The organism is Frankia sp. AiPa1, assembly GCF_023243075.1.
Lineage (GTDB): Bacteria > Actinomycetota > Actinomycetes > Frankiales > Frankiaceae > Frankia.
Window position 1 is genome coordinate 1 of the sequence record NZ_JALKFZ020000032.1, and the last position, 98,855, is coordinate 98,855.

The window sequence follows — 98,855 nt, forward strand, 5'->3', positions numbered from 1 at the left end:
TCGCCGAAACCGGCCTGACCTGGGACGAGCTGCGGTCAACATGACTCTACGCATTAAAGCTCAGTAGGGCTGGGGATCACCGAGCAGGACGAGCTCGGTCGCGTCGAGGGCGTCGGCGGCGGCGAGGACCGCGTGCATCAGCGCGCTACCGACACCGCGCCGCTGCCAGCGCGGCAGCACCCCGAGCGGGCCGAGGCCCAGCGACGGTCGTCCGCCCAGCTCCGCCCGACTGACGGCCACATGACCCACAATGCCGGCGCCGACCTCACCGTCGACCTGCGCGACCAGCGACAGCGCGGGGACGAGTGTGCCGCCGGCCCGCAGTAGGTCGACGAGGCGCGCCTCGGCCGCACCCGGGCCGTCGGCGGCGGCGAAGGCCTCGCCGTGCACGGCGGCGATGGCCCGCTCGTCCTTCGTCTGTTCCCGGCGTATCAGCATGGCGCCCGATGGTTGCGCCGTCCGGGCTCGCCGGCAACGGCATTTCCCGCGGCCTCGCGTCGCCTGTGGGGCCAACCGGAACCGAGAAAACCGGCGAGGACGGCGCGCAGCTGTTCGATGTTGCCGACGAGCATGTGTCCGCCGGTGGGCAGGACGAGCTCGCCGCAGCCGAGGCGGGCGGTGGAGGAGGCAGGGCGGGGCAAGGGAGTCCTCGGCGGTGAGCAGCAGTATCGGGCAGGTGACGGCGTCGATGCCGATGCGGTCGGCGAGCAGGTCCGGGGCGGTCACCGCGTCGGCGAATAACATCCCGGCGCTGCGCGGGCCTACCGGCAGGGTGGTCCACGATGCCCACGATCACAGTCACGAGACTGACCGAAGCGTCCGGAAACGCCAGCCCCACGGAACGCTTGTTCGACTCGGTAGGTGATGTTCCGGCCGGCGCGGTCACTGGGCATCGTGCGATCGCGAGGCCGGCGTCCCCGCCGAGGTCGGCGAGTGTGCACAGCGGCTTCCCGCGGGCGGCGGGCGAGAGCTTCTCCTCGGCCCGGACGAGCAGTCCGCGGATCGTGTACTCCGGGTCGGTTGCCCTGCCCCGGCGGCGAGCTGCCAGCAGGGATGTACCGTCTGCGGGCGATGTGCGCGGATGCTGGGAGAGGGTCCTGAGATCAGGTCTGACTGAGTCGTCAGGGGTGGTCCGCACGGTCGCCTGGGCCCTCGAGGGAGTCGACGACTTCCTCGAGGAGGAACTGGACCTTCGCATCGATCGGGCGGCCGCTGTAGACCGACTGGACGAGGTCAAGGCCTTCGTCGACGGTGGTGTAGCCGAGCGTGCGGTAGAGGAACGCGATGTCCTCGGCGTCGGTTTCGACGCGGGACGCGAACAGTTTCATGGCAAGCAGATATTCGGCGGAGGCGATGTCGACGGTGAGATGATCGGCCTCGAAATATCTGGTCGCCGGCCGGATCCGGACCGGGCAGGAAGCCTTTCACCGCGTCGTTGAGCCAGTCGCCCTATCCGTCAGGATGAGATGAGTCGGACAGGCCATGGCGTTCGGCGAGTACGAAGGCAGCGGCTCGGACGATGTCGGTCGGCAGGAAGACCGCATCAAGATCGCGCGTGGAGCGGTGTGCGTCATAGGCGAGGGCGAGGGCAGCGCCACCGACGAGGAACAGGTCGGCCTTGGCGCCGCGCCGCCCCAGTTCGTCGTTAAGCTCCTGAAGCAGTCCGATGATCGACTCGCGGTCGAGACCCGGGGCGGTCATGTCACGCCCGTTGGAGGGCGCCGCGGGTGATGAAGATGCCGCGTTTGCGAAACGACAGTGGGGACTCGACCAGCGCCCGGGGATGCAGGCCCTTCAACGCGGTGACGAACCACCAGGGCATCGCTTCGAGGGCGGGGTCGCGCACCCACTGAGGTGCGGGCCAGTCGTCACGGCGGGCGAGATACTCCCCGAGGGCGGCGAAAGCGGCGTCCACGCGCCGGTCGCCGGCCGGCCGTGGCCGGCCGTGGCCGGCCGACCCACATTGCCTGCGCCGCGGAACAGCCCTGGTGGCGCAGGACGCTGGTGTAGTCGTCGAGCAGCTGGACGATGGCGTGCCGCCAGACATCCTGGAGGCGGGCGTCAGCCGAGACTCGATGAAGGTCCCAGGCCGGGACGGCCGCCGCTGCTACGGCACGTTCCGAGTGGCACAGGGATCTCGACGCGACCATGACGTGTGATGATCACGATCGCCAGTGGGTTGGAAATGTCCGAAACCGCCAGGTTTCCGGAACGCTCGTTCTACTCGATGACCGATGTTCCGTCCGGCGCGGTCATCAGGCATCGCTCTTGCCCGTCCTGCGCCTGCACCCCACCGGCTACCACTACTGGCTCGGCCTGACGGCCACCCCCTACCGGCGCGACAAACTCGACGGCGGGCGGGAATCTGGCGGATGGCGTGGGTGAAGGCCGCTGCGGGGAGGTGGTGGCATTCGTCGGCGATGATGAGGCCATAGCCGGCGGTGAGGTCGGCGATGTCGTCGCGGCGGGCGAGGGTCTGCAGGGTGGCGATGTCGATGGTCCCGCGGAGCTTGGTGCGGCCGCCGCCGAGTTGCCCTGTCTTGACGGCGAGGAACTCGGCGATTCTGGTGCGCCGCTGGTCGGCGAGTGTCTTGCGGTCGACGAGGATCAGGGTGGAGGTCTGGTGGGCGGCGATGATCGCGCAGGCGATCACGGTCTTGCCGGAGCCGGGCGGGGCGACGAGGACACCCAGGTCGTGGTCGACGAGGTTGGTGACGGCGTCTCGTTGGGCGGCGGTAAGGGTGGCGGAGCAGGTGAAATCGTGCGGTGTGCCGGGGGCTCGTTCGTCGGCGATGGCCAGGCGGCTGCCGGCCTGTTCGGTGAGGGAGACGACGGTGGGGAGCATGCCGCGGGGAAAGACGAGGCCGCCGTCTACCGTCTCGTCGTGGTTGTGGAGGAACCGGGGGATGCCGTAGGTGGAGGCGCGTAGGCGCTGCCGTTCGTAAAACAGCGGGTTGTGTAGGCAGGCGGCATGTCGCAGGGTCGCGGCCAGTTCCGGGGTGAGCGCGGATTGTTCGAGTCGGATGCCGGCGCCGAGCCGGGCGTGTATGGCCGGTGCGATGGCGGGCCGGGTGGCGGTTGAGGTGGGGGAGAGCAGGGTGGTGACCTCGCTGGCGACGGCCACTGTGCCAAGCCGGTCGATGGCGTGCCTAAGTTCCTGGGGGGTGATGCGGCCGAGGGTGGACAGGTGGGTCCACTGGTCGGCGTGTGGTTCGAGGGTGGCGAGGTCGAGGAAGACGGTGGCGCCGTTACGCCGGGCGGGTTTGAACAGCGGTGCGGCGATCAGGTTGGCGTTGGCTGGCTGGGATTGCGGCCGCCGGCTGTTACGGCCTCCGGGCCGTCGGGGACGATGTCGACCCGGAGCCCGTTCCGTTTCAGGATTCGGGTAGCGACCTCGATGTCGGTGAGCGGCCGATCGACGAGCAGCGGTTTCCGCGCTCTCCGTTCGCCGTCCTTGGCCAGCGTCTTCGCTCGGCTGGCATCAAGGTCAGGGCGGATCGCGACCAGTGCCTCGACAGCACGGCCGGACACCACCGTGGCCCTGCGCAGCAACAGCGTTGCCGTCTCCGATGACCTGTCGGCGACCGGATGCGGCCAGAACGTGCCGTCATGTCCCTGGATCGCCTTGCAGGTGACCCCAGCCGCCTTCAAGGACCGGCCGATCGTTTTGATCTCGCTCATTGGCCGATCAAGGAGTGCGGCCTGCGGATCCGCTGGTCGTCGATCTGGACGCCATGTTGGTCACCGCTCATTCGGAGAAGGAGAGGGCCGACCGGACCTGGAAGAAGGGGTTCGGGTTCCATCCGCTGTGGGCGTTCGCCGACCATGGTGCCGACGGGTCGGGTGAGCCGCTGGCGGTGCTGCTGCGGCCGGGTAACGCCGGGGCCAACACCGCCGCCGACCACGTCACCGTGGCCACGTCGGCGCTGGCGCAGCTACCATGTGTCGCGCACCGACCGCCAACGGGTGGAGCGGAGGCCGGACTGCTCGAACTCCAGGTGGGGGCGGGCTGGACCTGGCCATGGAGAGCTATGTGGGTGTCGCTGCGGAGCTGGGCTACGCGTCGGCGCTCCAGGGGTTGACCAGCTCCAGACCCAGGCCGGTGAAGTCGTTGGTGTTGCGGGTGGCCAGCACGGCGTCGTGGGATCGACAGATGGCCGCGATCTGGGCGTCGAAGCCGCTGATCGGAGCCCCGGCTCGTTCCCGCTCAACCACCACGTCGGCGTAGTGGCGGGCCGCCGTGGCATCGAAGGGCAGGATTTTGTCGCGGAATACCGTAAAGATATCGTCGGCGGTCGCCAGCAGCAGTTCACGACGGCGACCGATCGGCAGTCGGACGATGCCGTAACGTACCTCGGCCAGGTTCACCGAGGTCGTGTTCAAGGTGACAGCCGGCCGGCTGGTCACCCAGGTCACGACGCGGGCGGCTGGTGCCGCGCGCATGAGCTCGGAGATGACGTTGGTATCGAGAACGATCAGCGTCAAGGGCGGTACCCGGTCACGTGGACAGGTCCGCTGCGCGCGGTACCTGTGTACGCGCCGGTAGCTGCAGATCGACGCCACCAAGCGCACCGAACCGGGCGAGCAGCGCGTGAGCGAGACCAGCGGCGTCCTCGGGCTCACTGACCGCCTCAGTGAGGATCGCGCGGATCTCGGCCTCCATCGAACGGCCGTGGTGCGCCGCCCGTACGCGCAGCCGCTCCCGCACGCCGTCGTCGAGGTCTCGAATGCTGACAGCCGCCATCCGGACCACCTCCTGATAGCAATGCTAGCACAGGTAGACACCGGCGACACTGCCGACAAGGCAACCGTGGCGACACGCCCCCTCGGCCCACCAGGTCCGGGTTGCGCCGTCAGCCAAGCACCCCATCGCGCCCATGTCAGCGTCACCGTCGGTGGCGACTGAGGACATCTCGAAGCATCCCCTCGTCGACAATTACTTCAAGCGATCTTCCCGGGGCCCTGGGGCGCGGGTGCGTGCCTTGCCCGCTACGGCGCCGTGCCCTCCGTCTGTCGGCAGACCGAGGCATTCCCCACGCGGTTGGCGTCTATCGGTGGGCGGGTAGTGCCCACCGGGTGACGACGGCCCGCCGACGATGCGGCATAATCGCTCACGGCCCGATTTCGCCCGGTCTGGATGGGTGACGAGGCCTGTGTGCGGATGGAGACCGCCGCCGCGACGAGGGTAGGAGAGGGCGAAACGTGATCGACAGCTCGACCGGCGACTTTCGGTGGATGAACTCCGCGGACCGCTTGGACCCCGCCTCGCTGAGGACAGACGTGCCGCACACCGCGCGGATCTACGATTTCTACCTTGGTGGGAAAGACAATTTTTCGGCCGACCGGCAGGCTGCCGAGCAAACTTTGATGGTCTTTCCGCACGCCCCTATTGCTGCCCGACAGAACCGAGGCTTCGTCCACCGCGCGACGCGGTTCCTCGCGGGCGAGGTCGGCATCCGCCAGTTCCTCGACGTCGGGACCGGCATTCCCACCTCGCCGAACCTGCACGAGGTGGCCCAGGGAATCGCAGCCGAGAGCCGGGTGGTATACGTCGACAATGACCCGATCGTGCTCGCCCACGCCCGGGCGCTGCTCACCAGTACGCCGGAAGGCAAGACAGCCTACCTCGACGCGGACTTGCGCGAACCCGACAAGGTCCTGTCCTCGGACGAGTTGCACGCCGCCATCGACGTGACCCGGCCGGTCGCGCTGTCCCTGATCGCTCTACTGCACTTCGTCTCCGACTCCGACGAGCCTTACGCCTTGGTGCGCCGTTACGTCGAGGCACTTCCGTCCGGTAGCTATCTGGCACTCACCCACGGCACGGCGGACTTCGCGCCAGAGGGGATCGAACGGGCCGCCGAGATTTACCGGCAGCGGGGAATTCCGGGAACCGCGCGAACCCGTGTCGAGGTCGAGCGATTCTTCGAAGGCCTGGAGCTGGTCGACCCGGGTATCGAGCTCGTCCATCGTTGGCGCCCTGACGACCCGAACGCCGACGCTCCCGCTGACGAGCAGGTCAGCGTCTACGGGGGGATCGCCCGAATCCCCTGACCACGGCTCGTTCAGGATGATCGAGTGTCCGTCGACGGAGAATGATGCGGGCAGCGGTTTACGTGATCAGCCTGTGCGACTGGGTCCGGGAGATCTGCCCGCGGTTCCCCGGGCCGGCGGACCCGGTCCACTGGAGCCTCCCCGACCCGTCCCGAGAAGGCGACACTGACGAGGCGACCTATCCGGCGTTCGAGCGGCTCACCGCGGACGTCGAGATCCGCGTCCGGTTCCTGCTATACCTGATCGACCAGCGATCGCGTTCCTGACCAGTCACCGACTCCCGCTGCCTGGGCCGCCGGCGCCGGCTGCATCGCGCGACATCTGGAGCGATCTGTGGACCCGCACGCGGACTCGGCGGCGCCAGCCATCCGTCCCAGCCTCGCCACCCTGATGCGTGAGTGGGGCCGCATCGGCTGCCTCGGCTTCGGCGGCCCACCCACCCACATCGCGATGTTCCGCCAGCTGTGCGTCGAACGGCGAGCCTGGATCACGCCACACGACTTCGAGGACGCGATCGCGGTCTGCAACCTGCTGCCCGGCCCGGCCTCGACCCAGCTGTCGATCTACTGCGCGTGGCGGCTGCGCGGGCGGGCCGGCGCGTTCGTCGGCGGCCTCGCGTTCATCCTCCCCGGACTGGTCGCCATCCTCGCGCTGTCCGCGCTCTTCCTCGCCGGCTCCACACCGCGCTGGGTGCGCGCCGCCGGGGCGGGCGCAGGCTCGGCGGTCGCCGCCGTCGCAGTGCACGCCGCCGCCGGTCTCCTGCCCGCCAGCTGGCAGCGCGCCAAGGCCGTCAGCCGGCTGCGCTGGCCGCTCTACCTCGCCGCCGGCACCGTCGGCGCGGCGACGCTCGGCCCCTGGCTGGTCCTGCTTCTCCTCGGCTGTGGCCTCATCGAACTGGCCGTCCGCGGCAACCGGCCGGGCAGACACGGCGTCACCCGCCTCCCGGCGGCCACCCCCGCGCCCGTACTCGCGGCCAGCACCGCCGCGGCCGGTGGACTTTTCGCCCTGGCCTGGGTCGCGCTGAAGGTCGGCCTGCTGTCCTACGGCGGCGGCTTTGTGATCATTCCGCTGATGCAAGCCGATGCGGTCGACCACTACCACTGGATGAGCGCCGGGCAGTTCCTCGACGCCGTGTCCCTCGGGCAGATCACCCCGGGCCCGGTCGTGCACACCGCCGCCGCCGTCGGCTACGCCGCGGCCGGCGTCGGCGGCGGGCTGCTCGCCGCCGCGGTCGCCTTCGCCCCGTCGTTCGTGTTCATCCTCGTAGGCGGTCCCAACTTCGACCGGCTACGCGCCAGCCCATCGGTGCGCAGCTTCCTCGACGGCGCCGGACCTGCCGCCCTCGGCGCCATCCTCGGCTCCGCCATCCCGCTCGCCCGCGCCCTGCACGAACCCTGGCAGTTCCTCACCCTCGCCGGCGCCCTCGTACTACTCCTCGCCGCCCGCCGCGGCGTCGTCCTCACGCTCCTGGCCACCGCTGCCATCGGCATCGTCGTCGCCGCCGCTGGCGGACCACTCCCCATCTGACCGCCCGCGGTGTGGTCGAACTCGGGATGCCGCGATCGGTGGGTCGGAGCGCGTACTGAAGGGGTGAACGTCGGCGGGTTCACCCCGGCGTCCACGGCGAGGTGGGGTACCACCTCAGATGTCCCGTCACGAGTTCAGCATTGCGACGCAGTCCGTGCCGGCATGGACGGATGCCAGCACCATGACGGCGATCGCTGACGTGAAAATGACCGCGACCAGGGCCGCGGTTCGGTCGGGAGGGGGTGAGTCGTCGAGGAGGGCGGCCATGCGTTCGGGGACCCCGCCGTGAAGGAGGCCTGGACTGCCAGCGTGGCTGGCGCCCCGCCGGGTGCGCGCGGTCGCGAGCGCGGTCTTTCCGAGCGCGCGGGCGAGCAGTCGGCGGTCGCCGATGGCGAGGGCCGCCGCCTCGTCTGCCGCGCGTTCGCAGCTCTGTTCGATCAGGGCCGGTAGCCGGAAAAGCGGCGGGCATACGGCGGCACACCAGGCCGCCGCTATCCGGTACCAGTGATGACGTCCGTCGAGGTGGGCGCGTTCGTGGGCGAGTACGGCGGCCTGCTCCGCGTCGGTGAGGCAGCGCCGCAGCCCGGTGGTGATCGCGATGCGCCCGCCGGTCAGCCCGCCGACAGCGCAGGCATAGGGATCAGGGTCGGCCAGCTCGATGACGTCACCGGTAAGGGGCAGGCGAGCTAGCCGTTCGGCGTGGGCAAGCTCGCGGGTGTGGCGAACGGCGAGCACAGCCATTCTGACCACGGCGGTGAGCAGAGTGCCGGCGGCGGCGGCGGTGGCAAGCAGCGGAACCGCCTTCAGGCTGGCGGGCGCCGCGGTGAGGCCGCCGCGTGCGTCCAGGTAGCCGAGCCGGTCGGTGAAGACGGCGGCCAGCAGGACCAGGCACCACAGCCAGCAGGCGGTGCCGAGGACACCGATGGCTGTCAGGGCGGCGAATCCGCGGCGGTACGGCAGTCGCCGTGCCAACGCGGGGAGCCCGACGGCCAGCAGCGTGTCGCCGATGAGTGGCAGCCACACCATGTATCGCACGGCGTCCCTCACGGCCTCTCGGGTGTGCTGTGCGTCCGTTCGGTCGGGGATTCGCCGTCAGGCTGGCTGTCGCGCCTCGGGGCGGGGGACGCGCCTGTCGCGGGATCGGGACTGGCACGGCGTAGCAGGTCGAGCAGCGTGGCCTCATCGTCCGGCTCGAGGCCCTCGACGAAGTGGCTGAGAACGACGGCGCGGGCGCGACCACCGCCCAGCAGTGAGCGCATCCGCGCCGCGGCATCCTCTGCCGCGCGCCCGCTGGGCGTGTACACGAAGGTGCGCCCGACGGAAGCACGGTCGACCAGGCGCTTGGCGTGCAGGCGGGTCAGCGTCGTCGCGACGCTCGTGTACGCCAGGTCGAAGCCTCCCTCGCGCAGCCCTTCCTGGGTCTGCGCGGGCGTCAGGCCCGTCGCCGCCGTCCACAGGACCGCGAGTACGGCGTTCTCCAGCTGCCCAGCCTCTCGCCGCCCCGGCTCGGCGCCCTCACGGTCCCGTGGAGTCACCGGCCGATCGTATGCGTTCTACTACCCACGTAGTATTACTACTCGGGTAGTAGATGTGGGGTGCCTGCCTGGCTGGTGTCCCTTCCGACGAGCTGCCGGGGTGTCTCCCACGGCGGGATGGTGGAGATTCGTGGGTCCTACCGAGATTCGTGGCCTGCCAGCGCACGTGCTGCTGGTACATGTGGTGGTCGTCCTAGTGCCGGTGGCCGCGGCGATGGTCGTGTGCTCGGCGCTGTGGCCGGCGGCTCGCCGTCGCCTCGGCGTGGCGACGCCGCTGGTCACATTTGTCGCACTCGTCAGCGTCCCGCTCACCACACATGCCGGGGAGTGGCTGGAGGCCCGGGTGCCGTCCACTCCGCTGATCCGACAGCACACCGAGTTGGGTGACTCGCTACTGCCGTGGGTCGGAGCGCTGTTCGTGCTGGCAGCCGGGCTGTGGCTGCTCCAGCGCCGCGCCGCGCCAGCCACCGCTGCCGCCGACACGACCCGTCACCGCGCAGGGAGGTCCGTCCCCACCGCGGTGACGATCACCGTCGCCGTGCTCAGCGTCGCCGTCGCCGTCGGCTCGATCGTCCAGGTCGTCCGTATCGGCGAAAGCGGGGCAAAGGCTACGTGGACCAACAACTTCAGTACCACTCCTTCAGCTGACAGGAGGCCCTGAGCGACCCTCCTACTCCCCGCCACTGACCCGAGGTAGCGGGTCGCGGCTGTGACCGCGTTCCGGCGCCATGGCGCCGCGGCGGCGGCGTGGTGGTGGGCGGGGCTGGTGTGGATGGTCGCGGCGGACAGGCGTCGGATGTGGCGCAGCAGGTGGGCTTCGGCGACAGGAACGCGTGTCCGCCATCGAGCGGGCCAACGTTGATGCCAGCGAGCTGCGCACCTTGGCCGCCTACGTCAAAGCACTCGGCGGACATCTGGAGATCATCGCGGACTTCGGCGGCGAACGGCTCGTCGTCGGTTGAAGGGCGCCACCCCGACGGCCACCCCCACAATCACGGTCGGCAGACGCACCGGAACCTCCGGAACCGCCAGGCACGCGGAACATCCGTTCGATTCAATAGATGTTTTCTGGTAGGCGCGGTCATCGAGCAGCGCCCCTGGTCAGGGTGCGTGTGGCGACTGGGCGGACGGTGATTTCAGGGCCGACAGCCAAGATCGATCGGTTCGGATGCTGGTACACATGGTCCACCCTTCTCTGATCATGCAGCATGAAGCAGACCTCGGTCAGGACGAGATAGCGAACAAGTAGTGGCCGGGGCGTACGGCGCATGAGAGCGACGCTGCGGGCGTGGTGCTCGTCGTCAGTGTCGGCGGCGGCGATCAGCGGCCCGGTGTCCCAGACAATCACTCGGGTCGCGCCCCAGTTCCGAGCGCAGGATCTCGGCCGAACGGGCGGCGAGATCACCCTTGCCGCTGGCCAACGCACCGACGAAATCCGGCAATGGCCACTCGTCGCCGCCGCTTTCGGTCGGCGTGCTCTCGCGCACGAGAGCCAGGATCGGCGCCACCTGCGACTCTGGCAGGCGGTCGATCAGACTGTGCAGCCCGTCCCGCAGGGTGCTCACCTGCCAAGGATACGAGCACCGCACGACCAGCCTCCGAAATCCACCGGCACGCGAGCCGATCGGGGCACCGCAGCCCCCGCACACAAGCATGTTCCGAGGTGACGCAGGAACGTCAACGCGACCCACCACGCCGACGATCACAGCCACGAGGCGGGCCGACGGCGATCTGATTCGGCGTGAAGACGGTGTGGCCGTAGACGAACAACCCGGCGTCCCGCAGAGTGGTCACGAAGTAAGCGTGGATTCGTCCGACAGCTTCGCCGCAGGCCCGCACGGCGAGTTCGACTGGCCGCAGATCGGCCGCCCCGTCGCCGATCAACTGTGTCGGGTCGGCCGATAGGTCAGCACCTGCGTGTGGCCGTCGAAGGTCCGGGCCTCGAGCAGCTCGAGGTCGAAGTCGTCCGCACCGTCGAAGATCCGGTCCACACCGGTCGTCCCGGAGATCACTGGGAAGACCGTCACCTCGATGGTGTCGATCAGGCCGGCGTTCAGCAGCGCCCGGTTGAGCGTCAGGCTGCCGTGGGAGCGCAGCGGCACATCGGATTCGGCCTTGAGGCGGGTGACCACCTCGACAGGATCGCCGGACTCGATGGTCGTGTCCGGCCACTCGAGCGGCTCGGTCAGCCGGCTGGAGAGCACCGTGACGGGGGAGTCGAACATGCGCGTGATCCACCCGTCGAACAGGCTCCGGTCGAAGCCTGCGTTGAGGAACGGCGCGTTCGACGAGTAGGTCTTGGCCCCGAGCACCATGCGCAGCGGGTCGCGGTAGGCAGCGGCGCGATACGCGAGGAATTCGGGGCCCTGCTTGCCCCAGTAGCCGCCCCAGTCGCCGTTGTGGTTGGCGAAGCCGTCGAGCGTGGAGAAGACGTCGAAGGTGTACATGGTAGTCACGGTGGCTCCTTGCGGGAAGTTGGTCGGGCGCCTTGTGGCGGCCCGCCGGTCTTCACCACGTGACGCCAGGGCGCCGCGCGGTGACTCCGCCCGCGTCACGCGGGACGCGGGTCGTGGCCGGCCTCCTTGACCAGCCGGTCACCGACCTTGATCTCTTTCCAGATGGCACGGCTGACTTGGATCTTCTCCTCGTGTCCGCTGTCGTGCCGGATCGTCACTCGGCGGTACAGGTTCGATCCGTCCAACAGCGCGCGGGACTTCTTCACCACCACTGCGCTCCATGCAGTCTCGTCGCTCACGGGTTCCGTCCTCCGAGTCGGGTTTGATGACGCCGCAGGGAAAGTTAATACTGATTAATAAGTCTGGGCGTACGGTCTCCTGTGTGCCGCATCCCAGGCGACCGATCTCCGTGCGATCGTCTCGGCGGCCGTCGAGGTTCTCGACGAGCGGGGCCTCGATGGCCTTTCCAAGCGCGCGATCGCGACTCGGATTGGGGTTCGTCGGCCCTGGCCCGGAATGCCCGGAGCCTGCGCCGAGCGATGCTTTCGGGCCGCGACAGCGCACGGCTCATCGCCACGGCGGGTCCCCACGGCCGGGATGTGAACGTGTCCAGACCGGATTGCTCGAACCGCGATCAGCCGGCGGACATGGCGGTGTGCGCGCGGCGGCGAATGTCGGCAGGGGCGTGCCCGCGGCGCAGGATCGCGGCACCGATCGCACCGGTCCACAACATGTTCACGACGCCGATGCTGGCAGTGCTTCCCCAGCCGTTGGCAGCGTAGAAGTTCGCCGGGTCCATGCCGAAGAACAGCGAGGGCACGAAGGCGAGGTTGACCATGGCGAGTAGGACCGACCCGTTGCGGACTCGACGCGGCAGGGAATGCGTGCGGTGCACGGCGACGGCCAGGCCGATCAGGAACGTGGCGAACAGCAGACGGGCGATCGGGCCGTGCAACAGCGCCATCCCGTTGGCGAGGGGGCCGTCGATGGTGGGGTCCTTGGACCCGTCGGGGTACTCGAGCGCGACACCGGCCTCGAGCGAGGCGGCGACCAGGGTCATCACGGCGTACCCGAGACCGGACGTACACGCGATCTCACCGGCGAGTCCGGCACTACGGCCGAGCACCCGCCTCAGTCCGGTCGTGAAGACCAGGAAAAAGGTGAGGACCACGACTGTGATCAGGACCCGGAGCAGCACGTTGCTCGCAGGGGGAGGCCCGGAGTACACGAAGTACAGCGGCACCATCACCAGTGACAGGGCGCAGACCAGGAGGGCGCACGTGCCGGTGAGTGTGCGGTCCGCGGCGGTAAAGGTGAAGCGGTCAGTAGTGGTCATGGCTATGACCGTGCCAAGGACGGCCGCCCGGCCGCTGCGGCCGGGCGGCGCTTCCGGGTGTCCTTCGGTCGACACTTCGACGTCGGGACGTCGACTTTGGTCGATGGCCGTGCCACTGCTCCGTTCCCGTCCACCCGAGAGCCATACATTGACCGGGTGAGCACAGCCCCGCGACGAGAGGCGGCGATCAACGCCGGGCTGGCCGTCGCGGCCCTGGCGGTCGGCCTGACCAGTGAGCAGAACGTCCTCTACGGCGTCACCGATCGGCCGGTCGCCCTGCGGGCGGCGGACATGGTCCTGGGCGCGGGCTGCTTCGCCGGGATCTGGATCTGGCGCAGCCGCCGCCCGGTGGCGTTCGCCGTGGTGGCCATCGCGATCGGCGTCGTGTCCACGCTGGCCGGCGGAATCGGACTGATCTGCGCGTTCACGGTCGCGGAGCACCGGCGATGGCGCACCGCCGTCGCGGTCAGCGCCCTGGCCGCACTCAGCATCGTGCCCGCCCTGGCGCTGTACCCGGTTTCGCACGCCGTCCGCGCCTTCACCGTCGGCGCGCTGGCGACGTTCGGGGTCACCGGTTGGGGGATGTTCGTCCGGGCGCGCCGTCAGCTCTTGGACTCCCTGCGCCTACAGTTGCGCGACGCCGAGCACCGGGCCGTCGAACGAGCCGCGGCTGCCAGGCGCGCGGAACGCGAGCGCATCGCCCGCGAGATGCACGACGTCCTGGCTCATCGCCTCTCCCTGCTAGCCGTACACGCGGGCGCGCTGGAGTACCACCGCGGCGCCTCCGCCGAGGAGGTCGTCACCACAGCGGCGATCATCCGCAGCAACAGCCACCAGGCGCTAAACGAACTGCGCCAGGTCATCAACCTCCTGCGGGCCGCCACACCCGCAGGACAGCTGCCTCAACCCACGCTGGCCGACCTGCCCGCGCTGCTGGAAGAGTCCCGCAGCGCCGGGCTCGAGGTCTCCTGCGCGGTGTCCCCGCGAGTGCTCCAGCACGTCGAGCACAGCCCCGCCTCGACCGGCAGCACCCTCTACCGAGTTGTGCAGGAAGCCCTCACGAATGTGCGCAAGCACGCCCCACAAGCGCGGGTCCGCATTGAGGTGTACGACACCGGCGACGGCATCGAGGTGTCGGTCCGCAACCACGCCTCCCCCGCCGCCCACAGGCACGCGGCGCCACCCGGCTCTGGGACCGGGCTCACGGGGCTCCGGGAACGCGTGAGCCTCAGCGGCGGCCGGATCGAATACCAGCCAGTCGCCGACGACGGCTACCAGCTCCGCGCCTGGATGCCGTGCGCCGCAACGGAGCAGCGAACGACATGACCATCCGCGTACTGATCGTCGACGACGATCCCCTGGTCCGCAGCGGGCTGGCCTTCATGCTCCGGGCCGCGCCAGGCATCGAGGTGCAGGGCGACGCTGCCGACGGAGACCAGGTGCCGGCTGCCGTGGCCGCGCTGCGTCCGGACGTCATCCTGATGGACCTTCGCATGCGCCGGGTCGGTGGCATCGCCGCGACACGTGCGTTGCACGTCATGCCGCAACCCCCGAAGGTGCTCGTCCTCACCACCTTCGACGCCGACGAGGAGGTACTCGCGGCGCTGGCGGCCGGAGCCGCGGGGTTCCTGCTCAAGGACACCCCACCCGCCGACATCGTGCACGCCATCGAACGGGTCGCCAACGGAGACCCGATGCTCTCGCCATCGGTCACCCGACGCCTGATCAACCTGGCCGGCGCCCGCGCCGGCACCAGCGCTCGGGACACAGCCCGCGCCCGACTCTCCGCTCTCACCGAGCGAGAGTTCGAGGTCGCGCTCGCGCTCGGTAAAGGCCTGTCCAACGCGGAGGTTGCCCACGTCGCCTACATGAGCACCGCCACCGTCAAGGCCTACGTATCCCGACTGCTGGACAAACTGCAAGCCACCAACCGTGTACAGGTCGCCTTGCTCGTTCAGCAGGCCGACTTCCCCGACGCCGAGCACTGACATGGTCCCCGAGGGCACCCGAACTGTTCACCGACCCGCACCTTCCCGGCGGGTGGAAGTGTCCGAACCGCCGCGCCAGGCGTTCTACAACAGACACCGGCCTCACCAGGGCATCGCGAACGCCGGACTGCTGCAACCGCTGCCCGAACCGATCACGGGTCCGGACCGGCTCACACACCTCGACATCCGCGGACGCGATCGCCTCGCCGGCATCCTTCACGAGTACGAACACGCCGCCTGACCTGCCCGGACGCATTTCTCGGCAGGAACAGGGCGACTCGGGTCGGCGGCTGGCGCGGAAACGGCTCCCGGAGGGAGCCGCGGGAATAGCCGGGCTCCACGCGCTGATCGCGGATCACCTGCCTGACGACGCAGAAGCAGGTGATGTCGTGGTCGGCATCGAAACGGACCGTGGCCCGTGGGTGACCGCGTTGATTGTGGCTGGGTATCAGGTTCATACGATCAACCCGATGCAGGCCGCTCGTTGTCGGGATCGTTACTCGACCTCGGGCGCGAAATCCGACCGGCATCGTTCTTCCTTGCGACAGACGGGCCGGGGAGCTGCCGGCCGAGCATGACGAAGAAGAAGATGAGCCCCAGGGTCAGGATAATGTGGCCGATCCCGGCCGCACCGGAGACGGCGTCGCTTGTCCGCGCGCCGACGACAGTCTGTGTGCCATGGATGGCCATCATGATGACCGTCAGCGACAGGCCCGCGTTGTAGGTCCAGAAGAACCAGTCGAACAGCTTGCTCGCGCTGAGAGTGAACAGCTTCTCGAGGACGATCGAAATGAGGAAGAATAGCATGCCGAGGGCGAGCAGGTGCGTGTGGAGCAGGGCGAGCTGAGTATCACCGGTGAAGTTCTTGGCCTTGGTGATCTCGCGGTAGGCCAGGCCGCTGATCAGGCCGAGGATCATATAGGTGTGCGCCGCATAGTAGAGCTTTTGCAGTCCAGGCTCCCTGGTTCTTGGCGTCTTGGCCCGCGGTTCGGCGGTCATTACGGAATGGTCCTTTCACGGAGCCCTCTTCATCCGGTCGGGCATGACGACGACGGAGTTCTTCGGCCGCGCCACAGGAATCAGCCGTTCCGCTGGGGTTGGTGCGGCCCTGCGGGGCCGGCGGGCCGGTTCGGCTGGTCCAGAGAGCGCCTGGTCCGCCCCGAGCGGGGACAACCCAGCGTGGTGTACGAGTGCCAGCCTCTATCGACCCGCGGGTCCGATCAACGTGGACTTCGCGTACCAATCGATAACCTGTAGGTTATCGATTGGAAGGGGCGCGGATGGAGCTGAGGGACATCGAGATCTTCTTGACTCTGGCCGAGGAGCTGCACTTCGGCCGGACCGCCGAGCGGCTGCACGTCTCGCAGGCCCGGGTCAGCCGAGCCATCAGCCAGCAGGAACGCCGCATCGGCGCACCGCTCTTTCACCGGACCAGCCGCAGGGTGCGCCTTACGCCGCTCGGTGAGCAGCTCCGCCGGGACCTGGGTGCGGGATACCAGCAGATCATGGCGGGCATCGCCGCTGCCACCGCCGATGCGAGGGCCCACCGTGGCCATCTGACCCTCGGCACCATGGGCCCGCAGCCCTGGGCGATCGGCGAGGTCATCGACCTGTTCCAGGCTCGCCACCCGACGGTGCGGCTGCGGTTCCGGGAGATCCAACCGACCGCACCCCTCGACCCGGTCCGGTCGGGCGAGGTGGACGTGGGGTTGGTCTGGCTACCGGTCCGCGAACCAGGCCTCACCGTCGGCCCGGTGACGCACACCTCCGCGGTGCTGCTCATGGTCCATGCCGCACACCCTCTCGCCGGACGCGAGTCGGTATGCCTGGAGGACTTCGGGGACTGCACCGTGCTGACCGGCTCCGCGGTCCCCTCCTACATGGAGGAGACCTTCAATCCCTTCCGGACCCCGGCGGGACGCCTTGTCCCTCGCGGTCCGAAGGTCTCGACCTGGCACGAGGAGATGGCCACCGTCGCCGCCGGCCAAGCCGTGACAGGGGTCGCCGCCGAGGCGGGTCAGTTCTATCCCTGGCCCAACATCGTCTATCTCCCCATCCGAGATGCCCCACCCTGCCAGTGGGCGCTGGTCTGGCGAACCGCCGCCGAGACCCCACTGATTCAGTCCCTCGTCCAGGCCGCCCACGACGCGCGGACGCGTGCCGCAAACAGCTGACGAAACGGACCTTCGGTGCCGCCGGCGCCGGCGCCGGGGTCGGGGCGCGGCCGGCGACGCGCAGCGGGCGTAGGTAGTCGCGCAGGGTCGCATGGCTGCCGGTGTAGCCGCGCTCGGAGATCTCCCGGAACAGCTCGCTGAAGGTCGTGACGCCGGCATTGAACCGTTCGTGCAGGTAGGGCTTGTGTGCGTCGAGAACGCGCCGCTACCGGGCCGCGGTCGTGTCGTAGTCGTGCCTGGCCTGTTCGACCTTGCCGAGGTTGGCTTCGGCCCACTCGGTGAGTCCCGCGAACAACGGGGCGAGGCTGCGCCCCAGATCGCTGATCTCATATTCGACCCGGGGTGGGACCTCGGGGTGGTAGGTACGCACGATCAGACCGTCGCGTTCGAGTTGCCGCAGCCGCTGGGTCAGCACCTTGGACGTGATCGTGGTGAGTCGGCGGGAAAGTTCCACGAACCGCTGGCGGCCGAACTCGTTGAGGGTCCACAGGATCGGTGTGGTCCAGCGACTGAACACGATGTCGACCACTGGGGCGATCGGGCAGGCCTGTTCGGGGTCGACCGGCGCGGGCGCCAGGGTCCTTGCCGTGTGGAGGGTCAAGGGGATCCCTTCGAGATAGTCAGTTTCTTCTAGGTACCTACTATATCGAGGATGCTAGCTTCGTCCATGCCGCCCGCCGGTGGCACTCGATGACAGCAAGTCCCGACAGTGGAGCTAGCCATGATTGTTGTGACCGGAGCGACCGGCAACGTAGGCCGCCAGCTCGTGACCGCCCTGGCCGACGCCGGAGAGCAGGTGACCGCTCTCGCCCGCCGGCTTCCCGGCACAGACCTACCCCGGGGAGTGTTCTACCGCGAGGCTGACCTGACCGATCCCGAAACCCTGCGGCCCGCCCTCGACGGCGCCGGCGCGCTGTTCCTGCTCGTCGCCGGCGACAGTCCGCACAGCCTCCTCGATGTCGCGAAGGCGGGCGGGGTTCGCAGGGTCGTACTGCTGTCCTCCCAGGGGGCCGGGACACGACCGGAGGTCTATCGCCATCCTCGAATGTTCGAGGACGCGGTCGGCCAGTCGGGTCTGGATTGGACGGTGCTGCGACCAGGCGGTTTCCACTCCAATGCCTTCGCCTGGGCGCCGACGGTCCGCGCACAGCGGACGGTCGCCGCGCCGTTCGGTGACGTCGGACTACCGACCATCGACCCCGCCGACATCGCCGAGGTCGCCGCCGCAGCCCTGCGCGACCCACGCCACACCGGTCGCCTCTACGAACTGACCGGGCCGGCACTCACGACACCCCGGGAACGCGCTCAGACCATCGCTGACGTACTCGGTGAACCGGTCAGGTTCGTCGAGCAGAGCCGACAGGAAGCCCGAGCGCAGATGCTGCAGGTCATGCCGCCCGCCGTGGTGGAGGGCACCCTGACCATCCTCGGCGAGCCCACGCCCGCCGAGCAGCAGGTCAGCCACGACGTCGAGCAGATCCTCGGTCGCGCACCACGTACCTTCGCCGACTGGGCCCGACGCAACATCGCCGCCTTCCAGTGACGCGAGGCGGGACTGCTTCGAGATCGGCTCTGGCTCCCATTGGGATCGCGAGCGCCGCCGCGACCGTCCGCACCCTGGTCACCGTCGCCCTCGACGAAGCGCGCGTCGAGGCGTCGCCGGTCTCGACGGAAACCTGTGGGATTCCATCAGGCACGGTCGGTATCGGGCTCGCGACTGCCCGGTCCGCCGCCTCCACGGAGGTTATCCCCAGGTGTTGAGGTTGCGGCTGAGACCTCCGGCGGGTGCCGCGATGACCTCGTAGCTGATGCGGCGGGGGTCCGCGGTGATGGCGCCGATCGGTGGGAGTCGGCCGAGTTCGTCGGCGAGCGCGTCCGGGTCGCCGCGGTCGTCAACGTCGGAGTCGGGCGGGTCGGGCTCGGTGGGCAGCTTGAGCGCCAAGGCGGCCCCGGCAGACATCGCCCGTTCGCCGCGGATCACGACAGCGGCGCGCAGCACGTCCTCCAGCGCCGCTACGCCTACGGCCGAGGATGCGGCCCCGAACTGGTCGGCCGCGGTTGGCACCGCGCCGCCTGGTGCCGTGATCGCCGCAAGCAGGAGCCAGCGCGGGCCGTCGATGCTGAGCAACCGATATGGCCCGGGCGCACCTCCCGCCTCGACGGCCGGGGCGGCGGACCACAGCTCGGGTCCGAAGGGGCCGTCGGTCACCGATGCCGACGTCGAGCGCACCGCGAGGGCCGAGCGCTGGAGCTCGGCCCGGACCTCGCCGGTTAGCCCGCCGCGGCGCGGCGCGGCGTGGGCGGTGAGCCGCATCGTCGACCCGTCCGCGACCGCCACCGCGACCACCGCGACGACCTGCTGGTCATCGCCGGAGCCGATGACCTCGAACCGGTAGACGACGCCCGGCAGCACCGGAACGAGCAGGGAACCGAGATCGAACCGGCGGACCGCCTGATGCGGCAGGTCGACGATGTCGTACGGACCGTCCTCGGCGGCCGGCAGGGCCGGGACCGGCCCCAGCTCCACTTCGCTGCGCGGGTTCCGCCGCCACAGGGACACAGGTACGGACGTCGGGTCCGGCCCGTCGTCGCGACGCGACCACCCCCACCGGACCATCACGAATCTCCCCGCTCTTCGCCAGGGCCCCTGCCTCGATGAACCCTCGTCGCCTACCCATGGTCGCATCAATCCGACCGCTCGCCGACCCCGTGCCGCACGCCGGCGAGGAAACAACGACCCGGTAAACGTCACCTGACCGCCGTGCTGGCCGACCATGTCGATCATTACGACGCACACCGACCCCATCGATCACTCCATCAGCGGCCACCCGTCGCGACCGGCCCGCCGTCAGAACCCGGCCATTCTTGGCGGATAGGGCTGTGGCGTAAACGCCCTCGCGATCACCTTGGCGGGCCGCCTCACCCCGACCACCACCAACTGACCCATCACCAACCGCCACGACAGATCCACCGGTAGTCAGACACTCTCCTCGATCCGTCCGAGTCGGGCTGCGCCTCGCAGGAGGTTCGCGACAGCTTCGGGCCAGCTGGTGTCCTGAGGATGGAGCGCGGTGCGCAGATAGGCGGTGGTGAGCTGTTGCAGTAGGGCGACCCGTGCGGGGTCTTCGTCGGTGGTCTCCGCGGCCTCGTAGCCGGGGATGCCGCCGAGGGAATGCTCGGCGCCGAAGAGGGTGAGCAGGCTTTTCGGTCCGGGGCTGTGTAGGTATGGATCGGCTGACCAGTCGGGGCCACGGACGGTCAGGAAGGACTGGTCCTTGTCGCCGGCGACCACCAGGGCGGGGGTGGTCATGTGGGCGAAATCGGGGTTGAGGTACGGGAAGTGCTCCCGCGCGAACGGCGTGAGGTCGTCGCCGCCGGTGCCGGCGGTGGCGAACAGCACGCCGGCCTTGATCCGCGGGTCGGACATGTCCTCGCCGGAGCCTGCCGGCGGGAGGACCCGCAGGCCCAGGAGAATGCCCGCGGTCTGACCGCCGAAGGAATGTCCAGCGGCGGCGATGCGGCTGTGGTCGACTCGGCCGGTGAGGCCGGGTACGGCGGCCTCCAACCGTTCGAGGTTCTCGAGAATGCGTTTCATGTCCTCGACCCGGAAGCGCCAGATCTGGGACGCCCGCGGATCGTCTGGTGCGAGGCCGAGCGTTCTGGAGTCGAGGTGGGTGGGTTGGACGACAACGAACCCGTGCGCGGCCCAGTAATCGGTCAGAGGCCCGTAGCCGTCGAGTGACGAGCCGAAGCCGTGCGCGAAGACGATGACCGGCAGGCCGGTGCCGTGGGCGGGCGCGGAGATCCTGACGTGCAGATCCACTCCGCGCCCTGGCGCGGGCAGGATGACCGGTTTCACGGAGATTACAGGTGCGGGCGCGTGGTCGGCGGTGCCGGTTGTCGCGGGGCTTTCTTGGCTCATCACAGGTCGGTCTCTCGTCTCGACGGTGAAGTCATGCGGTTGATCAACACATTGGGTTGGGCGCGTAGGTTCTTGATCAGCGGTGACGGCGCATCAGGAGTCGCTCGGCGTTGAGATGGGCGAACTTCGCTCGGTCCCGGGCGTCGAGCGGGACCGACGCGATGAAGGCGGCGGCGCCGCCCTGGCCGCCGAACTGACTGCGGGAATCCCTGCCGGCGTCCGGCCGATCCGCCGTATGCGTCGTCCAGGCAGTTTCCTCGACGCCGATGACCCGGTGCGCGGGCAGTTGTCGTCCGACCTGGCCGTCCCCTCTGGGCTCGGCGTCTTCGTCGGTCGCCGTGAAGCCTGGGGCGAACGGATTCGACTGCCCGAGCAGGCTGGGCTGGATGCCCTCGGTGATGATCAGGCCGGCGGTGGCCCGCTGGGCGAAGTACGCCGCCATCGATGCTGTCGCCAGGCCCTCGGCCGTGGCGCGGGAGCGCGTCATCAGCGCCATCAGCGCCATCACCACGAAGTTCGGTTGCCGCAGCCCGGAGCGGTCGAAGGGTTCGAACAAGCTGGTCACACGGCGACGCTAAGACCTACCATTGACGTCAGAGGCAAGGGCCGTGTGAAGGAGCTCACATGCGGATCGGCGATCTCGCGGCGCAGACGGGCGTCAGTGTCCGGTCCCTGCGCTACTACGAGGAGCAGGGGCTGTTGAGCAGTAGCCGCAGCCCCAGCGGGCAACGAACCTACGTCGCGTCCGATGTTGAGCGCGTGCGATTCCTGCGGCGGCTCTACGCCGCCGGACTCTCCAGTCGCACGATCATCGACCTCCTTCCCTGCGTCGACTCCCCGAACGAGGAGAGCGCCGACGACGCCTGGACACGCATGGCCGAGGAACGCGCCCGGCTCGACAGGCACATCACCGAGTTGCTGCACGCTCGCGACAGGCTGGACGAGATCATCGCCGTGAACCGGCACGCCCGCGCCTCCATGAACTGACCCAGGTCCCTCTCAAGGGTCGCTGTCGCCTGCGGACGGGTGGGTCAGGCAGTGGCAGGAAGGACGATGACCTTGCCCGAAAGGGCCCCCGCGGCGGCCCGGGCGTGGACGGATGCCAGGTCCTGCAGCGGGACGCGCTCGGCGACGTCGACGGTAAGCTCGCCGCGGTCCACGCGCGCGACGAGTTCCGACAGTTGCCTGGCGTCGCTGCGGACGAAGAGGTCGATGGCTCGCACGCCGCGCTCCTCGTCGGCCGGGGCGGGCATCCACACGGTGGTGCTGACCACGACGCCGCCGTCGCGGACCAGGGCAGCCAGCGCGCTGAACTCGGCGGGGTCGATCGGGGCAAGGTTGAGCAGGACGTCGACCGGCTCGGTCACCGCGGTGGCCACCGCGGTGGTGGTGTGGTCGATGACCTCATCGGCGCCCGCCGCCTTGACGTGCTCGCTGCTGCGGGGGCTACCGGTGGCGATCACGTGGGCGCCGGCTGCCTTGGCCAGCTGTACCGCATAGCCGCCCACGGCTCCGCCGGCGCCGCTGATCAGGATCCGCTGCCCGGCCTTCAGCTCGGCGTGGTCGAAGAGCGCCTGCCACGCGGTGAGACCGACCAGGGGTAGCGCGGCCGCCTCGGCGAGCGGGACCTTTGTCGGAGCCGGTGCCAGGCTCTCGGCGGGCGCGAGGACGTACTGCGCCGAGGCGCCGTCGTCGACGAACGGCAGGAAGCCGACGACCTGGTCACCGACTTCAATGCCGTCGACGCCCTCGCCGAGTGCGTCGATCGTCCCCGCGACGTCCAGGCCGGGGATATGCGGCAAGACCAGGGGCATCGGTCCCCGCATGAAGCCCGCGCGGATGTTGCCATCGACCCCGTTGAACGTCGTCGCGGCGACACGCACTCGCACCTGCCCTGTGCTCGGCACCGGTTGGTCGACGTCCTCGTAGCGCAGGACATCGGGGTCGCCGTACTCATGGAATCGAACTGCCTTCATGGGAAGCCTCGCTCTCGATGGAACCTATGCTTCGAACTTGAAGCACTTGGCCAAGGTAGCAGTGCTTCGAAGGTGAAGCAAGTACTTCGAAGATGAAGCACGCGATAAGGTCGTGCCATGCCTGACACGCCGCCACCCCTGGATGCCGTCCAGCTGGGCGCGTACTTCGCCCTCATGGAGGTGGCGGGTCTGCTTCGACACGCGGTCGAGCAGCAGCTGCGCGAGGCCGGCGACCTCAGCTACGTTCAGTTCCAGCTCCTGGCGCGTCTCGGCCTCGACTCGCCGACCGGCAGTGAACGCATGACCGACCTGGCTGACGGCGTCGTCTACAGCCGCAGCGGGTTGACCTATCAGGCAGGCCTGCTCGAAAGGGCGGGCCTGGTCACCCGTGCGCCCTGCGCGGACGACGAGCGGGGGGTCATGGTCACGATCACCCATACTGGGCGGGGGCTGCTGGCCAAGGTGCTGCCCGGTCACACCGAGGTCCTGCGTCGCCAGTTCTTTGCGCCGCTGTCGCGCGGGGATACGGAGGCTTTGGCTGACCTGCTGTCGCCGGTGCGCGACCATATGCGGTCGGCGCCGCCCCGTTCGGCGGCGCCTCGCCGCCGGCGATAACACCCCGTCCTACGTCGCGGGCGGGAGCGGGACCTCCATGCCGTACTCCGGCGCGAGTGCGATGGCTCGCCGCAGTCGCTCATCCCGTTCGGCGTCGCTGAGCGGCGGGGCCGGGGAGGTACGGGTTGGGACTGATCGGCGCGGCCACCCGCGTCCCCTTCGCCGTCGGCTCTTGGCCACCTTGCGCGACCGCAAGCGCTTCGTGCTTCCCTTGCACGGCGGCCCGCCCGTCTTCACCCCCGCCACCCGCAACCGCCAAGCGGACGTTCGCACCGCCCTGCGCACGCTCCTCGATCGGGGAAAGGCCGCCGGAGAACTGCGAGCGGACCTGACCCCCGAAGACCTGATCGTGGCGACCTCGCTTCTCTCACGACCACTGCCAGGGACCGGCGACCGGGACGGCCTGGCACGCCGGCAGATCGACCTGATGATCAACGGTCTCGGCCCCACCGCGCCTTCGGCCGAGGGGCAGTCGTGCTGACAGTTTCCAGCCTCGGCCTTGGGATGGACCCGGCATGATTCGAACGAATGGGAACGCGCCGCCGACGGCGAGTTGGGAGCCCGGTGTCCACGAGCCATGCCTGGTAGGTCACGCAACCGCACGCCCCACGGCGACTCGGATCGACCGTCCGGCGGGAGCTACGCCACGACGACGTCGAGATCGACATCATGTTCCCCGGCCGGCACACTGTGCCTGCTCCCGTCTTGGTGAACGATCGTTCACACCGTCGGGCCGGCTCGCTGTCGATTTAAGATGTTCTGGCAGGCGGGGTCATTGAGCATCGCCCTTGGCCAGGGTCTGTGTGGCGACTGAGCGGACGATGATTTCAGGGCCGACAGCCAAGATCGATCGATTCGTATGCTGGTATACCAGGTCCACGAGCTGGCCCGCCGTGGCCGCTGATCTCTGGTCAGCTTCCCGGCGGGCCGCGATGTTTCCGGGGGCGACCCCCGGGACGACCCCCGAACCCGGTATGAGGAGGGGGGTCGACGGCGCGGAGATCCACTGAGGGGTCCCCGTTCTTCGGGAAAGCTGCAGGGGGTGAGGAGGGGGCGGATACGTAACGTGTCCGGTTCCGCCCAGACCACCAGAGAAAGGACGGAACCGGGATCATATAAAGTTACCGTGACTTCCTGCGTCTCACCGGCTCGGTGACTGTGGTCTTCAGATTGCGCTTGACGATGGACTGCTTGACAAAGCGGCCCGCGATCGCGCTATATCCCTCGGTTACCACTGGAGCCTGAGTTGGCGGCCTTCGCCTGATCTCTTCTCAGCCCTTGAGCGGGAGCGAGTCGTCGGCGTAGGTCCACTCGGTCTCGACTGTACCGTCAGCCCGTTGGACGACCAGCTGACTGGGCTGTTTGCCACTCGCGATCTTCTGGCCAGCGGTGATCGCCTCGTCCTTGAGGCGATGGGTCGAGACGAATGAGTTCTCAAACCTGATCTGCCACCAGCCGCCCGAGGGGACGATCTGGTACACCTTGTGGTTGGCCATGCGGGACTCCTTGGTCTGTGTGTGCTGGGGCACAGCCGCGCGATAGTTCGCGGATGTGCAAGTGACGCTCTGGAGTCAAATTCGCCGCAGCAAGGCAGATTCGCCTGCTGTAATCGTACGTCACATATCGAACCGGTAGGAGAAAGGTGTCATGCCAGACAAGGAAACGTTCGATGCGGTCGGGTTCTTCGCAGCCATCGACGCCCAGCGTCAGGGGCGAGGCCTACTGCGGAAAGCGTCGCGACGCAGGCGGGGATCAGCCAGTCGACGCTGACTCGCCTGGCGCAGGGCAAGCGCACTGACGTGGACAGCCTCGCAGCCCTCGTCGACTGGGCTGGCCCCTGTGGGCCGTTTGATCGTGGTTCGCGCGGAACGTTCATTCTCGGCCGTTCGGCAAAACGGTAGCTGTGGATAGCTGTCAGCAGGCCGCGATTTCTCGTCCCGCTTCGTGTGGGGCGGGGTTGATCGGGGCGCCCGCGACGTCGACCATGCTGTTGGTGCCGGGTCGGCTCAGCCCGACACGAAGGTCGGCATCGCGCAGCGCGATCCGTTGCGCCGATTCAAGCTCCTCGGGCCGGTGGTGGATCGTGCTCACTCTCACCGCGATCGGCGCCCTCGTTAACGTCCCCGCCCAGGCGGTAGCGGCCATGTCGCTGTCCCGCCGCCGCGGATCAGCGTGGGCGACCTGGGGTGGCGTCGCGATGGGGCTCGGCATCGCGATGGTGGCGACCGCCGCGGAGTTACCTCGGTGGCCGGTACGGAAGATTGGGACCACGGCGGACGGACACCGTGTCGAGGCGGCGTTCCGCGACAGCGCCCACCGGCAGGTCATCGGCGAAGTCGCCCAGGAAGAAGGCGAGCTCGTCGGCAGCCTCGGCGGGCCATCCCTGGGCGACGATCCCCCCGCGTAGCGTGTCCAGGTAGGAGTCGGGTGTCAGCGCGGGCAGGTCGCGGACCATCGCCGTCGTGGTCGCGCGCCGTGAGGTGAGCCCGGCGAACGACCGACCGCAGCCGCATCCGCCGTCGGGGTTCGCCCGGTCGGTCGCGCAGATCAGGCCGATCCACACCAGCTCACCCTCGATGCAGTGGTTGAAGTCGTTTTTGCGATAGCTCTGACTGAATGCGGTGGCCGTGAGGACCTTCATGGCGACTCCTCGGGGCAGGGAGGCGGATGGTCACGGCCGCGGCGACCGAGCGGAAAGTCGCCGCCCGCGATCCGCATTCAGCCTACGCGCATGGAAATTCGAAGACAAAACCTCTGGGAACATATCGTATAGGCCGTCGGAGCCGCACAGCTGCCGCGATGACAGCGTCCACCGGGCGGAGTCGGTGTCCTTTACCTGCGACTTTGTGGTGTTCGGCCCCTCGTCGACCCCTATCGGCGTGACGGGACGGGTTCAGCTGGATGGTCTGCTCCCAGGATTTTGCTCTGCCCTGGGCATGCCCCTGGGGTCGTTCTTGCAGTCATTGTTATAGCAGTGCCGGTATCATTCGCCATTACGTCGACGACCTATCTCGATATTCGCTCTGCCGCACCTTCTGCGGCGTGGTGTAGATGGGCGATCTCCTCGGCGGGTGTCTCGCGGCCGGGACACGCCTATTCCGTACCGTGACGAAAGTGCGGTGGTGGGCACAGCCAGTACCGCGAGACTGGGCAGCGGTCCCGCTGGGCACTCCGTGGTCGACGGCCGGCCGAGCCTCGGTCGAGGATCAGGGGGGATCAGGGGAGTCGATCTGGACAGATGATTCCCGTCCAGCTGGGCCTCGTCGGGATGGCCGCCGCCGAGCGCGGCCTCGATCCCGCCGCGGATGACCAGTTCGTCGGCGGCCGCCTGGACGCCGTTGGTCGCGAGCGTGGCGAGCGCCGACTCGGCCGCGAGCCACCGGCTTGTGTGGTCGTCTGGCTCGGGGCCAGCGTCGTAGGCGAAGAGAAACGTGGCGAGGTGAGGGGCGAGTGTCGGCATGTCGCCCAGCGCCCTGAGCCCCGGAAGGAGTTCGGGGAGGTCCATGTCGACGAGGCGTTGGCGTACCGCCGGTCCGGCGTCGGCGGCGGCACGCAGCAGCTCGGGGAGAGCTGGGACCTGGCCGGCGGGGTCGCCCCGAAGGCCGAAGCGGTCGGGCAGCCACTCCGTGACTGCCTCCGCGAAGTCCCGGGGCGACGTCGCGGCGGCGAGCAGCGGTACCACTGCCGTGGCGGGCATGCCGGGCGTGGGGCGCGCTCGCCATGTGGCTGTGTGCAGCCAGCGGCCGAGTGGGGTGATCCGCACCTGCCCGTCGGCCGCGTCGAGAGCGCCGAGCACGGCCAGGATGTCGCGCGCCCCCTCGTACGGATCATCCCAGCGGCGGAACATATCGCTGGAGATCCAGCTGCGGTCGGACCGGAGCTGTTCGCTGAAGCTGACGCGCGCGTCGGTCTCGTGGAGAACCGCAGGCTCGGCGAGCGCACTCAGCAGCGCGACACAGGCCGTGCGGGGGGCGCGCGGCTTGCGTGGCCACGCTGCGGTGAGGCACACCTCGTCGAACGCTGCGGCCCAGCGTCCCAGGACGTCCGGACCGGGTTGCTCGCCGCCGCCCGGCTCGGCCAGCCCGCCGCCGTCGTCGGCCCTCGCCCGGCCGCCTTCGACGACCAGCAGGCCCGCCACCCGCGCCGCGGTCCAGGCCTGCTGCAGGTCCCGGATGTCGACCGCCCGTCGTGACGTCCGCGGCAGCGCGACGCCGGCCGCAGCGCACACCGCCGCGAGGTCGGCGGGCCGCGGCGCCCCCGTCGGCGTCACCGGCTGGCCGGCGCCTGCCCAGACGGCGAGCCCCCGCATGCGGGTGAACAACAGGCAGCTTGCGGCGGCGTGTGCGATCGCCTCGGGATCGTCGCGCTCAGTGGCGGAATCCAAGATCTGCGTCACGATCTTGAGCCTAACGGCTGTTTCGTACCTCGGTCGGGTGCGGTGTGGTCCGTCCTCGGCGCGCCCGGTCGGGATTTACCGCGAGTGCTGACGCAACCAGGTCAGCGCGGTGTCGGCAACCTCGCGCCAGCCGTTGTCGATGGTCACTCAAGCTAGGTGCGGGGGGCGCGTCCTGGACCGGACGATCTCCTGATCCGCCGCGCATGAGCTTGACCCTGACATGGTGAGAAGGTGTCCACTGGGCGCGGGAGGTGGTCTCGATCAACTCGACAAACGGAACCCCGCAGAACATCCGCGTGGCCAACGCTCTGGGCGCCAAGGACCCGTCGGTCCGGCTTCAGGCGGCCCTGGCGGTCGGTTCGAACCCCGACCCTGGTCTCCTGGAGACGCTCGTCGAGCGGTGCGCGGTCGAGCCGGACTTCTTCGTGCGAGACATGTTGTCCTGGGCGCTGACCCGCCTCTCGCCGGCGATCACCCTGCCCCGGATCCGCCAGGAACTCGACTCCGAGCGCCCTGCGGCCCGCAGCCAGGCGTTGCACACGCTCTCCAAGATCGGTGACAGGGGCGCATGGGTCTGGATCACACGCGACCTGCTGTGCGACGCCGACGACGAGGTCGCGCGGACCGCGTGGCGCGTCGCGGTCGCCCTCGTGCCCGAGGACGAGAAGAAGGAGTTGACCGATGAACTGGTCGTGCAACTCGGCCGCGGCGACCGGTCCGTGCAACTGAGCCTCAGCCGGGCCCTCGTCGACCTCGGCGAAATGATCGAGCCCGCCCTGGACAGGGCCGCGGCGAACTCCAACCCGGCGGTGGCCACCCACGCTCGTGCCACCCAGCTGCTCCTGCGGGACCCGGAGACCGGTTTCGACGCGGCCATCGACGAGGCGAAGCGGATCGTCATACTTGGCCCGGAACTGGCAGCCGCCGTGGCTGCGTCGGGAGTCGCCGAGACCTCGGAGACCGCCGACCAGACGGAGGCTGCCAGGACCGCGAAGGCTGAGGAGGCTGCGGGTTGCTGATCGGCGAGGTGGCCCGCCGCTCGGGGGTGAGTACCCGGATGCTTCGCCACTACGACGCCCTCGGGCTGGTGCGACCGACCGGTCGCACCGTCGGCGGCTACCGCGAGTACTCCACCGAGGACGTCCGCAGGATCTTCCACGTGGGCAGCCTGCGGTCCCTTGGGCTCTCGCTCCAGCAGATCGGGCGCGCGCTGGAGGACCCGGCCTTCACACCGTCCGCCCTGGTCGGCGACCTCATCCGGTGGACGGAAGACCGTTTGGAGCGGGAACAGGAGCTGCTCAAACGGCTCCGCGCGATCGATGCGTCGGCGCCCACGGGTTGGCAGGGTGTCCTGCGCATCGTCGAACTCATGCAGGGGCTCAACTCGACCAGCGCCGCGCGCAGGCAGCAGGCTGTCCTGGGCAAGCCGGAGGGCGTGCCGGTTCCCGCCGAGCTGTTGGCCGGGGCGGTTCTGGCCGAACCCGACCCCAATGTCGCGGGCGCTCTGCGCTGGGCGCTCGCCCGATCGGGCGGCGACGGCGTGGCGACGCTGGCCGCCGGCGCGCGCTCGGAGGACGTCGACATCCGGCGGCGCGCGGTGCGGGCGATCGCTGAGATGTCCGAGGCCCCGGGTGCGACCGCGGTACTCGCGGACGCGTTCGGGGACCCGGACACGACGGTGCGCAGGCACGCCGCTCTGGCGTTGGGCAGGCGTGGCGTGACCGCGGCGGTGCCGACACTGGTCGGCATGGTGGTTGAGGGCGCCAACGACGTCGACGCGGCGGAGGCCTTGGCGACGCTGTCCCAGAACCCCGGGTGCGCGGACCGGATCATGACCGCCCTGGTCGACGAACTCGCCGCGCACACCGCGGACTCCGCGATGCGGATTCGCCTGGCCCAGGCGCTGGTCGAGCTGCCGGGGACCCAGACGTGGGAGGTCCTGCGCGAGCTGGCCCACGACGACGACCGCGACGTCGCCCTCGTGGCCTCGGCCTTCGTCACCGTTCTCGAGGAGCGGTCCGCCGAGGATCGAGGCGACAACGCTTCCTGAGAGCTACGTTCGATCAGCCACGGCATCTCGTGGTAACGGAGCATCCACGAGCCGGGCGCCGAAGCGGACGTCTGCCCCCAGCTCGCGGGCGCGGGCCAGCAGCAGCGGTTCGAGGAGCTGCTGGACGCACAGGCGCATCCCGCACGGTTAGGCGATCAGGACTCGTCGGCGTTGAACAGCGCGGCGACGAAGGACGCGTCTGCATCCTCAGCGGCACGCAGCACAAGCCGTTCGCCGTGAATGAGCATGCGCGTTTCCCGTCAGCAATCGGTCGTGAGTAGCGCCCGGCTGGTGGCGGCCGCGGTCGCCGCGATCGCCACGTCGTTGGCTGATCGTAGCCGGCCACTGGCCATCGCGGTTACGGCGAGGCGTGCGTGCACCCGGGCGACGCCGAGGTTGTTCGGTCGACGAGGTCGTCGGCGCTTTACCACCAGCCTCGAATGGTTACTCGCCGGCATCCTCGGCAGGTAGCTGGCGCGCACCGCTTCGGGAGCGGAGCGGGCGGCGTCGGCCTGAACCGGTGTCAGATCAGGCCGGGGCGTCGGCGTCCTGCGTCGAGGTCGCGGACACCCCCGGCCCCTGCTGCGCCGCCGCCGGATCCATCCACATGATCTGCCAGCCGTGCCCGTCGAGGTCGAAGAAGCTGCGCGAGGTGGATCTCGGAGCGACCGTGCGACCGACCGCCGACCGCCGACCGCCGACCGCCGACCGCCGACCGCCGACCGCCGACCGCCGACCGCCGACCGCCGACCGCCGAGCGGCTTCGTGCGGAGGTGCGGTGTGCGCAGTAGGACCGCGGCACCGAAGATCAGCGACGTCGTGTTTGGCCGTGGCGGAGATCTTCTCGCCTTGTTCGGACAGGCTGCGATCCCACCCACGGTGGTCACCTGGCGGTCGGACTGGACGGGGACATGCCGGATCTCGACGTCCCGAACCTCGGCATCGACATGAACTGGAGCGCTACCGGCTCAGATGGCCCGGGTGGGCACGCGATCTATCCGTCATAACCTCTTCGACCCCACCTGGTCAGCCACCACGCGGAGGCAGCCGCCTTTAACGGCGAACTTGACCGCCGTTGAGTCGTATGATGCTGGCTATGGTCGGCGACAGAGCCTCGCATGCCACGCCGTTGTCGGTGGCGCGGTCGCTGCGTCTGCTCGGCGAGCATGTGTCGACCTGGCGGAAGCTGAACCGGCTGACCGCGGCCCAGGTCGCCGAGCGAGCCGGGATCTCCCGGGACACGCTGCGCGCCATCGAGCAGGGCAAGGGCACCGCGAGCACCGAAAACCTGTTCAGGGTGCTACGCACCGTCGGGATCATGGACGCTGTCGTCAAGGCCACCGACCCGTACGAGACCGACGTCGGCCGGCTACGCATGGACGAGATCCTCCCCAAGCGAGTACGGCGCTGATGGCCGGGCGGGATCCTGTCGAGGTCACCGTCGAGATCGACGGGCAGGAGACCGCTGCCGGAACGTTGTGGCTTCACGACCGCGGCGGACAGAGCGCCACGTTCCGCTACGCCGACGCCTACCTGACCAACCCGGCTGGATACGACCTCGACCCGGCGCTGGCCAGGGCCGCCGGCGTCTTCCACACGCCGCCGGGGTCAGCCATCTTCAACGCGTTCGCCGACAGCGCCCCCGACCGATGGGGTGAGAACCTCATGAGGCGTGAGGAGCGCGAGCGCGCCCGCGCCGCCGGGAGCACACCTCGCGCTCTCGGCAGGGCCGACTTCCTTCTCGGTGTCCGCGATGACACTCGCCAGGGAGGTGTCAGGTTCCGCCAGCCGGCAACCGCCACCTACTATTCGACGCATCGGCACGCGGTTCCACGGCTGATCGACCTGGCCCGACTCATGCGAGCAGCCGACCGCGTCCGCTCTCAGGGCGACTTCGACCGCGACCTCGCGGACCTCATCGACGCAGGTAGCTCGCTCGGCGGCGCGCGCCCCAAGGCAGCGGTGCGGGACGCGTCCGGGCGACTCTCGATCGCCAAGTTCCCGCGTTCGGACAGCGACGAATGGGACGTGGCCGGTTGGGAGGAGGTACAGCTGAGACTCGCTCGGCGAGCGGGGCTTACCGTGGCGGAGTCGGAACTGCTGACCGTCGCCGGCCGGCACGTACTACTGCTGAGCCGCTTCGACCGCATCGGCGCGCGGCGTCTGGGGTTCGCCAGCGCCCTGACGATGCTCGAGGCCTCCGACGGGGACCTCCGCAGCTACCTCGAGATCGCCGAGGTGATCGAACGCTACTCGCCGAGAGCTGACGCCGACCTGCGTGAGCTGTACCGGCGGATCCTGTTCTCCATCCTGACCGGGAACACCGACGACCACCTGCGCAACCACGCGTTCCTGCGCGAACGAGACGGCTGGTCGCTCTCTCCTGCCTATGACCTCAACCCCAATCCGGACAACCCGGCCCGGCTGAGCACGGCCGTCGATCTCGACAACACCGACGCGAGCATCGACATCGCGCTGTCGGTAGGCAACTACTTCCGCCTGTCGCCGCCGAGGGCCCGCGACCTCGTCAGGGAGGTGGAGACCGCCACGGCGGGCTGGCGGCAGGCCGCCGCCGAACTCGGCATCCCGAAAAGCCAGGCCGACCGGATGACAGTGGCCTACGAAAGCGAACAGCGACGGATCGCGCGTGCTCTCAGTGTGTTCTGAGGATCTGTGCGGGCGCGTGCGATCGCGTCAGGGACCGCCCCCAGGGATCGGCAGACGCACCAGTGTCCGTCCCCGTGCCGCCGCCAGGGTGTCGTCCACCCGTCCGATCAGCCTCGTCGCGGGATCGCTAACGGCCGTCGGCCTATCCGCGTTTTCCGCTCACAGGCCGCCTTTGAGAGCGTCAAGGAGAGCGGGTGCGGAATGGGCCGCGGCGGTCACGTTCGCCGCGACCAAGAGTGCACGGTGGCGCGGGCGACGGCCGGGCCCACCCGCACCGATCGCAGGTAGCGGACGTGCAGGAACCCCAGCGGTCGCTGGTCAGGATCAGCGGACCGGGCGGCTTCCTCGACGACGGCGGTAAGCAGCCCGCCCTGGATGGCGTTCGCTCCGTTGCGCACGTGCGGCGCGCAGGGGGCATGACGGCCTCGCCGGGGGTGGCGTCGACGTCGACGGGGGACGGACAGTTCCGCCACCCCCGCGACGAGAGCAATTCCTGATGGTGCTGGTCGCTACCGCACGACGTCGGCCCCGTGCGACTCGCGCTGGTGCACGAGGAGGACGGAGCCCGGGGCGTGCGCGACGACGTCCGAAGCGACGCTGCCGAGGAGGTGACCGACCAGGCCGGTGTGGCGGTGGGCGCCGATGACGATGAGGCCCACCTGCCGCTCGGTCGCGGTGGTGACGATGCCCTTCCAGGTCGGCGCGGCCTCGGCGGTGGTGCTGTGCGCGCGGAAGCCCGCGGCGTCCGCGAGCCGGGCGCCGTGCGCGGCGATCTCCGCCGCGGCCTTCTGGACCGCGGTGGCATCGGCCGCGTCGAAGTGCTGCGGGCTGATCGGCGTGAACCCGACGTCGGCAGGTTGCCAGACGCACAGGACGAGCGCCTCGCGCCCGGGCGCGAGCTGTGTCGCGGCATACCGGATGGCGTACCCGGCGACGTCGGATCCGTCGTAGGCGAACAGCACCGGGCCGGTACGGACCGCGGGACCGACGGGCCGTGCGGGTCCGGGGTCGTGGTCGGTGGTCGTCATCTCTCGACACCTTCCGGAACGGGGATCTTCATGTCCAGGTCACCAAGGTCGACTCGGCGCCGCAGCCGGGACAGCAGCGGTGGCGAATCCCAGGCCGGTCGCACCCCCCCGATGAAGGCGTCGATGTCGGGGGCCTGCGGACGGGCTCCGCTGAGAGCGTAGATCGCGACGCCGGTTCCGGCGCCGAGCAGGGCGAGCCCCAGGCCGACCCACAGGGCGATGTTGGTGCCGTCCTCCAGGTTGTCACTGACAGTGGCCGCGAAGTGGGCGAAAATCGGCGCGATCATGAAGGCAGCCACCGCACGCAGCAACTCGACGATGGCGAACACGCGCTGGAGGCTGGGCGACGGCAGCGAGAAGCCGGCCACGAACAGGGCCGGGGCGACGGTGGCGCCGAGCGCGAGCCCGGTCAGGCCGGCCGCGACGAGCGCCAGCGGCTGGTTCGCGGGCATCGCGAACCGGAACAGCAGTGTTCCGACCGCGAGCAGGATCATGCCCACCAGCGGCAGGAAGTGTAGCGAGCGCCGGGAGATGACCACCCCGAACGCGATCGAGGAGATCACGGCGCCGCCGAGCTCCGGCAGGTAGAGCAGGCCGACGCGCACCGGGCCGTACCTCTCCGCCAGCACCGCCGCGGTCAGCACGGTCGCCGACACCGACGCCGCCGCCGCGAACAGCGCGGTCACCACGCCGGCGACCGGGATCGAGCGGGTCAGCATGGGCCGGATCGTCAGCAGGGGCCGCGCGGCACGGCACTGGTAGACGATCAGGACGACGATCAGCGCGAGACCGCCGATCAGCGGCGCGATCACCTCGGGGTCGAGGAAGTCATGGCTGGTCAGCTCGGAGGCGCCCAGGAAGGCGGCGACGCTGCCAGCCGCTGCCAGCAGGATTGCCGGGATGTCACGTGGCGCGTCAGGATTGGCCGGCGGCGCGTCCTCGAACGTCAGCAGCACCAGCAGCAGCGCCGCCACGGAGATGGCCGCGATGATCCAGAACAGCGGCCGCCAGGCGTCGGCGTCGGCCTGCACGCCGCCGATGAACGGGCCGAGCGCCACCGCACCGAAGATACACATATTCATGATCACCACGGTGCTGGGCAGCTTGTGGCGCGGGTACCCGAGCGCCAACGGCGGAACGGCGGCGATCAGCAGCATGCTGGTGGCCAGGCCCTGGAGAGTGTGGCCGACGATGTACATCGCCGCGTCCTGGGCCGCCGCCGTCAGCACCGAACCGACGACGAGTACGACCGCGTAGACGAGCAGCATCCGCCGCTGCGGCAGATGCAGGCTGAGCTGGACGGCCAGCACCGTCCCCAGGGCGTAGGCCGCGTTGCCCAGTCCCGAGCTGAGGCTCATCGTCTGCGGGCTCATGTGCAGCTGTCTGGTGATGATCGGTGCCAACGGATCAAGCGCGGCCGATAGGGCCAGATAGGGAATCAGCGCCAGCATCACCATGGACGCGGTCGCCGCGTACCTGCCTGCGAGTGGACCTCGACGCATCAATACCTTCTGATTTGGGCGAGTTTTGGGCATGCGGGAATTGCCGGGCGCTCGGCCGGTTGTGCTCGGGGTCGACCGGGCCGGCGAGACCGCCGCACGGGTCCGCGGGCTCGGTGACGGCGGCGCGGCCGGACCGGGCCCGGAATCAGCGGAGCCTCCTCCGCTTACCCTGGCCTGCCTGTTAGGGGACGAAAAGACCGACAGGCGGACTGTGAGATTACTTACCACCAACTAAATATTGCGGTCGAAGGGAATACCCAGCGAGCGCAGGGTGGAGCAACAGTCGCCCAGGCTCGGCGTCGAGGGCCCGTGCCGATCGCGGCCCGCCGCCCCCCGCTGGCAGTGCCGCGGCCGACCGCATCCTGACCGACCCCGCGACGACCCGACCCCGCGACGACCCGACCCCGCGACGGCGCCGGGTGCCGGATCGCGGAGATGGGCGCAATGGCAGGAGCCCGGACACCGCACCGGTGTCCCGCGGCGGCAGACCCGCAGGAGTCAAGGCCGCCGCCGCAGGCACATCCGCTTTCTCAGCCGAGGGATACCGATTTGTCGAGGAACTGGTTGGTCACCACGTCGGTGGCGGTCAGTCCGTCTTTCGGCCTGATGCCCTTGGCGGCGTAAAGGGGGTTGAGACTGTCAATCAGCTTCTGGACACGCGTGTTGTCGAAACTCCCGAGAACCCCGTCGGCGCCGTTTGCGATCAACTTGAGGTCGCGCTGCTTCTGGTTGGCGTAGGTGAGCAGGCCGGGGGAGAGGCTGAACCCCTGGGTATGCATCTTGCTCACGGCATCGAGCAGTATCTGGTTGGTGGGTCCGGAGGCGGTGATGTAGTCACGCTGCGCCTGCTGGAACAGTGGAACGAGCTTGGTCAGGCAGGCACTGTTGGCCGCGAGCTTGTCCGCGCGGACGGCCAGGGCGGACTGGTAGATGGGATAGGAGGTATCGGTCAGGAGGTATTTGACGGGTTTGCCCCATGCCTTCACGTCGTGCTGGAGGGTGTAGACCTCGTTGGTGACGAAGCCCTGCTGCACGATCTTGCCGTCGGCGGCGACGAACCGGTCCGGGCTACCCTGGTACGAGGTATCGACCTGCGACTTCTTGAGCAGCCCCTGGCTTTCGAAAAGATCGATGTCGGCCGCGCCGGCGTAGGCGAGTACCTTCGCGTCGGATTTTCCGATGTCGCCGATGTTGGCGAAGTTCCAGGCCGGGTTACCCCAGAGGAGGACCTCGGGGCTGCGGTCGTACGACGCGAACACCGCCACCGTCGGGATCTTGCCGGAGTTCTGGACCGCCTCGTCCGTGCCGACGTAACCGAACAGAATCTGATCGTCCTGGGCCATCAGGGCGGATGGCTGCTGATAGCCTGCGGCCGGGCCTCCGGAGCGGATCTCCAGGCGGACACCAGTGGCGCCGAGTGTGCCGGTCACCCGGTTGTGGTTCGCGTCGATCGTGGGATTGGGTCCGAGCAACTGGTAGGTGAACCCCTGGTCCGGCTCCGGCCACCAGCTCGTCTGGACGACGACAGTATCCGGGCAGACGCCCTTGAGCGGGGTCGTGTAGTGAGACGCGGCCACCGCGGTGCTCCCGCCTGTGGTGGCTCTCGGCTCGACGGATGACCCGCCATCCGAGTTGGAGCAGGCAGCCAGCACCACCGCCACCACGGCGGCGCCCATTGATACCACCGCGCGACGTCGGCGCGGTGTTGATGCTCGCATTGCTCTCCTCGATGCGTTCAGAAGGGACCGAGCTGAAGGTCGGCGAAGCTGTGTGGGATGAGATGCGGTCAATTTCCGCGACTCGGGTTACGACCGCCGTCCCGAATCGTGCCAGCCCCCGATGGTCAGGCGCGCGAGCAGGTCGAATGCCCAGAACACCGCGAGACCGAACAGGGAGGTCATGATGATCGCGGCAAACAGCGGCGCAGATTCCAGCCCACGGGTGTAGCCGTCGATCAGACTGCCGATTCCGGGTTTTCCCTCCCGGAAGAAGAAGTCGCCAACGACCGCGCCGATCACCGACAGGCCGGCGGAAATTCGCAGTCCGGTGAATATGGCCGGTAGAGCGCTCGGGATCTCCAGGTGGACCAGCCGTGCCCATCGGCCCGCGTGACGCAGCGTGAACAGGTCATGATGTGCGGCATCTACTGACCGCAGTCCGAACAGAGTGTTCGTGATGATGGGGAACAAGGCAATGAGGACACAGACGACGGTGCGTGATCGGAATCCGTAGCCGAGCCAGAACCCGATCAGCGGGACGATCGCCAGGATCGGGATTGTCTGGAGGACCACCGCCCAGGGATAGAACGACCGCTCCACCCACCGCGCCTGGCTCATCAGAACCGCGACGACCGTGCCGAGGGCGGCGGCCACACCCAGGCCGACCAGTGCGACCTTCGCTGTCTCACCCAGTCCGGTGAGGATCTCATGGAAGGCCGACCAGTTTCCGAAACCGTCGGTGGCCACCTCGTGCGGCGGTGGGAGAAGAAATCGTCGGCGCGGCGCAAGAGCGAGATAACTCACCGCGTACCAGATTCCGAGAACCGTGCCGAGCACGGCCAACGGTGGCAGCACCGCCTGGACGGTCCGGGCCCGGCGGGAAGGAGCGCGTGCGCCGCGCGCGAGCCCCGACGGCGGCGCCGAGAACACCGAGGACGCCGGGCGCGGCTGCTCCACCGCGGTCACGCGAAGGACTCGCGCAGCGCCTCGGACACGGTACGTGCGGTGCGGCCGAACGCCGCGTCGAACTGAAGCTCCGGCTGCCGCGGGTAGTCGAACGGGACGTCGATCTCGGCCAGCACCCGACCTGGGCGGGCCGACAGGACCAGGACTCTGCTGGCGAGCCAGACCGACTCGACGACCGAGTGCGTGACGAACAGCCCGGCGAACCGCTCCTGTCCGTGCAGCCGAACCACCTCCTGCCCCAGCCGCTGTCGGGTGATCTCGTCGAGCGCGCCGAACGGCTCGTCGAACAGGAACAGCGACGGTCGGACGGTCAATGCCCGCGCCAGCGACACCCGCATCCGCATGCCACCGGACAACGCTGTGGGCCGGTGACGTTCGAATCCCGTGAGTCCGGCCAGTGAGATGGCCTCCGCGACCAGCCGGCGCCGCTCCGCTCTGGGAACACCGTCCAGCTGGGCCAACAGGCCGACGTTACCTGCCACGGTGCGCCACGGCAGCAACGTCGGATCCTGGAAGACGTAGCCGGGGGCCGTGGCGTTCACGGCGACCGTCCCGGATGAGGGCATGGTCAGAGCCGACGCCATCCGCAGCAACGTGGACTTGCCCGACCCCGACGGTCCGACTATCGCCACGATCTCGCCGTCTCTTACCTCGAAGGAAACCTCGCGCAAGGCTTCGGTTCCGTCCGGGAAAGTCTTCCCCACGCCGGTGAACGCCAGCGCGACCCCGGCTGGAGCAGTGGCCATGGGATCGCGATGGGCGGCTGGCCGCCCGTTGTCGGGCGGCCCGCTGTCATCTGCCACGCCGGGTCCCTCCGACTGGGTTGCGTTTCAGGTCGCTCCGACCGCGGTCCTGCTCCGCGCGCGAAATCCTGCGACGTGGCTGACCGGACGACGTCTGGCCCGGATCCTAGTCCTTCCCCCACACCGATCCGCACGGAGATCCGCACGGACACATCTGTCCGCTAGTGCCTGTCCGCTAGTGACATCTGGTCAGGCAGAGGACTTTCCTCTATGCTGACCCGCCTGTGATCTCCGTCGGCCCACCAGGATGTGAGACCCATGAGGATGTGCGGCCAGGCAGCTGTCGGCCACGCCTTGGCGGGCAGCGGTACGAAGGCATATCTTGCTCGTGGTCTGGCTCTCGATTTCTGTACGCTTCCTATCAGCGAAGGAGACGCTCCGGTGACAGAGGACACGTCGTCGACCCCCTCCGGCCCCGACTCGGGCGCTTCTTTGGATGGTGTCGCGGCGGACCTGGCGAAAAATGGGAGTTCTCCGTCCACCTCCATTGCCGAAAGCCAGACCCAGCGGAGGGGCGATCTCGGCCTTGACGTTACGGTCGCGCACAACGCCCGGGTGTGGAACTACTGGCTGGGTGGCCGGGACAATTTCGCAGCGGACCGCGAGGTCGGCGAGCAGGTCCGGCAGATTTTCCCGGGTATCGTGGACGTGGCCCGAGCGGATCGGGCTTTTCTGGGCCGCGCCGTGCGTTACCTGGCCGACGAGGCGGGAATTCGGCAGTTTCTCGATATCGGCACCGGATTGCCCACCGCGGACAACACGCACGAGGTCGCCCAGCAGGTCGCCGCCGATAGCCGGATCGTCTATGTCGACAATGATCCGCTTGTCCTGGTACACGCCCGTGCCCTCCTCGTGGGAACCCCGGAGGGAGCCACGAGCTACATCGATGCGGATATTCATGACCCCGGGTCGATCCTGCAGGCCGCAGCCGAGACACTTGATTTCACGAAACCAACCGCAGTACTATTTCTTGGCAGCCTGAACTTCGTTCTGGACACCGACACCGCAGCCTCGGTGGTCGGTCACGTGATGGGTCGCGTGCCCTCTTCCAGCTACCTGGTGATCGCCCACCCCACATTCGAACTTGGTGGTGAGGCCAACGCCGAGTCGATGCGCCATTGGAACGAGCATGCCACGCCACCGATCACCCCTCGTGGCCGCGGCGAGATCGCCCGTTTCTTTCGCGGTCTGGAGCTTCTGGAACCCGGCATCGTGTCCTGTTCCCGGTGGCGGCCCGAACCTACGCGGTCCGGCGGCCTTCCCCCTGAGGTGCCCCAGTTCGGCGCCGTCGCCCGCAAGCCCTGATGCCTGGATTTCTGGCCGGGGCGGCAGCGGGTGGCATCCGGGTCCACCGCGGGCGGAGAGGCTCGCCGTCGAGGTGACGACGTGGTCCTGGCAACATCGTACCGTTGTTGATCGCACTGTTGCTGGCCGGGCGCACCGTGACAGGCTCCGCACCCACCGACCTCAGAGGCGGCCGTCCCGGTCGCAGTGGGATGATGCCCGTCGTTGCGGTCATCGACGCACGTCCGGGGTAAGTTGGTATCCGACCCCGGACGTGTCGCGGCCGGACCAGCACACAGTGGATCTGTCCGGGCTAAGTGCGGCTGTGGGGAAGCAGGCGTGACCGATCTTCCAGGGAACAGTTCGACGGCACGCCGGCTCTTTCTTGGTGCCCAGCTGCGCAGGCTGCGAGAGAACCGTGGGATCAGCCGGGAGGAAGCTGGTTACCACATTCGGGCCTCGGAATCGAAAATCAGCCGGTTGGAGCTCGGCCGGGTCAGATTCAAGGAACGGGACGTCGCGGATCTGCTGACCTATTACAGCGTCACCGACGGCGCCGAGCGTGATCTACTGCTGAAACTGGTGCCGGAGGCGAATGCGCCAGGATGGTGGCAGCCCTACAACGACGTGCTGCCGACCTGGTTCACGCCGTATATCGGCCTGGAGGAATCGGCCACCCTCATCCGCAGCTTCGAGGTCCAGTTCGTGCCCGGGCTGCTGCAGACCCCCGACTACGCCCGAGCGGTCATCAAGGTCGGTGACCCCACGGCGAAGCCCGACGTCGTGGAGCGGCGGGTCGCGGTCCGGGCGAACCGGCAGCGGTTGCTGTCGAGGCCGAATCCACCCCAGTTGTGGGTCGTGCTCGACGAGGCGACCTTGTGGCGGCCGATCGGCGGGTCGGCGGTGATGCGTGCCCAGCTGGCGCATCTGGCCGCCATGTCCAACCAGCCACACATCAAAATTCAGATTCTGCCGTTCGCGTTCGGCGCCCATATGGCCGAGTGTGGAGCATTCACAATCCTTCGCTTTCCGGGGCCGGAGTCGGCTGCGGTGAACCAGACCGACGTGGTGTATCTTGAGCAGCTCACCGGAGCCCTTTTTCTTGACAAGGCCCACGAGGTCGACCGATACCGGGAGGTCATCTCCCAGTTGGCGATCGCCAGTGCTTCTCCGAGCGCTGCCCCGGCCATCCTCGCCGAGGTCGCCCGCGAGATATAGCGGCCGACGAGCCCCGCGCGACCGGTGCTCCCAGGCCTGGGAGCACCCCGAACCCCTCACCCTCCGAGCAGTAGGAGCAGCCGTGGATCACAGGGCTTCCTCGCGGACCACGACGAACTGTGAGTCCCGGAACAGGTCGCTCTGGTTCGCGCCGAGGTTGTCCGCGAACCAGGAGATCCGCCTGCGCAGCGCGTCGAGGTCGTCGAAGTAGACCTCGTTCACGGCGTCGTAGGGCCAGTCGGCGTTGGTGTCGGTTCCCGAGGTGGCAGCGGGCAGCGGGTGGTTCTGGACATACGCCTGGCCGCGTGCCTCGGCCGGGATCGGCACCGCGCCGACCGTGCCGGCATGGTTCTGCCAGCGGTCGAAGAACTCCGTCTGGGTGAGGCCCGCCGCGCGGCGGGCGAACGCCATGTGCGTGAAGCTCGTGCGGCCATCCTGGCGTCGTTCGTCGAGCCATTCCTGACCGCGCAGGACGTGCTCACGAGCGACCACAACACGGATCGACGCCGGATCGACAGCTCCAGCCCGAGCGTCGTTTCCCGCCAGCGGGTCGTTCGTGGCCCTGCCCGCGGCCGAGACCAGCCAGGCTTCGTATCGACTCAGGTGGTTCTCGTCGGTGAACCACTGCAGGCCGATGCCGTTGTGGGGCGGCTCAGGCGTCTCCCCTTCCAGGACGGTGCCGGCAACCAGACGGACGGGCCGGACGTCCGGCGGTGCGGCCAGTGCCGCGGCCACGGCGGCGCGCCACGCGTCGGCGAACTCGTCGCGCGGGCCGGCTCGGCTGGCACACAGTATCCGTTTGATCATGTCCGGCCCTTCACGTCGTCAACGTGCCGAGGGGAGCGTCGCCGAGTGATGGGGCGCGCGTCGCATCCGCGTGCTGAACGTTTCGGCCACGTCGATCAGCGTATTTGCCACCCTCGATGATTGCAGGCGGTTAGTCGTGATCGATGCGATCGCGATTCCTGATGGCCCGGTGAAGCTGCGTGATCTCGGGTCGCCCCGCGCCTCAGGAACGCGTCCGCGTCAGTACGACCTGTGCCGGGATGGTGTCGGGCACCCGGGATGGTGTCGGGCACATAGTGTTCCGATGCGCCTGATGCTGCTTCGACATGGTCAAACCCCCAGTAACCTCGCCGGTGCCCTCGACACCGCGCGGCCGGGAGCCGAGCTGACCGCCCTTGGCCACGCGCAGGCACGGGCAGTTCCCGACGCACTGCGCGGCGAGCCGATCTCAGCGATCTACGCCTCGGCCCTGGTCCGCACGCAGCTCACCGCGGCGCCCCTGGCCGGAGCACGTGGGCTGAGAGTCGCCGTGACGGAGGGCGTTGAAGAGATTGCCGCAGGCGATCTCGAGATGCGCAGCGACAGGGCAGCCGTCATGACGTATCTCGACGTCACCCACAGCTGGATTCATGGTGATCTGAAGCGCGTGATGCCGGGTGGGCACGACGGCCGCGCATTCGTCGCAGGATACGACGCCGCGATCGCGAACATCGCGGCCACGCACGACGAGCAGGACACTGTCCTGGTCGTCAGTCACGGTGCCGCGATCCGGGCCTGGGTCGCTATCCGGGCTCGCGGCATCGGGTCCGCCGAGGACCGGTGGCTCGAGAACACGGGAATGGTCACGCTCGACGGCGACCCCGTGGCTGGCTGGGACCTCGCCGCGTGGCGCGCCGAACCGCTGGGCGGCTCCGCCCCTCCTGCCGCGACCGCGCACGATGTCACCGGCGCCCCGGTCCGCGAGGCCGAGAACCGAGCGGCCGGGTAGCCGGAGAGCCGGAGAGCCGGTGTCGTGGGCGGAGGGCCGTGCCGATCGCGGTGCGGCCCCCCGCACGATGATCATTCGTCCGGTGACGAACGGTTACTCGTCCGGTGACGAGCGCCCCGCTTGCTGGCCGGTGAGCAGCTGCGCGCGGCGGTGGACGTCGCGCGGGGAGCAGCGGCGGTCGAGCCGGGACTGCAGCAGCGACCCGGCGATGTCGCGCCGGCCCGCCTGGATGGCGCAGTAGATCGTGGTGTCCTCGACGATCTCGCGCTGGGCGGCACTGCCCCCGAGCCTCTCGACGCCGGGCAACGCGATCAGCGCGTCGGTCGCCCGGTCCGGATCACCGTGCAGAAGGTGCATCAGGGCGTCCGCCAGTGGCGCGACGGTTTCGGTGAACGCCGCGTTGCCGCGGGCGGCCGCGGACCGGCGCAGCTGCGCGAGCCGACGGCAGTCACCCCCGGCCGCCAGCGCGATGGCCGAGTGGAGCCCGACGAAGGGCGTCGGCGGATCGACGAGCAACGCGCTGGGAACGGCCGCCAGCACCGGTCCGATGTCCACCGACGACCAGGTGCCGGCGGCGAAGCCACGCCACAGCAACGATGCGGAGTCGATCAGTGCCCGGACGCCGGAGACGGACGGCGGCGCGAGCTGGGCGATGAAACGTGCCCGGATCGCACCGTCATCACCGAGCGCGAGTTCATGCAGGGCCGCGTGCCAGGAGAAATGCGCCCGATGTGACGAGTCCGACCCGCAGGTCGAGATCCAGGTGTCCAACCAGGCCAGCCCCGCCTCGTGGTCGCCCGTCTCGTAATGGACGTGGGTCTTCGCGTGCACGGCGTGGCCGGCGGTCGGTTCGACGGCCAGCGCGAGCGCGGCGAGCTCGGCCGCCTCGTCCCACCGCTCCTGCTCCTGACGGGTGAAGGCGAGCAGCCCCCGGTACCACCAGTCGTCGCGGTAGACGGCAGCCAGCCCCTCGACCAGAGCCCAGGCCTCGGCCGGGAGTTCCGTCGCGCCGCTGAACGCGATGGTCGGCACGGCGATGCTGACGGCCAGGGCGTCTTCCGGGTAGGCCTGGATGTAGCTGAGCAGCGCCGCGGCCGAACCGGCTCCGCCCGGTTCCTGGATGCGCGCGGCGACGACCTCGATGAAGCGTCGCTCACGCTCGTCCGCCCGGCCGGCATGGCGTCGCGCCTCCCGCAGGGCCGTGTCCACGTCGACGTCGGCGCCCCACTCGGCACCGAGCAGCGCCAGCACCGCCTGCCCAAGGGCGAACCGGGGGTCAGCCGCGACCGCCTCGGCCACCAGCGTCTCGGCTCCGGAGCGTACCCGCAGGATCCGGCCGAGCCCGGCGACATAGCGATCGGCCGCCTCGGGACTTGCGGTCAGGGGCAGACCGTAGGGGTCGCGTACCCGCCGCGCGACCCGCGGCCCGGGCATGGCGGCCACGACGGTGCGGGCGAGCGTGGCCGCCTGCGCGCGGATCTCGGGGATCGCCGTGCTCTCCCACATCTCCGCGCGCCGCAGCGGGCCGATGGCCCAGATCGCCGGCCGGCGCCCGTCGGCCGCGACCAGGCGCCCGGATCCCTCGGTGGCGAAACCCAGATCCAGGACGTCCGGGGTCGCCAGGCCCGCGGCGAGCAGGTTCATGATCAGGGGATCATGGCTGGTGCGCACGCCGGCGCCCGCACCGGTGCAGTTGACCACGGCCGCGGCGCGGATCCGGGAGCCGTCACTGAGCGAGACGTCGATGCCGGCAGCGGTGTCCGACGCGTCGACGACGTGCGCGGCGTGCACGACCAGCGACCCCTCGGCGCGGCGTTGCTCCAGCCAGGCGTGGATGGCGGGATCGACGCGATGGCGCACCTGGTCCCAGCGGCGCATCGTGGTGGCGACGAAACGGGCCCGGGAAGCCGTGTCCAGACGTGACCACAGTTGGGCCGTCACCGGGCGCATCGCGTCCACGGCCCGCCGCCAGTCGCCGTCGGCCGCGCGGATGTGATCGAAGACCAGCCGGCGAGCCTGGGCGAGGCTGATCGGACCGTCGGGCAGCCGCGGGGCCGCGAACGGCGGCGCCGGGTCCGACGCGTGCGGCAACGGAAGCAGCCCATGACGTGAGGTCACGTGCAGGCGCACGCCGGCTCGGCTCCAGCGCTGGGCCATGTCGGCCATGGTCAGGCCCGCGCCGACGAGCAGCACGTCGCTGCCGGCCGGAACGCGAGGCGGGGTATCCGACCGCCACGGATCAGCGACGAACCGCGGCGAGCGCTCCAACGCCGGTGGAGCCCACGCCGTGGTGGCAGCGCCGTGCCCGAGCGCGAGGACGACGCCGTCGACCGGGTGGCTGGTTCCGTCGTCGAGGGTCAGCCGCAGCCGGCGGCCGTGCCGGCGGACGTCCGTCGCGCGGGCGAACACCCGCTCGAGCCGCACCCCGCTCGCGGCGCGCAGCGTCTCCTCCAGCGCGTGGCGGAGATAGTCGGCGTAGAACTGGCGGGGCGCGAAACCCCCGGGTGGGAAGTCGACCGCGACGTGCCGACGGAGCCAGCGCAGGAAGTGCTGCGGGTCATCGTCGAAGGCGCTCATCTTCGCGGCCGGGACATTGAGCCGGTGCCGCGGATCTCGGGTGAGGTAGGCCAGACCTTCGCCGACGTCGTCCGGTTCGACGAGCACTATCGTGAATCTTCGGCCGGTAACCGCCGCGGACCTTGCCAGCTGGGCGGTGGCGAGGCATCCGCTCGCTCCGCCACCGACCACCGCGACGACCACCGGCGCACTCATCGTGACCGTCGACAGTATGTGTGCGGACACCTGGGCATGAAGATCTCCTCTTCGTCCAATCCGGTAGGACTCAGATTAGGCGCACATGGGGCAGGCCGTGGCCCGGATCGACCGAACGGCGGTGCTTCTGCGTGCTCGCTCCGCGACCGATGGCACGCGTGCCATGCCGGTCCACGACATTCGTTGATGGTGATTGTTGGTCGCGGGTGTGGTGGCTTGCTCAGGGCAGGTGCGGGCCGGTGAGGGCGGCCAGGTCGAGTCCGGCGAGACGATCAGGGTCGACGATGGCGTGGATCTCGGCTATCCGCTCGTTCGCAACGGTGAATCCCATGAGCGAGGTTGGCTGGCCGTCGATGATGATCAATACGCCGGCGGTGCCGTTCATCAGCGTGGGGTGTATCGCTGCCGTGGGCTGGGCGAACATGAGGGCCCGGCGGGCTACCGCCGTCGCGCCGCGCACGACGGCCGAGGCCCCCGGCCGGGCGGCGCCGCCGTCGGCCCGCAGGACGATGGCCGGGTCGAGCAGTTCGACCAGGGCGGCGAGGTCGCCCCCACGGGCGGCGGCGAAGAACGCGTTGACGATCCGCCGCTGGATGGTGCGGTCCGCGTCCGGTGCGGGCGCGGCCAGGTCCCGCACCCTGCGGCGGGCCCGGCTGGCCAGCTGGCGGGCGGCCGCTGGAGTGCGGTCGACCATCGGCGCGATCTCGTCGAACGGAAGGCCGAACATGTCGTGCAGCACGAAGGCGAGCCGTTCGGCGGGACTGAGGGTGTCCAGCACGATGATCAGCGCCAGTCCGACCGACTCCGCCAGCAGGGCCTCCTGCTCGGGCTGCCGAGCGCCCCCGGGCGGGTCCGGGGAGACGATCGGATCTGGTATGTGGACGCCGATCGGATCCTCGGCCCGCGTCCTGCGTGCCCGCAGCGTGTTGAGGCAGATCCTGGCGACGACGGTGGTGAGCCAGCCACCCAGGTTCTCGATCTCGCCGGCATCGGGCCGGTCCAACCGCAGCCAGGCCTCCTGCACCGCGTCATCCGCCTCGGCCAGGGAACCGAGCATGCGGTAGGCGACGGCGCGCAGGCGGTCGCGATGCTCCTCGAACCGCTCGGCGAGCCACTCAGCTTCTTCCATCAGTCACAATCCTCCGTCGGCGCGTGTCATACGCAATGACCGACGGCAGTCGGCCCGTGTGACAGAGAAGCGTGTGACAGGGAAGGTTGAGCGGATGCCAGCGATGCTACTGAGGACCAGGGTGAAGGCCGACAAGGCCGCCGAGGTCGAGGCAGCGGTGAAGTCGTTGTTCGTGGCGCTGGAGGAGGCGCGGCCTGAGGGGATCCGCTACACCTCGCTCCGGCTCGCGGACGGTGTGACCTACGAGGTGCTGCTGCAGATCGAGGAGGGCGTGGAGAACCCGCTGCCCAAGGTGCCCGAATTCCTGCGGTTTCAGGAGAACCTCAAGGGATGGCTGGCCGAGCCGCCGACGCCCGAGCAGGCGACGGTGATCGGGGACTACCAGGCCTGATCCGATGCTGGCCGGTCATGGTCCCGGTGCTCGGGACGCCACCGCGGTCGCCGCGCAGCTCGGTATCGACCCGGCGCTGCCTTCCTGCCGCTGACCGCCTGACCGCCTGAGCTGCTCGGGAGGATCCGTTCAGACGGGTTTCCTGGCGGGGACGGGGGGCGGAGCCGCGCCGGTGGTCCAGCGCTCTTCGATGTGGGCGAAACGCCAGATGGCGAGTGCGAGGGCCCAGGCGAGAAAGAAGATGCCGACGATGGTGTAGCCGGCGTAGTCGAGGTTGATGCCGGCGATCCAGGCCAGGGGGCCGGAGGTGATCGCGAGCCGGTCGGCGAGAACGCCGACGAGTTCGATGGTGCCGATGACCAGGGCAACGACCACGGAGATCGTGGTGATCGTCAGGTTGTAGTAGACCTTGCGGACGGGGCGGGCGAAGGCCCAGCCGTAGGCGGCGTTCATGAAGACGCCGTCGACGGTGTCCATGAGGCACATGCCGGCGGCGAACAGGATCGGCAGCACGATGATCGCGTAGAAGGGAAGACTGAAGGCGGCGGCGCCGCCGGCGAGCACGAGCAGGCCGACCTCGGTGGCGGTGTCGAACCCGAGGCCGAACAGCACGCCGATGGGGTAGATGTGCCAGGGGCGGGTGACGGTTCTGGTGAGGCCGCCGAGGAAGCGGTTCATGAAGCCGCGGGAGTCCAGATGCTGTTCGAGTTCCCGCTCATCGTAGGTGCCGGCGCGTAGGTCGCGGAAGACCTTCAGGATGCCGATCAGGGCGACGAGGTTCAGGATTCCGAGGATCCAGAGGAAGACGCCGGAGACCGACGGGCCGATGACACCAGTGATGGTGTGCAGCCGGGAGGAGTCGTCCTCGACCGGTCCGACCAGGGATTTCACGCCGACGGAAAGCAGGAACGCCAGGGCGAAGACGATGGTGGAGTGCCCGAGCGAGAACCAGAACCCGACGGACAGCGGCCGGCGCCGGCGGGGATTGCCGTTGGCTTCGCGGGCGATATCTTCGGCGATGAGCTTGCGGGTGGTGTTGTCGACGGCGGCGATGTGGTCGGCGTCGAAGGCGTGGCGCAGGCCGAAGGTGTAGGCGAGGACGCCGACGCCGGCAGTGAAGATCGGATGATCGCCGCCGAGACGGTAGTCGTGCGGAGTGACCAGGGCGAACAGGACGACGAAGCCCACCGCGTGGAGCAGGACGACGAAGGAACCCATCCCGGCGAGCGAGCGCCTGTCCGCCGCGGTGAGGCTCGCCCGGAACTGGGCCGCGCGTGCCGCGAACCCGGGTTCGTCGGTGCCGGACACTGGGTGGGCCACGTCAGGTCTCCTCTGCGGTGATGCGCCCGGCAGGCAGGCGTGGTCTCGTCGCAGCCGCAACTATCTCCCTTATGCAACCTTGTCGCAACTGCGACGGCGTATCGATGACGATGCGTCTGGCAGTGCCATGTCGACCGGTTCGGTGGTGGCCTGCTCGCCACTCGGTGGTCGCCTGAACCGGCCAGAGCTTCGCCATCCCGGGCGACACTGGTGTGGTGCCGAGCCATCATGACGGTCACCGACGTGGCCCGCGAGTACGGCACCTGGACGGTGTCACGCGCCTGGCCGGCCATGGCTGGCGTCATTCCGGCGGGAAAGGAAGAAGCGGAAAGGAAGAAAGGGCGCCGGATTCTCAGATCCGGAAGTTGAAGATGCTGGTGTCGAAGGAGTTGTAGGCGGAATAGTCGAGCAGCTCGTAGAGCCGGGAGCGGGTCTGCATGCCCTCGACGAGGCCGGCCTGGGTTCCCTCGGAGGCGATGCGGCGTAGGCCGTCCTCGACGGCGCCCATGGCGATGCGCAGCAGCGTCACCGGGTAGATGACGAGGTTCACGCCGACGGATTCCAGAGTCTGGGCGGTGAACAGCTCGCTTTTGCCGAACTCGGTCATGTTCGCGAGGATCGGCACGTCCAGCGCCTTGCGAAACGCCTCGAACTCGGCCGCGTCGGCCATCGCCTCAGGAAAGATCATGTCGGCGCCGGCATCGACATAGGCGCGGGCTCGAGCGATCGCGCCCGCCAGGCCCTCGATCGCGCGGGCATCGGTGCGGGCGCAGAGCAGGAAGTTCTCGTCGCGGCGGGCGGCGACGGCGGCGCGCAGCCGGCGGACCATCTCCTCGACCGGCACGACCGCCTTGCCGTCGAGGTGTCCACAGCGTTTCGGGTTGACCTGATCCTCAAGATGGCAGCCGGCAAGACCGGCATCCTCGAGGATCTGGATGGTGCGGGCGACGTTCATCGGCTCGCCGAAGCCGGTGTCGGCGTCGACGATGGTCGGCAGATCGGTGACCCGGGCGATCTGTCCGGCGCGGGTGGCGACCTCGGTGAGCGTGGTCAGCCCGATGTCGGGCAGCGCCAGGTCGGCGGCGAGCACCGCCCCGGACACGTACACCCCGTCGAATCCGAGCTCGGTGATGAGCACGGCGGACAGCGGGTTGAACGCGCCGGGAAAGCGCAGGAGCCGGCCTGAGCGCAAGGCCTCGCGCAGCGCGACCCGGCGTTCGTGGGCGGGTGTGCGCGCGTGCAGCATCAGAAGATTCCTTCGGTGCCGCTGGCGGCCAGGGGCGGGGTGGGGGTCAGGGTCAGGCCGGCGAGCTCATCGGGGCGCAGGTCGGGCAGTCGCGTGGCGACCTCGAGGAAACGGTCCTGTTCCGCGGTGGGGATGACGCCCTCGGCGAGCCGGCGGAACTTGGTGATGTACTCGGCGCGGCCGAAGGGACGGGCGCCGAGCGGATGCGCGTCGGCGACGGCGATCTCGTCGGTGAGCGTCGAGCCATCGGTGAACGTGACGACCACCCGTCCACCGAACGCCTTCTCGGCCGGGTCGGGGGAGTGGTAGCGCCGGGTCCACTCCTCGTCCTCCACCGTGGTGATCTTCTGCCAGAGGTCGACGGTGTCCGGCCGGGTGGCCCGCTCGCGGGCATACGAGCGCTCGTGATGCCAGTCCCGGTCCTGCAGGGCCACGGCGAAGATGTACGGGATCGAGTGGTCGAGGGTCTCGCGGGTGGCCAGCGGGTCGTACTTCTGCGGGTCGCCCGCCCCGCTGCCGATCACGTAGTGGGTGTGGTGGCTGGTGTGCAGGACGATCGAGGCGACTCGGGCGAAGTCGCCGATGGCCGGCCCAAGCCGGCGGGCCAGGTCGATGAGTGCCTGACTCTGGTACTCGGCGGAGTGTTCCTTGGTGTAGGTGTCGAGGATGCCACGCTTGGCCTCTCCCGCCGCGGGCAGCGAGACGACGTAGCCGGCGTCCGGGCCGTCGAGGATCTGGGCGATGACGCCGTCGGCACCCTCGTAGATCGGGGCGGGGGCGCCCTCGCCGCGCAGGGCCCGGTCGACGGCCTCGACCGCGATCTTGCCGGCGAACGCGGGTGCGTAGGCCTTCCAGCTGGAGATCGTGCCCTTGCGGGACTGCCGGGTGGCGGTCGTCGTGTGCAGGGCCTGGCCGATCGCCTGGTAGATCGTCTCGACCGGCAGGCCGAGCAGGGTGCCGATCCCGGCCGCGGCGGAGGGGCCCAGATGGGCGATGTGGTCGATCTTGTGGGCGTGCAGGCAGATCCCGGTGACCAGGGCGACCTGGATCTCGTAGCCGGTCGCGATGCCGCGCACCAGTTCCGCGCCACCCAGCCCGCGCTGCGCGCCGAGCTGCTGGGCGACGGCGAGGATCGGCGGAATGTTGTCGCCGGGGTGGGAGTAGTCCGCCGCCAGGTAGGTGTCGTGGAAGTCCAGCTCACGCACGGCCACCCCGTTCGCCCATGCCGCCCACTCCGGCGAGAGCCGGGTGGACGCCGCCAGACCGAACACGGTCGCGCCAGCCCGCCCGGACGCGGGCGCGTGCCGCAGCGCCTGATCCCGGGCCGCGACCACCGGGGGACGGGCCAGCGAGGCCGCGGCCACCCCGGCGTTGTCAATGATCCGGTTGATCACCATGTCGGTGACGTCGCTCGGCACCGCCACCAGGTCGGCGGCCACCTCGGCGATCTTCCAGGCGAGTTCGGCGGAACGCGGGAGCTGCTCGGTACTGCGAAATACCCGGACCTTGTGCTCGATCATGCGAACGCGCCTTCTTCCGAAATATCGGCCTCGGGACGGGCGACACCGCCGTTCCGCATTGTCGTCTCCACTTCGATCGCTGGCGCGTTCCCGTGCGGCTGTTTCCGGGCCGAGCTCGCTCGACGGCGGACTGCACACGTCCGGGTCACCTGGCTGCGCAGGCTCAGAGTCATGTTCTTCGCGTGCGTGAACGTCGACCTGTCCGGAATGTAGTCGGGGAGACGTCAACGATGGCACCCTCACTACGGCGTGTGGTGGCGTGCAGGAGAAGGCCGGCGGCGAGTGCCCAGAAGGCGGCGCCGACGCTGGCGAGGGTGACGCCGCTGGCGGCGACGACGAAGGTGACGATCGCGGCCTGGCGGTCGTCCGGGTCGGCCAGGGCCGAGGCCAGCGACGAGGCGAGCGTGCCCACGAGCGCGAGGCCGGCGACGGCCGTGGTGACGCCGGCGGGGGCGGCGGTCGAGACCGTCACCAGAGCCATGGACGCCAGGGCAAGGACAAGGAAGGTCCAGGCCGCGAGGTGGGCGACGATCCAGCGTCGCTTCGGGTCAGGGTGCGCGTCGGGGCTCGCGGCAAGCGCCGCGGTGATCGCGGCCAGGTTGATCGCATGGCCGCCGGCGAACGCGCCGAGGACGGTGCCGACGCCGGTCACCGTCATCGACTCTCGCCAGGGGACCGCGTAGCCATAGGAGGACAGCACCGCGACGCCCGGCACGTTCTGGGACGCCATCGTGACGATGTACAGCGGGACGGCGAGAGAGAGCACCGACGCCCAGGTCAGCGTCGGCGCGGTCAGCGCGACCCGGGGCAGTAGCGGTCCCGCGGCGCCGCCGTGCCGCCCGAGCCAGATCCCGACCGCCACCACCGCCGCGGCGAACGCCGCCGGCACCGCCCAGCGCGGCGCGAGCCGTAGCAGCACCAGCCACACCACGACTTCCGGCACGATGAGCGCCGGGTGGTCGACCAGCCCGTGGACGGGCGCGATGCACAGCGAGAGCAGAACGCCGGCCAGCATCGCCTGCGCGATCGGCGCGGGGATCGCGGCGATGAGCGCTCCGAGGCGCGGCCACAGCCCGGTCACCAGGATCAGAGCGCCGACGAGCAGGAAGGCCCCGACCGCCGCCGGCCAGCCGCCGTCGACCGAGCCGGTCGAGGCGAGCAGCGCCGCGCCTGGTGTCGACCAGGCGAGCAGGATCGGCATCTGGTGCCGGCGGCTGAGCCACAGGGTTCCGAGCGCCTGGGTGACGGTGACGGCGAGCAGGCCCGAGGCGGCCTGGGTCGGATCCGCCCCGGCCGCCCGTAGCCCGGCCAGCACCACGACGGACGTGCTCGCGAACCCGACCAGTGCCGTGACCACGCCCGCACTGATCAGATGGGCGGCCCGGACCTCCACGACCGCCTCGCCGTCCGCAGCTGCCTCGCCGTCCGCGGGCTCCGACCGGACTGACCTACCGTCGCTCATGCAACGACTATCCGCACCGATCCACGCACACGGGTCGTCAGGGCCTGGCGACGGTCACCGGACGAAACCGACGGTCACCGGGAGAGACCGACGGTCACCGGAAGAGTCCGGTCACCAGGAGGGAGAAGGCTGGTTACCGCGAAAGAGGAGACCGGTTACCGCGAAAGAATGGTGACGGCGGCGGTACCGGGCGCCCCGTAGACCTGTGCGTAGCCGACCCGCGGGTCGCCGGGGACCTGCCGTTCGCCGGCCTCGCCCCGAAGCTGGCGGACCAGCTCGTGCACCTGCCGCAGCCCCGAGGCTCCGATCGGCTCGCCGTTGGCGATCAGGCCGCCGTCGGTGTTGACCGGCAGCCGGCCGCCGATCTCGGTGACGCCTTCGGCGAGCCACTTCTCCTGCTCGCCGTCGGCGCAGAAACCGTTCTCGGCGAGATGAATGACCTCGGCGCCGGCGTCGGTGTCCTGCAACTGGACGACGTCGACGTCCTCGGGACCGATCCCGGCCTGCTCGTAGGCCGCCCGTGAGGCGTACACCGTCGGAGCCGAGTCCTCCTCGACGGCCGCCCATGTGGTGTTCACCTCGTACGCGCCGTAACGGCGGGTACGGATGGTCGAGGCGCGCACGAAGACCGGCTTGTCGGTGTAGCGGTGGGCGATGTCGGCCCGAGCCAGGACGACGGCCGCCGCCCCCTCGTCCGGGGCGCAGAACATGTACTGCGTCAGCGGATGGTTGAGCACGGGCGAGGCCAGAATCTCGTCCTCGGTGATCGGCTTGCGCCGGAAGGCGTTGGGATTGAGCGCGCCGTTCCGGAAGTTCTTCGCCGCGACCCGGGCAAGCGTCCGGGGGGTGATGTCGTGGTCGTGCATATAGCGATTGATCTTCATGCCGAAGAACTTCGTGGTGACGTACTGGCCGTTCTCCGCGTACCACGACGGCATGTTCACCAGCATCGGGTCCTCGACGAAGGCACCGCGCGGATGCTTGTCCAGGCCGACGGCGACGGCGATCTCACACACGCCGGTCTGGATGGCACTGGCTGCCTGCTGGATCGCGCTGGCGGCCGTGGCGCAGGCGTTGAAGACATTGATGAAGGGGATTCCGCTCAGTCCGAGCAGCCCGGTCAGGGGGTCGGTCTGCGCCACCGTCCAACTGCCGCCGCAGGCGAACTGAACGTCCGTCCAGGTCATTCCCGCGTCGGCGAGTGCGAGGTCGATCGCCTCGGCGCCCATGGCGAACGCCGTCTTGTCACCGAACCGGCCGAAGGGATGAAGCCCAGCACCGATGATCGCGACATCACTCATCCTGGACTCCTCAGGCGCTGTCGGTGCTACCGGAGACCGGTGCAAAAGCGAAGGTCACGACCTCGTTGCCGGCATCGTCAACATAGAAGGGGACGATCGACAACTCCACGTCCATGCCAAAACGCAGCTTCGACGGGTCGTTCTCCGTCAACCTCGACTCGACCCGGATGATGTCGTCCAGCTGGACGAGGCCGACCCCGAAGGGCACGAAACGATCCGCCTTGTCGGAACCGGCGTACGGCAGCTTCGGCACGAAATTCTGCGTCGTCCAGGTCACGAGGGTGCCGCGCCGCGGCAGGAGTAATTCGGACATATCGGATCGTCCGCACCGCGGGCAGCGCGCCTGCGCGGGGAACGCCGTCGCCGTGCAGACACCGCACCGGCCGCCGATGAGCTGCGGCGATTCGTGTGGCCAGGTGAAGACTTCGGCCAGTGGCGTTTGCATCGGCACGGCGCCCTCTCGTCGATCTACGTTGCCCTCACGGTAGCACCAAACCTTTAGAGGTTTCCCGTCTGGCGGTGGGGTGATGGGGAGGGGCCGTGGCGTCCGTCGGCGGTGGTGGCTCGGCGGTGACGGCTCTCGGGACTCGTCCGTGGTCGTGGTGGCGTCGGGCGGGATCGTCGTCGCGACCGGACGTCCGTCGCAGCCCCCGGGCGGCGACCGACGCGATCGCGACATGGAACGTCCGCGACGCAGCTGTCGGCGCCGCGGACGGGTAGGGTGGGGTCGTTACCTGTTCTCCGCTGTGTGAGCGTCATACATCGTCGGACGGAACGACCGGGTGAGGAGCGATTCACATCCGGTGCGCGGCCGGGAGGCGAGAGACGTCTGCCGGGACATTGGCAAGGAGAACGATCGTGGCACAGGGTACCGTCAAGTGGTTCAACGCGGAGAAGGGTTTCGGGTTCATCTCCGTGGACGGCGGCGGTCCGGACGTGTTCGTCCACTTCTCAGCCATCGCGGCGGACGGCTACAAGTCGCTTGACGAAGGGCAGAACGTGCAGTTCGACGTCGTTCAGGGCCAGAAGGGCCCGCAGGCGGAAAACGTCCAGGTCGCCTGACGCCGCACCAGCGAGACAGCGGACGGTACGCGGTCAGCCGCGTGCCGTCCGCTGTCGGCCGTTGGCGTACCCATGGCTCGGGTCTGCCGGGCCCGTGCACGTGCGGCCCGCTCATGCCGCGGCTCGCTATCCATGGCCAAGGGGACGTGGCAGTCATCTTTTCGAGCCTGCCCCACGCCCGGCTGACGTCATGACCGCCCGAGCCGTTCCGCTGCGGCTGCTATCCGGTGCCGCCTCCCTGCTGGCGACTCCGCTGCATGTCGATGATTTTGTCGAGATGGTCAACCCGCTGTGGTCGGGCCGTCAGACCTGGGGCAGGGTGCGGGCCGTACAGGCGGAGACGGCCGATGCCGCCACGCTGACAATCAGGCCCGGCCGTGGCTGGCGGGGCCACCGGGCCGGCCAGTACGTCGGGATTGCGGTACCCGTGACGGGTGTGTGGCGGCACCGGGTGTACTCGGTGTCCTCCGCGCCAGATCGGCCCGACGGCTGTTTCCAGATCACGGTACAGGCGTTCGCGGGGGGCCAGGTGTCCCCCCGACTCGTATCCGGGGCGAGCCTCGGAACGGTCCTACGCCTGGACCCGCCTGCCGGCGAGTTCACGCTGCCCGAAAAAGTTCCGCGGCGCATCCTCTTTCTGACCGCCGGCAGCGGCGTCACCCCGGTGATGTCGATGCTGCGGGACCTCGCGCAGCGGCGCGAGCTGCCCGACGTCGTGCTCCTGCACCTGGCCCGTACCCGCAATGATGTGATCTTCGGGACGGAGCTGCGCAGGTTGGCCCAACGCTTCCCGGGGCTCCGGCTGCACGAGTTCTACACCCGGACAGCCGTGGACACCGAGGATGACCGCGACGGCCCACGCGTATCGCTGACGGACCTGCTCGCCGCCTGCCCGGACTGGCCTGAACGCTCGACGTGGGCGTGCGGGCCGCCCGGTCTGCTCGACAAAGCGCAGGATCTGTGGCGCGAGGCCGGTGTGGCGGGACATCTGCGCGTCGAACGGTTCCGTCTCGCCACGAATACCAGCCGTAGTAGTAGCGGTAATGGTCACAGCGAAGATGGTCGCGACATTGGTCGCGACGGTGATGTCGGCGACGGCGCCAGCGTGCACTTCACGCGCAGCGGTCAGCGGGCGGTCGCCGACGGCCTCACTCCATTGCTGGCCATCGGAGAACGAGCCGGAGTGTCCATGCCCAGCGGATGCCGCCTCGGGATCTGTCGCAGCTGCGTTGCCCGGCTGGGCGCGGGCCGGGTGCGAGATCTGCGTACCGGGGTGGAACACGGCGTGGCCGGCGACCTCATCCAGACCTGTGTGTCAGCCGCGGCCGGCGATGTCGCCATCGACCTGTAGTTCCACCCGTACGGGGAGGGCACGTTGCCAGATCGACATGTGTTGGCAGACCGACACGTCTCGCCAGACCGCCACGCCTCACCGGGCGGGCATCCTTCGCCAGCCCAACACGCCTCACCCGGCAGGCATCCTTCACCCGGCCGGAGCGGTACGACCGCTACGGACATCGAGGAGTTCGGCCGCGCGCTCGACGAGATCCGGGGCCGGGTGGCGGCCAGCCTCGGCGAGGACGACGCCCGTTATATCCGGCGGGTCATCCGCGTCCAGCGCCTGCTCGAGATCGGCGGGCGAGCCACGATGTTCGCCTCCTTCCTGCCTCCCGCCTGGCTCGCGGCGACCGCGATGCTGACGGGCGCCAAGATCCTCGACAACATGGAGATCGGCCACAACGTCATGCACGGCCAGTGGGATTGGATGAGCGATCCGGCCATCCAGTCCGCGACCTGGGAATGGGACGCCGCCTCCCCGTCCGAGCAGTGGAAGTCGGCTCACAACTATCGCCATCATACTTACACAAATGTACTGGGCGAAGACCGGGACATAGGTTTCGGAATCCTCCGCATGACACCTGCCCAGCAATGGCGGCCAGTATTTCTCGCGCAGCCCCTCTACGCTGCCGCTCTCGCGCTCACTTTCGAATGGGGTGTGGCCCTGTTCGACATCGAGATCGATCGGACCTGGCGTGGCGAGAAGAGCTGGCGGGAGACTCTCACGCACCTGGACGGAGTCCTCCGGAAAGGAGGACGACAGGCGCTCAAGGACTACGTCATATTTCCCCTGATCGCCGGTCCCGGGTTTCTTCCTGTACTGCTCGGAAATCTGACGGCAAACGTTCTCCGCAACATCTGGGCCTACATGATCATCTTTTGTGGGCATTTCCCTGAGGGCGCCGAGATCTTCACGCCCGAGCAGATCGTGCAGGAGAGCCGCGGGGAATGGTACCTGCGCCAGATCCAGGGCTCCGCCAACATCGAGGGCTCGCCGCTTTTTCACATTCTCTCCGGGAACCTTAGCCATCAGATCGAGCACCACCTGTTCCCGGACCTGCCCAGCAACCGATACGCCCAGATAGCCCCCCAGGTGCGGTCGCTGTGTGAACGATTCGGCGTCCCCTATACGTCCGGACGCCTGGGGCGGCAGAGCATCGACATCTGGAGAAACATCTTCCGGCTGGCCCTGCCGGGACCGTCCCGTCCACGCCGGGCGTGGACGGGACGCGTGTCGCGCGCACGGTAGTTGACCGGGAAACCGGCTCCGGAGACCGAGGGAGCGCGGCCTCGATCGACGGAGAAGAACCGCGACTGCCGGAAGCGGAAGCGTCGCCACGTCGGCCGCGTGATCGGGGCACGTGGCCGGGCCCGCTGGTTCACCCACGTCGCGCCCATGATGGTGGTCCTGCTGCTGATCGCCCTGCCGGGCTCCATCCACGCGCAGACCTACCCGGTCGAGGCGCGCTACGCCCCTGTCGGGCCTGCGGCCGTGGCGACTCAGACCGTCACGGACGCGGCGGGTGTCGAGTACGCCATCTACCGGCCGGCGCACTACACCACGCTCGGTTTCCTGAGCCCGATCGTCACCTGGGGAAACGGAACCGACTCCACGCCTGACATGTACTCCGTTCTGCTTGGCCACCTCGCGTCGTACGGGTTCACCGTGATCGCCCCGATGCGGCCGAATGTCGGCAGCGGCGCGGCGCTGGCCGCCGCAGCGCGCTATCTGCTCGCCCGGAACAGGACGGCTGGCAGCGTCTTCCGGGGTCGGCTCGACCCGGGCGCCATCGCCGCGGTCGGACATTCCCAGGGCGCCGGCGGAGCGGTCCGGGCCGCGGTCAACAATCCGACCCTGATCGACACGGTCGTGACGTTCTCCCTGCCGAACACCCGGTGGGTCGGCGCCGGCGCGGACTGCCCGACGAAGAGCGACTGCCAGTACGACCCGTCCAGGCTGACCCAGCCGACCTTCCTTATCTCGACGCACGGCCTGCTCGATTTCGTGATCGCCAGCACCTCCACCGAACAGGCCTTCTACCGGCAGGTGCGGGGCCACGCGGCGCTCGGCCTCATGGAGAACTCCGCCGGAGCACGGGCCGACCACAACACGATCCAGAACAGCGGCGGCCCGTACGGCTTCCTCGGCTACGTCACCGCCTGGTTGCTCGCCCAGCTGCGCGCGGACTCGACCGCCGCGGCCGCGTTTGGCGGGTCGAGCCCCGAGCTGGTCAGCAACACCAACTGGCCGAACAGCGCGGTCAAATAACGACATCCGACCGGGCCCGCCGCCCTGGTGCGGGACTTCCCCACCTGGTTCGACACTGCGATCTACGCCGCTCCCCTCGACCGGGCCGGCCGCCGCGCCGCCGGCCGCCGCGCCGCCGGCCAACGCGAAACCGGGGGAGCCCTGGCGGTTCCCGCGGGCAGCGCACCGCCAGGCTGAGATCGCCGGAGAGGTCGGCGTGCGGCTGTCGGCGGTCGGCTGTCGGCGGTCGGCTGGTCGCCGAGAGCGTGCGCTGCTACCTTGCGTGCTTGAAGCAACCCGTATCGTGTGGGTGGGGTGGGGCCTGACGGGTGGCCGGTGTGCTGTGCACAAACCGGTACGGACATCCCCGACGAGGTGCCGCAAAATGTCACAATCGCGATAATTGGCCCCAGGTTGCGCGGTGGCAGGCCATGGTCATGAGCCGTATCCGTCCGTGTCAGTCGAGGGGCCGTCAGTCGAGGGACTCGGCCACAGTCAGGAGAACGATCTTCATGGTTCGTGGTCTCGCGCAAGGGCGGGTCGGCACGGGTACGGTGGCCGGCCTGGCCGTGGTCGCCGCGTTGGTGGCCGGCTGTGGCAGCAGCGGCTCGACGGACGCCAACGTCACGCCCGCGGTGAACGCGTCGTCCCCGAGCTCGCCGGCGGCAGCCGCGCCGGCATCGGCGGCAGGGGCATCGGCGGCAGGGGCATCGTCGGCGGCAGGGGCATCGGCGTCCATGGGCGGGATGACGAGCGATCCGTCGGCGACTCCCGCCAATCAGATCGCCGGGGCGAAGTCGTCGACGTTCACGCTCCTGAACACCAGGCCGGCGGGGACCGACAACGTCCGGGGCACGGCCTGGCTGGCCACGAGCGACACCGCCGGGACCACCCTTACGGTGGCGGTGACCGGCCTACAGCCGGGCGTGCACTACATCGCCCATATTCATGCCCAGCCGTGTTCGGTGAGCAATGGTGGCGGGCACTTCAAGTTCGACCCGAAGGGCCCGGCCACCCCGCCCAACGAGGTGCACCTGGCGCTGCCCGCCGATGCCTCCGGCGCGAGCAGGGCGACCGTCACCAATCCCCGTCCGGTGGGCGCTGCCGCCAAGTCCGTGGTCATCCACCCTGTCGGTGCCCTGGACAAGCGGGTGGCCTGCGCCGATCTCTGATCCCGATCCCGGTAGCCCGATCCTGCCCGGGTGGTGCTGCGCAGGCCACATCCACACGCGCCGGGCGAGCTGGCGGGTCGACAATCGGGCCACCCATGCCATCGCACGGGGCGGACGGGTCGGAGGTCGAATGAGCCTGGCTGAGGCCGATGTGCCTGGCGACGGGACGACAGTCTCGGCTCGGAGGGCGCCGTCGGAGCCGGTGTACGTGCTGCCGGGTGAAGTGGTGGTGGACGGCGCGTCGATCCGTTACGGTGTGTCCGGGTCGGGGAACCGTGACCTGCTGCTCGTGCACGGGTACCGGGCGCATCACATGTGGTGGTACCGGATGCTGCCGGCGCTCGAGGAACACTGGCGGGTGATCAGGCTCGACATCAGCGGTCACGGCGACAGCGGGCATCGTGACCATTACGATGTGGATGTCTGGACCGCCGAGCTGATCGCCGTGCTCGACGCGGTCGGGTCCCGTCATGCGTTGCTCGTCGGCCACAGCATGGGCGGCCGGATCGCGACGGTGGCCGCTGCCGATCATCCGGACCGTTTCGGCGGGCTGGTCCTGCTCGACTCGTTCCTGCGCCCGCCCGGCTCGCTGCCGCCGCAGTTGGGCCCCCTCTCGTCCGGTCGCGAGATCGTCTACCCGTCGTGGGAGAGCGCCACCGAACGGTTCCGGCTGCGGCCGCCACAGCCCGTCCCCTCGGCGGAGGTCGTCCGCCCGTTGGCCGAGTACGCCGTGCGCCCGACCGCGGACGGCCAGGGCTGGACCTGGAAGTTCGATCAGCGCGGGCTGCCGCCGACCGACAACGACCGGGTGGTGGACAGCCTGCGGCGGCTGCGGCTACCACTGTGGTTCGTGCGCGCGGGACGCAGCCTCGTCGTCACCGACGAGGTCGCCGAGTATGCGCTGGACGAGCTGCCGGCCGGATCAACCAGCCTGACCCTGCCCGATGCCCACCATCACCTGATCCTGGACGCGGCGGACGAGTGCGTGCGGGTGCTCGCGGATCTGCACGCGGACCTCGCCGCCACCGTCCGGCCGCATGGCGCCGACTGACTGGCCGTGCCGACTGACCGCCCCGACTGGCCGTCGGCCCACCGACGGGCGCGGCCGGCAGGCGGATCGCGCGACGGGTGATTCGATATGTCCATGATAGGCGCAAAGCACCTGACCAGGCCGAGCTCACGACAGGTGGCGGGCCTTTTCCTGGCGAGCGGAGTCGCGCACCTGGTTCGCCCCCAGTTCTTCGAGCCACTGATCCCCCGGGCATTGCCGAAGCCCCGAAGGATCGTGGAGGTCAGCGGTGTCGCCGAGCTCGTCTGCGCCGCCGGGCTCGCGGCCGGTGCCGGCTGGGCCGGGCGGGCCAGCACCGTGGTTCTGCTCGGGGTCTGGCCGGGGAACCTGCAGATGGCCCTGGACGCCACCGCCCGGGCCCGGAAGAGCGGCGGCCAGTCGCGGGACATCGCGCTCGCGGCTCTCGCCTGGGCCCGCATGCCGCTGCAGATCCCGATGATCCGCGCCGTCCGCGCTCAGCCAGACGGTGGGACATCGGCCTGATCGGCCTCGTCCGCCCGCGGAGTCCGGTTCCGCGCTACCCCGGTTCGCAGTGACCCGGTTCGCAGTGACCCGGTTCCGCGGAACCGGGCTCAGGAGCGGCCGTGCCCGTCGTCGCGAATGGTGTGCGCTCCCGCTCGCGGCGCGGTGGCCCAGTTCCGCAGGGTCGGCTTGACGATCTTGCCGACCGGGTTGACCGGGAGGGCGTCGACGAACCGCAGCACCCGGGGCACCTTGTAGTTGGCCATCTCGGTCCGGCACCAGGCGATGATCTCCTCTTCGTTGGGGGAGTGGCCGTTCGCACGGACGAGGAAGGCCATGCCCACCTCGCCGAGGCGCCGGTCCGGGACGCCGATCACGGCGGCCATCGCCACTCCCGGATGACGCAGCAGCGCCGCCTCGATCTCGGCGGGGTAGGCGTTGAAGCCGCCGACGATGTACATGTCCTTGAGCCGGTCAGTGATCGCGAGGTAGCCGTCGTCGTCCAGGACGCCGACGTCCCCGGTGTGCAGCCAGCCGTCCGCGTCGATGACCGCCGCCGTCTCCTGTGGGTCGTCGAAGTAGCCGGACATGACGTTATGGCCGCGCACCAGGACCTCGCCCGCGACGCCAGGGGGCTGCGGGGAACCGTCGGGCCCGACCACCTGGATCTCGACGCCGGGCAGCGGGCGCCCGACGCCGCGCGAGACGACCTCGGGCGGGTCGTCCGGCCGTGACATGGTGGCGACACCGGTCGACTCGGTGAGCCCGTAGCCGGTGACGACGACGTCGAACAACTCGGCCCGCATGCGGAGCACCAGCTCCACCGGTACCGACGCCGCGCCGACGGCCGACAGCCGCAGGCTCGACAGGTCGTGCCCGGCACCATGGAGGTCGGGTGCGCGGGGGCTTCCGGCGGCAGAGCTCATGGCGGCCGGGTTGGTGAGGGCGGGATCGTCCAGGATCGACTGGAACAGCGTCGGGGTGCCCGGCAGCGTCGTGACGCGCTCCGCGCTGACCAGCCTCAGCACGGTGTCCACCTCGACCACCGCCAGCGGCAGCGTCGTCGCGCCGACGATCAGGTCGGCGAGGATGCCCGTCCGGTAACCGAAGGTGTGGAAGAACGGGCTGACCACCAGGTGCCGGTCACCGGCCCGCAGGCCGACCACGTCCGCCCAGGCACGGGGAACGCTGACGGTCTGGCGGTGGGTGGTCATCACACCCTTGGGTCGGCCGGTGGTGCCCGAGGTGAACAGGAGGTCGGCGAGATCGTCCGGATTCACCTCCGGGAGCGTGCCGGCCGCCCGGCCGCCGGTGTCGGCGTCGGCGTCGGTGTCGGCGAGGCGCAGGAACTCGTCCCAGGAGGGGCTGCGAAACACCACGGTGCGCTTGATGGGGGTCGCCCGCCCGGCGAGCAGCTCCGGGTAGTCGGTGCCGAGGAAGCCACGCACGGTGAAGAGTAATCGGGCGCCGGAGCGATGGAGGATGTAGGCGGCCTCGTCCCCCTTGTACCGGGTGTTGAGCGGCACCACGACCCCGCCCGCGGCATGGGTACCGAGTGCGGTGATCACCCATTCCCAGCAGTTCGGTGCCCAGATGCCGACCCGGTCACCCGGCCGCAGGCCCGTCGCCACGAGGGCGTGGGCGACGCGCTCGACCTCGGCGCCGAGCTGGGCGAAGGTCATCCGGACCTCGCCGTCGACCAGCGCCTCCGCGCCTGGCCAGCGCAGGGCGGCCGCGCGCACCACCGCGGGCGTGGTCGCCGGCTCCGTGTCCGCTGGTTCTGTGCCCGCTGGCATGATCAAGTCCGGAGCCCGGGAGACGTGCACTGGTCCATCGAGACCGTCCAGCCTTTCGTCCAGCGGACGCGCAGGAACACGCGGAGCGGCAGGATCGCTCCTGAACATAGGACGACACCGGCCGGCACGCGCGGGTTTCCGGCTGTGTGACGGTATTTCCAAACAAAAGTGGGCGCTCACGATCTTCTTCGCGGGTGGATGGTCACGGGTTTCGATGACTGCGCGACGGTGCTGACCGACAACGGGCGCTTCCTCGTCATGAACAGCGACCCGAAGGTTCTCCCCTGGTTCGAGGCGCCCACGATGATCTCGACGGATGGGGAGACGCACCGCCGCTTACGGGCCTGCGTCTCCCCGTTCTTCACCCGGGCGGCGGTCGAGCGCTGGCAGAGCAGGGTAGTCGCGGTCGTGGACCAGCTGTTGGAACCGATCGCCGCAGGTGTGGGAGCGGGCGCGGGCGCATTCGACCTGATCGCGGAATTCACGATGGTACCGACGATCGTCGTCGCGGAGATGCTCGGTGTTCCCCCGGAACGCCACGATGATTTCCGCGCCTGGTCCAACACCATCGTGGCCGGCCTTGCCTACGGTCACGAGGACGCGTCCGCCCGCGGGCTGCTGAAAAAGGCCTCGGTCGAGCTGAACCGGTATCTGCGGAGCGAGATCGAGCGGCATCGCGAAGAACGGCCCGACGACCTGCTCACCACCATGATCGAGGTGGCGGACGCCGGTGCGATGAATGGTGACGAGGTGCGGTCCGCGGCGGTCCTGCTCCTGATCGCCGGCTACGACACGACCGCCAAGGTCCTCTCGAACGCCGTTGTCGCCTTCGAGGCGCACCCCGACCAGCGGGCGCTGCTCGTCGAGGATCCGGATCTCATGCCCGCCGCGATCGAGGAGGTGCTGCGCTGGCGGGCCACGGTGCAGGCCATTCCGCGCCAGGCCGTCGGGGACACGGAGCTTGCCGGCGTCCGGATCGAGGCCAGCGACCACATCTACGCCCTGGTCGCGGCGGCCAACCGCGACCCTGCTCGCTGGCCGGAGCCGGATCGGTTCGAGATCCGCCGTGAGCGCCGGCCGCACTTCGGGTTCGGGTACGGCCCGCATCTGTGCCTGGGCGCCCCGCTGGCGCGGCTCGAGGCGAAGATCGCGCTACAGGGCCTGCTGCGCCTCGCTCCCGACTACCGCCTGCGCGATGTCGATCTCGGGCCCTCCTTCTTCGTCCGAGGCCCGGACCGTGGCCTGGCGCTGATCGCGAACTCCACCTGACCGCACTGCCCCGGCCGGTCCAGTCCGTCCTGGCCGGCCGGGGCAGCGGCAGCCATGTTCCCGGCGGGACGGGGTGCCGCCGGCCCCCGCGCGCCGAAACCCGCGCGCCGAAAACCACTGGCGTGGAGCGTCTCCCGCGGCGATGCTGCCACCAACCGCGGCCACGTCCGAGTGTGCGGCACCGGGCAAGGGAGAACCGTGACAGGTATCGCCGCTGGCGGGTCGGTGTCCGCCGGTCGGGCGCCCGAGGTCCGCCTGGCCCGCGGGGCGTTGCGTGGCCGGCGGGAAGGCGGGCTCGCGGTCTTCCGCGGCGTCCCGTTCGCGGCGCCGCCGGTCGGCGCGTTGCGCTTTGCCGCGCCGCAGCCGCCGCCGAGCTGGGATTGTGTGCGCCCCGCCGAGGCGTTCGGCCCGCCGCCCCCGCAGTCCGAGGCGCTCGGCCCGGCCGGTTCCGATGCCAGCCCGGCGGGTGCGGACTGGCTGACGGCCAACGTCTGGACGCCGGCGCCGGACCCGGCGGCGAAGCTGCCGGTGATGGTCTGGATCCACGGCGGCGCCTACGCACTCGGCGCGTCCGGTCGTCCGGAGTACGACGGCGGCCACCTCGCCCGGGACGGACGGCTCGTTCTGGTGACGTTCAACTACCGCCTCGGAGTGGAGGGTTTCGCCGAGATCGTCGGCGCGCCGTCCAATCGTGGCCTGCTCGACCAGGTCGCCGTCCTGGAGTGGGTGCGCGACGATATTTCCGCGTTCGGCGGCGACCCGGACCAGGTCACGATCTTCGGCGAGTCGGCGGGTGGCGGGTCGGTCGCCGCACTGCTGGCGATGCCCCGCGCGGTCGGGCTGTTCCGCCGGGCTGTCGCCCAGAGCGTGCCAGGCACGTTCTTCTCCGTGCCGCTGGCCGCCGACATCGCCGCCGTCTGCGCCGAGCAGGTGGGGCTGCGTCCCACCGTCGCGGACCTCGCCGGTGCCGATCCGGCGTTGCTGGTCGTGGCCGCCGACCTGGTCGCCGCCGAGATGACCGAGTGGGCCGGACGCTGGGGCCAGCCCGCGCACCGCTCGATCCTGTTCGCACCCGTCGTCGACGGTGATGTCCTGCCGTGCACCCCGTGGCAGGCCCTGGCCGGCGGTGCCGGCCGCGGTGTGGGACTGCTCGCCGGGCATACCCGTGACGAGCAGCGGTTGCTCACCGCACTGTCCGGCCTGCTCGGCCAGGTGACACCGGAGCAGGCGGCAGATGCCCTGCGGGTGTTCGCGCCGGGCAACGGCGGTGCACCCGCGGACGGCGGTCCACCTGCCAGGGACGAGAGTCTCGGTGAGAGCCGCATGCCTGGCGGGGATGGGACTCGCCGCTACCGGGACGCCTATCCGCAGGCAGGACCGGACGAGTTGTACGAGCTGGTCCATTCAGATTGGCTGTTCCGGATGCCCACCCTGCATCTCGCCGAGGCGCAGCTCGCCGGCGGCGGCCAGGCGCATGTGTACGAGCTGGCCTGGCCAGCCCCGGGCATGGGTGGAATCCTCGGCGCCTGCCACGGCCTCGACGTACCGCTCGTCTTCGGCAACCTCACCCGAGGCGAGCCCGCGATGCTGCTCGGTGAGAGCCCCACGGCGCAGGCGGTCGCGTTGTCCGCCGAGATGCGCGGTGCCTGGACGGGGTTCGCCACCCACGGCGACCCAGGCTGGCCAGCCTATGACCGCGACCGCCGGCTCACCCAGGTCTTCGACAGCCCCTCGGCCGTCCTGCCCTACCCGCAGGAACGATCCCGACGGATCTGGCGGAACCATTCCTTCCCGAGCCTCCCCCTCCTCGGCGTGGCGTGAGGCTGGACCCGCGGGACCGCGCGCTGGCTGGCTCCTGATCGCTGCTTCGCCCGCACCAGGCCGGAGTCCATGTGACTGTCAGGCGGCGTGCAGATCGGCGATCAGGTCGTCGAGGACGGCCTCTTCCTCCACCCGGCGTCGGTGCAGGTTCAACGCGTCGGCCAGATCGGGGTCGAACCGGGCGCGGACCGTGCGGCCGGTGAGTTCCGCGAGCCCGGGGCGCAACGCCGCCTCGTAGTGGGCACGGTCATACCGCCAGGGGACGGCGCCGAAGCGGTCGATGACGGTGCCCGCGATCGCGAGGCCGCCCCAGTCGAAGTCCCCGTGGTAGCGCAGCCGCGCGCCCGCCTCGCGCAGCAGCCGCAGCAGCGAGCTGACCGGCGCGGCCGGCATTCCGGCGACGCAGACCAGCGGCCGGCACCGCGTGCCGAGACGGTCGGCCGCGGCACTGACGACCGTCGGGTTCTCGCAGACGGACACGGTCCGCCCGGCCAGCGCGTCGAACGTGGGCGGGTCCCGTACCAGCTGGCGCAGCGAGAGGTGCGCCGGCTGGCCGGCCTCCCGCCACAGCGAGAGCGCCCGACCGGTGACACTGCGCGTGTCACCGGGAAGTCCGAGGACCAGGGCGGGAAGTGCGAGCTCGCTGACCAGCACGCCGACGGCGGCCCACGCTTCGCGCCGCCATTCGGCCGAGCGGGCCGCGCGAGCGGCGGGCTCCGGTTGCTCGCCTGTGGTCTCGCCGGCTCTGCCGGCTCCGGTCGCTGCGGCGGCCTCGCTGGTCTGCTCGGTCTCGCCAGTCTGGCCAGACTCGGCCGCCTGGTCAGACTCGGTGATGTGGCCGAACTCGGCGGTGGTGCGGGGACCGGGCACCTGATCTCCCCGGCCATCTCCCTGGCCCAGCAGGGCCACGGCACCGAGTATCAGGGTGGACAGCGGGCGGTCCGCGTCGAGGCCATGGCCATCGCCCAGCACCCGGGCGGCCAGCACCGAGATCGGAACACCGTCGACCGGCAGCGCGCTCACCACGGCCACGGCCGCCGTCATGAGCAGGCGTGCCTGCTCCGGCCCGGCACAAAGCCGGCGCAGTAGGCCGGTTGTGACGAGACGGTCGGTCCAGGGGGCGAGGACGGGCCGCGCCGCCACCAACGGATCCGCGACGGCAAGGGCCGCCTCCCAGCCGCGGGTCATCTCGACGGCCTGCGCGGCGAGATCGGTGACCGGTCCGGTGAGCGCGACGACCGCCGCGGCCAGGCTCGGGGCACATCCGCTGCGCCGCACCACGGCGTCGACGTCACCGAGGTCGACCCGTAACGAACGGCCGGACCGCGGCCTGGTGCCCAGCAGGCCCGCGACCGCCGCGCGCTGTTCGTCGGTCGCCGCGGGCAGGCTCACGTGGCCGACGAGCGGCGCCCCTCGTTCGAGTCGCGCCCGCGCCCGCTCGACGATCCATTGCGACTGTGGCCCGAACAGCCGGGCCAGCCGGGCGCCGTCGACGTCCTCGTCCCCGGCCGTCACGGGGAACTCCAGAGCTCATCCATGCTGAGCGCGACCGCGGGGTTCCGCTCACCAGCGGACGGCGGTCGGCCGTCGCGCTCGCCGGCCGCTTCCCCTGGCCGCTCTGCCACCCCTGCTTGCTCTGCCACCTCTGCTGCCTGCGCGGTCGGTGCCGGTGCCGGTGTCGTCGCTGTCATCGGCGTGCCTGCCGGCGTGGTGGCCCGGCTGTCGGCGGTGGAGGCGGGCCGGCGTTGACGTCCGTCCCACTGCCAGCGGGTGACAAGGACGGCGTCGATGCCGTCGCGCCGCGACAACTGGCTGATCGCCAGGCCCGGCACCGTCGGGTAGCAGCCCCACTCCCGCTCGCTGGTCATCAGGACATCCATGTCGAAGACCGCGAGCAGACCCAGGCAGGAGGCGCGGGCGTCGTCGTCGACCCCGGCGAACGCCTCGTCGAGCATGACCAGCCGCGGCGCGTGCGGATTACCGGCCGACCGGTAGTGCCCGGACGCGGCCGCGAACAGCGGGATCGTCACCGCGAGGGCCCGCTCGCCGCCCGAGGCCGGGCCGGACGCGGAACGCCACTGGCCGCCCGCGTAGCGCTGGACCGAGAACACGTGCCAGCGGCGGTAGTCCAGCGCCCGGCCGAGGTGCTCCAGCCAGGTGCCACCGGCGTCGCGTTCGCGTTCGCGTTCGATCTGCGCCTGCAGGAACTCGCCCACGGCCTCCCGGTCGTCGGGCGACCAGGCGTCCGCGACCTGGCGCAGCAGCCGTTCGCGGGCCGGGCCGAGGCCTGTCGGCGCGTCGGGGCCGGGCTTCCATTGGAAGCGGAGCTTCATGCCCGTACTGTTCGGCCGCTCGTCAAGCTCGGCGTTCATCCGAGAGACCTGCCGCTCGGCGTCGCTGATCAGATCCTGGAGATGGCTCGCGACCTCGCTGACCAGGTGATTCTCCAGGATCGTTCGTTCCCTTTCGGTCAGGAGCCGCTTGCGGTCCGCGACCTCTGCCGCGAGCGCGTCCGCGAGCTCCGCCGGGCTCATCGAACGGGAACGGAAGGTCGCCTCGACGACCCAGCCGTCGTCGGTGAGCGTGGCGGCGGCATGGTGCCCGTGGCGGCTCATCACCTCCCGCAGCGTGCTGTGCTCGGCGGTGATCAGCTTCTGTACCCGGTCCCAGGCCGGGTCCGAGTCGTCGACGTCTCCCACCGCCGCCTCGATCTGCCGGGCGAGCCGGACCGCCGGATCAGGCGCCCAGTCCCGGGCCGGGTCGGGGAACTCGAGTTCGGGAACGGCCACGGCGAGCAGGCCACCGGCGGCGAAACGCCGCAGCCTCCCAGCGGCCTCCCGGCGGCGCTCGCCGGACTCGGCGACCTTGTCGGCCAGCTCCAGTTCCCGGCCGCGAGCCCGGCCGACCGCCTCGGCCACCTCGATCCGGCGGTCGCCGAGCGCGCGCTGGGAACGAGCCGCCTGGTCCAGCTCGCGTTCCGCGGCGGCAAGCTGACGTTGCACCTCGGCGACGGCCGCGCCGACGGTCCGCGCAAGGGTCTCGAACGCCGTCTGGGCGGCGAGGTGACCGCCGCGCACCCGGTCGCGTTCCTCCTCGCGCTCTGCGACCGCGTCCTGCGCCTCGTGGAGATCCTGCTCGGTCTGCTGGAACTGGGCGTGGGCCTCCACCCGTTCCCGCACGGCTGGCCACAGCCCGGACAGCGCCACCCGATAGGTGACCACCGCGGTCCTGACCTCGTCGAGGTCGGTCGCGGTGACGGGCAGGGCGAGTTGTGCCGCGGTCTCGTCCCGTTCGGCGCTCGCCCGGTGTGCGGCGGCCTGCGCGGTCCGCGCGGCGGTCGTCGCGCCCAGATGCACGGTGGCGGCCCGCTGCTGGTCCCGCTCCGCCTGCCGGGCAGCGGCGAACGCCTGCCGGGTGGCCGTGTCCGGCGGCAGCCCGGTCACCTCCTCGTTGAGGATCGACCGGCTCCGACGCAGTTCCTCGCGCCCGGCCTCACCGGCGGCGATGCCGCGATCGAGGCCGGCGAGTTCCTCGTCGATCTCCGCGAGTCGGGTCCGTCGGTGCTGCTCCCGGGCCGCGTGTCCAAGGTAGTGCGCTGCGGTCTTGGACCAGGCGCCGGCCAGCCGCCCGACCCGGAAGCGGCCGTCCACGGCAACCCAGGTGTCCTGGCTGGGTTCGTCCTGCGGGGCTGCGATGTCCCGGGAGCGATCGGCGGCGGGCAGCAGACCGATACTCGCCAGCACCCAGGCGACGGTGGCGTCGGAGACGGCGGCCGCGGCCGGGTCGGAGCGGTCGACGGCCGGCCGTAGCACCATCCCGAGATGCGCGGTGTCCCGCGGCGACGGGCGGGAGTCCTGACCGGTGATGCCGGTGATGCCGGCGCCGCCGAGGATGACGGTGTCGTGGGTGTCGGAGGACAGCAGCCGACCGTCGGGGCACAGCCAGGCGTCCAGCAGCCCGGCCGCCTCCAGCGCCGCCTCGACTCCGGCGATCTCGGTGCTGTCCAGCGCCGGCCTGGCCAGGTTGCGATGATCCCCGGACTGGCCGTTGGCCGAGCTGGGCTGATCGCCAGGCTCGCGCGGCTCGATGAGCTGCCACAGGGGGGCGCCCGGCCGACTGTCACGACTCGCGGCGCGGGTGTACGGGACCGGGGGCGACAGCCGCGCGCCCTCGGCCAGACCACGGCGCTCGCTGGTCAGGGCGGCCGCGCGGTCCCGCGCATGGCTGATCTCGGTTCGCAGCCGCTGGTCGGCCGCCCCGTACTCGTTCTCCCGGCCACGGGCGCAGGCGGTGACGGCGGCAAGCAGCGGGCTGGGCCCGTCGAAGTCGTCGAGCCAGTCCTCGAGCCGCGCCAGGACGCCCTCGGGCTCAGGCAGGCGTAGCTGCTCGGCCGCGTCGAGATGCTGCCGCACCGCGGTGACCCAGGCGGTGGATGTGGCCTGGTAGGCGGCGCCCGCCTTCACCGTGGCCTCGGCGGCCTCGTCGAGGGCGAACAGGGCACTGTCCTGCTCCCGCTGCCGGTCGGCGGCCTTCTCCTGAGCCTGGAGGGCGCCCGTGATCAGGCGGGCGACGAGCCGCACAGCCTCCTCCCGCTGGCCGGCGACCTCCTCGGCGGCCCGCCTCGCCCCACGGCTCGCCGCCTGCACCTCGCCGGCGGGCGGTCCCTCCGGCAGGAGGAGCGGCTCCACGGCCCGCTGATGCTCGCCCAGGGCACCCGCGGCGCGCGCAGCGGCCTCGGCGTCGTCCCGCGCTCGCTCCAGCGCCGAGGCTGTGCCGTTCGCCCGGGTGCGGTCGCTGGCGGCCCGGCGCGCGAAGCCGTCGCGTCTCGTCGTGGCGGCGGCCAGTTCGGCGCCGGCCCGGTTGACCGCGGCGGCCAGATCCGTGGCTCGCTCGCCGAGCAGCGCCAGTTCCCGGGCCTGGTCCATTTCCGGCCGGGTGGCGAGCGTGTTCCGTTCGGCCGTGAGCGCTGTGATCCGGTGGCCGAGCTCCGCCTCCTGCGCGCTGACCTTCGCGGCCTCGGTCTCGACCCGTTCGCGTTCCGCCTTCACCTCGGCGAGCTGGCGAGACGCCGACTCGTACGCCGACTGGGCGACGCGGGGCTCGCGGGCCCGCCGCCGAGCGCTCAGCCGCGCATACCGGCGGTAGTGGGTCAGGAATGCGGTCGCGGCCTCGTGCGCCTCCTCGAACCCGGCGAGGTCCGCTCGTTCCTGCTCCAGGCCGCGGAACGCCTCGGCCGCATCCGCGATAACCGCCTGGTCGAGCGGGGCGAGCGCCTCGGTCAGCGCGTCGGACAGCGCCCGCTCGTTCGGCTTCTTCGACAGCTGCGGCTGGCGCAGCTGGATGAGCAGGTTCACCAGCGCGTCGTAGCGTTCCTCACCGAGGCCGAACAGCGCCTCGTCCACGGCACGCCGGTAGCGCGACGCCTGCTCGAAGACCCGCCCGCGCGTCCCGAGCACATCGGCCAACCGGTCCCTGGTCAACGCGGCGCCGGTCGGGCCGACGAGGCCGAAATCGATGCCGACCCGGCCGTCGGCGACGAAGAACCAGGTGGTGACGCCGCCCCGGCCGGCGACCGCCTTCAGCCCGGCGCCGATCGAGCGGTAGCTCGCGGTGCCGGCGGCGTCGACCCGCCCGAACTCCAGCCAGCTGTAGCCGAGGCGTTCCGGATGCGGGTGGCGCCCGCCCATGAGCAGGTTCCACTCCATCCGCTTGTTCGGATCCCCGTCGGGCTCCACCCGGTGCGCCGAGACCTCACCGTCGAGCAGGAAAGGCAGCAGCATTGCCAGCACCTTCGACTTGCCGGTGCCGTTGTTGCCGCGCAGGAGCAGGTTCCCGTCGCGGAAGTGGAACTCCTCCTGGTCGTAGAGGAAGACGTCCACCAGCCCCGCACGCAGCGGCTGCCAGCGCGTCGAGGTCGGCTCTGGCCGGCTGACGGGGGGCGGCGCTGCTCCGGCCGATGGCGCTGCTGCGGCCGATGGCGCTGGCGCGGCCGGCGGCGCGACGCTCATAGCAGCGCCTCCTGGGCGCCCGCGGTGGTGTCCCGCAGCTCGCCGAGGGCGAACCGGGCCAGGGCGGGCAACGCGACGACGGCGTCCCCGTCGCGGCGCAGCAGGCCGAGGGCGGCCATCCGGGCGAGGGCCCGGTCCACCAGGAGGATCTCCGCCTCCGGGTCCGCCACCCCCTTGCGCCAGTGCCGGCGATGCTGGGTGATGAGCTCGCGCATGTGGGCGTGCAGCGCCGGGACGAGCACCGGCTCGCCGGGACCGAGCCGGGCCCCGGCACGCGCGAGATGCTCGGCGAGCAGCAGCGTGGCGTGGCCGTCGGTGCCGTCCTCCGGCATGCGGGTGTCGGTGAGGTCGCCGTCGGGGTCGACCATCGCGATGCCCTCCGCCCGGACCTCGGCGACCAGGCCGGTCGCCTCGGTGATCCGCCGGATGAGCGCGGCCCGCTGGCTGGTCAGATACGCCAGCTGATCGGCGTCGAGGTCGGCGTAGTAGACGACGGGATCGTCCAGGAGCCGTCGGGTCAGCGCCTGGCGGCGCGCCAGGTTACGCGCGTCGTCGGTGTCCACGATCAGCTCCGCCACGGCGGCGGCCAGCCGTTCGTCGACGCTGGAGCCGGCGACTGTGGACGGGCCGCGCCGGGTGACCAGCATGCCGGCGAGCGCGCTGCGGTCGAGGTCGTACAGGGCGTCGCCGGTCCCGGAGGTGAAGGTGGTCTCGTCCCCGGCGACCCGCCGCAGGACCCCGAGATCGAGCAGGATGCGCACCGCGGCGACGAGATCCGCGCGCTCCTCGCGGCTGTCCAGGCTGAAGGCGATGCCGGACTCGGCGAGGTCCGGGGCCGCGCAGCCCAGCATCACGTCCTCGGCGAGCCGGCCCAGCGTGATCTGGTTCTCCGCCCGCTCCAGCCCGGCCAGTGCCAGGCAGAGCAGCACGTAGCGGCGGCGGGTGAACGGCGCCAGCGCCGCCCCGGCCGTGGCGGGACGCGTGCCGTCGGTGAGATCGGCCGGGAGCTTCGCGAGCCGGGCCAGCTCCGGATCGACTCGCAGCGACCAGCCGGCCTCCCGGGCGAACCAGTCCCGCAGCCACAGCTGGTGTCTGCGCACGAGCCGGAAGGCCGCCGCGTCCGCGCCGTGGGCGGTCAGCAGCGGACGCCGCAGGACCGCGCGCACCGCCCGGCGACGCTCGTCCAGGCGGTGGGCGTCCAGAGCGTCGACGATGGTCCCGGAGGTCCCGGAGGTCCCGGAGGTCCCGGACGCCCCGGGCGCGGCCCGTCGCCTGGTCGGCTGGATCGGCTGGATCGGCGGGATCGGACGAGGGCCGCTCACGCCGTCTCCGCGAGCAGATCGTGGATCTCCAGGACGTGGTCGGGCCCGGTGAACCTCCCCGCGCTGGTGGGGATGGTCGCCAGGGCGCCGTCGGCGGTCGCGGTCAGGATGATCGAGAGCGTCCCGTCGGCGTTCGTCGTCTCGACGGTCGGCTCCCCGGGGCGGCTGCGGGCGAGCGCGTCGCCGAGAAGACTGAGAAAGAGCCGGAAGGACGGGTTGTCAAGCTCGGCGATCTCCGACAGGCGCACCGGTACGCCGGTGGCGAGCCGACGCCGGGCGGCGCGGACTATCTCCTCCTCGGCCGCCAGCCTCTCCGCGAGCAGCCGGCGTTCGGCACTGCGGTCCCGAATCCGGTTGGGCGCGCCCCGACGTTCGTAGCGCCCGGTCTTGCGCAGCCGGATGTCGACCAGGACCGGAGGTGCCTCGCTCCACGGCGTCGACGGCGCGACCGGGTTCTCGGCGCGGGCCGCGAGCGTGGCCGCGTCGACGGTGAGATGACGGGCCGGCGCGAGCCCGAAGCAGGCCCGCCACAGGCGATGGGCGTCGTCGTCACTCGGCGCCTGCGCGAACCAGAGCGCAAGCGCGCGGAAGTCGGCGGACCGGTCGCTGCGCCCGGACCGGCGCTCGTTGAGCACCCGCACCACCGAGAGCAGAGCCGGGACGGCGGCGCGCGCCCGCTCCCGCAGCAGCCGGGCCTGCGGGGGATGGAGCCGATCGCCCACGAACCAGTGTCGCAGCCCCTCCCAGCGTTCCGTCCACAGCGCGAGCCGTTCGCCGACCGGCCCGACGCCGCCTTGCGCGGCGCCGTCGCTGGTCACGGCGGCGCCGGCGGGCGTGGCATCGGTGGTGGTGGCATCGGTGGTGGTGATGGCGCCGGTGGCGCTGCCCTCCGCGGTGGCGCCGCCTTCGGTGGTGGCATCGGAAGCGGGTGCCGCGTCACGGGCCTCGCGTTCGGCCACCGCGCGCAGGACCACGGCCATGTCATGACTCTCGATCGCATGCAGCGCCTCCACGATGCGCGCCGAGGTCACGATCAGATCCTGGATGAACCGTTGGAGATACTCGACGAGCTGTTCCTTGTACGCGAAGAAGACGTCGAGATCCGCGTCGTGCAGATCGATGGTGCGCTGCAGCGATCCCATGAACGCCTGCGCGTTGTCGGCCAGCCCGCGAAAGACGCCCGCCAGATCCCGCAGCAGCTGATGCGCCTTCGCCGCGTCGAGCTCGGGTTCGCCGAGCAGCGCGAGCAGCGCGAGGAGCTGGCTGTGAATGTCGGACAGGGCGACGGCCTGCAGCTCGCCGCGCCGGCCGAGCGCCTCGTCGAACGTCGCCAGGGCCGCCTCGGCCGCCTCGCCGGCCGGAGTCAGCTGGTACAGGAAACGCGGGCGGTTGAAATCCTCGACCGTGGTGACCCGGCTGGTGTCCGGATCACCACGCAGGTTCCCCCAGCCCACCAGGCTGCGCAGCTCCGCGTCGACATCCCGGACGGGCAGCCCGCCGGCATGAGCCAACCCGCCGGTACCCGCCACCCCGCTGGCGCCAGCCTGCGCCTCGGCGCCAGCCAACCCGCCGTGGGCGGCCGGATCGCCGGGAACGGCCGTGCCCGCGAGCATCTCGACGACATCCTCCGGGCGCAGATGGACGTTGAACCGCTGCTTCGCCCGCACGAACGTCCGCATGATCGCCCGATACAGCTCTGCCTTCTCCGTCGTGACATGCGTGAACGGCCCGAACCGCGAGGTGGCCGTCCGAAGATCCCGTTCTGACGCCGTCCCACCGGCCACGCGTCACCAGCCCCTTCCGGATATCACTGCCGCCACCATATGTACACGGCGCGACCGACATGGGCGCAGCGGATCCGACATGCCGGGTCACGGCGTGATGTGCGCGCAGGGGCAGTGCCGGCCACCGGGCTGTTGGCGGGGGCAAGTGCGCCCTACCGGGCCAACTGTTGCAGGAATGTCTTTTCGGCGTCGTAGTCGAAGAGGTGTTCCCGGGCCGCCAGCTGAGGCAGGTGGCGGCGCCAGTCGGAGCCCGCGACCTGATCGCGCAGCCAGGCGACGGTCCCAGCCGCGGCGTCGGCGTAGCTGGTGGCCGGCCGGTAGCCGAGCTCCTGTTTCGCGGCGGTGAGGTCGGCCACCAGCGACCCGGCCAGCAGCCACGGGTGGTCACCGACACCACGTACCGGCGGCTCGCCGGGGAGTAGCAGCACGGGCAGGCTGTGACCCATCAGGCGAAGTAGAATCTGCGTGATCTCCAGTGCGGTGGGCGGTTGCGGATCACCGGAGTTGAGAATGCGGGTGCCGGGGCGCTCGGCCGCCGCCGCGATCAGGTCGGCGAGATTCGTCGTCGCTACCGAGTGGAAAACGTTCTGACCGTGGGAGAGCACGATTGCCGGCCGGCCGTCCAGAACGCGCTTCACCAGCCACCACTCGCGGGCGAAGGTCGAACCCGGTCCATGGATGGCGCCCGCACGGATCACGGTCACCGGCACCGGGCTCTCCTCGAGCAGTGTCCGCTCCAGCGCCACCTTGCCCGCGGCATAGGGATAGCTCGCGTCGTCCGCGGACACCGTTGGCTGGTCCTCGCGAAGGGGGACGGGGAAATCCGGGAAGGCCGTGAGACCGTCAGCGGCGGTCCTGAGATTGCGTCTGGCCGCGTCCGTGTAGACGCCGAAAGAAGACAGAACGATCAGGGAGCCGACCCGGTCGGTGACCCGCAGCAGCTGGCCCGCGTCGTCGGCACTGTAGGCGATCAGATCGATCAGGACGTCCACGTCGGAGGGCATAGATTGAGCCTGCGACGCCGGCCGAGTCCCGAGCCTACTGTCCAGGATATCTATCCGTCGATCAGGATCCAGACAGCTCTGGGGTCGCGGCTTGACTTTCCGGACCACCGGATCAGGCCTTCGGATTCCAGCGCCTTGAGACGAGTCGCCACGACAGGTCTGCTCATACCGAGGGCCGCGGCGAGATCGCCGGTTCCCAACGGGCCACCCGAGGCCCGCAGTGCATCCAGTACTTCCTGGCTGCCTCGGGGGAGCCGCGCCGCAGTCCTGGGATCCAGCCGAGGAACGGCCGCGAGCACCAGTCGCACGCTTCCAGCGCGCTGCTCGTACATCGGGTCGCTGAGGCCGACCCGACGCATCTCCTCGAACATGCGCTTGATTCCCTCACCGATCTCCTGTGCGACCCGAAGGTCTGCACAGACTCTGGAGATCCGCGGGTTTCGCGCGAAACGGCTGATATCCAGGGGCCTCGACGGGTCGGCGAGCCCCGGGAACCGACCCGGGCTCTCGATCTCGATCCGATTCGGGTAGATCTCGACTCTGATGTGGTCGCCACCGAGGCTGTACGACCGATGGATCACGGCGTTCACCAGCCCCTCGAGCCAGGCGTCCCGCGGGACAATCGGTCGACCCACGAAGGTGCCGTCTGCGCCAAGAACCCGCCGTTTTGGAATCAGGTTCTCGATGACGCTGCTTGCCTGGTGGACGGCCTGCGGGATCGAACCCTCGACGCGAATGTCCGAGTCATCGTCGAGCCCCAGTCGCGATCCGGTACCGCGCTCGGTCGTCAGGAACTTCAAGACCCGCACATACGCCTGCGGAAAGAGGTCCTGAGGATGTTCGCCAAAGAGAAGATACCCCGCATTCGTGACCCGCTTGTCGCGAGTAATAAGGGTTCGCGCTTCCAGTAGCCGTGCGAACGTACTCGTTGATCCGGTCCTCTGGCCATAGACGGCGAGCTGGCCGTGATCAAGGTCGTCAATCGTGATTCCCGGCGCCGGCATCCCGTCAAAATGGGTCTGGCCCTTGTCGTACTCGAGTTCCTGCCGTTCGGCGAAGCCAAGCCTCCGTGACTCGTCTCCGATCCGGAGGTAGCAGTCGCCGTTCCTCAGCTCGTGCACGCGCTCGCTTGGATCCACGCGCACGACAAGCAGAGTGTCGATCTCTCCGTTAAGGTTGCGGCAGGTCACCTGGTCAAACTGTGCCCGCACCGGAGGTACGGTGAAATCGATCGGCACCTGCCGGAAATCGTTGGTCTTCTTCGGGTGGGTCAGGAGCCCTTGAACTTTCCCCGAATGCAGCCCGACGATCAATGTGCCACCCTCGGCATTGGCAAAGGCGACAAGCGGCACAGCGAGGTCTTTCGGTGCGATCTGCGACGACTTCCGTTCGAACCACTGATCTTCGGGGAGCGCCAGCAGCGCCAGCCCCACCTCGTCGCTCGGCGCCGCCAGGGCGGTGTCGACCTCGTTTGCGGTCACACCCGTACCCTACGATCTTGCACCCGCGAAGCTCTGCCATCCGGACGATCCGCGTCGCCTTCAAGTAGGCCTTCAAGTAGACGCCAGCATCGCGCATCTGTGCAGCTCAGGTGGCTTGATCTAATTTTCAAGTAGGCCTTCAAGTAGCTGTCGGTAGCCAGAGTGTCGCGTGTGTACGTGGATGGGGCACACACCTACCTACACAACGTCCCTACACAACGTCCTGACTTAGGACGCGTGCCGGGAGGCGCCCCGGCCTTGCGAACGGGACACCATCGGCGGCGGTCCGACCAGAACGGCGGCCCGGTAGGCGTCGGCGGGTGTCCATGGCTGCGGCAGGCTCGAGCGCCGACGCGACCACGTCCGCGATGGCTGTCGACATGGCACCACTATCCGGTTGCGGTGCTCGCTGCCGCTGTGGCGGTCTGGTTGACTGCGCGCTGTGTCCGACGACAGTCTTGCTGACTTCGACGCCGCGGAGTTCACTCACGGCGGCCGGACGCGGACGGTGTTCCGGATCGGCACCGGCCCGGCCGTGATCGTCATCGCCGAGATGCCGGGCATCACCCCGAAGGTGGCCGACTTCGCCCGCCGGGTAGCCGGCATCGGCTGCACGGCGGTGCTGCCCCACCTGTTCGGCGTCCCCGGCAAGGATCCGTACGCCGCAGGGCGCCTCGCCATGGTCCGCTACACCATGGCGTCGGTGGCCTCGGTCTGCGTCAGCCGGGAGTTCACCGTGTGGGCGACGGAGCGCACCTCACCGGTCGTCGAGTGGCTGCGCGCTCTGGCCGCGGGCGAGCACGGACGCCTCGGTGGCCCCGGCGTCGGCGCGGTCGGGATGTGCTTCACCGGCGGGTTCGCGCTGGCCATGGCCACGCATCCGAGCCTGGTCGCGCCGGTGCTGTCCCAGCCGTCGCTGCCGTTCCCGTTGCGCCCGGCCAGGCGGCGGGCCATCGACTGCTCGGCGGCCGACCTCGACACGGTCCGGCGGCGGTGCGCCGACGAGGGCCTTGAGGTACTCGGCCTGCGTTTTCGCGGTGACCGGATCGTCCCGGCGGAACGCTTCGGGCTGCTGCGCGAGCGGCTCGGCGACGCCTTCGTCGCCGTCGAGCTTGAGGACGACGCGGCCAATCCGGACAGCATGAACCCGCCGCACTCGGTCCTCACCGAGGACCTCATCGACGAGCCGGGCCAGCCCACCCGGGCCGCGCTCGACCAGGTGCTCGACCTGTTCCGCGCGCGTCTCCTGCCGACGTGACGGAACTGGCCCCGACCACGGGAGCAGGACGATCTTCCCGCGGGTGCGGCCGCTCTCGAGCAGCTCGTGGACGCCATCGGTGAATGGTCGGTGATCCACGCCTCGGAGATCATCGCCGCCCGCGAGCGCTTCGACGAGCGGGCCGTGCAACCCCCGGCACCACTCCCCGTATCCGTGCCGGCAGCCCGCTGATCGTCAGTCGAGTGGCTGTCCGCGCCGGTGGTCGTTCTGGTGGGGCAAAACGGGCACAAAACCGGTAACTCGGGCCACGGTGGCTCCTCTGAATCGCGCAGCCGCCCGGTCGCCATCACGGATGGCGATTGCGCCCGCCCCGACTGACCGGCCCGCCGCGCACCATCCCCACGCACCTCCCGCTGGCCGGTGGCCGCTGGCCGCTGGCCGGTGGTGGGAGTAGTGGCCTCAGCCGCGGGTGTACCCGCAGAACCTCCGAGCCCCGCCCGGCCGCGGATCGTTCTAGGCTGCGGACGGCGACCGGGTGTCGGAGGGCGAACCCCAGCGGGAAGATTCTCAAGAAGGACCTCAGGGTCACCTTCGCGGATCTCGGGCACGCGGAGTCGTAGCGCGCGGGCGCACCGGCCCGGGGGATCGCCTGCGCGGACCCGTGGACGGGCACCCTGCGGTGACCTCGGGTGGGGGCGGACGCGGCACGAGGCGCGGTGGAGGCCGGCGACCGGCGGCTGTGCCACGCTCAGGCTGCCGGCAGGTCAGGCGCGCCGGCGAGCGAACATCCGACCTGCGTCCGGAAGGGACGGTCAGCGCGTGAGCGGGTTACAGCTGGTGATGGGGGCGAGTGGTTTCGTCGGCTCTCACGTGACGCGGCAGTTGGCTGAGCGTGGCGACGAGGTTCGCGTCTGGATCCGGCGGACCAGCTCGACGAAGGCGTTCGACGAGCTGCCCGTGCGGCGTCACTACGGCGATCTCACCGATGACGACGCGTTGCGCGAGGCGATGCGGGGCGTCGACACCGTGCACTACTGCGTCGTCGACGCGCGGGCCTGGCTGCGGGACCCGGCTCCGCTGTTCGCGACGAACGTCGAGGGCCTGCGGCACGCACTGGACGCCGCCGTCGAGGAGAAGGTGCGCCGTTTCGTCTTCTGCAGCACGGTCGGCACAATCGGCCGCGATCCCGCCGGCGGCCCGGCCAACGAGGATCATCCCAACACCTGGGCACACCTGGGCGGCCCCTACATCAGGGCACGGGTCGAGGCCGAGCAGCTCGTCCTGCGCTACTGCCGCGAGCGCGGGCTGCCGGGCGTCATCATGAACGTGGGCACCACCTACGGTCCGGACGATCACGGCACGCCGCACGGCCGGATGGTCGCCGAGGCGGCCCGCGGGCGGATGCCGTTCTACTTCGGCTCGTCGACGTCGATCGAGGTGGTCGACATCCGGGATGCCGCCCGGGCGTTCCTGTTGGCCGCGGACTCCGGGCGGGTCGGCGAGCGCTACATCATCAGCGAGCGCTACATGACCTGGAAGGATCTGGCCTTCACCGCGGCCGAGGCCGGCGGGGCGAAGCCGCCGCGGGTCGGCGTGCCGCTCCCCGTGATGAAGGCCTTCGGCCGGTTCAGTGACGTCGCCGGTCGGGTCCTGCGCCGGGACCTCCCGATGAACACCGTCAGTGTGCGTCTCGCCTACTACATGCCGCCGCTGGACCATGGCAAGGCCACCCGCGAGCTCGGCTGGCATCCGTCCCCGACCCCGGACGCCGTCCGCGACGCCGCCAAGTACTACCTCGCGCAGGGCCAGGCCGGCTGACCCGCGCCGCCACCCCGGCTGACCGGCCGGGCCGGTTGATCCGCACCTGGGTCAGGCGGGCTGGCCCCGCGCGGCTCGGGCACCTGGGCCCCGGGTGCCCGAGCCGCGCGGGCCGACGGCTCACGCGGCGAGGCCGGCCAGGTCGGTGTGCATCTCCCAGACCAGGATTTCGGCCGGACCGGTCGCGGTGGCGGTGACCCGCTGGCCGCCGGTGGCGGTGAACCGGACGGCGTCACCGGTATGCAGCACGCCTGCGCCCTCCAGCGTCACCTCGCCCTGCGCGACGAACAGGTGCAGGTAGGGGGCGTCGGGCAGCTGCACCTCGCCGCCGGGAGCGAGCCGCGCGGCGTGCAGGGCCGCGTGCTGGTTACGGATGCGGATCGCGCTGTGCCCGTCGTCGCGAGCCATCCCCGAGGCGACCGGGACCAGGCCGCCGCGCAGCAGCTCGTCGTCGATCTCCAGCTGCTCGTAGCCCGGGTCGACGTTCCTCGTGTCGGGCGCGACCCACATCTGGACGAAGTGCACCGGCTCGTCATGCGGCTCGCCGCCGAGCCGCCAGGCGTCGTTCTTCTCCGAGTGCAGGATGCCGCGCCCGGCACTCATCCGCTGCGCGAGCCCAGGGTAGAGAACCCCGGCGTTGCCGACGGAGTCCTCGTGCACCAGCGAGCCACGCAGCACCCAGGTGACGATCTCCATGTCCCGGTGCGGATGAGTCTCGAACCCGGTGCCGGCGCGGACCGTGTCGTCGTTGCTGACCAGCAGCACGCCGTGGTGGGTGTTCGTCGGATCGTAGTGCGACCCGAACGAGAAGGAGTGGTGGGAGTCGAGCCACCCCGTGCGGGTCGCGGCCCGGGTCCAGGCGCGCCGGATGTCCACCGGCGTGCGCCCGGCCCGCGGCGACGGCACGGGACGACCGGACGATGCGGTGCTCGTCATGACGAACCCTCCAGCCGTGCGGTCGGCTCTGCCTGAGCGGCAGATGATTGCACGTGCAACTACCTCCCCGCCTCGGTCATTCCCGAGTGTCCCGGCGACCCCGCCCCGTCCCGTCCCGTCGGCCGTTACGAGGACTGACGCGGACGCGTCCCTGGCGCCGTCGACCCGCAGGCCGAGGGCGGACTCGGCCACCAACCCGAGCACCACCGTTTCCCCACGCTGATCGGTCCCGGACAGTTTTTCGGGCCCGCCTCCGTTCCCGTACCGTCCCGTCCCGGCCCGCCGGGGCGCGGGTCTCGGCGGCTCAGGCCGTGGTCAGGAGCGTCTTGCCGATCGTGGCCCGCGCCTCGATGGCGGCGTGCGCCGCCGCCGCGTCGGCCAGTGGGAAGGTCTGTCCGATGGTGGGCCGCAGGGCGCCGAGCGCGGTGAGCCGCAGTGCCTCCTCGACGAGGGCGAACAGTTCCTCGCCCGTGGCACCGATCGCGCCCAGCGTGATGATCGTGACCTGCCGGGCCGCGGCGGCGGCCGGGTCGATCGTGCCCAGTCGCCCGCCGGCGGCGCCGTGCGGGAGGTAGCGGCCGCCCGAGCGCACCAGTGGGAACAGGGCGTCGGTCATCGGGGCGCCGATGCCGTCGAAGACGACATCCACGCCGGGTGCCACATCGGCGAGGGTGCGTTCCCAGGCATCGTCGCGGTAGTTCACGCCATGGTGGGCGCCGAGCGCGCGGGCGTGGGCGAGTTTGCGTTCGCTGCCGGCGAGCGCGACGACCTGGGCGCCGCCGGCCGCGGCAAGCTGGACGAGCAGGCCGCCGACGCCGCCGGCCGCCGCGGTGACCACGACCACCTCGCCGGGGCCGGGCTGGGCGACCCGGTGCAGCCCGACGGCGGTGCGGCCGTCGGCCAGCATGGCGGCCGCCTCGGCGGAGGTCAGCCGATTGCCCGGTTCGGCCGAGGCCGGCGAAGCGCCCGTCTCGGTAGCCTCGGCGGAGGCAGGCAGGCCCGCCGATCGGCCGGCCGGCGACAAGGCGGGCAGGCGGTGCAGGTTGTCCGTGCGGGCCAGGGCGGCGGACGCGTAGCCGCCGCTGCCCCCGGTGGCGGTGACGACCCGTTCGCCGAGCCAGACCGGGTCGACGTCCTCGGCGACGGCGTCGATGAGGCCGCTCACCCCGTTGCCGAGGACGAGGGGAAAGGTGACCCCAGGCCCGGGGGACGTCCCGGCGCGCAGTTGGGTGTCGATGAAGGAGATGGCCGCGTGGTCCACCGCGACCCGGACCTGCCCGGGGCCCGGCCTCGGGTCGGGCAGCTCGACGGAGCGCAGCACCTCGGGGCCACCGGCCCGGTCAGCGATCACTGCACGCATGGCGACGTCCTTCCGACAGCCACAATCCATCCTGGAGCCGCGGTGGAAACCGGCCACCGCGGCAGGAGCTCCCATACCGTTGGCATGCCAACAAGCTATCGGAACTCCGCTGGCATGCCAACGGTATGGCTAAGCTCGGCGGCCATGGACGCAGCCAGGAACGCGACGAACCCCGCTGCCGCCGCGCGCACCGCGCGCACCGCGCTCGGCGGCGGCGGACGCCCGCACGTCGGCACGTCCATCGACGGCGCACCGCTGGGCTCGCTGCTGCTGCAGGTGCTGCGGATCCACGCCCGCCTCGGCGACGAGTTGCTGCGGCAGGTCGGGGTGACCGTCCCCCACGAGATCGTGCTGCTCTACCTTGAGGAGCACGGACCGGTCCCGCAGACCGAGCTGGTGCACTATCTGGGCCGGGATCGCTCGACGGTCACCGCCACACTGCAGGCCATGGAGCGGGCCGGCCTCGTCCAACGCGGCTCGTCACCCGACGACGGTCGAATCATGATCGTCAGCCTGGCCCGGCGTGGTGCCCAGGTGGCGCCCGCCGCCCGCGCCGCGTGGCACGAGCTCGAACGCCACACCACTCGCCGGCTCACCGCCGCCCAGCGCGAGGAACTCGCCGCCCTGCTCACCGTAGTCCGCGACACCCTGGCCGATGTTGACCCACGCGGCACTCGAGCCGAGGGCGCCATCGATCTGACCGATTCCAACGATGTCACCCGCGGTGGCACGGATCCCGAGGTGTCCTGACATCCCCGACGCGCTGGCTCATACCTGACAGTGCTGCTGCCCACCAGAACGGTCGATTCGTGGTGGCTCTACATTGGCGTCGCTCCGTTCTGGATAGCCTGGGAGGAAAGGCGGGCGTATGACAGGAGAGGCGTCCTCCGCCTCGCCGGTGGCAGAGCCGATGATTACCGTCGGGCTGCATACCTATGTGATCACAACTGCCGGTGGGTTCACGTTCGGCCGCGACCCGGCCAGCACGCACTGCCTTGATCGGGACGACCTTGGCGTCTCCCGTTCCGCCGGGGCCGTCGTCTTTCATGGCCAGCACTGGTGGATCATCAACAGTAGCAAAACAAATTCACTCACCATCGAGGAGTTCGGTCTTCGGGAGACGCTGATGGCTGGCCGCTCGCGACTGCTTGCCGAGTCGACCACAATCTGGGTGGCCGGCCGTTTCCGCAGCTATGCGCTGCATGTCGAGTTGCCGGAGAACGGCTCTGACGGCCCCCCAGTCCGCCTGGACGCCGGGACTGCGGGGGATGCGGCGGCGGGCCTGGCCACCTGGTCCGCGCCGGAACTGACCGCCCGCGAGCGAGCTGCCCGAGAGCCGTTGTTCGAGCCTCTGTTCCGCACGGATGGACACTCCGATCCGATCCCGGCGACCTACTCGGCCGTCGCCCCTCGGCTTGGGCTGCCCGAGGCGTCAGCCCGTCGTCGGGTGGAGACCTTGCGAGCCCGCCTCACCCATATGGGGTTGGTCAACGTGTCACGGCGCGGACGGCTCAGGTGACCACCGAGTTCCCCAGGTTCCGGCTCGCGCCACCGCCTGTCCGGCCATCGCCCGACCAGCGCAGCCGCATGCCCTCCCCGAGGTCCGGCATCATGCCGATGTGGTCGAGGTTTTTACCGACGAACGCGAACTTCGGGGTGAACCTGGAGTGAAGAAGGCGGCTGATGCGCCGCGGCAGACCTCGAGTAGTCACGAGGAATTCGCCGATCCGAGGTCGCAGACGTCGGACGGGCGGCCGAAGACTGACGATCCGGCGGAAGGCGGGACCTCGGGCTAGCGGACCACAATCATCGGTTGGGTAGCCCACACCAGCACCAGCGGTCGCGCCGCGACCGTCAACCCGCGCGTGAGAATCAGGTCGAGGCTTTGAGGAACTCGTAGAGGACGGTCCAGTTGGCGTTGCCGTGGCCGGCGGCGATCGCCTGGTCGTACTGGGCCCTGACGGCCCTCGGGAGCCCGGCATCGACGCCGGACCGCTCGCTCGTCGCCACGATGTGGTGCGCGGTCGCGCCCATCATCCGGGTCGTACTGAGATTGCCGGGATGCTCGCCGGCCGTCAGGCTCCGGGCGAGATCCTGACCGTCTCCGATCATTGCCGGAATGGCCGTCAGCGTGTCCATCGCACCGGGCATGAATTCGGCGGCCGGAACACCGGCGGCCGTGACGAGCGCGGTGGCGTGCAGCAGGCTCGACAGTGCGGTGAGGAACACGTCGAGATGCGCCTGGTAGAACAACTGCGCCAGGCCCGGGTCGGATCCGAGGAATCTGGGTTCACCGAGCCGGCGCAGCGTCGGTTCGTGCGCGTCGAACACCTGCCGGGGGCCGCTGTAGAAGACGTATGCTCCCGGGCGGCCCACCGCGGGCGCGGGAACCATCACGCCCCCGGTCAGGAAGCTCGCGCCCCGTCCGGCTGCCCATCGGGCGGCCTCCCGCGAGGCATCGGGTGTGTCCGAGCTGAGATTGACCAGCACCTTGCCGGCCAGCACACTTCCGGCGTCCGTGCCGAGAATGTCGTACATCGCCTGGTAGTCGGTGAGGCTGAGGATCGCCAGCTCGCTCGCGGCGAACGCGGCGGCCGGCGACGTGGCGAGCATCGCGCCGACGGCCACCAGTTCGCTCGCGCGCTGGGCGGTGCGGTTCCACACCGTGACTGGATGACCGGCTCGCAGCAGCGACGCGGCCATCGCCCGTCCCATCGGACCAAGACCGATGACGGCGACAGGCCGCGGTTCTCGGTCCGCGCCCCCGCGCGTGCCCGTGTCCGTGTCGCTCGGCGTTGACGGCAGAGCGCTGCCCATCTCACCGAGACCGAGAAAGGCTGTGCGGTTCGATGCGGGGAGTCGGTCCACGGTCGGTGGTGGTTGCGGGGAGGGTGGCTGGTTCGCGGCCGGTGGCTGGTTCGTGGTCGGTGGTCGGGTCGTCATCGCGGCGTTCCTGCCTGACTTGATGGTCGGTCGAGGTGCTGTTCTGACCTTCTACTGACGCACTCGGGACGGCAAGTACTCACTATTTTGTTCTATACTCACCTAAAAGTAAGTGCCTTGCCGGTGGAAGGATCATGATGGCGACGAGTGTGCGGCGCGGTCCTTATGCCTGTGGTATTGATGCCGGTATAGATGTGGTGGCGGGGAAATGGAAGGTGCTGATTCTCTGGGAGCTGCAGCAGCACGGGATCCGCCGGTTCGGTGAGCTTCGGCGTGGCCTTCCTGGCGTCAGCGAGAAGATGCTCATCCAGCATCTGCGGGAGATGGAGGAGGATGATCTGATCCACCGTGAGGTGTTCCGCGAGGTTCCGCCACGGGTCGAGTACTCGTTGACCGAGCACGGCAGTTCGCTCAACGAGGCGCTGCGCCCCTTGGGCGCATGGGGCGGGCAGCGGAGGAAGCGCCTCGACGCGCAGGGCGCTGGGGGCGCTGGGGGCGTCGGGCCGCGGTGACGGCCGAAAACCAGATGCGGACGTCCGGCGGCACACGTCATGATGATGTATGGCCTGGCATCTGACGGAGAACCTGGAAGAGTACCTCGCGGCTGCGGGCCCGTTCCTCCGCGCCCGGCCGGTGGAGAACACGGTCCTGCTGACCGTTGCAGAATCGCTGCGCACGTCCAGTCTCCTGCTTTTCGGGGCAGCGGCTCCGCTGTTCGGCTGGTGGGTGGCCGAAGGCCGAGGGGAGTTCTCGTCGGACTCGTGGCCGGCTGGCCAGAAGAACGGGAAGGCCCACACGCCGCAGGACTGGAGACCGGACTCCGGTGCCGTCCAGGGCGCGTTTCTGCAGACCCCGCCGCATGGCCTGCTTCTGACGGCACTCGCGGAGTCCGCGGTGGAACCCCTCGCCGCGTCGTGGCCGCGGGGACGTCCGTTGCCGAGCGTGCATACGGACGAGCGGACGGCCTGTTCCTTCGCTGCGGCCTGGGGTCGACGCCGATCGGACTCGACGACGCTGTCGCCGGCCGCCTCGTCAGCATCATCATCCTCGTCGGCCTCATCGCCGGTGCCGCCGCTTCGGCAGCGGCTGTACCGGCTGGGAGAACTCGTGTCGCCAGCACCGGCCCCCGCCGGGCGCTCTCGGGTGGCGCGGGAGGCGGACCGCGACCTGCTGATCGCCTGGGCCGCAGCCTTCGAGGCCGAGGCTGAGTCCGGTTTGCATTCTGATCACGAGGCTATGGCGCGCAGGGTCGACGACCGGCTCGGCCATGCCGGCTACACGTTCTGGGAGGTGGACGGCGTACCTGTGTCGCTGGCGGGAAACACGCGGTCCGTGGCCGGGACCGTCCGGATCGGTCCGGTCTACACCCCGCCCGCATTCCGGCGCTGTGGATATGCCGGGGCTGTGACGGCAGCGGTGGGCCTGGCCGCGCGCCAGGCGGGCGCGTCCGAGATCGTGCTGTTCACGGACCTGTCCAATCCGACCAGTAACGGGGTGTACCAGCGGCTCGGATTCGTACCCGTCGCGGACCGGATTGTGCTGCGACTCGAACCCGACCCGGGTTGAGCCGGCCTGCCGGCTGAGGCGGTGGCGCCGCCAGGATGCTGTGCGGTCAGTGGGAACAGGCGCAGCAGACGTCGGCGAAGATGTCGATGAAGGGCCGATCCATAACCACTGGTTATGGCAATGGGTCTTGGACTGGTGCGTGGTCCGGTGGACAGGGTGGTGGTGGCATCCGGCCGTCACCACCAGCCGGTCTGGCGAAGGAGTCATCCATGGAGGCACTCGTCTACGCTCCGGACCAGCCCGCTGGCCTGCGGCTTCTTCCGGCCTGTCTGTTCGTCGACGTGTAGGAGCATCAACGTGGAACTTGGCGTGCACGGTCTGAACGTGAAGGCGACCGTCGGGCCGCAGGCGACGGTCCGCCTGGCCCGTCTGGCCGAGGAACTCGGCTACAGCTCGTGGTTTGTTGGGGAGCATGTTGTCCTGCCCAGCCCCAGGGTGCCGGCGTCCCCGATGGCCCCGCACGACGCGATCGTCGATCCACTGGTGCACCTGACCTACGTCGCCGCGGTCACCAGGCGGCTCGAGCTCGGCACCGGGATCATCATCCTTCCCCAACGCAACCCGCTGGTGCTCGCCAAACAGGTCGCCTCCCTGGATGTGCTGAGCGACGGACGGGTGCTGCTCGGGGTGGGCGCCGGCTACCTGGAGCCGGAGATGACCGCGATCGGTGTGCCGATGGCCGACCGTGGCCGCCGCACGGACGAGTACCTCGACGCGATGACCTCACTCTGGCTGGACCCCAAGCCGTCCTATGACGGGCGGTACGTCCAGTTCGCGAACGTCGAGGCGTATCCGCGGCCGGTGCGTCCGGGAGGCCCGCGGATCGTGGTCGGTGGGCACAGCCCGGCGGCCTTCCGTCGCGCGGTCGCCCGTGGGCACGCCTGGTTCGGCCACGGCGGGCTCGCGGACCTTCCCATCCATCTGGCCGGCCTCGCGGCGGCGGCGGCCGAGACCGCCCGTCCGCAGCGGCTCGGCCGCCTGGAAATCGTCTATATGCAGATCAACCCGATCGAGGTCACGGCCGACGACGCACAGCAGTACGCCGAGCTCGGGGTCGACCGTCTGCTCGTCTATCCCCTCCCGGTCGAGTCGGAACGCGACGTCGCCGCCTTCCTCGAACGCCACGCATCCCTTCCTCACTGATCCGCCCGTAAGGAGGTCAAGGCGCCGGACGTCGGCCGATGGAACTGGGCCGGGCAGGGGGGCAGGCTGCCGGCCAAGGCGTTCACGGTCAACCAGCATGACCTGACGCTCGCGGCCGGGCTCACCCAGTGAATCTCACCGTCCGTGATGGTTTTCGGGGGTGGTGGCGCTGCTGGTGCGTGGGGTGTCGCTTCTACCGGGTAATGTGCCCGATTTATCCTTTCGTAACCCTGTAGAAGCGACACGGAGGTTTTCCGGGGCCAATCCGTCGTCACGCGCAGCGACGAGGAGGGCGGTGGCGGGCGCCTCCGGCCACGGCGGCGGGCTAAGTTCCACGGGCAGAACATCCTCGGCGCTGCTCTGGATCCGACTGAGGAGGCCGCGGGTCGCCGCGTCGACGATCCTTGGACCGCCGTGCCGTTCCGCGAGTGGTTGACCGGCGAGAAGGCGTCCAGGTTCGAGTATGTCGGTCGTTAGTCGGCCGCGTCGGCACGCAGGGCGGCGAGCTCCCGAGCCGCCGCCTGTTCGTGCTGGCGTTCGTCCTCGCGGGCCCGGCGGGGGCTCCAACGGCCGGTCAGAACGAAGATGAACGGCAGGAAGAACACCTGGCCGCCGATGCAGACCCACCACCAGCGCTGCCACTCGCGCGGATTCTGCCGCTCGGCGTCCGCCACGCGGGCGCCGTGGGCGCTGAGGTAGGCGAGGTCATCCGCGGGGATGGTCTTCTGCGCGGCGGTCAGAATGTTGCCGTAGCGCTGGACAAGGCCCAGGTCGCTGCGGACAGCGGGACTGTGCAGGCTGGTCAGCAGCTTGACCGCGGTGGCCTGGTCGACGTGGAGCTTCGCGACGATCTCGCCTATCGCCTGGCCGGCCGCCGTCAGGTCGGACGAGTCGCGCTCCAGAACACTCAGCGTGGCCGGATCGATCGCTCGGGCAGCGGTGAGCTGCTGGGCGCGGGCCCGCGCGGCGGTCGAGACCGCGGCGGCCTGTGCCGGGCTCGCCCCCTGTTGGGCGGCGACCTCGCGCAGCGCGGTCGACAGGGCGCCGATGTCATCCGGGTTGCGGCTCAGGGCCGCCGACGACGCCGGGTCGAGCGCCGAGAGGACCGCGACCTCGTTCGGGTGGGCCGCGGCGATCGCCCGCACCCGCTGCCCGTGGTCGACCAGCGTGGAGGTCGCCGGCAGGATCAGGATGATGGAGACGAGCCCGCCCGCCACGACCAACCGCAGGATCCAGCCCCAGATGGCCAGGCCCGGGGCGGTCGCGGCGGGGCTGATTTTCTCCACCGTCTCGGTGAAGGCCGCCATCCAGGCGACATAGGCCATGCCACCGCCGACCGACATGAGCACGAAATAGCCCGCGAGCGTGTAGTAGCCGGTGCCCGCGTGCGTCGCGGCGAGGGAGAACAGCAGGCTGCCACCGGCGTTCATCGCCATGCCGAGCACCATGAACGGCTTGCGGACCCGCAGTCCGTCCGACAACAGGCCGGACACCACCAGCGCGGTCGCATTGGCTATCCAGAACCAGTTCGCCAGCGCATTGGCCCGCGACTCCGAATACCCGTAGACCGTCGAGAAATAGACGACGACGAAACCAACCAGAGTGTAGTAGAGCAGCAGGAAAACGCCGATTGCCACCGACGGGGCGACCACCCGAAAGCGGATCACCCGCCCCCACATGCCCGCGTCGGCGCCGGCTTCGGTCGGCTGGGTTCCGGCGGCCCGGGCCTCGATGAGCGCCCGGTCGCGCAGGCTCACCATGAGCTGGTCGCGCAGGCTGGGGGTGAGCTCCCGCAGCCCGATCGCGGCCAGCACGGAGACGGTCAGGCCGACGATCCCGCAGACATGGAACTGGAAACGCCAGTCCGGGTGGGCGTCGAGGGTGTTGCTGGACACCATGGTGGACGTCAGGCTGCCCAGGACCGGCCCCAGCGCCCAGAACCCCATCGCGAATCCGCGGCCGATCTGTGGGGAGAAGTCACGCACCAGTGCCGGCGTGGCCACCAGCACGATGCCCTCGACGAATGCCAGCAGAGTGATCAGCGAGGAGAACCACAGCCGGCTCGGGGCGTTCGGCAATCCCAGCAGCGCGATGAGGGTGACGACGAGCAGGCCGCCGGCGACGAGGTTCGCCCGGCCCCAGCGGTCGACCAGCCCGGCGAACAGGGACGCGAACGCGCCGGCGACATTCGCCGCGATGATCATCACGACGAAGCTGGTGAAGGAGTAGTGGTAGTGCCTGATGATCTGGGTGGCTACGGCGCCCTGCGTGTAGAGCGCGTAGTACAGGTAGATCGTGCTGATCACGACAATTGCCAGGTAGAGCTGGCGCTGCCGCAGTGGTGGATAGTAATCGATCTGTCGTGACCAGAGCCGCCGTACACCATAAGCCGTTATCGCCGTCGCCGTCGCCGTCGCCGACTCCGCCGGCGGGCGGGCCGGCGGAGTCGGCGCTGTCAGCCCCATCGCCTTACCTTCGCCGCCGCGGGTCGCACGGCTGAAAAGAGGCACGGTTCGGCGAGGAACCTCGGTCGACTATCGGCGGATAAATCGGCGACCACCACGCGGCGACGATAGGCGATGGAAAGTCGCCTGGCAAGCGTTCGCCGGTCGAATCGCCATCCGACTGTGCCATCTGTTGTCCGACGCCCGGCCTGGCCTTTTAGGCTGGCCTCGCTGGTTACGTCGCCTCGCTGGGAACAAGGCGTTCTCGCCCGCGGGGCAGTAGCACCGGAGTGGCGAGTATGAGCAGGCCGGCGACGGTGATGGCGGTGCGGGGGCTGGTCGCGCCCGCGAGCAGGCCGCCCAGGGCGGTGAGGCCGGCGATGGCGGTGCTGGTGCTGATCGACCAGGCCGTCAGGACCCGGGCGACGCGGTCGCGCGGAGTCTGTTCGAGCCGGTAGGTGGCGAGCACGGGTGCATACATGCTCATGCAGATGATGATCAGGAGCTCGACGACGATCACCGTCAGCAGCCCGGCGACGCCGGGACGGACGAGCGCCAGCCCGATCAGCCAGACCACCCGCAGCGTCCCGACGGCGCGGAACACCCAAAGCCGCCCGCGGCGCGCCACGACCCGGCGGGCCAGCCGCGAGCCGATCAGGCCGCCGACGCACGGTACGGCGAACGCAAGCCCGTACTGCCAGGGGGGCATGCCGTACTCACCGAGCAGCAGCACCGCCAGCAACGGTTCCGTCGCCATGATCATCCCGTTGACGAGCAGGGCGTTGAAGAACAGCGCGCGCAGCTCGGGATGGCCGAGGATGTGCCGCCAGCCCTGGAGCGCCGCAGCGCCCCGACCCTGCCCGGTGCTCTGGCCGTCGACATCGGGCGGCCCTTCCCGGTGCGCGCGGCGCTCCCCGTTTCGCTGGCGGGCACTGTCCACGTCCTGCTGGCTGGTCTGCCGGCCGTCCCGCTCGCCGGTCTGTTCGCGGATGGCGGTGAGGCCGAGGGCGGACAGCAGGTAGCTGACGGCGTCGGCCACAACCGTGGTGACCGGGCCGAACAGGCCGATCGCCGCGCCGCCCAGCGGTGGGCCGAGCGCCAGCGAGCTCCAGGATGTCGACTCGAACCTCGCGTTCGCGACCAGCAGGTCGCCGGGACGAACCAGGACCTTGAGGTAGCCGCCGCTGGCCGCGTTGAACGCTATCTTTGCCGCGGCCACCAGAATGGACACAACCAGAAGTTGTGCAATGGTGAGCCGGCCGAGGAGGTAGGCCAACGGGACCGTCAGCATCGCCGCGCACCGGGCCAGGTCCATCGCGACCATCACCGAACGGGCTCGGCGGGATTCCACCCAGGGTCCGAGCGGTATCGCGAGCAGTGCTCCCACCGCCGGCCCGACGGCCGACAGCGCGGACACCTCGGCGGCGCCGGCATGCAGCACCACCACGGCAATCAGTGGAAACGCGCCGAACCCCAGCCCAGTGCCATAGGCGCTGACCGCGTACGCGGCCCACAGCCACCTGAACTCCCGTCCCAGCGATCGCCTGCCCACCGATCTACATGCCCCTTCGAGGTTCTCCGCCTGCTCTCCCGGCGTACTCCGTCCGAGCCATGCGCCGCGCCGCCGGTGTCGCGTTCGGTGTGCGGATGGACTGTCGGACGTCGGCCCGCCCGATCGAATCAGGACCTCGCCGCGTGATCAAACATCCAGCCGGACCGCATTCCACAACCATTGGTTGTGCGCTAGGGTCCACGGATGGACCTGGATGGCGTGCGTACGTTTGTCGCCATCGCGGACGTCGGGCAGTTCCAGGACGCGGGCGCGCTGCTGGGGGTCAGCCAGCAGGCCGTCTCCAAGCGCATCGCCGCGTTGGAGAAGGACCTCGGGGTGCGGCTGTTCGTGCGCACCGCCCGCGGCGCGCGGATCACCATCGACGGCCAGGCGTTCCTGCCGCACGCCCGGGAGCTCCTGCGGGCAGCGGAACGGGCCGTGGAGTCCGTGCGCCCCGGCCGGCGGGCGCTGCGGGTGGATGTCGTCAACCGGCGCGTCGCCGCGGCGGTGCTGCTCCAGGACTTCTACCGTGCGCATCCCGAGACCGAGCTCGATGTCGTCACCCTGGACATCGACGTCCACGCCGCCGCCGCCGCTGTCGAAGCCGGCACGATCGACGCCACCTTCCACGCCGTCCCGGTGCCCCCCACCGGGGCGCGGGTGCTGCCGGCGGCGCTCGCGAGCATGCGGGTCATCGACGAACCGCACGAGCTGCTCGTCGGCCCGCGCCATGCGTTCGCCTACGCGCGTTTCCTGCGCCCGCGGATGCTGGTCGGGCATCGAATCTGGATGCCCGGCATGGCACCCGGCACGGAATGGGCCGCCTATTACATCGAGTTCGCTGCCGCTTTTGACCTGACCATCGACCTCGTCGGACCCATCTTCGGCAACGAGGCGCTACTGGAGGAGATCGCCGAGTCGGACGACCTGGCGACTCTCGTCGGTGAACGTTCACGCTACCTCTGGCCGGACCGGTACGATCTGCGGCGCGTTCCGATCCGTGACCCGTCTCCGATCTACCCGATGTCCCTGATCTGGCGGCGCGACAATCCCCATCCGGCGCTGGGGAGTCTGCGCGACCATCTCGACGTCCGGCGAGCCGACGCGGACAGGTCGGACGCGGACGCTGATCTCTGGACGCCGGCCTGGCACACCCTGTCCGTGCCGGAGTCCCGTTGAGGGAGACGATGTCCGGTCCACAGCACGGCGTCGATCGGTCACGGAGATTGATCGGTCACGGAGATTGATCGGTCACGAAAGTCGATTGGTCCCGGAAGTCGATCGGTCCTGGCAGTAGGGAGGTGACGATCCTGCGGGCACAGTGGAGAGATGACGGATCAGCTCAGAAGTCCGGATCGTGCCTTCGGCCGGCAGCCGCTGTTCACTTATGACGGGGACTGCGGGTTCTGTACCCGGTCGGCGCAGTTCATCGTGAGCGTGGTGCGGCCCGCGGTCGAGGTCGAGGCGTCGCAGCGGCTGCCGCTGGCCGAGCTGGGGGTGAGCGAGCGCGACGCCGCACGGGCGGTGCAGTGGATCGGGCCGGACGGGCGACGGGCATCCGGCGCGGCCGCGATCGCGCTGCTCCTGCGCCGGGCCGGCCCCACTGGACGGGCCGCCCCGGTCTGGCGGGCTGTCGGATGGGTCATGGCGATCCCGCCGGTCTCCTGGCTAGCGGCCGGCGTGTACCGGCTGGTGGCCGTCCACCGCCACCGGCTGCCCGGCGGCACGGCCAGCTGCGCCGTTCCGTCGAGCAGCCGCCGCCGACCGGAGGCGACCGCGCGGACGGTCAGATGATCTCGGTCGAGTCGACGCACTACCTTCTCGCGCATGCCGCGCCGGACCCCGTCACCGCGCTGGTCGCGCCGGCCCGAGTCCCGGCAGCTACCGCTCCGGCCGCGCCGAACTCGACGTCGTCTTCCGGCCGACGAGGCGTGATCGGGCCGTCATTGGGCTCCCACCGGAACGGGAGCAGACCCGGTGGTTCCGCGGTCATCGCTGGGCTGCCGAGGAGATGACGCGGGGATGGCGTTGTCGATGAGGACGGCGGCGATGGCGGCGGCGGTGGGGAAGGATTCGCTGTTGAGGACTCGGGTGCGGGCCGAGGCGCCGTCGATGAGCAGCGCCAGTTGTTCGCCGAGTTGTTCGGGGTTGGTGGCGCCGGCTTCGCGGGCGGTCTCGGTGAGCCGCGCGGCGATGGCGGTCTTGTAGTCGCGTGCGTACTGGGATGCGGGATGTTGGGGGTCGTGGAGTTCGACGGCCGCCGCGATGTAGGGGCACAGGGGAGTGGACGCGGGTATCTCGAAGGCGGCGAGGAGTCGTTCGCGGGGTGTGAGGTCGGTGCGGTCGAACACTCCGGGCATGACGTCGGGATCGAATCGGCGCAGGTATTCGGCGACGAGTTCGTCCTTGCTGGTGAAGTGCTGGTAGGCCGTGCGCTTGGACACCTGGGCCACGGCGCAGAGCTGGTCCATGCCAGTGCGGTTGATGCCCTGATCGCGGAACAGCTGCTGTGACGCGCTGAGTATGCGCTCGCGTGCGCCCCTGCCGCGGCGCCGGCCCAGCGGGCCCTTCTCCAACTCCGTCATGCCTCCAGCATAGACCGTTCGGTACAGATCGGTCTACATAGCTTGCGTTCGGGTTGATCATCCGTTACGTTAAGTATACGGTACGGTGTACATATGCCTGGACCGTGCGCCCTTCGCGATGACGGAGATCTCGCAGGGTGAGAGCGGTCCCGATGATCGTCGGTGCGGCGGTGTGCCGGGCGTCCCGCGGCGGGGTTGGTACCGACCGGTGTATGTAGCTTGCTCTCCGGCCAGCCATCGGGTACGTTAGGTACACAGTCCGGTTTATATAAGAACCGAACTGTTTCGGATACCCATCAATTCAACGGAGTGATCGTGGGAAAGCTCGATGGCAAGGTAGCGGTGATCACCGGCGGATCCACCGGCATGGCGCTGGCCGGCGCCAAACTGTTCGTCGAGGAAGGAGCGCACGTCTTCATCCAGGCCCGGCGGCAGGAAGCACTGGACGACGCCGTCAGGCTGATCGGCCGCAACGTCACCGCCGTCCAGGGTGACGCGGCCGAACTGGACGACCTGGACCGCCTGTACGACACCGTCAAGCGGGAAAAGGGCTCGATCGACGTGCTGTGGGCCAGCGCCGGGATGGGCGAACCCGCCGTCCTCGGCGAGATCACCGAGGAACAGTTCCACCGCGCCTTCTGGCTCAACGCGCGCGGCACCCTGTTCACCGTGCAGAAGGCACTGCCGCTGATCAACGACAACGGCTCGATCTTCATGACCGGATCCAACGCCTCCCGCGGCGCCTTCCCCGGCTGGAGCCTCTACGCGGGAAGCAAAGCCGTCCAGCAGGCCTGGGCCCGCGTCTGGCTCAACGAACTGCGCGACCGCAGGATCCGGGTCAACGTCCTGACCCCCGGCCAGGTCGCCACCGCCAAACAGGAAGAACTGTTCGACGAGGCAACCAAGGCCGCATTCGAGTCCCTCATCCCCCGCGGAAAGATGGGCCGCCCCGAAGAAATCGCCACCGTCGCCCTGTTCCTCGCCTCAGACGACTCCAGCTACGTCAACGGCCTGGAACTGGTCACCGATGGCGGCACCACCGCCATCTGAACCACACACCAGGAATGCTGCGGGCACACCCCACAACAACCCGGTCGCCACAACGAACTGATCTCGAACGCGGACATCCGCAACACGCCGAAGTGTTGCGCGGGCGCCGAATTCGCGTGCTGTCGATGATGATTGACGCGGACGGCAGGATTGCCGAGGTGACCATATTCTGGCGCCCGCTGCCGTCCGCCGTCGAGATGCAGGGTCACCTCACGCCTCTCGTCGGCATGCAGCCCTGGGAACTGCGCACCAAGGGAGAGTAACGATCACGGGATGCCCTCGTCCCATGTCCCTGACCTGACCCCCGCTTTTTTGGAATGACGGCAGGTTCACGCATCCCAGGATACCGGCGGAAGACGAGCCGGAGGTGCCGGGAAGGGCGCGTCAGTTGGCCCAGAAACGTCGCGGCCGACGCCCTGCTCCTGACCCGGCGCGAACGAGACAGAGCGACACCTCGAGAACAGGAAGAGGGCACACCTCATGAGCAGCATCACCCTCATCGGTACGGGGAACATGGCCCGTACCATCGGCACGCTCGCGGTGGCGGGCGGCAACACCGTCGAGGTCATGGGACGCGATCAGTCCAAGGCCGATGACCTGGCCAAGGCTCTGGGCGGCGGCGCGGCGACGGGCAAGTGGGGCGCCGTCCCGGCCGGGGACATCGTCATCACGGCCCTGTTGTACGACGGTGTCGTTCCGGTCGTCGCCGAGTACGGAGACGCCCTCGCGGGCAAGGTCATCGTCGATATCAGCAACCCCTTCAACGCCACGTTCGACGGACTGGCCCACAGCGAGGAGACCTCGATCGCGCAGGAGGTCGCCAAGGTGGCCCCGGCCAGCGCCAGCGTGGTGAAGGCATTCAACACCATCTTCCGTAAGGTCCTGGAGAAGGGCCGGCCCAACGTCTTCATCGCTGGCGACAATGCGCCGGCCAAGGCGGACGTGGCGGCATTCATCGAGAGCCTCGGGCTGCGCCCGCTGGACGTCGGCGGCCTGAAAATGGCGCACTGGCTGGAAGGAGTGGGCGTGGTCACGGTGGGCCTCGCAGGCAACGGGGTTGGCCACTGGGACTTCGCCCTCGGCGTCGACGAAAGCACATAGGTCTCCCCCGACCGGCACACCGGAAGCCGGCGCATACCACCACCGACCGCGGCTGAGCTGGCCCGAGGCCGGGGCTGGACGTCGGCCCCCCGGACATCGCGGGGGCCGACGCGGCAGTCAGCGGACGCCGGTCAGAATGCGGCGGTCAGAAGGTGATCGCGCCGCGCAGGATCCGGCCGGCCTCGAGGTCCGCGTAGCCGTCGTTAACCTGGTCCAGGGTGTACCTCTTGGTAATCAGCTCGTCGATCTTGAGCTGGCCGGTCCTGTACAGGTTGAGCAGCCGGGGAATGGCCGTGCGCGGGCTCTGTGAGCCGTAGAGGCAGCCGCGGATCTGCTTGTTGCTCAGGGTCAGGCTGAACAGGTCGAGATCCGCCTTCTGCTGGCCGAACGGCGCCACCGAGGTGACGACGCAGATCCCGTCCTTGGCGGTGAGGTCGAGCGCGGGCTGCAGCAGCTCGGAGTGCATGACCGAGTACGCGCAGATCACCGAGTCACACAGCTTGCCCTCGGTCAGGTCCCGGATCGCCGCGGTCGCCTCCTCCAGCGAGGCGAACGCATGGGTGGCGCCGAAGCGCAGCGCCTGCTCCCGCTTGAACTCGACCGGGTCGACCGCGAAGATCAGCCGCGCCCCCGCGATCCGCGCGCCCTGCACGGCGCTCACGCCGATACCGCCGATGCCGAGGACGGCGACGACGTCCCCGGGCCTGACCTCGGCCCGGTTGACGGCGGAGCCGAAACCGGTCGCGACGCCGCAGGACACCAGGGCGGCGACCTCCCAGGGGACGTCCGGGTCGATCTTCACGAGGGTCGACTCGGCGAGCAGTTGACGCTCGGAGAACGCGCCGATCTGGGAGTAGCGCGCGACCGCCTCGTCGCCGAGCCGGTGGGCGATGCGCCCGTCGGTCATCATCCCGACCGCGAACAGCTTGGCGCCGTCGTCGCACAGGAACGCCCGGCCCGTCCGGCACGGCCCACAGTTTCCGCAGGAGGGAATGAACGACATGGCGACATGATCACCTGGCTGGACCGAGGTGACGTCCGGCCCGACCTGGACCACCTGGCCCGCGCCCTCATGACCGCAGACCATCGGGTAGTGGGGGGGGGGGGGGGGGGGGGGGGGGGGGGGGGGGGGGGGGGGGGGGGGGGGGGGGGGGGGGGGGGGGGTCGGGGGG

The 98,855-nt window shown here is 69.9% G+C and carries 98 protein-coding genes and 3 pseudogenes; 45 read left to right on the plus strand and 56 right to left on the minus strand.

What is annotated here, in order from left to right; all coding sequences use genetic code 11:
• Positions 1 to 60: 60 nt before the first annotated feature.
• The 8 genes and pseudogenes from MXD95_RS04590 to MXD95_RS04620 form a co-directional block, all read right to left on the minus strand.
• On the minus strand, positions 61 to 438 hold the full coding sequence (locus tag MXD95_RS04590; RefSeq protein ID WP_250639268.1) for a GNAT family N-acetyltransferase: 378 nt from the start codon (positions 436 to 438) through the stop codon (positions 61 to 63).
• Positions 432 to 641, minus strand: a complete 210-nt coding sequence (locus MXD95_RS04595; protein WP_250639269.1) for a hypothetical protein — start codon at positions 639 to 641, stop codon at positions 432 to 434. Before MXD95_RS04595 ends, MXD95_RS04590 begins: the two co-directional genes overlap by 7 nt.
• 480 nt (positions 642 to 1,121) lie before the next feature.
• Positions 1,122 to 1,328 carry a hypothetical protein gene (locus MXD95_RS04600; RefSeq protein ID WP_250639270.1) on the minus strand — a complete coding sequence of 69 codons (207 nt, stop codon included), beginning with the start codon at positions 1,326 to 1,328 and terminating at the stop codon, positions 1,122 to 1,124.
• Positions 1,329 to 1,449: 121 nt separating this feature from the next.
• Positions 1,450 to 1,701 (minus strand): nucleotidyl transferase AbiEii/AbiGii toxin family protein, encoded by a 252-nt coding sequence (locus tag MXD95_RS04605; protein ID WP_250639271.1) that lies wholly within the window; start codon positions 1,699 to 1,701, stop codon positions 1,450 to 1,452.
• A gap of 1 nt (position 1,702) precedes the next feature.
• Positions 1,703 to 1,915, minus strand: coding sequence for a hypothetical protein (locus MXD95_RS04610; RefSeq protein ID WP_250639272.1), 213 nt, complete (start codon positions 1,913 to 1,915; stop codon positions 1,703 to 1,705).
• A 192-nt stretch (positions 1,916 to 2,107) separates the two neighbouring features.
• The gene (locus tag MXD95_RS04615; protein ID WP_250639273.1) at positions 2,108 to 3,124 is read right to left on the minus strand and encodes a DEAD/DEAH box helicase family protein; all 1,017 of its coding nucleotides are present in this window, start codon (positions 3,122 to 3,124) and stop codon (positions 2,108 to 2,110) included.
• A gap of 84 nt (positions 3,125 to 3,208) precedes the next feature.
• Positions 3,209 to 3,286, minus strand: a pseudogene (locus MXD95_RS29135) (hypothetical protein); the annotation flags it as partial.
• Positions 3,283 to 3,681 (minus strand): response regulator, encoded by a 399-nt coding sequence (locus tag MXD95_RS04620; RefSeq protein WP_250639274.1) that lies wholly within the window; start codon positions 3,679 to 3,681, stop codon positions 3,283 to 3,285. The gene MXD95_RS04620 and the pseudogene MXD95_RS29135, both read right to left, overlap by 4 nt.
• 26 nt (positions 3,682 to 3,707) lie before the next feature.
• On the opposite strand from MXD95_RS04620, the pseudogene MXD95_RS04625 reads away from it, so the two are divergent.
• A pseudogene (locus MXD95_RS04625) lies at positions 3,708 to 3,941 on the plus strand (transposase); the annotation flags it as partial.
• Between the two features lie 115 nt (positions 3,942 to 4,056).
• Here the strand turns inward: MXD95_RS04625 and MXD95_RS04630 are convergent.
• Together MXD95_RS04630 and MXD95_RS04635 are read right to left on the minus strand one after the other, a co-directional pair.
• The gene (locus MXD95_RS04630; RefSeq protein ID WP_250639275.1) at positions 4,057 to 4,485 is read right to left on the minus strand and encodes a type II toxin-antitoxin system VapC family toxin; all 429 of its coding nucleotides are present in this window, start codon (positions 4,483 to 4,485) and stop codon (positions 4,057 to 4,059) included.
• 13 nt (positions 4,486 to 4,498) lie between these two features.
• Complete coding sequence (locus MXD95_RS04635; protein ID WP_250639276.1) at positions 4,499 to 4,744, minus strand: FitA-like ribbon-helix-helix domain-containing protein; 246 nt, start codon at positions 4,742 to 4,744, stop codon at positions 4,499 to 4,501.
• 491 nt (positions 4,745 to 5,235) lie between these two features.
• Here MXD95_RS04635 and MXD95_RS04640 point away from each other — a divergent pair, with 491 nt between their 5' ends.
• The 3 genes from MXD95_RS04640 (at position 5,236) to chrA (ending at position 7,581) form a co-directional block, all read left to right on the plus strand.
• Positions 5,236 to 6,054, plus strand: coding sequence for an SAM-dependent methyltransferase (locus MXD95_RS04640; protein ID WP_250639357.1), 819 nt, complete (start codon positions 5,236 to 5,238; stop codon positions 6,052 to 6,054).
• 44 nt (positions 6,055 to 6,098) lie between these two features.
• Positions 6,099 to 6,320: a low molecular weight phosphatase family protein gene (locus MXD95_RS04645; protein WP_250639277.1), complete on the plus strand. Its 222-nt coding sequence runs from the start codon at positions 6,099 to 6,101 to the stop codon at positions 6,318 to 6,320.
• A 67-nt stretch (positions 6,321 to 6,387) separates the two neighbouring features.
• Complete coding sequence (gene chrA, locus MXD95_RS04650; protein ID WP_250639278.1) at positions 6,388 to 7,581, plus strand: chromate efflux transporter; 1,194 nt, start codon at positions 6,388 to 6,390, stop codon at positions 7,579 to 7,581.
• Between the two features lie 126 nt (positions 7,582 to 7,707).
• On the opposite strand, the gene MXD95_RS04655 is transcribed toward chrA, so the two are convergent.
• Both MXD95_RS04655 and MXD95_RS04660 read right to left on the minus strand, forming a co-directional pair.
• Positions 7,708 to 8,607, minus strand: a complete 900-nt coding sequence (locus tag MXD95_RS04655) for a M56 family metallopeptidase (RefSeq protein WP_250639358.1) — start codon at positions 8,605 to 8,607, stop codon at positions 7,708 to 7,710.
• 17 nt (positions 8,608 to 8,624) lie between these two features.
• Positions 8,625 to 9,116: a BlaI/MecI/CopY family transcriptional regulator gene (locus tag MXD95_RS04660; protein ID WP_250639279.1), complete on the minus strand. Its 492-nt coding sequence runs from the start codon at positions 9,114 to 9,116 to the stop codon at positions 8,625 to 8,627.
• 130 nt (positions 9,117 to 9,246) lie between these two features.
• Here MXD95_RS04660 and MXD95_RS04665 point away from each other — a divergent pair, with 130 nt between their 5' ends.
• Both MXD95_RS04665 and relB read left to right on the plus strand, forming a co-directional pair.
• Positions 9,247 to 9,777, plus strand: a complete 531-nt coding sequence (locus tag MXD95_RS04665) for a DUF2231 domain-containing protein (RefSeq protein ID WP_250639280.1) — start codon at positions 9,247 to 9,249, stop codon at positions 9,775 to 9,777.
• A 172-nt stretch (positions 9,778 to 9,949) separates the two neighbouring features.
• Positions 9,950 to 10,078 (plus strand): type II toxin-antitoxin system RelB family anti-toxin, encoded by a 129-nt coding sequence (gene relB, locus MXD95_RS28410; protein WP_285223517.1) that lies wholly within the window; start codon positions 9,950 to 9,952, stop codon positions 10,076 to 10,078.
• A gap of 339 nt (positions 10,079 to 10,417) precedes the next feature.
• Here the strand turns inward: relB and MXD95_RS04670 are convergent, their stop codons facing one another.
• The 3 genes from MXD95_RS04670 to MXD95_RS04680 all read right to left on the minus strand — a co-directional run bounded on the left by MXD95_RS04670 (position 10,418) and on the right by MXD95_RS04680 (position 11,871).
• Complete coding sequence (locus MXD95_RS04670; protein WP_250639281.1) at positions 10,418 to 10,681, minus strand: hypothetical protein; 264 nt, start codon at positions 10,679 to 10,681, stop codon at positions 10,418 to 10,420.
• Positions 10,682 to 10,996: 315 nt separating this feature from the next.
• Positions 10,997 to 11,563 carry a dihydrofolate reductase family protein gene (locus MXD95_RS04675; protein WP_250639359.1) on the minus strand — a complete coding sequence of 189 codons (567 nt, stop codon included), beginning with the start codon at positions 11,561 to 11,563 and terminating at the stop codon, positions 10,997 to 10,999.
• Positions 11,564 to 11,667: 104 nt separating this feature from the next.
• On the minus strand, positions 11,668 to 11,871 hold the full coding sequence (locus tag MXD95_RS04680) for a DUF7489 domain-containing protein (protein ID WP_250639282.1): 204 nt from the start codon (positions 11,869 to 11,871) through the stop codon (positions 11,668 to 11,670).
• Positions 11,872 to 11,986: 115 nt separating this feature from the next.
• Here MXD95_RS04680 and MXD95_RS29140 point away from each other — a divergent pair, with 115 nt between their 5' ends.
• Entirely contained in the window at positions 11,987 to 12,175 is a 189-nt protein-coding gene (locus MXD95_RS29140; RefSeq protein WP_374121969.1) for a hypothetical protein, read from the plus strand.
• Between the two features lie 31 nt (positions 12,176 to 12,206).
• On the opposite strand, the gene MXD95_RS04685 is transcribed toward MXD95_RS29140, so the two are convergent.
• Positions 12,207 to 12,908 carry a hypothetical protein gene (locus MXD95_RS04685; RefSeq protein ID WP_250639283.1) on the minus strand — a complete coding sequence of 234 codons (702 nt, stop codon included), beginning with the start codon at positions 12,906 to 12,908 and terminating at the stop codon, positions 12,207 to 12,209.
• Between the two features lie 156 nt (positions 12,909 to 13,064).
• On the opposite strand from MXD95_RS04685, the gene MXD95_RS28820 reads away from it, so the two are divergent.
• The 4 genes and pseudogenes from MXD95_RS28820 to MXD95_RS04705 all read left to right on the plus strand — a co-directional run.
• Complete coding sequence (locus tag MXD95_RS28820; protein WP_250639284.1) at positions 13,065 to 14,234, plus strand: sensor histidine kinase; 1,170 nt, start codon at positions 13,065 to 13,067, stop codon at positions 14,232 to 14,234.
• Positions 14,231 to 14,896, plus strand: coding sequence for a response regulator transcription factor (locus tag MXD95_RS04695; RefSeq protein ID WP_250639285.1), 666 nt, complete (start codon positions 14,231 to 14,233; stop codon positions 14,894 to 14,896). Before MXD95_RS28820 ends, MXD95_RS04695 begins: the two co-directional genes overlap by 4 nt.
• 58 nt (positions 14,897 to 14,954) lie before the next feature.
• Positions 14,955 to 15,137, plus strand: a complete 183-nt coding sequence (locus tag MXD95_RS04700; protein WP_250639286.1) for a hypothetical protein — start codon at positions 14,955 to 14,957, stop codon at positions 15,135 to 15,137.
• 1 nt (position 15,138) lies between these two features.
• Positions 15,139 to 15,420, plus strand: a pseudogene (locus tag MXD95_RS04705) (IS110 family transposase); the annotation flags it as partial.
• Here the strand turns inward: MXD95_RS04705 and MXD95_RS04710 are convergent.
• Complete coding sequence (locus MXD95_RS04710) at positions 15,359 to 15,895, minus strand: DUF2871 domain-containing protein (protein WP_285223518.1); 537 nt, start codon at positions 15,893 to 15,895, stop codon at positions 15,359 to 15,361. The pseudogene MXD95_RS04705 and the gene MXD95_RS04710 overlap by 62 nt on opposite strands.
• 281 nt (positions 15,896 to 16,176) lie before the next feature.
• Here MXD95_RS04710 and MXD95_RS04715 point away from each other — a divergent pair, with 281 nt between their 5' ends.
• The gene (locus tag MXD95_RS04715) at positions 16,177 to 17,070 is read left to right on the plus strand and encodes a LysR family transcriptional regulator (RefSeq protein ID WP_250639287.1); all 894 of its coding nucleotides are present in this window, start codon (positions 16,177 to 16,179) and stop codon (positions 17,068 to 17,070) included.
• A gap of 205 nt (positions 17,071 to 17,275) precedes the next feature.
• Here the strand turns inward: MXD95_RS04715 and MXD95_RS04720 are convergent, their stop codons facing one another.
• A complete protein-coding gene (locus MXD95_RS04720; protein ID WP_250639288.1) occupies positions 17,276 to 17,671 on the minus strand; it encodes a winged helix-turn-helix transcriptional regulator in 396 nt (131 codons plus the stop codon).
• 120 nt (positions 17,672 to 17,791) lie between these two features.
• On the opposite strand from MXD95_RS04720, the gene MXD95_RS04725 reads away from it, so the two are divergent.
• On the plus strand, positions 17,792 to 18,613 hold the full coding sequence (locus MXD95_RS04725; RefSeq protein ID WP_250639289.1) for an NAD(P)H-binding protein: 822 nt from the start codon (positions 17,792 to 17,794) through the stop codon (positions 18,611 to 18,613).
• 201 nt (positions 18,614 to 18,814) lie between these two features.
• Here MXD95_RS04725 and MXD95_RS04730 read toward each other — a convergent pair whose 3' ends face one another.
• The 3 genes from MXD95_RS04730 to MXD95_RS29535 form a co-directional block, all read right to left on the minus strand.
• Positions 18,815 to 19,597: a DUF3710 domain-containing protein gene (locus tag MXD95_RS04730; RefSeq protein WP_250639290.1), complete on the minus strand. Its 783-nt coding sequence runs from the start codon at positions 19,595 to 19,597 to the stop codon at positions 18,815 to 18,817.
• 450 nt (positions 19,598 to 20,047) lie between these two features.
• A complete protein-coding gene (locus MXD95_RS04735; protein ID WP_250639291.1) occupies positions 20,048 to 20,992 on the minus strand; it encodes an alpha/beta hydrolase family protein in 945 nt (314 codons plus the stop codon).
• A gap of 76 nt (positions 20,993 to 21,068) precedes the next feature.
• Entirely contained in the window at positions 21,069 to 21,557 is a 489-nt protein-coding gene (locus MXD95_RS29535; protein ID WP_250639292.1) for a beta/alpha barrel domain-containing protein, read from the minus strand.
• Positions 21,558 to 21,616: 59 nt separating this feature from the next.
• On the opposite strand from MXD95_RS29535, the gene MXD95_RS04745 reads away from it, so the two are divergent.
• Entirely contained in the window at positions 21,617 to 21,979 is a 363-nt protein-coding gene (locus MXD95_RS04745) for a MerR family transcriptional regulator (RefSeq protein ID WP_250639293.1), read from the plus strand.
• 44 nt (positions 21,980 to 22,023) lie between these two features.
• Here MXD95_RS04745 and MXD95_RS04750 read toward each other — a convergent pair whose 3' ends face one another.
• Positions 22,024 to 22,968, minus strand: a complete 945-nt coding sequence (locus MXD95_RS04750; protein ID WP_250639294.1) for an NADP-dependent oxidoreductase — start codon at positions 22,966 to 22,968, stop codon at positions 22,024 to 22,026.
• A gap of 117 nt (positions 22,969 to 23,085) precedes the next feature.
• Between MXD95_RS04750 and MXD95_RS04755 the strand changes: the two genes are divergently transcribed.
• Positions 23,086 to 23,583 (plus strand): MarR family winged helix-turn-helix transcriptional regulator, encoded by a 498-nt coding sequence (locus MXD95_RS04755; protein WP_250639295.1) that lies wholly within the window; start codon positions 23,086 to 23,088, stop codon positions 23,581 to 23,583.
• 181 nt (positions 23,584 to 23,764) lie between these two features.
• Positions 23,765 to 24,064, plus strand: coding sequence for an SbtR family transcriptional regulator (locus MXD95_RS04760; RefSeq protein WP_250639296.1), 300 nt, complete (start codon positions 23,765 to 23,767; stop codon positions 24,062 to 24,064).
• Positions 24,065 to 24,854: 790 nt separating this feature from the next.
• Here MXD95_RS04760 and MXD95_RS04765 read toward each other — a convergent pair.
• The 4 genes from MXD95_RS04765 to MXD95_RS04780 form a co-directional block, all read right to left on the minus strand.
• Entirely contained in the window at positions 24,855 to 25,079 is a 225-nt protein-coding gene (locus MXD95_RS04765; protein ID WP_250639297.1) for a DUF2188 domain-containing protein, read from the minus strand.
• A 418-nt stretch (positions 25,080 to 25,497) separates the two neighbouring features.
• Positions 25,498 to 25,680 (minus strand): hypothetical protein, encoded by a 183-nt coding sequence (locus tag MXD95_RS04770; protein WP_250639298.1) that lies wholly within the window; start codon positions 25,678 to 25,680, stop codon positions 25,498 to 25,500.
• 139 nt (positions 25,681 to 25,819) lie between these two features.
• Positions 25,820 to 26,224 (minus strand): DUF7715 family protein, encoded by a 405-nt coding sequence (locus MXD95_RS04775; RefSeq protein ID WP_250639299.1) that lies wholly within the window; start codon positions 26,222 to 26,224, stop codon positions 25,820 to 25,822.
• A gap of 342 nt (positions 26,225 to 26,566) precedes the next feature.
• Positions 26,567 to 27,979, minus strand: a complete 1,413-nt coding sequence (locus MXD95_RS04780; RefSeq protein ID WP_250639300.1) for a hypothetical protein — start codon at positions 27,977 to 27,979, stop codon at positions 26,567 to 26,569.
• A gap of 296 nt (positions 27,980 to 28,275) precedes the next feature.
• Between MXD95_RS04780 and MXD95_RS04785 the strand changes: the two genes are divergently transcribed.
• The 4 genes from MXD95_RS04785 (at position 28,276) to MXD95_RS04800 (ending at position 32,696) form a co-directional block, all read left to right on the plus strand.
• Complete coding sequence (locus tag MXD95_RS04785; RefSeq protein WP_250639301.1) at positions 28,276 to 28,998, plus strand: HEAT repeat domain-containing protein; 723 nt, start codon at positions 28,276 to 28,278, stop codon at positions 28,996 to 28,998.
• Positions 28,992 to 30,029 (plus strand): HEAT repeat domain-containing protein, encoded by a 1,038-nt coding sequence (locus tag MXD95_RS04790; RefSeq protein ID WP_250639302.1) that lies wholly within the window; start codon positions 28,992 to 28,994, stop codon positions 30,027 to 30,029. The genes MXD95_RS04785 and MXD95_RS04790 overlap by 7 nt, the downstream gene beginning before the upstream one ends.
• Positions 30,030 to 31,125: 1,096 nt before the next feature.
• On the plus strand, positions 31,126 to 31,440 hold the full coding sequence (locus tag MXD95_RS04795; RefSeq protein WP_250639303.1) for a helix-turn-helix transcriptional regulator: 315 nt from the start codon (positions 31,126 to 31,128) through the stop codon (positions 31,438 to 31,440).
• Positions 31,440 to 32,696 carry a type II toxin-antitoxin system HipA family toxin gene (locus MXD95_RS04800; protein ID WP_250639304.1) on the plus strand — a complete coding sequence of 419 codons (1,257 nt, stop codon included), beginning with the start codon at positions 31,440 to 31,442 and terminating at the stop codon, positions 32,694 to 32,696. Before MXD95_RS04795 ends, MXD95_RS04800 begins: the two co-directional genes overlap by 1 nt.
• Positions 32,697 to 32,911: 215 nt before the next feature.
• On the opposite strand, the gene MXD95_RS04805 is transcribed toward MXD95_RS04800, so the two are convergent.
• From MXD95_RS04805 to MXD95_RS04830, 6 genes are all read right to left on the minus strand, one after another.
• Positions 32,912 to 33,094, minus strand: coding sequence for a hotdog family protein (locus MXD95_RS04805; protein ID WP_250639305.1), 183 nt, complete (start codon positions 33,092 to 33,094; stop codon positions 32,912 to 32,914).
• Positions 33,095 to 33,205: 111 nt separating this feature from the next.
• Positions 33,206 to 33,724, minus strand: a complete 519-nt coding sequence (locus MXD95_RS04810) for a universal stress protein (protein ID WP_250639306.1) — start codon at positions 33,722 to 33,724, stop codon at positions 33,206 to 33,208.
• Entirely contained in the window at positions 33,721 to 35,226 is a 1,506-nt protein-coding gene (locus tag MXD95_RS04815; protein WP_250639307.1) for an MFS transporter, read from the minus strand. Before MXD95_RS04815 ends, MXD95_RS04810 begins: the two co-directional genes overlap by 4 nt.
• Positions 35,227 to 35,756: 530 nt before the next feature.
• Entirely contained in the window at positions 35,757 to 36,902 is a 1,146-nt protein-coding gene (locus tag MXD95_RS04820; RefSeq protein WP_250639308.1) for a hypothetical protein, read from the minus strand.
• A 129-nt stretch (positions 36,903 to 37,031) separates the two neighbouring features.
• On the minus strand, positions 37,032 to 37,910 hold the full coding sequence (locus MXD95_RS04825; RefSeq protein WP_250639309.1) for an ABC transporter permease: 879 nt from the start codon (positions 37,908 to 37,910) through the stop codon (positions 37,032 to 37,034).
• On the minus strand, positions 37,907 to 38,656 hold the full coding sequence (locus MXD95_RS04830) for an ABC transporter ATP-binding protein (RefSeq protein WP_250639361.1): 750 nt from the start codon (positions 38,654 to 38,656) through the stop codon (positions 37,907 to 37,909). The genes MXD95_RS04825 and MXD95_RS04830 overlap by 4 nt, the downstream gene beginning before the upstream one ends.
• A gap of 438 nt (positions 38,657 to 39,094) precedes the next feature.
• On the opposite strand from MXD95_RS04830, the gene MXD95_RS04835 reads away from it, so the two are divergent.
• Both MXD95_RS04835 and MXD95_RS04840 read left to right on the plus strand, forming a co-directional pair.
• Positions 39,095 to 40,018: an SAM-dependent methyltransferase gene (locus MXD95_RS04835; RefSeq protein ID WP_250639310.1), complete on the plus strand. Its 924-nt coding sequence runs from the start codon at positions 39,095 to 39,097 to the stop codon at positions 40,016 to 40,018.
• Positions 40,019 to 40,336: 318 nt separating this feature from the next.
• On the plus strand, positions 40,337 to 41,215 hold the full coding sequence (locus tag MXD95_RS04840) for a Sco1979 family transcriptional regulator (protein ID WP_250639312.1): 879 nt from the start codon (positions 40,337 to 40,339) through the stop codon (positions 41,213 to 41,215).
• Positions 41,216 to 41,302: 87 nt separating this feature from the next.
• Here MXD95_RS04840 and MXD95_RS04845 read toward each other — a convergent pair whose 3' ends face one another.
• Positions 41,303 to 42,022: an EthD domain-containing protein gene (locus tag MXD95_RS04845; RefSeq protein WP_250639313.1), complete on the minus strand. Its 720-nt coding sequence runs from the start codon at positions 42,020 to 42,022 to the stop codon at positions 41,303 to 41,305.
• Positions 42,023 to 42,314: 292 nt separating this feature from the next.
• Here MXD95_RS04845 and MXD95_RS04850 point away from each other — a divergent pair, with 292 nt between their 5' ends.
• A complete protein-coding gene (locus tag MXD95_RS04850; protein WP_250639314.1) occupies positions 42,315 to 42,989 on the plus strand; it encodes a histidine phosphatase family protein in 675 nt (224 codons plus the stop codon).
• Positions 42,990 to 43,082: 93 nt separating this feature from the next.
• Here MXD95_RS04850 and MXD95_RS04855 read toward each other — a convergent pair whose 3' ends face one another.
• Positions 43,083 to 45,761, minus strand: a complete 2,679-nt coding sequence (locus MXD95_RS04855; RefSeq protein WP_250639315.1) for an FAD/NAD(P)-binding protein — start codon at positions 45,759 to 45,761, stop codon at positions 43,083 to 43,085.
• Between the two features lie 220 nt (positions 45,762 to 45,981).
• A complete protein-coding gene (sigJ, locus tag MXD95_RS04860) occupies positions 45,982 to 46,890 on the minus strand; it encodes an RNA polymerase sigma factor SigJ (RefSeq protein WP_250639316.1) in 909 nt (302 codons plus the stop codon).
• A 94-nt stretch (positions 46,891 to 46,984) separates the two neighbouring features.
• On the opposite strand from sigJ, the gene MXD95_RS04865 reads away from it, so the two are divergent.
• Positions 46,985 to 47,281, plus strand: a complete 297-nt coding sequence (locus MXD95_RS04865) for a hypothetical protein (protein WP_250639317.1) — start codon at positions 46,985 to 46,987, stop codon at positions 47,279 to 47,281.
• Between the two features lie 129 nt (positions 47,282 to 47,410).
• Here the strand turns inward: MXD95_RS04865 and nicT are convergent, their stop codons facing one another.
• From nicT to MXD95_RS04895, 6 genes are all read right to left on the minus strand, one after another.
• The gene (gene nicT / locus MXD95_RS04870; RefSeq protein ID WP_250639318.1) at positions 47,411 to 48,601 is read right to left on the minus strand and encodes a Nickel transporter NicT; all 1,191 of its coding nucleotides are present in this window, start codon (positions 48,599 to 48,601) and stop codon (positions 47,411 to 47,413) included.
• A 352-nt stretch (positions 48,602 to 48,953) separates the two neighbouring features.
• The gene (gene prpB, locus MXD95_RS04875) at positions 48,954 to 49,847 is read right to left on the minus strand and encodes a methylisocitrate lyase (RefSeq protein ID WP_250639319.1); all 894 of its coding nucleotides are present in this window, start codon (positions 49,845 to 49,847) and stop codon (positions 48,954 to 48,956) included.
• The gene (locus MXD95_RS04880; protein ID WP_250639320.1) at positions 49,847 to 51,367 is read right to left on the minus strand and encodes an MmgE/PrpD family protein; all 1,521 of its coding nucleotides are present in this window, start codon (positions 51,365 to 51,367) and stop codon (positions 49,847 to 49,849) included. The genes prpB and MXD95_RS04880 overlap by 1 nt, the downstream gene beginning before the upstream one ends.
• Positions 51,368 to 51,536: 169 nt before the next feature.
• Positions 51,537 to 52,829, minus strand: a complete 1,293-nt coding sequence (locus MXD95_RS04885; protein ID WP_250639321.1) for a benzoate/H(+) symporter BenE family transporter — start codon at positions 52,827 to 52,829, stop codon at positions 51,537 to 51,539.
• A gap of 155 nt (positions 52,830 to 52,984) precedes the next feature.
• Complete coding sequence (locus MXD95_RS04890) at positions 52,985 to 54,130, minus strand: thiolase family protein (protein ID WP_250639322.1); 1,146 nt, start codon at positions 54,128 to 54,130, stop codon at positions 52,985 to 52,987.
• Positions 54,131 to 54,140: 10 nt separating this feature from the next.
• Complete coding sequence (locus tag MXD95_RS04895) at positions 54,141 to 54,575, minus strand: Zn-ribbon domain-containing OB-fold protein (RefSeq protein ID WP_250639362.1); 435 nt, start codon at positions 54,573 to 54,575, stop codon at positions 54,141 to 54,143.
• A gap of 413 nt (positions 54,576 to 54,988) precedes the next feature.
• On the opposite strand from MXD95_RS04895, the gene MXD95_RS04900 reads away from it, so the two are divergent.
• From MXD95_RS04900 to MXD95_RS04930, 7 genes are all read left to right on the plus strand, one after another.
• Complete coding sequence (locus MXD95_RS04900) at positions 54,989 to 55,192, plus strand: cold-shock protein (protein ID WP_250639323.1); 204 nt, start codon at positions 54,989 to 54,991, stop codon at positions 55,190 to 55,192.
• Between the two features lie 190 nt (positions 55,193 to 55,382).
• Positions 55,383 to 56,543: a ferredoxin reductase gene (locus tag MXD95_RS04905; RefSeq protein ID WP_250639324.1), complete on the plus strand. Its 1,161-nt coding sequence runs from the start codon at positions 55,383 to 55,385 to the stop codon at positions 56,541 to 56,543.
• Positions 56,544 to 56,750: 207 nt separating this feature from the next.
• On the plus strand, positions 56,751 to 57,779 hold the full coding sequence (locus MXD95_RS04910; RefSeq protein WP_250639325.1) for a fatty acid desaturase family protein: 1,029 nt from the start codon (positions 56,751 to 56,753) through the stop codon (positions 57,777 to 57,779).
• A 99-nt stretch (positions 57,780 to 57,878) separates the two neighbouring features.
• A complete protein-coding gene (locus tag MXD95_RS04915) occupies positions 57,879 to 58,799 on the plus strand; it encodes a poly(ethylene terephthalate) hydrolase family protein (RefSeq protein ID WP_250639326.1) in 921 nt (306 codons plus the stop codon).
• Between the two features lie 491 nt (positions 58,800 to 59,290).
• Positions 59,291 to 59,950, plus strand: a complete 660-nt coding sequence (locus tag MXD95_RS04920; RefSeq protein WP_250639327.1) for a superoxide dismutase family protein — start codon at positions 59,291 to 59,293, stop codon at positions 59,948 to 59,950.
• 130 nt (positions 59,951 to 60,080) lie between these two features.
• A complete protein-coding gene (locus MXD95_RS04925) occupies positions 60,081 to 61,001 on the plus strand; it encodes an alpha/beta fold hydrolase (RefSeq protein ID WP_250639328.1) in 921 nt (306 codons plus the stop codon).
• Positions 61,002 to 61,136: 135 nt separating this feature from the next.
• Positions 61,137 to 61,502: a DoxX family protein gene (locus tag MXD95_RS04930; RefSeq protein ID WP_250639329.1), complete on the plus strand. Its 366-nt coding sequence runs from the start codon at positions 61,137 to 61,139 to the stop codon at positions 61,500 to 61,502.
• 89 nt (positions 61,503 to 61,591) lie between these two features.
• Here the strand turns inward: MXD95_RS04930 and MXD95_RS04935 are convergent, their stop codons facing one another.
• A complete protein-coding gene (locus MXD95_RS04935; RefSeq protein ID WP_250639330.1) occupies positions 61,592 to 63,277 on the minus strand; it encodes a FadD3 family acyl-CoA ligase in 1,686 nt (561 codons plus the stop codon).
• A gap of 228 nt (positions 63,278 to 63,505) precedes the next feature.
• On the opposite strand from MXD95_RS04935, the gene MXD95_RS04940 reads away from it, so the two are divergent.
• Positions 63,506 to 64,546 carry a cytochrome P450 gene (locus MXD95_RS04940; RefSeq protein ID WP_250639331.1) on the plus strand — a complete coding sequence of 347 codons (1,041 nt, stop codon included), beginning with the start codon at positions 63,506 to 63,508 and terminating at the stop codon, positions 64,544 to 64,546.
• Positions 64,547 to 64,744: 198 nt separating this feature from the next.
• On the plus strand, positions 64,745 to 66,367 hold the full coding sequence (locus MXD95_RS04945) for a carboxylesterase/lipase family protein (protein ID WP_250639332.1): 1,623 nt from the start codon (positions 64,745 to 64,747) through the stop codon (positions 66,365 to 66,367).
• A gap of 78 nt (positions 66,368 to 66,445) precedes the next feature.
• Here MXD95_RS04945 and MXD95_RS04950 read toward each other — a convergent pair whose 3' ends face one another.
• The 6 genes from MXD95_RS04950 to MXD95_RS04975 form a co-directional block, all read right to left on the minus strand.
• Positions 66,446 to 67,882 carry a TIGR02679 family protein gene (locus MXD95_RS04950; RefSeq protein ID WP_250639333.1) on the minus strand — a complete coding sequence of 479 codons (1,437 nt, stop codon included), beginning with the start codon at positions 67,880 to 67,882 and terminating at the stop codon, positions 66,446 to 66,448.
• Positions 67,879 to 72,375 (minus strand): TIGR02680 family protein, encoded by a 4,497-nt coding sequence (locus tag MXD95_RS04955; RefSeq protein WP_250639334.1) that lies wholly within the window; start codon positions 72,373 to 72,375, stop codon positions 67,879 to 67,881. The genes MXD95_RS04950 and MXD95_RS04955 overlap by 4 nt, the downstream gene beginning before the upstream one ends.
• Complete coding sequence (locus MXD95_RS04960; protein ID WP_250639335.1) at positions 72,372 to 73,697, minus strand: TIGR02678 family protein; 1,326 nt, start codon at positions 73,695 to 73,697, stop codon at positions 72,372 to 72,374. The genes MXD95_RS04955 and MXD95_RS04960 overlap by 4 nt, the downstream gene beginning before the upstream one ends.
• A complete protein-coding gene (locus MXD95_RS04965; protein WP_250639336.1) occupies positions 73,694 to 75,481 on the minus strand; it encodes a TIGR02677 family protein in 1,788 nt (595 codons plus the stop codon). Before MXD95_RS04965 ends, MXD95_RS04960 begins: the two co-directional genes overlap by 4 nt.
• Positions 75,482 to 75,633: 152 nt before the next feature.
• On the minus strand, positions 75,634 to 76,485 hold the full coding sequence (locus MXD95_RS04970) for an NAD-dependent epimerase/dehydratase family protein (protein ID WP_250639337.1): 852 nt from the start codon (positions 76,483 to 76,485) through the stop codon (positions 75,634 to 75,636).
• 50 nt (positions 76,486 to 76,535) lie between these two features.
• Positions 76,536 to 77,966, minus strand: coding sequence for an ATP-binding protein (locus tag MXD95_RS04975; RefSeq protein ID WP_250639338.1), 1,431 nt, complete (start codon positions 77,964 to 77,966; stop codon positions 76,536 to 76,538).
• A 442-nt stretch (positions 77,967 to 78,408) separates the two neighbouring features.
• Between MXD95_RS04975 and MXD95_RS04980 the strand changes: the two genes are divergently transcribed.
• The 3 genes from MXD95_RS04980 to MXD95_RS04985 all read left to right on the plus strand — a co-directional run bounded on the left by MXD95_RS04980 (position 78,409) and on the right by MXD95_RS04985 (position 81,003).
• The gene (locus MXD95_RS04980) at positions 78,409 to 79,224 is read left to right on the plus strand and encodes a dienelactone hydrolase family protein (protein ID WP_250639339.1); all 816 of its coding nucleotides are present in this window, start codon (positions 78,409 to 78,411) and stop codon (positions 79,222 to 79,224) included.
• Positions 79,225 to 79,290: 66 nt separating this feature from the next.
• Positions 79,291 to 79,416: a hypothetical protein gene (locus MXD95_RS28415; protein WP_285223520.1), complete on the plus strand. Its 126-nt coding sequence runs from the start codon at positions 79,291 to 79,293 to the stop codon at positions 79,414 to 79,416.
• Positions 79,417 to 80,004: 588 nt separating this feature from the next.
• On the plus strand, positions 80,005 to 81,003 hold the full coding sequence (locus MXD95_RS04985) for an NAD-dependent epimerase/dehydratase family protein (RefSeq protein ID WP_250639340.1): 999 nt from the start codon (positions 80,005 to 80,007) through the stop codon (positions 81,001 to 81,003).
• A gap of 120 nt (positions 81,004 to 81,123) precedes the next feature.
• Here the strand turns inward: MXD95_RS04985 and MXD95_RS04990 are convergent, their stop codons facing one another.
• Entirely contained in the window at positions 81,124 to 81,939 is an 816-nt protein-coding gene (locus MXD95_RS04990; protein ID WP_250639341.1) for a pirin family protein, read from the minus strand.
• A 304-nt stretch (positions 81,940 to 82,243) separates the two neighbouring features.
• Positions 82,244 to 83,299: a zinc-binding dehydrogenase gene (locus MXD95_RS04995; protein ID WP_250639342.1), complete on the minus strand. Its 1,056-nt coding sequence runs from the start codon at positions 83,297 to 83,299 to the stop codon at positions 82,244 to 82,246.
• Positions 83,300 to 83,443: 144 nt separating this feature from the next.
• Between MXD95_RS04995 and MXD95_RS05000 the strand changes: the two genes are divergently transcribed.
• Positions 83,444 to 84,049, plus strand: coding sequence for a MarR family winged helix-turn-helix transcriptional regulator (locus MXD95_RS05000; RefSeq protein ID WP_250639343.1), 606 nt, complete (start codon positions 83,444 to 83,446; stop codon positions 84,047 to 84,049).
• Positions 84,050 to 84,167: 118 nt separating this feature from the next.
• The gene (locus MXD95_RS05005; RefSeq protein ID WP_250639344.1) at positions 84,168 to 84,818 is read left to right on the plus strand and encodes a hypothetical protein; all 651 of its coding nucleotides are present in this window, start codon (positions 84,168 to 84,170) and stop codon (positions 84,816 to 84,818) included.
• Here the strand turns inward: MXD95_RS05005 and MXD95_RS05010 are convergent.
• Positions 84,811 to 85,011 carry a hypothetical protein gene (locus tag MXD95_RS05010; protein ID WP_250639345.1) on the minus strand — a complete coding sequence of 67 codons (201 nt, stop codon included), beginning with the start codon at positions 85,009 to 85,011 and terminating at the stop codon, positions 84,811 to 84,813. The two genes, MXD95_RS05005 and MXD95_RS05010, sit on opposite strands and share 8 nt — an antisense overlap.
• Positions 85,012 to 85,171: 160 nt before the next feature.
• The gene (locus MXD95_RS05015; protein WP_308301446.1) at positions 85,172 to 86,029 is read right to left on the minus strand and encodes an NAD(P)-dependent oxidoreductase; all 858 of its coding nucleotides are present in this window, start codon (positions 86,027 to 86,029) and stop codon (positions 85,172 to 85,174) included.
• Positions 86,030 to 86,379: 350 nt separating this feature from the next.
• On the opposite strand from MXD95_RS05015, the gene MXD95_RS05020 reads away from it, so the two are divergent.
• The 3 genes from MXD95_RS05020 to MXD95_RS05030 all read left to right on the plus strand — a co-directional run bounded on the left by MXD95_RS05020 (position 86,380) and on the right by MXD95_RS05030 (position 88,951).
• Complete coding sequence (locus MXD95_RS05020) at positions 86,380 to 86,754, plus strand: winged helix-turn-helix transcriptional regulator (RefSeq protein WP_250639347.1); 375 nt, start codon at positions 86,380 to 86,382, stop codon at positions 86,752 to 86,754.
• A gap of 49 nt (positions 86,755 to 86,803) precedes the next feature.
• Positions 86,804 to 87,808, plus strand: coding sequence for a GNAT family N-acetyltransferase (locus tag MXD95_RS05025; RefSeq protein ID WP_250639348.1), 1,005 nt, complete (start codon positions 86,804 to 86,806; stop codon positions 87,806 to 87,808).
• 297 nt (positions 87,809 to 88,105) lie between these two features.
• Positions 88,106 to 88,951 (plus strand): TIGR03619 family F420-dependent LLM class oxidoreductase, encoded by an 846-nt coding sequence (locus tag MXD95_RS05030; protein ID WP_250639349.1) that lies wholly within the window; start codon positions 88,106 to 88,108, stop codon positions 88,949 to 88,951.
• A 473-nt stretch (positions 88,952 to 89,424) separates the two neighbouring features.
• Here the strand turns inward: MXD95_RS05030 and MXD95_RS05035 are convergent, their stop codons facing one another.
• On the minus strand, positions 89,425 to 91,416 hold the full coding sequence (locus tag MXD95_RS05035; protein ID WP_250639350.1) for an MFS transporter: 1,992 nt from the start codon (positions 91,414 to 91,416) through the stop codon (positions 89,425 to 89,427).
• A gap of 214 nt (positions 91,417 to 91,630) precedes the next feature.
• Positions 91,631 to 92,947 carry an MFS transporter gene (locus tag MXD95_RS05040; RefSeq protein WP_250639351.1) on the minus strand — a complete coding sequence of 439 codons (1,317 nt, stop codon included), beginning with the start codon at positions 92,945 to 92,947 and terminating at the stop codon, positions 91,631 to 91,633.
• 204 nt (positions 92,948 to 93,151) lie between these two features.
• On the opposite strand from MXD95_RS05040, the gene MXD95_RS05045 reads away from it, so the two are divergent.
• The gene (locus MXD95_RS05045; protein ID WP_250639352.1) at positions 93,152 to 94,126 is read left to right on the plus strand and encodes a LysR family transcriptional regulator; all 975 of its coding nucleotides are present in this window, start codon (positions 93,152 to 93,154) and stop codon (positions 94,124 to 94,126) included.
• Between the two features lie 150 nt (positions 94,127 to 94,276).
• Positions 94,277 to 94,741, plus strand: coding sequence for a thiol-disulfide oxidoreductase DCC family protein (locus tag MXD95_RS05050; protein ID WP_250639353.1), 465 nt, complete (start codon positions 94,277 to 94,279; stop codon positions 94,739 to 94,741).
• Between the two features lie 149 nt (positions 94,742 to 94,890).
• On the opposite strand, the gene MXD95_RS05055 is transcribed toward MXD95_RS05050, so the two are convergent.
• Positions 94,891 to 95,532 carry a TetR/AcrR family transcriptional regulator gene (locus tag MXD95_RS05055; RefSeq protein ID WP_250639354.1) on the minus strand — a complete coding sequence of 214 codons (642 nt, stop codon included), beginning with the start codon at positions 95,530 to 95,532 and terminating at the stop codon, positions 94,891 to 94,893.
• A 219-nt stretch (positions 95,533 to 95,751) separates the two neighbouring features.
• Between MXD95_RS05055 and MXD95_RS05060 the strand changes: the two genes are divergently transcribed.
• Positions 95,752 to 96,582, plus strand: a complete 831-nt coding sequence (locus tag MXD95_RS05060; RefSeq protein ID WP_250639355.1) for an SDR family NAD(P)-dependent oxidoreductase — start codon at positions 95,752 to 95,754, stop codon at positions 96,580 to 96,582.
• Positions 96,583 to 97,062: 480 nt separating this feature from the next.
• Positions 97,063 to 97,683 carry an NADPH-dependent F420 reductase gene (locus MXD95_RS05065; RefSeq protein WP_250639356.1) on the plus strand — a complete coding sequence of 207 codons (621 nt, stop codon included), beginning with the start codon at positions 97,063 to 97,065 and terminating at the stop codon, positions 97,681 to 97,683.
• A gap of 145 nt (positions 97,684 to 97,828) precedes the next feature.
• On the opposite strand, the gene MXD95_RS05070 is transcribed toward MXD95_RS05065, so the two are convergent.
• Positions 97,829 to 98,855: zinc-binding dehydrogenase (locus MXD95_RS05070; RefSeq protein WP_285223521.1), on the minus strand; the 1,027-nt coding region annotated here is incomplete at its 5' end.

What these genes read in the sequence shown, in the direction of transcription:
- MXD95_RS04590 (WP_250639268.1), bottom strand. Translation starts at nt 438, where the DNA reads ATGCTGATACGCCGGGAACAGACGAAGGACGAGCGGGCCATCGCCGCC.
- MXD95_RS04600 (WP_250639270.1), bottom strand. Translation starts at nt 1,328, where the DNA reads ATGAAACTGTTCGCGTCCCGCGTCGAAACCGACGCCGAGGACATCGCG.
- MXD95_RS04605 (WP_250639271.1), bottom strand. Translation starts at nt 1,701, where the DNA reads ATGACCGCCCCGGGTCTCGACCGCGAGTCGATCATCGGACTGCTTCAG.
- MXD95_RS04620 (WP_250639274.1), bottom strand. Translation starts at nt 3,681, where the DNA reads ATGAGCGAGATCAAAACGATCGGCCGGTCCTTGAAGGCGGCTGGGGTC.
- MXD95_RS04635 (WP_250639276.1), bottom strand. Translation starts at nt 4,744, where the DNA reads ATGGCGGCTGTCAGCATTCGAGACCTCGACGACGGCGTGCGGGAGCGG.
- MXD95_RS04640 (WP_250639357.1), top strand. Translation starts at nt 5,236, where the DNA reads ATGAACTCCGCGGACCGCTTGGACCCCGCCTCGCTGAGGACAGACGTG.
- MXD95_RS04645 (WP_250639277.1), top strand. Translation starts at nt 6,099, where the DNA reads ATGCGGGCAGCGGTTTACGTGATCAGCCTGTGCGACTGGGTCCGGGAG.
- MXD95_RS04655 (WP_250639358.1), bottom strand. Translation starts at nt 8,607, where the DNA reads ATGGTGTGGCTGCCACTCATCGGCGACACGCTGCTGGCCGTCGGGCTC.
- MXD95_RS04675 (WP_250639359.1), bottom strand. Translation starts at nt 11,563, where the DNA reads ATGTACACCTTCGACGTCTTCTCCACGCTCGACGGCTTCGCCAACCAC.
- MXD95_RS04685 (WP_250639283.1), bottom strand. Translation starts at nt 12,908, where the DNA reads ATGACCACTACTGACCGCTTCACCTTTACCGCCGCGGACCGCACACTC.
- MXD95_RS04695 (WP_250639285.1), top strand. Translation starts at nt 14,231, where the DNA reads ATGACCATCCGCGTACTGATCGTCGACGACGATCCCCTGGTCCGCAGC.
- MXD95_RS04710 (WP_285223518.1), bottom strand. Translation starts at nt 15,895, where the DNA reads ATGACCGCCGAACCGCGGGCCAAGACGCCAAGAACCAGGGAGCCTGGA.
- MXD95_RS04715 (WP_250639287.1), top strand. Translation starts at nt 16,177, where the DNA reads ATGGAGCTGAGGGACATCGAGATCTTCTTGACTCTGGCCGAGGAGCTG.
- MXD95_RS04725 (WP_250639289.1), top strand. Translation starts at nt 17,792, where the DNA reads ATGATTGTTGTGACCGGAGCGACCGGCAACGTAGGCCGCCAGCTCGTG.
- MXD95_RS04735 (WP_250639291.1), bottom strand. Translation starts at nt 20,992, where the DNA reads ATGAGCCAAGAAAGCCCCGCGACAACCGGCACCGCCGACCACGCGCCC.
- MXD95_RS04745 (WP_250639293.1), top strand. Translation starts at nt 21,617, where the DNA reads ATGCGGATCGGCGATCTCGCGGCGCAGACGGGCGTCAGTGTCCGGTCC.
- MXD95_RS04750 (WP_250639294.1), bottom strand. Translation starts at nt 22,968, where the DNA reads ATGAAGGCAGTTCGATTCCATGAGTACGGCGACCCCGATGTCCTGCGC.
- MXD95_RS04755 (WP_250639295.1), top strand. Translation starts at nt 23,086, where the DNA reads ATGCCTGACACGCCGCCACCCCTGGATGCCGTCCAGCTGGGCGCGTAC.
- MXD95_RS04765 (WP_250639297.1), bottom strand. Translation starts at nt 25,079, where the DNA reads ATGGCCAACCACAAGGTGTACCAGATCGTCCCCTCGGGCGGCTGGTGG.
- MXD95_RS04775 (WP_250639299.1), bottom strand. Translation starts at nt 26,224, where the DNA reads ATGAAGGTCCTCACGGCCACCGCATTCAGTCAGAGCTATCGCAAAAAC.
- MXD95_RS04795 (WP_250639303.1), top strand. Translation starts at nt 31,126, where the DNA reads ATGGTCGGCGACAGAGCCTCGCATGCCACGCCGTTGTCGGTGGCGCGG.
- MXD95_RS04800 (WP_250639304.1), top strand. Translation starts at nt 31,440, where the DNA reads ATGGCCGGGCGGGATCCTGTCGAGGTCACCGTCGAGATCGACGGGCAG.
- MXD95_RS04810 (WP_250639306.1), bottom strand. Translation starts at nt 33,724, where the DNA reads ATGACGACCACCGACCACGACCCCGGACCCGCACGGCCCGTCGGTCCC.
- MXD95_RS04815 (WP_250639307.1), bottom strand. Translation starts at nt 35,226, where the DNA reads ATGCGTCGAGGTCCACTCGCAGGCAGGTACGCGGCGACCGCGTCCATG.
- MXD95_RS04820 (WP_250639308.1), bottom strand. Translation starts at nt 36,902, where the DNA reads ATGGGCGCCGCCGTGGTGGCGGTGGTGCTGGCTGCCTGCTCCAACTCG.
- MXD95_RS04830 (WP_250639361.1), bottom strand. Translation starts at nt 38,656, where the DNA reads ATGGCCACTGCTCCAGCCGGGGTCGCGCTGGCGTTCACCGGCGTGGGG.
- MXD95_RS04845 (WP_250639313.1), bottom strand. Translation starts at nt 42,022, where the DNA reads ATGATCAAACGGATACTGTGTGCCAGCCGAGCCGGCCCGCGCGACGAG.
- MXD95_RS04850 (WP_250639314.1), top strand. Translation starts at nt 42,315, where the DNA reads ATGCTGCTTCGACATGGTCAAACCCCCAGTAACCTCGCCGGTGCCCTC.
- MXD95_RS04855 (WP_250639315.1), bottom strand. Translation starts at nt 45,761, where the DNA reads ATGAGTGCGCCGGTGGTCGTCGCGGTGGTCGGTGGCGGAGCGAGCGGA.
- sigJ (WP_250639316.1), bottom strand. Translation starts at nt 46,890, where the DNA reads ATGGAAGAAGCTGAGTGGCTCGCCGAGCGGTTCGAGGAGCATCGCGAC.
- MXD95_RS04865 (WP_250639317.1), top strand. Translation starts at nt 46,985, where the DNA reads ATGCCAGCGATGCTACTGAGGACCAGGGTGAAGGCCGACAAGGCCGCC.
- prpB (WP_250639319.1), bottom strand. Translation starts at nt 49,847, where the DNA reads ATGCTGCACGCGCGCACACCCGCCCACGAACGCCGGGTCGCGCTGCGC.
- MXD95_RS04880 (WP_250639320.1), bottom strand. Translation starts at nt 51,367, where the DNA reads ATGATCGAGCACAAGGTCCGGGTATTTCGCAGTACCGAGCAGCTCCCG.
- MXD95_RS04885 (WP_250639321.1), bottom strand. Translation starts at nt 52,829, where the DNA reads ATGAGCGACGGTAGGTCAGTCCGGTCGGAGCCCGCGGACGGCGAGGCA.
- MXD95_RS04890 (WP_250639322.1), bottom strand. Translation starts at nt 54,130, where the DNA reads ATGAGTGATGTCGCGATCATCGGTGCTGGGCTTCATCCCTTCGGCCGG.
- MXD95_RS04895 (WP_250639362.1), bottom strand. Translation starts at nt 54,575, where the DNA reads ATGCAAACGCCACTGGCCGAAGTCTTCACCTGGCCACACGAATCGCCG.
- MXD95_RS04905 (WP_250639324.1), top strand. Translation starts at nt 55,383, where the DNA reads ATGACCGCCCGAGCCGTTCCGCTGCGGCTGCTATCCGGTGCCGCCTCC.
- MXD95_RS04920 (WP_250639327.1), top strand. Translation starts at nt 59,291, where the DNA reads ATGGTTCGTGGTCTCGCGCAAGGGCGGGTCGGCACGGGTACGGTGGCC.
- MXD95_RS04925 (WP_250639328.1), top strand. Translation starts at nt 60,081, where the DNA reads ATGAGCCTGGCTGAGGCCGATGTGCCTGGCGACGGGACGACAGTCTCG.
- MXD95_RS04935 (WP_250639330.1), bottom strand. Translation starts at nt 63,277, where the DNA reads ATGCCAGCGGGCACAGAACCAGCGGACACGGAGCCGGCGACCACGCCC.
- MXD95_RS04955 (WP_250639334.1), bottom strand. Translation starts at nt 72,375, where the DNA reads ATGAGCGTCGCGCCGCCGGCCGCGCCAGCGCCATCGGCCGCAGCAGCG.
- MXD95_RS04970 (WP_250639337.1), bottom strand. Translation starts at nt 76,485, where the DNA reads ATGCCCTCCGACGTGGACGTCCTGATCGATCTGATCGCCTACAGTGCC.
- MXD95_RS04990 (WP_250639341.1), bottom strand. Translation starts at nt 81,939, where the DNA reads ATGACGAGCACCGCATCGTCCGGTCGTCCCGTGCCGTCGCCGCGGGCC.
- MXD95_RS04995 (WP_250639342.1), bottom strand. Translation starts at nt 83,299, where the DNA reads ATGCGTGCAGTGATCGCTGACCGGGCCGGTGGCCCCGAGGTGCTGCGC.
- MXD95_RS05000 (WP_250639343.1), top strand. Translation starts at nt 83,444, where the DNA reads ATGGACGCAGCCAGGAACGCGACGAACCCCGCTGCCGCCGCGCGCACC.
- MXD95_RS05005 (WP_250639344.1), top strand. Translation starts at nt 84,168, where the DNA reads ATGACAGGAGAGGCGTCCTCCGCCTCGCCGGTGGCAGAGCCGATGATT.
- MXD95_RS05020 (WP_250639347.1), top strand. Translation starts at nt 86,380, where the DNA reads ATGGCGACGAGTGTGCGGCGCGGTCCTTATGCCTGTGGTATTGATGCC.
- MXD95_RS05025 (WP_250639348.1), top strand. Translation starts at nt 86,804, where the DNA reads ATGGCCTGGCATCTGACGGAGAACCTGGAAGAGTACCTCGCGGCTGCG.
- MXD95_RS05035 (WP_250639350.1), bottom strand. Translation starts at nt 91,416, where the DNA reads ATGGGGCTGACAGCGCCGACTCCGCCGGCCCGCCCGCCGGCGGAGTCG.
- MXD95_RS05045 (WP_250639352.1), top strand. Translation starts at nt 93,152, where the DNA reads ATGGACCTGGATGGCGTGCGTACGTTTGTCGCCATCGCGGACGTCGGG.
- MXD95_RS05050 (WP_250639353.1), top strand. Translation starts at nt 94,277, where the DNA reads ATGACGGATCAGCTCAGAAGTCCGGATCGTGCCTTCGGCCGGCAGCCG.
- MXD95_RS05055 (WP_250639354.1), bottom strand. Translation starts at nt 95,532, where the DNA reads ATGACGGAGTTGGAGAAGGGCCCGCTGGGCCGGCGCCGCGGCAGGGGC.
- MXD95_RS05065 (WP_250639356.1), top strand. Translation starts at nt 97,063, where the DNA reads ATGAGCAGCATCACCCTCATCGGTACGGGGAACATGGCCCGTACCATC.